We start from the raw sequence: 115,343 nt of genomic DNA, 5'->3' as shown, positions 1-115,343 counted from the left end.
TTTTTCTTTAGCAGAAAGTATACTTAAATCTGCTGTTAATTTTACAGTTACATATTTATCTAAATTCCTTTCCATTTCTGTTTTTTGATTGGAATCCTCATTTGTTACTTCCTTTTTTTTGTCGTTTTCACAAGAAAAAATTGTTGTTAAAAACAACAATAAATAGGCGATATTTTTCATCTCAAATAGTTTAGTTATAACTCAAATATAAGCTTTTTAAAAAAACATTTCATTGTTAAAAAACACTTAAAAAGATAAATATCATTAAACCTTTATAAAATTGTAGTGTCCTAATAGTGTTGAATTTAAAAAACATAAACGATGAAGAAAGTAATAATTATTGCAATAGCCTTAGTAACATTTGGTTTAAATGCTCAAGAGAAAAGAGACGATCGCTTAGCGATGAAAAAAGAAAGATTAAGTAAATTAAATGCTGAAGATTTAGCCCAAATACAAACTAAAAAAATGGTTTTGGCTTTAGATTTATCTGATGCGCAGCAAAAAAAAGTAGCTAAACTAAATCTTGATAATGCAAAACGACGTATTGAAGCTCGTAAAGATAGAGAAGCTGCTAAAGAAAAAAATGAAAAACCTTCTCAAGAAGAGCGATTAAAGAGACAAAACGAGATGTTAGACCACAAAATTGCTACTAAAAGAGAAATGAAAAGTATTCTTAATGAAGCTCAATACGAAAAGTGGACTACTATGACTGAAAAAAGGCATAAAATGGGTAAACGTAAAAAAGCTTTAAAACGAAGAAAAGGCCATCGTGCAGAAAAACGTCACAATGATAAAGATTAATTATGTTTATTAGTTAGAAAAAAAGTACAGGTTATCTAATCTGTGCTTTTTTATTTGCTAATTTTATATAAATAGCTTTACTTTGAGTAAATAACTTATAATAAAATAACAATGAAAAAAGTAATTACTTTATGCCTGTTCGCTTTTGCTATGCTAATTGGAACACAAACAATATTTGCGCAAAACAATGTAAAAGTTGATGAAAAGGCTACACTTAAAGCTAAAGAATTACGTTCTCAACTTAAGTTTGATGATGCAACTATGGAGAAAGTATTTTTAGCATACAAAGCATATGAAACTAAAATGATTTCTATAGAAGAATATGTAGACCAAGGAACTCCAGAGTTTAAAAAAGCAACTTACGAAACTACTAAAAACTTACAACAGAATATAAAAAATGCTTTAGGAAACGATCGTTTTCAAAGGTATTTAACTTTAACAAATCAATTAGAATTTGATCAAGAAGAGTTAGTAGCAAAAAAGAGTGCTGCACCTCAAGTAAAACAACAGAGATAATATCTGTATACAAATAAAAAAAAGCGATTCAATAATTATTGAATCGCTTTTTTTTTGTTCAAAGTTTAGCTGCTATTTAAAAACGTTTTCGCAAGCTAAAATTGTTTTATCTAAATCTTCATAGGTTAACGCATCTGTTATAAACCAAGTTTCAAAAGCACTTGGTGCTATATAAATACCATTATTAAGCATACCGTGAAAAAAGTTTTTAAACGTATCATTATTTCCTTTAGCTGCAGTATCAAAATCTATAACTTCGGTTTCACTAAAATGTACAGAAATCATTGAACCTACTCTATTAATAGTATGTGTTATATTTAATTTGTTTAAAACCTTTGCAATACCTTTATGTAGATATTCGGTTTTTTGTGCTAATCTATTAAATACTTCTGTATCTGTATTTAATGTTGTTAACATGGCTAAACCTGCTGCCATTGCTAAAGGATTACCACTTAATGTTCCTGCTTGATAAACAGGACCAAGCGGTGCTAAATAATTCATTATTTCATTTCTTGCCGCAAAAGCTCCAACAGGTAAACCACCACCAATTACTTTACCAAAGCAAACAATATCTGCCTTAATATTATATAATTCTTGTGCGCCACCTTTTGCTAAACGAAAACCAGTCATGACCTCATCAAATATTAGCAAAATATTATTAGCATCGCATAATGTACGTAATCCTTCTAAAAAGCCTTTTTTAGGTGGAATGCATCCCATATTTCCTGCAACTGGTTCTATTATTATACAAGCTATTTCATTTTTATTAGCTTCAATTAATGTTTTAACATTCTCTAAATCGTTGTACTTTGCTAATAAAGTATCTTTTGCTGTTCCTTTTGTAACGCCTGGACTGTTAGGTGAGCCAAAAGTTACAGCTCCACTTCCTGCTTGTATTAAAAATGAATCGCTATGCCCGTGATAACAACCGGCAAATTTTATTATTTTGTCTTTATTAGTAAAACCTCTTGCTAATCTTACAGCGCTCATACAAGCTTCTGTACCAGAATTTACAAAACGAATTTTATCTATATTTGGAACCATAGAAACTGCTAATTCTGCAATTTTTGTTTCTATCTCGGTTGGCATTCCAAACGAGGTTCCTTTTTTAGCTTTTTCAATTACAGCATCTACTACTGGCTCAAAAGCATGACCAAGAATCATTGGTCCCCAAGAATTAATATAATCTATTAATTGGTTTCCATCTTCATCATACAAATATGCGCCTTTTGCTTTTTCTACAAATATTGGTGTTCCACCAACGGCTTTAAAGGCTCTTACTGGAGAGTTTACTCCACCAGGAATCACTTTTTCTGCTTCTAAAAAAAGTGAACTACTTCGTTTATAAATCATAAATTTTTAATCTTTTGGTAAAGGTTTTACATAAAGTATCTGGCCAACAAAAAGTGAATTATTTTCTAACCCATTTAAACTTTTTAATGTTTCTACAGTTAGGTTATATTTTTTGGCCAGTGAATATAGTGTATCACCTGCTACAACAATATGTTTTTCGTTTACACCATTATCTTTCCCTAAAACCTCATTATCAAATCTATATAACTGGTAACGTTCTATTAGACTTATTAATTTTTGAGGGTATTTTCTATCTGTTGCATAACCTGCTTTTCTTAATCCTTTTGCCCAACCTTCATAATCATCTTTTTGAAGGTTAAATAAATCTGAATAACGTTTTCTTTCTTTTAAAAATAAAGAATGATCTCTAAAAGAATATTTTGAATTTTTATATTTTCTAAAACATTCCTGGCTCGCATCATCATCATGATAAATTTTTCCTCCAGTCCAACCAGAGTGACATTTTATACCAAAATGATTATTAGCTTCTGTAGATAAACGTCCTTTTCCAGATCCAGATTCTAATATGCCTTGAGCTAAGGTTATACTTGCAGGAATACCGTAGCTTTTCATTTCATCTTTTGCTATATCACTATAAATGGCAATATACTCTTCGGTTGGCGAATTATATATTTCTGGTGTATCTTCAATTACTACAGGCTTAGGTGCTGGTTCTGGTGTAACTTTAACTTCTTTTCTTTTACGTGGTTTTACAACACGCTCTTTCTTTGTTTTAGATTTACTTGTAACAACTCTTTTTTTAGAGCCACAACTTGCTATAAATAGTGATAAGCACAGTAGTAATATTATTTTTTTCATTAATTTATTTTATTATTGGTAACCCTTTTTGTTTTAGTCTTTCATTCATACCTTGAATGCCTTGTAGACCTCCAGTATGAATTGCTAAAATTTTTGAACCTTCTGGAAAATATTTTTTTTCAATTAAATCTTGGATTCCAAAAAGCATTTTCCCTGTATAAACCGGATCTAACTGTATATTATTAATAGCTTTAAACGTATTAATAAACGTTATTAGCTCTTCATTTATTTTGGCATAACCACCAAAATGATAATTAGTAATTAACTTCCAGTTATCTTGTTTTGCAAATTTACTAATATCTTCTCTTAAAAAATCGCCTTTTAAAGCCGAAAAACCTAAAACTTGCTGATTAGGTTTTGTACTATTTATTATTCCTGCAACTGTTCCTCCTGTTCCTACAGGTGTACACACATAATTAAATTTAAAATCGTCTTGTGTTAAAATCTCTTCACAACCTTTTATAGCTAAAGCGTTAGTGCCTCCTTCTGGAATATTATAAAAATCTCCAAATTCATTTTTTAAATTTTCTATAAAATAAAATTCATTTTTATTTCTAAATTCTAATCTACTAATAAATTTAAAAATCATGCCACAAGATTTTGCATACTTTAAAGTAGCATTACGCTCTAATTTATCTTTAATTTCTTCACCTCTTATTACACCTATTGTTTTAAAACCATACACTTTTCCTGCAGCTGCAACAGCGGCAATATGGTTTGAGTAGGCTCCACCAAATGTGACAACAGTATTTTTATTTTGTTCTTTAGCTTCTTTTAAATTATATTTTAATTTTCTGTATTTGTTTCCAGAAATAATTGGGTGTATAGTGTCTTCACGTTTTAAATGAACTTCTACATTTAAAGCGTTTTTAGTAATTATTTTTTTATTTAATACGTTTTCTAAATCAAATATCATTCTTACAAAAATAATGCGTAAATCTCCAAAACGATCTTGTTTTTAAATAATTTAAATTGGTTTGGTTATAATATGCTTCTCTTTCAAAAGAGATATTTCTATAAGCTTTAAACCAATTTTGGTAAATGCAAAATCTTACAACAAACTCTATTAAGTAAATTAAATAAAACGGTAGTACCAATAGTTCCAGTTGCTGTTTTAAATGTATTTTTTCATGATTAATTAATACAACATCATTTTTAAAGCGTTTACTTCTTAAAAAAACAAACGGATAAATTGTTATTCCTGTATAACCTTTAGGCACTAAATATTTAGAAAATAATATCATGATTTAATGGTTTTAAAAATCACTCCAATTTACATTATCTTTGTGAGAAATGAAGAAATATATTCCATTAGAAGACGGCGATTACTACTTAACACCAGAAGGCTACAGGTGCTTTACAGAGCAATACCATTTAAAAAGAGGCTATTGTTGTGAAAGCGGTTGTAGGCATTGCCCATACGGTTATAATAAAAACACTAATTCCAATAATAAAAAGAGTTAACACTAATGAACTCAACTTTTAAAACACAAATTCTAGAAGGTATTCCAGAGCAATTACCTGCTTTTAAGCCTTACGAAAAAGACATAAACCACGCACCTAAACGAAAAGCTATTCTTACTAAAGAAGAAGAAAAACTTGCACTACGAAATGCGCTTAGGTACTTTGACAAAAAACACCATAAAACATTAATAAAAGAGTTTAAAAACGAATTAGATAATTACGGAAGAATCTATATGTACCGTTTGCGTCCAGATTATAAAATGTACGCCAGACCAATAGAAGAGTATCCTGCAAAATCTAAACAAGCGGCAGCAATCATGTTAATGATTCAAAATAATTTAGATTATGCTGTTGCTCAACATCCTCACGAACTTATTACTTATGGCGGTAATGGTGGTGTATTTTCTAATTGGGCGCAATACAGATTAACAATGAAGTATTTAGCCGAAATGAATGATGAGCAAACATTGGTTATGTATTCTGGACATCCAATGGGCTTATTTCCATCTCACAACAATGCACCAAGAGTAGTTGTTACAAACGGAATGATGATACCTAATTATTCTCAACCAGACGATTGGGAGAAATTTAATGCTTTAGGTGTTACGCAATATGGACAAATGACTGCGGGAAGCTATATGTATATTGGCCCACAAGGTATAGTTCATGGTACAACAATTACTGTTTTAAACGGTTTTAGAAAAATTAAAAAAGAGCCAAAAGGAAATTTATTTGTTACCTCTGGATTAGGTGGTATGTCTGGTGCACAACCTAAAGCAGGAAATATTGCTGGTTGTATTACAGTTTGTGCAGAAGTAAACCCAAAAATAACACAAGTTCGCTTAGATCAAGGTTGGATAAACGAAAAAATAACCAATTTAGATGAATTAGTAACGCGTGTTAATAAAGCGAAAGCTAACAAAGAAACTATATCAATTGCATATTTAGGAAATATTATAGACGTCTGGGAAAAATTTGACGAAGAGAACATACACATAGATTTAGGAAGCGACCAAACATCTCTTCACAATCCTTGGGCTGGTGGTTATTACCCAGTAGGTTTATCTTTTGAAGAAGCAAATGATATGATGGCAAATAATCCTGAAGCCTTTAAAGCCGAAGTTCAAAAAACATTACGTCGTCATGCTAAAGCAATAAATAAACACACTGCAAAAGGCACTTATTTTTTCGATTATGGTAATGCTTTTTTATTAGAAGCGTCTCGTGCTGGTGCAGATATTATGGCAGAAAATGGAGTAGATTTTAAATATCCAAGCTATGTTCAAGATATTATGGGACCAATGTGCTTTGATTATGGTTTTGGTCCTTTTCGTTGGGTTTGTGCTTCAGGTAAACCTGAAGATTTAGCAAAAACTGATGCTATTGCTTGTGCTATTTTAGAAGAAATAAAACAAAACTCTCCAGAAGAAATCCAACAACAAATGGCAGATAACATTCAATGGATAAAAGGAGCTCAAGAAAATAAATTAGTAGTAGGTTCTCAAGCTAGAATACTTTATGCAGATGCCGAAGGTAGAGCAAAAATAGCCGAAGCTTTTAATCAAGCTATTGCAAAAGGAGAAATAGGTACTGTTATTTTAGGCCGTGATCACCATGATGTTTCTGGTACAGATTCTCCATATCGCGAAACCAGTAATATTTATGATGGCTCACGCTTTACAGCAGATATGGCAATACAAAATGTAATAGGAGATAGTTTTCGTGGTGCAACCTGGGTAAGTATTCACAACGGTGGTGGCGTTGGTTGGGGAGAAGTTATTAATGGTGGTTTTGGTATGGTTCTTGATGGTAGTAAAGAAGCATCAACTCGCTTAAAATCAATGTTATTCTGGGATGTAAACAACGGAATTTCAAGACGAAGTTGGGCAAGAAATGAAGGTGCTATTTTTGCCATTAAACGTGCAATGGATAGCGAGCCTAATTTAAAAGTCACATTACCTAATAATGTAGATGATGCTATTATAGACTCGTTATAACTTTATAAAAATTGAAAAAGATGAAATTATTAAAAACTCTACCTATTTTACTACTTCTTGTAGTAGTTAGCTCGTGTACTTCAGTTCGCGTAGCTTCAGATTATGATAAAAATGCAGATTTTGATTCTTACAAAACGTTTGCCTTCTTTAAAACTGGAATTGATAAAGCCGAGATAAGCGACTTAGATAAACGCCGAATTCTTAGAGCTATTGAAGCCGAAATGATTGCTAAAGGGTTTACAAAATCTGAAAATCCAGATTTATTAGTAAGTATTTTTACAAAATCTAGAGAACAAGTTTATGTTTACAATAATGGTTTTGGACCATATGGTTATGGTTGGGGTTGGAGCCCTTGGTATTGGAACAATGGTTTTAATAGGACCTCTGTTAGCACATCTACTCAAGGTTCTTTATATATAGATTTAATAGATGCTTCTAAAAAAGAATTGATTTGGCAAGGTAAAGGTCAAGGTTACCTAACAAACTCTTCTAATATTGATAAAAAAGAAGCTAGAATAAAAGAATTTGTTGCTAAGATTATGACCAAATATCCACCTGAAACAAATAAATAATATTAAAAAAGCGATTCAATATTTACTGAATCGCTTTTTTTTTATGGAAAATAAACTTTAGCATGACCGTTTGCAACTAACCATTGGTTTACATCTACACCATCAATCATTATTGTTGCTAAATATCTGCCATACTTACCTTGCTTATCTTTATAAGTAATTAGTTCTACTTCTTTATCAAGAATCATTTCTCTTAAAATATCTCTAACTTTTTTTCCTTCTTCTTTTTCTTCTCCTCTTAATTCTGGAGTATCAATGCCATAAAGGCGAAGTTTCATTTCTTGCGAATGTAAAAAACCTAAATCTACAACTGCTGTAACCGTATCACCATCGTAAACTCCTATTATTTTAGCGTAATAATTATACATTTTTTATTTTTAAGTGACTAAAAATCAATATACAAAATAATACAATTACAATTCAATATAAATAATCAAACAGTATTTTAATGTTTTACAATCCGTTTTTTAAACTATAAAAATGAGCGCTTTTTAATTCTGTTTTTAATATAGAAATAGCTCTTGCACTTCTTTTACCCGATTTGCAATATACTATTACAGGTAGTGAAGTATCTATTTCCATATACCTAATTGGTATTTCTTTTAGAGGTATGTGTTGACCACCAATATGGTATTCTTCTCTTTCGTTTTGCTCTCTAACATCTAGTAAATTATATCTTGATTTATTTTTATTAAATTCATCTAAGGTAATTTCTTCAGCGTTATTAATGCCACAAAAAAGGTTATAGTCTTTTTCTAAATCAGTAATTTTTATGTTTTCATCTTTTTCAAAACCTAATATTTGTTGACTCATATTTAAAGCATTAAACAATAATAGCTTATTGCTTAAAACCGCTCCTAAACCACAAATGATTTTAATGGTTTCATTGGCTTGAAAACTTCCTATAATTCCAGGCAATACACCTAGAACTCCAATCTCTGAACAATTAGGAGCATCTTCAGGTCTTGGTGGTGTTGGGTATAAACATCTATAGGTTGCGCTACCTAAATAATTAAAAACACTAACTTGACCTTCAAATTTAAAAATAGCGCCATAAACTAATGGTTTATTAGTAATTACTGATGCATCGCTTGTTAAATATCTTGTAGAAAAATTATCGCTTCCGTCAACTATAATATCATAATTATTAAATAACGCAATGGCATTTTCTTGTGTTAACTTTGTATTATAGATATTAAAATTCACAAAAGGATTTAATTTAGATAATCTTTTAGCTGCTGTTTTAGCTTTATACAAACCAACATCGTTAATTGTATATAAAATTTGCCTTTGCAAATTACTTTGATCTATAACATCATGATCTATAATACCAATAGTGCCTACTCCAGCTGCTGTTAAATATTGTAAAACTGGACAACCCAAACCACCAGCTCCAATAACCAAAACCTTTGCTTGTTTTAGTTTTAATTGTCCTGCTTCTCCTATTTTATCTAAAATAAGATGTCTGCTATATTGCTTTTTTTCTTTTTCGCTAAGACTCATTATTTTGTTTCTTCAAAACATTCCCAATCTTTCCAAACCACTTCGTAACCTTGATTTTCAATCATTTCTTTAATGTCTTTAGTTTCGCGTTCATCAGATATTTCAAACTGCTCTAAACTTTCTGGCGCTACAGCATAACCACCAGGATTTGTTTTAGACTCGGCGCTAATAGAAGTTATTCCAAGTTTTATAATATTATTTCTAAAGGTTTCACTTTCGCGGGTAGACATGGAAAGCTCTACATCTTCATCTAGTAAACGGTACGCGCAAATAAGCTGAACTAAATCGGAATCTGTCATTTCTACCTTTGGTTGTACTTCACCTTGATGCGGTCTAAGTCTAGGAAATGATATAGAATACTTGGTTTTCCAGTAGGTTTTTTGCAAATATTTTAAATGTAAAGCGGTGTAAAAACTATCTACACGCCAATCTTCTAAACCAAATAAAGCACCAAGTCCTATTTTATGAACTCCTGCTTTGCCTAAACGATCTGGCGTATCTAATCGATAATTAAAATTAGATTTTTTCCCTTTTGGGTGATGTGTTTTATAAGTCGCTTCATGATAGGTTTCTTGATACACTAAAACAGCATACAAACCAGCCTCAATTAGTTGTTCGTATTCGTTTTGATCTAACGGTTGTACCTCAATACTTATATTAGAAAAATGCTCTCGAATTAAACTTATAGCATGTTTAATATACGAGACACCAACCGTTTTATTTGCTTCGCCCGTTACCAATAAAATATGGTTGTAACCTTTGGCTTTTAAAAATTTTACTTCTTTTAAAATTTCGGCATCATTTAATGTTCTACGTGCAATTTTATTAGTCATACTAAAACCACAATAAGTACAAATGTTTTGACACTCGTTAGACAAATACATAGGCACATACATTTGTATAGTGTTACCAAAACGTTTTTTAGTAATAGCATGACTACGTTGCGCTATATGCTCAATAAAAGGTTTTGCTGCGGGAGATATTAAGGCTTTAAAATCTTCTAAATCTATTTTTTCTTTTTGAAGAACTTCCTTAACATCTTCTGCTGTAAAAGCATAAATTTCTTTTTCTAAAGTATCCCAATTGTATTTATTAAAAGTAGTTTTAAAAGACATGTTTTATGGTGTATTCAATTTCTAGTTTAAAAATGAAGTTAACGGACTACTAGCTTCTGCATGTTTTTTAACCGAAGCTAATTTGGCATTAAATGCCATTCGGCCAGCCTCGACAGCCATTTTAAAAGCAACAGCCATTTGTGTTGGGTTTTTAGAAACAGCAATAGCAGTGTTTACCAAAACAGCATCTGCGCCTAACTCCATTGCAAAAGCTGCATGCGATGGACTGCCAATTCCTGCATCTACAATTACAGGTACATTACTTTGCTCTATAATAATTTCTAAAAAATCTAATGTTTTAATACCTTTATTAGTACCAATTGGTGCGCCTAATGGCATAACACATTGCGTACCTACATCTTCCAAACGTTTGCATAAAACTGGATCTGCATGTATGTATGGCATAACCACGAAACCTTGTTTAACCAATTCTTCTGCTGCTTTTAAAGTCTCGATTGGGTCTGGCAATAAATATTTAGGATCGGGATGAATTTCTAATTTTATCCAATTTGTTTCTAAAGCTTCTCGAGCTAGTTGCGCAGCGAAAACAGCTTCTTTTGCATCTCTAACTCCAGAAGTATTTGGTAGTAAATTTACTTTAGGACGCATGATGCTTTGCAACATTTTATCTTGTTCATTATCTACCTCAACACGTTTTAATGCTACCGTTATCAATTCACTTTCTGAGGCTTTTAATGCTTCAGACATTAAAGCATTAGAACTAAATTTCCCAGTACCAGTAAATAGTCTTGAACTAAACTTTTTATCTGCAATTTTTAATAAATCATTCATATTAAAATTCTACTTTTTATTAAATGTATGGCGCTGTTCTAGTGTAGAAGAGGCATTTAACAACTGGTTAAATGTTCTTATTTTATTAAAGTCCTTTGTAATCTCTCCAGATACTGCAATACCCGAAATTCCTGTTTCTAAAATAGCAGGAACATCTTCTAGTGTAATACCTCCAATGCCTATTATTGGTGTTTTTGTTTCTAGCTTATCTAAAATTACTTTATATCCATCAAGCCCTAAAACTGGACTTAAATTATCTTTGGTTATTGTAAATCTAAAAGGACCTAAACCTATATAATCTACATTTTTAGTTATTAATGTTTCGCATTCTTCTAGCGTATTTGCTGTACCTCCAATAATTTGCCAAGTATATAAATGTTTTCTTGCTATTGTAGGACAAGTATCGGTTTTACCTAAGTGTACACCATCTGCTTTTATAGCTTTTGCAATTTTATAATGATCGTTAATTATTAATCTGGTTTGAAAGTGAGAAGTAATTTCTCTGGCTTCTTCAGCTCGTTTTAAAATCTTTTTTTCCGATATGTTTTTTAAACGTAACTGTACTAATTCTGCTCCAGAAGTACATGCTTTTTGTATGTTGGCTATGTGTTCTTTTGGAGAATCGCCTTGTGATATATAATGGAGTTTAGGTATTATCATATTTTTATTTTTTATACGTGTGTTGTCCTAATAAAGTAGAGTTTGAGCTTAAAAATTGCTCGGTATAATACTTGGCTTCTCTTGCTGCGTCTTCTAAATTATCTTTTATAAAAATATTACTTGCCAATGCTGAAGATAAAACACAACCGCTACCATGTTTCTCTGAAACGTTTTGGGTTGCTGGAGGTAAATTTACAAGTACTATTTTGCTGTAATACAACTCATCCCATCCTTTTTTATCGGTTTTATGTCCGCCTTTTAAATAGATATTTGTTAAATTACTTATGTGCTCGATAGTGTTTTGAATATTTAAATTTGGATATAAAAGCTGTATTTCTTCATAATTTGGAGTAATAATGAAGCATTTTTTAAATACAGAATTTAATATTTCTTGGTTTTCTTTTTCATGAAAATTAAAGCCTGCACTAGCTTTTATAATAGGATCTAAAATGACTTTTATATTTGAGTTTAGTGAATAAAGCTTGTCCAACAAAACAGACAATGTCTGCCAAGATTGAATGATGCCAATTTTAACTACTGAAATTTTAAAGCGTTTAAACAAGATTTCAATTTGAGCTATGATAATGTCAACATCTGTCCAAATACATGCTTTAAAATCTCTATCGTTTTGAATGGTTATAGCAGTACAAACAGATAAGCCATACAAACCATGAGCTTCAAATGTTTTAATATCTGAAGTTAATCCTGCTCCACCTGAAGGATCATGACCTGCAATGGTTAGTATGTATAGATTATTTTTCAAAATGACTCTTTATTGCTTTAAAAACTTCCATAGGTTGATTACTATTCCAAATACCTCCTAAAATACCAACGCCTTTATAACCAAGTTTATCGAATTCGTTTAAGTTACTAGCAGTAACTCCACCCATACCAATTATGATTTTATCGATATGGTTAACATTGAAACCTCGACCTTTATAGCCTTGTTTTGAAATAGATGAAAACACAGGACTTAGTAAATGATAATCGAATTCGAAATAACAATTTTCAAGTTCGTTTGGTTCGTGAAACGACGAGCTTATCGTCTTTCCAAACATGTTTAAGTTTTTAAAATACTGTCCTGGATTATCTATATGATCTTTTCGTTTTTGTTCTTGAAAATGAATACCTTTTAAATTGAATGTATTGATTAATTCATGAAAATAATGCACCACAATTCTATTATGATATTTTTCGTCTATTTGGTTTAAATAATCGCAATGTTGTTTAAAATCTTTATTTGGTTTTCTTAAATGATAATATTGCAAACCTTCTTGAAATAACTGGTTTAGTATTTCAATTTCATTTTTTATATCATTTTCTGGTGCTATTAAGACTATCATTTTGTCAATTAACAATTTATAATTGACAATGAACAATATTTTATAACTTAAGAGTTATTGTTAATTGCACATTGCCAATTGTATTATTTACTAATGATATATTTCTGAGCCTTTTTCTTTAAACTCTTCCGATTTTTCTTCAAAACCTTTTGCTATAACCTCGTTGTTATCTGCTATTTTATTTTCTACAGCAAAATCACGTACTTCTTGAGAGATTTTCATAGAACAGAATTTTGGTCCGCACATAGAACAGAAGTGTGCAATTTTAGCACCTGCTGCCGGTAAGGTTTCATCGTGATATTCGCGAGCTCGTTCTGGATCCAGACCTAAATTAAATTGGTCTTCCCAACGAAACTCAAATCGTGCCATACTTAATGCATTGTCTCTATGTTGTGATCCTGGATGTCCTTTTGCTAAATCGGCAGCATGTGCTGCTAATTTATAGGTAACTACACCAACGCGAACATCTTCTTTATTAGGCAAACCTAAATGTTCTTTTGGTGTTACGTAACATAACATAGCGCAACCGTACCAACCAATCATGGCTGCTCCAATACCCGATGTAATATGATCGTAACCCGGAGCAATATCTGTTGTTAACGGACCTAAAGTGTAAAAAGGTGCTTCGTCGCAAACTTCAATTTGCTTTTCCATGTTTTCTTTAATCATATGCATTGGTACATGACCTGGACCTTCTATAAAACATTGCACTTCGTGTTTACGTGCAATTTGTGTTAATTCACCCAAGGTTTCTAACTCTGCAAATTGTGCTTCATCATTAGCATCTGCTACCGAACCTGGACGTAAACCATCGCCTAATGAAAAGGCTACATCGTAAGATTTTAAGATTTCGCAAATGTCTTCAAAATGCGTGTATAAAAAACTTTCTTTATGGTGCGCTAAACACCATTTTGCCATAATAGAACCACCACGAGAAACAATTCCGGTTACTCGATTTGCTGTCATGGGCACATAACGTAATAACACACCTGCATGAATGGTAAAATAATCTACACCTTGTTCTGCTTGTTCTATTAGCGTATCACGGAAAATCTCCCAAGTTAAATCTTCGGCAACACCGTTTACTTTTTCTAAAGCCTGATAAATTGGTACTGTTCCAACTGGTACTGGTGAGTTGCGTACAATCCACTCGCGTGTTTCGTGAATGTTTTGTCCTGTAGATAAATCCATAATATTATCTGCTCCCCAACGGCAAGCCCAAACTGCTTTTTCTACTTCTTCTTCTATTGATGATGTTGTTGCAGAGTTTCCAATATTGGCATTAATTTTAACCAAGAAATTACGTCCTAAAATCATGGGTTCTGCTTCTGGATGGTTTATGTTTGATGGTATTACTGCACGACCTCTTGCAACTTCGCTACGTACAAATTCTGGTGTGATTTTAGCCGGAATTGAAGCTCCAAAATGTTCTCCTGGATGTTGCTTTCTAATCTCCGTCATTTCGTCAATACGTTGATTTTCACGAATGGCGATGTATTCCATCTCTGGAGTTATAATGCCTTTTTTAGCGTAGTGCAATTGGGTAACGTTTTTTCCTTTTTTTGCACGTTTTGGTTTATGCTTTAAGTTAAATCGCATATGGTCTAAACTTTTATCGTTTAAACGCTCGTTACAATATTTAGAAGTAAAGACGTCTAATTCTTCAACATCACCGCGATCTAAAATCCATTGTTCTCTAATACGTTCAATACCATCATGTACATTAATTTCTTTATTAGGGTCTGTATAAGGTCCTGAAGTATCGTACACCGTAACAGGTTCGTTAGGCGTTTTCTTTTTCGTCATAGAATCGACGGTATCGCTTAAAGCTATTTCACGCATAGCCACTTTAATTTGTGGATGTATTTTACCTTGTACGTAAATCTTTTTAGAATTAGGAAATGGATTTCTGGTAATTTGTCCTTGCTTTGGTGCTGTGTCTTTTTTCTTCATTAGATTTTTGGTTTCCATTTAAAATTAAAATCATCCTCCTTGAGTAGATTTTATAATTAAAATATCATCGTTATTTTGAAGTAATCTTGAAGACCAATCTGCTTTTTTTACTACAGTATTATTTATAGCAATAGCAATACCATTTGTTTCAATTTTTAATTGTTCAACAAATGTTTGTAAGGTTACATTTTCTAAAATGTGGTGGTCTTTTTGGTTTACTTTTATAGCAATCATATTTATAAAATATTATTGTAAACCAGAATGGTAGTATATCGATATATTATCGAACATAACTTTTTCCTACGTTGGTATTAACCAAATCAGGTTCTAAGGATGTTTCTCAAACTAATTTAATAGCTACTCCTAAAGTTTACACCTCAAATATAGAAGATTATTTATTACTTTAAAACGCTTTTTAAGTAATTTTTCTGCTCTTTTTTTTAATTAAGATTTTATATACCATAAAATCAAAACAAAAATATAAAGCAAATAAAAGGGATTAATAATTGTGTGTACAATTACTAATCCCTAGTTTATTTATAATTAAAAATATGTTTTTAAACAGACATAAAATTAATAATTAATTAGCTGTTCAATTTTAGCTTTCACCTTATCTGTTGAAGGAATCATGGTTTGCTCTAAAGTTGAGTTTAGAGGAATTGCCGGCATGTTTTCACTACCAATTGTCATTACTGGTGCATCTAAATATTTAAAACATTCTTCTTGAATTTTTCCAGATAACGCTCTTGCAAAACTATTATTTGAAGGCTCTTCAGTCACCACTAAACACTTTCCTGTTTTTTTAACCGATTTCATGATTGTGTCTTCATCTAAAGGAAATAAGGTACGTAAATCAATAACTTCTATTTGGTCTTGCATGCCTAATTCTTCTGATGCATTCATTGCCCAATGTACGCCCATTCCATAAGTAACAATAGTCAACGTTTCTACATTTTCTTGTTTCCAGATTTCTTGTAAAACCCAAGCTTTTCCAAATGGTAAAACATAATCTTCACTTGGCTCAACAGATGTTGCTCCTTGTGTTCCTGGTACTTTAGACCAATACAAACCTTTGTGTTCTAAAATAACCACTGGATTTGGATCATAGTAAGCCGCTTTCATTAAACCTTTTAAATCGGCACCATTACTTGGATAGGCAATTTTTATACCTCTAATATTTGTTATTACAGATTCTACTGAAGATGAATGATAAGGTCCACCACTACCATAAGCTCCAATTGGTACACGAAGTATCATGCTAACTGGCCATTTACCGTTAGATAAATAACAACTTCTACTTACTTCTGTAAATAACTGATTTAATCCTGGCCAAATATAATCGGCAAACTGAACCTCAACAATTGGTTTTAATCCAACTGCGCTCATACCAACGGTTGAACCTACAATAAAAGCTTCTTGTATTGGTGTATTAAATACGCGGTCGTCTCCAAATTTTTGAGCTAATGTTGCTGCTTCTCTAAAAACTCCACCCAATCTGCCACCAACATCTTGACCGTATAGCAAGCATTCTTTATGCTTTTTCATTAATTCTTCTACTGCGAATAACGCACAATCTACCATTACCACTTTATCTGCACCTTCTGGTGAACGTGTTCCTTGCTCTTCAGTAATTGGTGTTGGTACAAAATCGTTTGTAAATAAATCTTCAGGTTTTGGGTCTTCGGTTTTTAAGGCTTTTTCAAAATCTGATTGTACTTTCGCTTTCGCGGAATTTTCTACCTCTTCAACTTCTTGTTCTGAAAATCCTGCATCTAATAATTGTTGTTTTATTACTGGATATGGATCACGAGAACGCGCCTCGTCTAAATCGTCTCGATACCATTCCATTCTTACACCAGACGTATGATGATTTAACAATGGTACTTTTGCATGTACTAAAAATGGTCTGCGTTCTGTACGAATAGTTTCTATTACTTTTTCTAGCGCTTGGTAACTTTCTGTAAAGTTAGCACCATCTATTGAAATGGCTTCTAAGCCTTTAAAACCTTGAGCATATTCAAAAGCATTTTGCGCTCTTGTTTCTGCTGCATTGGCACTAATATCCCAACCGTTATCTTGTACTAAATATAAAATTGGCATTTGCTTTAAAGCTGCCATTTGGAAGGCTTCGGCTATTTCACCTTCGGTTACAGAGGCATCGCCTAAAGAACAAACGGTTATTGGATTTAGAGCGTTCTCGACTGTGCTCGAACTGACAGGATCCGATTCTAAACTATAATCATCCAATCCTTGTAGTTCTTTATACTTCATTCCCATAGCCACACCTGTTGCTGGTATGGTTTGCATACCTGTTGCTGAGGATTGATGTGGTATTTTTGGCTTATCGTCATCCTTTAAACTTGGATGCGAATAGTACGTTCTTCCGCCAGAAAATGGATCGTCTTTTTTTGCTAATAATTGCAACATTAAATCGTAAGGTTCTAAACCAAATGATAATAACATGGCATCATCTCTATAATATGGAAACGCATAATCTTGTGGTAATAACTGCATACCTAAAGCTATTTGGATAGCTTCGTGACCTCTTGATGTAGCGTGTACGTATTTAGAGACTTGCTTAAAATTAGCTTCGTATAATTCTGCCATTGCTTTTGCTGTGCAGAGTTTTGAAAATCCTTTTTTTAGTGTTTCTTTTTTCATATTCATGCCTGCGAAAGCAGGTATCTATTTTGTTATAATCTCAAAATCAATCTTTTTTATTAGTATAAAAGATTTTTTTGTTAACGTTAGTTTGCGTTAGCGATTGATGTGGCATCCTTTTTTGCCATTAAAAGCAAAAAAGATATAACGGAAAGCGCGACCCTTGTGGTAACGCCCAAAATATTTTAAGCTAACTGATTTTCTACTTTTAGCATCCAACCAAATTTATCTTCTATTTTACCAGTTTTAATGGCGTTTAAAGTATTGTTAACGTCTAAACCTACTGGACTTTCGTTGGATACGTGTATAACCTCATCGCCTACTCCAATGTCTTGAATGTAAGCAATACCAACGGCTGTTCCTGTACCAAAAGCTTCTTCTAATGTTTTATTTTTTGCCGCTTCTTGAATCTCGTCTATAGTTATTTTACGCTCTGTAACCTGGTAACCTTTATCTCTTAAAATATCGATTACACTCATGCGCGTGATTCCGTCTAATATAGAACCGTCTCGATTTGGTGTGATGAATTTTCCGTCGATTTTAAAGAAAATATTCATGGTTCCAACTTCTTGAATGTATTTGTGCTCGATAGCATCTAACCACAATACTTGATCGAATCCTTTTGCTTTTGCTAATTCTGTTGGACGAATGGCTGCGGCGTAGTTTCCGGCTGCTTTTGCTTCTCCTGTTCCACCATTTACGGCACGTATATAATGTTTTTCGGCCCACAACCTAATGCGCTTACTAAAAAATGGTCCTGCCGGCGATGCCATGATTATAAACTTATAATGTGTTGCTGCACGCATACCTATAAAGGCTTCGTCTGCGTACATAAATGGTCTTAAATAAAGTGCGCTACCATCGGTTGGTGGAATCCAATTACGCTCTAAATCTACTAATTTTGTTAAGCCTTCTACAAACAAATCTGTTGGGAAATGTGGCATTCCCATACGGTCTGCACTGGTATTTAATCGTGCTGCATTTTTATCTGCTCTAAATAACATTGGGTTTCCATCTGCATCTACTGTTGCTTTCATACCTTCGAAAATGGCTTGACCGTAGTGCAATGCCATGGCTGCTGGATGCGTAGGAATCATTCCCATTGGTTCTATTCTTGGATTTTCCCAAACACCGTTGTTATAATCACAAATAAACATGTGATCTGTAAAGGTTGTACCTAAAGGAATATTGTTAAAGTCTATGCCTTTAACTTTAGATTCGGTTACTGTGGTTATTGAAATGTTATGTTTCATAATTTTATGCCCACACGAAAGTGGGTATCTCATTAATTAAACTTTATTTTTTATTGTGGATTCCGTATCAAATATGGAATGACAATACTATTTATATTAATATACTCTCTCTTTTACTAAGAGATTGCTACGTCGCAGGAATTAAATGTCTCTATTGATATCAAATTGCTCGAAATAATCGGCTACACGTCTTACGAAGCTTCCACCAAGGAAACCATCTACAACACGATGATCGAATGATAATGATAGATACATCATGCTACGTATTGCGATTTCGTCTCCGTTTTCGGTTTCGATAACTTCTGGTCGTTTTTTAATAATTCCTAAGGCAAGAATTGCAACTTCTGGTTGATTTATTATTGGTGTTCCCATGACGCTACCAAAAGTTCCAACATTTGATATTGTGAACGTACTGCCTTTTATATCGTCTCCTGCTAATTTATTTTCTCTTGCTTTTCCTGCCAGTTCATTAACATTGCTAGCAATGGTTTTTAAATCTTTTGTGTCTGCATTTTTTACTACAGGTACTATTAAGTTTCCGCTTGGTAATGCGGTTGCCATACCAATATTGATGTCTTCTTTTACTATAATGTTATTACCATCTACCGAAGCGTTAATGTTTGGAAAATCTTTTACTGCTTTTGCTACCGCTTCTACAAACAATGGTGTAAAGGTTAAACGCTCACCATACTTTTCTTGAAACGCCACTTTATTAGCATTTCGCCAATTTACCATATTGGTTAAATCTGCCTCAACATAAGCTGTAACATGCGGTGATGTGTGTTTTGAATACACCATATGATCTGCAATCATTTGACGCATTCTGTCCATTTCAATCACTTTTCCTTTGCCTTTATCGAATTGCAATTGTGGAATGCGATATGCTGTTGGATCTTTTTCGGCTACTGGTTGTGCAAATTTGTATGGTCTGCCTTCTTCTATATATTGAAACACATCACTTTTGCGCAATCTGCCTTCATGACCTGTTGCTGGTATTCTGGCTAATTCTTCAAAACTAATATGATGTTCTTTAGCAATTTCGAGTACTAATGGTGAAAAGAATGTATTTGAATTTGATGTTGAAAATGAAGTTGAAGCTGATGCTTGCTGAACTGGTTTTGGTCTTTTTGGTGTCTTTTGTTTCTTTTGAGACGTCTCGACAGTGTTTGACGAGACCTTTGTTTTATTAGAAGATTTTACCTCTTCTGAAACCTCTAACACAGCAATTACTTCTCCAACAGGAACAACATCTTTTGCTTGAAATAAGGTTTTAACCAATATTCCAGATGCTGGCGCAGGTACTTCGTTATCTACTTTATCTGTAGCTACTTCAAGAATAATATCTCCTTCATCAAAACTATCTCCTTCAGAAATTAACCAATTGATGATGGTTCCTTCTGTTATACTTTCGCCCATTTTGGGCATTTTTAATTCAAAATTCTTCAAGTTAAATATCTTTTTATTTCAAGAAATAAAGATAATAAATAATAGAATCTGCAATTGTTAAAAACTTTAAAATAAATTTTAAAAAGAATTTTATTCTTAATTATATAAAAATAAAAGAATAATTTACTTTTACATCTAAATATAATCGTCTTTAAAATATTATTTCCTTATGTTAAATACTCTTGATAAAATAGACACTCAAATTTTAAATATTCTACAAGCGAATAGTAATAGAACAACAAAAAGCATTGCTAAGGAATTAGGAATGACTACATCACCAATTTTTGAGCGTATTAAAAAATTAGAAAAAGAAGGTTATATTAAAAAATATGTTGCCGTTTTAGACAAAAAGAAAATAGGACTAAAACTTACAGTTTTTATTGGCATCACTTTGCAAGGACATACCAGAAGTTATTTAGAGAAATTTGTAAACGAAATAAACAATTTTCCTGAAGTGGTAGAGTGCCACAGAGTTAGCGGTAATTTTGATTATCTTTTAAAACTTGTTGTTGAAGATATTGAAGCTTACGAGACTTTTATTATTTCGAAATTAACATTATTACCTTATTTAGGAAACGTACAAAGTTTAATTACGCTTTCTACAGGAAAAGAAACTAATGTAATAGATTTGAGTGCCGTTTTATAATTTAAATCAACATACAACATTCTATATTATTTTTTAAAAGTTTCTCTAAGCGTTTTATAAACGTCTTCTTGCATTTTCATATTTTCTGGCACTTCTCTTAAAGGCTCAACTTCTTGTAATGTCTCATGACAATCTGCTGGTAATTGTTGGTACAACGCTGTTCCTTTTGTTTTCCATGCAATCATTTCATCGCTTACTTGCTTTACTATTTTTGCAGGATTACCTACAACTAAACTACGTTTAGGTATCATAGTTTCAGCTTTTACAAATGCCATAGCCCCAACAATACTTTCATCACCAATTTCGGCATCATCCATAATTACAGTGTTCATTCCAATTAGACAATTTCTACCCAAATTGGCTCCATGAATTATGGCTCCATGACCAACATGAGCACTTTCTTTTAATGTAATAGATTTACCTGGAAACATATGCACTGTACAGTTTTCTTGTACGTTTACTCCATCTTCTAAAATGATTTGTCCCCAATCTCCACGAATAGCTGCTCCTGGACCAATGTAACAGTTTTTGCCTATAATAACGTTTCCTGTTACTGCAGCCAAAGGATGTACAAAACTTGACTCGTGAACAACTGGTGTGTAACCTTTAAACCTATAAACCATAACAATACTTAATTTTTTAAAAAATGTTAAATACTTATAAAAATGACAATAAAATGTAAGGTTTTGTATATTTAAACTTACTATTCCTTAACAAAATTTAATTTATGAATTACCCAACATCATCTTTTACTATACAAAAAGAAGACATACCTCAAATAAAATTTTCTAAAACAGAAACTTTACTAAGTTCAAAAAAGAGAAAACTTAGATCTCATTATTTAGAGCGCGCCTCTCAATTAGGTAACTTATTAAAAACTAAAGTAAAAATTTACTTTAAGGACAGTACCAATAAATTAATAAGCGTAAATACTACTATTTGGGCTGTAACGTCTAACTTTGTTGTTTTAAAACAAGGCATCACTATACCTAAACACAGTATTATTTACATTGAATAATTAAAAGTTTATTTAAATCCTTTAAGTTTTTCTTTAGTAAATTCTGAAAGTACAAGTTTTCCACTAGTTGCAGCACGTTCTGCCAACAAATCATCCCAATGATCTGTACCTTGCCAAAACACTTTTTTCATTTCTTGCATGGCATCTGGGTTATAAGTACATAAATGTTCTGCTGTTGCTTTAACTGCCTCATCTAGTTCTTCATTACTTTCAAATACGTGTGTGAATAATCCTTTTTGTTTTGCCCATTCTGCAGGATAAAAACTATTAGCATCTATTGCGATTTGAGACATACCGCTTAAACCAATTTTACGCTCTATTGCTGGTCCAACAACAAATGGTCCAATTCCAATATTTAGTTCGCTTAATTTTATTGCTGCATATTTTGAAGCCATACAATAATCGGTTGAAGCTGCTAATCCTACACCACCACCAACAGTTTTACCTTGTATGCGACCAATTATAAATTTTGGACATTTACGCATGGCGTTAATCACATTAGCAAAGCCTGAAAAGAAAATTTTTCCTGTTGCTGCATCATTAATATTAATTAATTCTTTAAAACTTGCTCCAGCACAAAATGTTCTGTCTTTTCCACTTTTAAGCACAATAACTTTTATTGCATCGTTTGTTCCTGCATCGGTTATCGTTTGTGCTAATTCAGCCAGAATATTACCTGGCAAAGAATTGTGAGCAGGATGAAAAAATTCTATGTATCCTACTTGGTTTTTGACTTCTAACTTAACATAAGGTTCACTCATATTTTTATTTTTTATTGTCATTGCGAGGACGAAGGACGTGGCAATCTCATTAAAAGATTCCTTCACTACGTTCGGAATGACGATTATTTTTTTTTAAATTAATCCGAATTGCTCAAAATGATGATTCAAATGTTTTCTTTCTAATAAATACGCTTCATATTTATTTAATTCACCAAAGACTAGATTCTTCAATTTAACATCTGGATTCTCTTTATAAAATTCTAAATATTTTTCGCGTTGCTCTTTAAATTTTTCAATTGCTGTTTCTAAATCAGCATGTTTTAAATCATCTAATGTGTCTTTTTCTAACTGCGGAAACTGGCTGTTCTTCGGGAATTTATCGTAGTTATATAAACTATGATGTACTTTCTCTAAAATCTTTTCTGGTGTATTGACATCAAAATCTTGAATTTCACCTGAAGCAATTTTATAAGTATATTCTAAATGCTCAATCATGTGTTGTGGCGTCATAATTCCCCATTTAGGTTTAGCATCTGCTTTTAAATTAGAAAGACATTCGTCAATTTTTTCCGAAGTCATCTCCACAAAGGTTTCTTGCTTTTTCTCCACCATCGTTAATATGGTTGCGACAGCTACTAACGGACTATCTTTTTCTGTTTTCTGACTTTCTGGACGGTTTTCAAAATTAGCATCAAATACCTCAACATGCCACTTTACGATTCCGCTTGGATGTTCTGCAGAAGCAACATCTCTATCTACTTTTTCTTTACAGGTTAAACGTACATAAATAGTATCGTTATGATATAATGGTCTTAAAAAACGGATACTATCTAAGCCATAATTGGCTGCTACTGGTCCTTTATTTGGATACACAAATAATCCTGCTGCTGCTGAAATAATAAAATAACCATGCGCTGTTCTCTTTTCGAAAATACTTCCGTCTAAAGATGTAATATCGGTATGTGCATAGAAGTGATCCCAAGTTAAATTGGCAAAATTTTGAATATCATTATCAGTTAATGTACGCTTATGGGTTTTTAATGACATTCCTGGTTGAATATCCTCCCAATGGTATTGAAACGGATGCTGTTCTGCTTCCTTATATTTTGCATTTTGCTGGTAAATTCCAGTGATTTCGGTAATAGTTGTTGGCGAACCTTGAATAGCTGTACGTTGTAAATAATGTTTAATACCACGCATGCCTCCCATTTCTTCGCCTCCACCAGCACGTCCTGGACCACCATGAACCAAATATGGTAATGGCGAACCATGACCAGTACTTTGCTTCGCACTTTCTCTATTTAAGACTAAAATTCTACCATGATGAGATGCTGCATTTATCACATAATCCTTAGCGATTTTATCATCATTGGTGGCAATAGAAGACACTAACGACCCTTTACCCATTTGCGCCAAAGTAATAGCTTCGTCTAGGTTTTTATAAGGCATGATGGTACTTACTGGTCCGAAAGCTTCACGCTCGTGAATGACAGTATTTTGAAAAGGGTTATCAGCTCGTAATAAAATCGGACTAATAAAAGCGCCATTTTTAGCATCTGCTCCAATGGTCTTAATTGCATCTAAATTACCATATACAATTTGTGCTTCTTTAGATAAATCGTTTACCGAATCTCGAACTGCTTGCACTTGTTGATGACTAACTAAAGAACCCATTCTCACCTCTTTTAATCTTGGGTCTCCAATAGTTACTTTATCTAGCTGTTTTGCTAATGCGGTTTGCACATCGTCTACTAATTTCTCAGGAACAATGATGCGTCTAATCGCTGTACATTTTTGTCCAGCTTTAACCGTCATTTCCTTTCTAACTTCTTTAATAAACAAGTCGAATTCTGGTGTCCCAGGAACCGCATCTTCTCCTAAAATAGACGCATTTAAAGAATCGGCTTCCATAGTAAAAGGCACAGATTCTTGAATCAATCTTGGATGCGCTTTTAATAAGCGTCCGGTTTGTGCAGAACCTGTAAAAGTAACCACATCTTGAGATTCTACAGTGTCTAGAATATTTTTAACCGTTCCGTTTATGATTTGTAATGCGCCTTCTGGTAAAATACCTGAATCTATAATGGTTCTTGCAACTGCTTCTGCTAAATAGGATGACGAAGGTGCAGGTAATACAACAGCAGGAACTCCAGCCATCCAGTTTACTGCGCATTTTTCTAACATGCCCCAAACTGGGAAGTTGAATGCATTAATATGTACTGCAACTCCTTTTTTAGGCACCATAATATGATGCGCCATAAAACGTCCGCCACGAGATAAATCGATAGCATCGCCTTCTACGTGATAGGGTTGATTAGGGAATAATTTTCGTAACGACGCGTTTGCAAACAGGTTACCAAAACCACCTTCAATATCTATCCAACTATCTACTTTGGTTGCTCCTGTTCTATAGCTTAAATCGTAAAACGCATCTTTTCTTTTGGTAAGATATAATGCTAATTTTTTAAGCATGTTTCCACGCTCTTGAAATGTCATTTTACGAAGTACTTCTCCTCCTTTTGTTCGTCCGTAGTTTAAAATTTCGGGAACATCTAATCCTTCTATTGCAACGCTAGTAAATGCTTCACCAGTTACTGCATCTAGAATTGGTGTTCCTTCTTCTTTTCCTGTTGTCCAAGAACCTTGAACGTAATGTTTTATCTTTTCCATCTTAATGCCCACGAAAATGGGTATCTATTAAATTAGACTTCTATTTTTTTTGCGTTACCTAAAGGTCGGGCTTTCGGCAGTCGCTTTTTTTGTGAAAAACAAAAAAGAGCTTCAACAAATGCCTCTATCCCTAACGCACTTACTTGCTATGTTCTTTTCTTAGCCAAAATTTATTTCCTTTTTACTAAGAGATTCCTGCCTACGCAGGAATTAGTTAAGCGAGAATCCTTAAAATTCTGCCTGTAATTTTTCCTTCGATAGATTTTACATAACCATCTACAATTTTGTCCATAGACACTGGTGTATTTCCTGGAAAATAATCTTTGTATTTTTCGTAAGCATCTTCTACTAAATCTGAAGAAACAGCATTTATTCTAATACCGTTTTCTAACTCTAAAGCGACAGCTTTTACAAAACTGTGAATTCCTCCATTAACCATAGCAGCACTAGTTGTCATATCTACTGGATCATCTGCCAAAATTCCTGTTGACAATGTAATTGAACCATTTTTGTTTAAAAACTCTTTACCAATACGAACCGTATTTACCTGTCCCATTAGTTTGCTTTTTATACCAATATAAAAATCCTCTTCTGATAAATTGTTGAATTTATCCCACTTTGCATCACCAGCAACAGCAACAATAGCATCAAGTTTACCAATAGTTTCAAACATAGATTTAATGGATTTAGATTCTGAAAAATCGACATTTATATCACCTGAATTTCGTCCAGCAACTATAACTTCATGTTTTATTGAAAGTCTTTCAGTTACTTTTTTGCCTATGGTTCCGTTTCCTCCTATAATTAGTATTTTCATTTATTTTTTTCTTAATGTTCATTTTGTCTTGAAACAAAACGAACCAAAAATTCAAGTTGAAATGAGGAATTTTCAAAACTTGTTACACAGTTTTAAAACCTCAAAATGAAATCTAAATTTTTTCCAAGGTTTCAAAAATTTTTAACGATTTCATTTTTTTATTCTGCATTTCAACGGTGACTTTCAGCCATTTTGAATCTAAAACCTATAACTGAATCGCCAATTTTCTAATTTCTTTATTCTACTCTTTCTATAATTGCTGCATAACCTTGTCCAACGCCTATACACATGGTAATCAACGCATATTTCTTATTCTGCTCCTGCAACTCTAAAGCCGCAGAATACGCCACTCTTGCTCCTGTAACGCCAAGCGGATGACCGATAGCAATAGCGCCTCCGTTTGGATTAATTCTTGGGTCGTTATCTTCTAATCCCCAAGCGCGAATGCAGGCCAAAGCTTGTGCTGCAAAGGCTTCGTTAAGCTCGATGATATCCATATCGTCCATGGTTAAACCTGCTTTTTCTAATGCTTTATTAGACGCTTGCACTGGACCAATACCCATGATTCTTGGCTCGACACCAACCACTGCAGAACTTACAATTTTTGCTAATGGTTTAAGATTATACTTTTTTACTGCATCTTCACTCGCTATAATGGTTGCTGCAGCGCCATCGTTTAATCCAGAAGAATTTCCTGCGGTTACGCTTCCGCCTTCTTTTTTAAAGGCTGCTCTTAGTTTTCCTAAAACCTCAAGAGATGTTGTTGGTTTTACAAACTCATCTTTTGAAAATTGAATTGGGTCTTTTTTACGTTGCGGAATTTCGACAGTAACAATTTCTTTTGCTAGTCGTCCGTTTTCTTGTGCTTTGGTTGCCTTTTGCTGACTCCAAAGTGCGAATTTGTCTTGGTCTTCGCGAGATATATTATATTTTTCTACTAAGTTTTCTGCAGTCATTCCCATGCCATCTGTGCCATACATTTCGTGCATTTTCGGGTTTACAAATCGCCATCCGAAAGTAGAATCATATAGTTTTGAATCTCCTCCAAATGCTGATGATGGTTTTGCCATAACGTATGGACCACGTGTCATGTTTTCTACTCCACCAGAAATAAAAACATCTCCATCGCCTGTTTTTATGGCACGATTTGCATGAATAATTGCTGACAATCCTGAACTACAAAGTCGGTTAACGGTTTCTCCAGGAACTGTAAATGGCAATCCTGCTAAGAGTGAAGACATACGTGCAACATTACGATTGTCTTCTCCTGCTTGGTTGGCACAACCCATAATAACATCGTCGTATGCTTCTTTTGGGATGTTTGGATTACGTTTTACAACTTCTTCTATTACTAAAGCGCCTAAATCGTCTGTACGAACAGCAGATAATGTGCCTTTGTAGTTTCCTATTGGTGTTCTAATTCCGTCTATTATGTATGCTTCTTTCATAATTAATGCCTGCTTAGACAGGAGCTTTTATATTGTTATTTCTTTTTTCTTCTATTCATTTTGTCTTGATACAAAACGAACCAAAAAATCATATTGAAATGAGGAAATTGCTAAAGCAACATTCTCTTTCGGAATTACGTGCTTAAAGCTTCGCTTTGCATCTACATTCCTTCATTCATTATTTCTGCATTTCAATGTTCAATTCTATGAATTGAAATAGGGATTTGACTTTTTAATTTTGTTAGTGCTTTAATTCTATACTATTCTTCCCAATCTTTATTTGTTCGATAAACAACACCTTTAAAAAGTGCAACTAATTCTTCTCCTCTTTTGACTTCAATAATATTGAAACCTAATTTATTTTTTACGTTTTCTATTACAGATTCTGCTGTTAAATAATCGCCTTCATTTAATGCTTCGATGTGGTTGATACTTGTTTCAATAGAAACGGCATATTTACCATGTGTATTTGCTGCAAATCCAAATGCTGTATCAGCTAAGGAATAACTGATTCCGCCATGTGCTTTACCCATGCTATTTAGCATTTCTTTTCTTACAGTCATTGCTACTTTACAGCGTCCGATTTCGCATTCTAGAATTTCTATTCCTAGCCACGTGCTGTAGGCGTCCTGCCTTAACATTTTATGTGGAATTGCTTCGCCTTTCATTTAAAAAAACGTTTTGTTTTCTCTATTCATTTTACGTAATAATGGACTGCAACGGTATCTATCTTCGTGGTACTCGTTATATAATTCATCCATTTTATTAACACACCAATCGATGCCTTTTTCATCTGCCCAAGCCAATAACCCTTTTGGATAATTAACTCCTTTAGTCATGGCATTGTCTATATCTTCTGCAGATGCGATGTTTAAAAATAGTGCGTCTGCTGCTTCATTAATTAGCATGACTAAGACTCTGTTGAAAATAGTTTCAGATAATGCTGCATCTTTTGTTGGTTCTGGTTTTATAGCTCCTTCAGAATAATCATAATAGCCTTTTCCTGACTTACGTCCTAAATATCCTGCTTCAGCAAAGCGTTTTTGTGTGAATGCTGGTTTATATCTTGGATCGAAATAAAAGGCTGTAAATACTGTTTCGGTTACAGTGTAGTTGACATCGTTTCCTATAAAATCCATAAGTTCAAATGGTCCCATTCTGAATTTACCAACGCTTTTTAAAGCATTATCTATAGTTGCAAAATCCGCCATTCCTTCTTCATAAATTCTTAAAGCTTCGCCATAAAAAGGTCTTGCGACTCTATTTACAATAAAACCTGGTGTGTCTTTAGCGACTGCTACTACTTTTTTCCAGTCTTTAATTGTTTGAATTGATTTTTCAAGTACTTCTTTTGAGGTTTGAATTGCTGGAATAACCTCAACCAATTTCATTAAAGGTGCTGGATTGAAAAAATGAATTCCGACGCAACGTTCTGGTTTTTGTAATGAAGCTGCAATAGAAGCTATAGATAAACTAGATGTGTTTGAAGCGATTATACAATCGTCTGCAACATAACTTTCTAATTCTGAAAACACTTTTTTCTTGATATCTAAGTTTTCAATAATAGCTTCGATCGTTAAGTTGGCATCAGCTAAATCTTTTAGACTATCTACGTAAGAAATGTTAGATTGAATTCTGTTTTTTTCTTCTGTATTTATTCGTCCTTTTTCAATTAAACGATTTAAAATTTTCTCCAAACTCGCTTTAGCTTTATCTAAAGCCGCTTGATTGGTATCGTATAATTTTACTTTACAACCAGCAGTTGCAGCAACTTGTGCGATGCCACTTCCCATTGTACCAGATCCTATTATTCCTACGTTCATTTATTTCTTTTTTATGGATTCCGCATCGCGTGCGGAATGACAAAACTGTTATTTAATAGATGAGATCCTGAAATGAGTTCAGGATAAAGACAATTTAATTGCCTTTGAAATTTGGTTTACGTTTTTCTATAAATGCAGCAACACCTTCGGCATAATCATTACTACTTGCTGCTTCTATTTGTAATTTAGATTCTAAAGCCAATTGCTCTTCTAAAGTATTGGTTAATGACTCATTAAATGCTTCTTTAATTTTACCTAGAGCTAAGGTTGGCATGTTTGCTAATTTTAAAGCGAGTTTATTAACGTCTTCTTCAAAGTTTTCTAAAGGAATCATTTTGTAAATCATTCCCATTTTTTCTGCTTCTTCAGCTCCAATCTTATCACCTAACATGGCTAAAGCTTGCGCTTTTTGAAAACCGATTAATCTTGGTAAAAAATACGTTCCTGCACTATCTGGAATTAAGCCTATTAAACTAAATGCTTGTATAAAATTCACTTTTTCATGTGCTACAACAATATCACAGGCCAAGGCAATGTTGGCTGCTGCTCCAGCTGCAACACCATTTACTGCTGCGATAATTGGTTTTTTAATCGCTCGGATTTTTATTATTATTGGATTATAATGCTCGTCTAATATTTTTTTAAAACCAGGATTTAAGTCTGGATCTGTAACTTCTTTTAAATCTTGACCAGCACCAAACGCTTTTCCTGCTCCAGTGATTACAATGGCTCTAACTTCTGCATTTGCTGCGCAAGCATCTAAAGTATCTTGAAATAAAAATGCCATTTCTCTATTTATACTATTAAATACTTCTGGTCTGTTTAGCGTGATGTACGCTATTTTATTTTCTATTTTTAAAAGAATGCTTTTACTCATATGTTTTTTATTTTGAATTCTGCATCAAGTGCGGAATGACAAATCGTTTTATTTAATAATCTCTCTTTTGTTTTTGCTGATGAGATCCTGAATCAAGTTAAGGATGACTACAAATTATCATTTGAGACATTTAAAATAATCAAATGGTTCTTGGCAATCGTCGCACTGAAATTGTGCTTTACATGCTGTAGAACCAAACTGACTTACTAATCTTGTATTTGTGGAACCACAATTAGTACATTTTACCAATCGTTTTCCATTTAGCAACACGTCTTTATCTGCTTCTGCATTTAAAGGTGCTGCAATACCGTAATCTTCTAGTGCTTTTCGTCCTCTTGGTGTAATCCAATCGGTTGTCCAAGCTGGTGCAAGGATTAATTCTATTTCAGAATCATATCCTGCGGTTTTTAAAGCTGCTTTTATATCGTCACCAATCACGTCCATTGCTGGACAACCACTATAGGTTGGTGTGATTTGAACTTTCACTTTATTATTTTCGATGACAGCAGAACGTACAACTCCCATATCCATTATGGATAATACTGGAATTTCAGGATCAGACACTTTTTCCAGAATTGGAATTAATATTGATTCTATGTTTTGCTCTGTTGTTGTCATATTATTTTCTATGAGATCCTGAATCAAGTTCAGGATGACAAATCAATGATTTGTTACCATTCCATATTTGGATAGGTACGCTGCATGTATTGTAAATCGCTTAATAAATATCCTAAATGTTCTGTATGAATACCTTGTTTGCCTCCTTTTTGAAACCACTTAGATTCTGGAACAGTTAAAGTTGCTTCTTTTAAAACCGCTTCTACTTTCTCGTAATATGCTTCCTTTAGTTTGGTTACATCTACACCAACACCTTCTGAAACCATAGCTTTATCTGCTTCAGTTTGATGAAAAAGCTCATCTGTGTAGGTCCATAAACCATCTATGGCTTCTTGCATTTTTTCTTTACTTTCAGCTGTTCCATCTCCCAATCGTTTTAACCAATCGGTAGAAAAACGTTGATGATAGCTTACTTCTTTTAGCGACTTTGTTGCAATTGCTGAAAGCGTTAAATCCTTACTTTTTTCTAATTGAGTTAAAAAGAGAAAGTGATACACATCGAACAAAAACTGACGTGCAATAGTATATGCAAAATTGGTATTTGGTTGTTCTACCAATAACACATTTACATATTCTCTTTCTTTACGAAGCATTGCAATATCATCTTCGGTTCTATTATCACCAGCTATTTTTGCTGCATATTGGTAATAGCTTCGTACTTGACCAAATAAATCTAGTGAAATATTTGTACAGGCAATATCTGTTTCTAAGCTTGGTCCGTGACCTGTAAGTTCTCCTAGTCTTTGACCAAGAATAAGTGAATTGTCTGCGATACCAAGTATGTATTTGTATAAGTTTTCGTTTTTCATTTTAATTGTTTCATTTGATGAGATCCTGAAACAAGTTCAGGATGACAAATCAAAGATTTATCACATATGCTTTACTTCGTCTGGTAAATCGTAAAATGTTGGATGACGATATACTTTATCTTGAGCAGGTTCAAACATTTCACCATTATTCTCAGGATTGGATGCTGTAATATGCTTAGATTCTACCACCCAAATACTTACACCTTCGCTTCTTCTGGTGTAGACATCTCTTGCGTTTTCTAATGCCATTTCCTCATCTGCTGCGTGTAAACTTCCGCAGTGACGATGTTCTAATCCGTTTTTACTTCTTACGAATACTTCCCATAAGGGCCAATTTTTTGTTGACATAATTTTTAATGCCTGTAAAAACAGGTATCTTATTAATTATATTTATATTTTCTTTTTTCTTTATGTTCATTTTGTCTTGAAACAAAACGAACCAAAAGTTCAAGTTGAAATGAGGAATTTTTAAAACTTCTTTTAGAGTTTTAAAACCTCAAAATGAAATCTAAATTTTTTCCAAGGCTTCAAAAATTCTTAACGATTTCATTTTGTTATTCTGCATTTCAACATGGTGATTATTTGCTAACTGATTTTTAAATCAAAAGTCATTGACCATTTAACTTTATTAAACCGCCTTCTTCTCTTTTCTATCTTGTTTCTTTTCGGCATGTGCCATTGCTGCGTCACGAACCCATGCTCCATTTTCCCATGCATTTACTCTTGCTTTCATGCGTTCCTTATTCATTGGTCCATGACCTTTTACAACTTGCCAAAACTCGTCCCAATCGATTTCTCCAAAGTCATAACTTTGGCGTTCTTCATTCCATTTTAAATCTGGATCTGGAATGGTTAAACCTATTAATTCTGCTTGTGGAACGGTTTGGTCTATGAACTGCTGACGTAAATCGTCGTTAGACTTACGTTTTAGTTTCCATTTCATAGATTGTGCTGTATGAATTGACTCTGCATCTGTTGGGCCTAACATCATTAAACTTGGCCACCACCAACGATTTAAAGCATCTTGTGCCATTTCTTTTTGTTCTGGTGTTCCGTTTGCCAATTTTATCATGATTTCATACCCTTGACGTTGGTGGAAACTTTCTTCTTTACACACACGAATCATTGCTCTTGCATATGGCCCATAAGACGTGTTACACAGTGGTACTTGATTGATAATTGCTGCGCCATCAACTAACCAGCCAATGGCTCCCATATCTGCCCAAGTAATGGTTGGATAGTTAAAAATAGATGAATATTTTGCTTTACCTGTGTGCAACTGCTCGTACATTTCTTCTCTAGAAATACCTAAAGTTTCGGTTGCTGAATATAGATATAATCCATGTCCTGCTTCGTCTTGCACTTTTGCAAGCAATGCTACTTTACGTCTTAAAGATGGTGCTCTTGTAATCCAGTTACCTTCTGGAAGCATACCTACAATTTCGGAATGTGCGTGTTGCGACATTTGCCTAATATGCGTTTTACGATATTTTTCTGGCATCCAATCTTTTGGTTCGATTTTCTCGTCTCTTGCGATACGTGCTTCGAATTGTTCTTCTAAATTTTTTACTTGTTCTTCACTCATAATCTTAAGCTTTTAGCTACTAGCTTTTGGCTTTTAGCTTGTTGAACTTCTTTTTTATTAGCTGTTGGCTGTTGGCCTTTTGCTGTTGGCGCGTTAAGGATTGCAACGACATCCTTTTTTGTTTTTCTCAAAAAAGATATAGTGGAAAGCCTGACCCTTTTGGGTAACGCTAAAATTATTATTTTAAGATTCCTTTTTTCAAAGAAATTTTACACGTCGAAATCGACGATTACTTTATCTGTTGTTGGTACTGCTTGACAGCTTAGCACCAGGTTTTGCGCGACTTCTTTATCGTCTAGCGCGTAATTTATTTTCATTTCTACGTTTCCTTCTATGACCTCGCATTTGCAGGTGCTACAAACGCCACCTTTGCAGGCGAATGGCAAATCGGCTCCTGCACCTAAGGCTGCATCGAGAATGTTATCGTACTCTTTGGTCATGGTGAAGGCGAATTCTTTTCCGCCATCGACTATGATTACTTCTGTTCCTTCTACATTTTGTTGTGCTAGACGCTCGGCTCTTTTAATATCTTCGTCTGATAAACCTGTTACGAATAACTCGAAATGCACGAGTTCTTTAGGTAAACCTGCGTTTATTAAGTAGTCGCTTACAAAGTGTACCATTTTTTCTGGTCCGCAAAGGAAAACTTCGCTCGTGTCTGGAATATCTATAAACGTTTTGGTTAAAACTTGCATCTTTTCATCGTCAAAACGTCCGTTAAACAACTCGATATCGCGACGTTCTTTGGTTAAGAAATAATAGATTTCTAGTCTACCAAAGTATGTGTTTCGAAGTTGCTCTAAGGCTTCTTTAAAGATTATTGATTTTGCTGTTTTATTAACGTAAAACAATTTGCAAGTTGCGTTAGGCTCTGCCGATAAATGTGCTTTTAACATTGAAAGCACTGGCGTGATACCACTTCCTGCTGCAAAAAACAGATAATTTTTTGATGCTTCTGGCTGTACCTCGACACCAAAGGTACCACTTGGCACCATAACCTCTAACTCGTCTCCTGCTTTTAAATTATTATTTATATAGCTTGAAAACTTACCTCCGGAAATTTGTTTTACTGCAACTTTCCACTCGTTATCGTTTGGGCCAGAACATAGCGAATATGACCGACGAACATCTTCGCCATTAATATCTGCTTTTAGCGTTAAATGCTGACCTTGACGAAATTTGAATTCGTTTTTTAAATTATCTGGAACAGCGAAAGAAACAACCGAAGTATCGTCTGTCTCCTTATATATATCTTGTATTTTTAGTTTATAGAATTGTGCCATTATTATTTCTTAATCCTTAAACTAACACTTGTTAGTTAGTGATACAAAGTTAAGAAATAATTTGATACCTAAATGTTAATTCCGTGAATGAGTACTTTATTTAAATTATTTGCTAAATCGTTTGCGTTTAGTTCCTCTTTTTTAGGTATCCATATGTATAGTGAACGTAATGTGGTAAGCATTGAAAACATTACAATTTCTGGATTTACATTTTTAAGTTCTGATGATTCAATACCTTGTTGTATGATGGAAAGAAAATCTTTTTCGTAATTATCTCTTAAACTTAAATAATAGTTTAATTGTGTTTCTAAATGCATCCAATCGTTGTTTAAGGATGCCATTCCATATATATTTTCACTTGCTATTTTTACATGCAAAGCCACAATTTGCTTTAGCTTATCTATACAAGAAAGTTTTGAGTCTTGTACCAGCTTCATGCCTTGTGTAAATTCTTCGGCAATTGAAATTATTATAGTATTTAAAATATCTTGTTTAGAATTGATATGGTTGTAAAGACTAGCTGCTTTTATTCCCATAGCTGTAGCCAAATCTCGCATAGTAACCGCACTGTATCCTTTTTCTTTAAAAAGTTTAGCTGCTACTCTTATTATTTCTTCTTTACGTGTTTCTTGTTTCATCGCTACTAATATACATATTCAACAGAAATTAAAAGATTAAAAAAATTACCTTATAAATGCGGTTTTATTATTCATAACTTTGTAAATCTCTAATTTATATTATTTTAATTTTTAGAATGAACCAGAACATTGAGACAAATCCACTTATAGACAGACTTCCTCCTCATTTAAAACAATTTATAAAGCCGCAAAATTATGATGATTACAGCCCAATTAATCAAGCTGTTTGGCGTTATATTATGAGAAGAAATGTTTCTTATTTAAGTAAAGTTGCTCACCATTCTTATTTAAAAGGGCTAGATTTAACAGGTATTTCTATAGAAAACATACCAAGTATGTATGGCATGAACCGCATATTAAAAAATATTGGTTGGGCTGCTGTTGCTGTAGATGGTTTTATTCCTCCCAATGCTTTTATGGAGTTTCAAGCTTATAAAGTTTTAGTTATAGCTTCAGATATTAGGCAATTAGAAAATATAGAATATACGCCTGCTCCAGATATTATACATGAAGCTGCAGGACATGCTCCAATTATTGCAAACCCAGATTATGCTGAGTACTTAAGACGTTTTGGAGAAATAGGGTCGAAAGCTATTTTATCTTCACATGATAATGACATGTACGAAGCTGTTCGTGCTTTATCCATTTTAAAAGAAGCTGCAACATCAACTAATGAAGAAATTGCCATAGCCGAAGAACATGTAAATACTTTACAAAATAAAAAAGTACCACTTTCTGAAATGGCAAAAATTAGAAATTTACATTGGTGGACTGTAGAATACGGACTAATAGGCTCTATTAAAAACCCAAAAATTTATGGTGCTGGATTACTATCTTCCATTGGCGAAAGCGAATGGTGCATGACAGATGCTGTTATTAAAAAACCCTATAGTATTGAAGCTGCCGAAGTAGAATTTGATATTACAAAACCACAGCCTCAACTTTTTGTTACTCCAGATTTTGCTTATCTTATGGAAGTTCTTGAAGAATTTTCTAGTACTATGGCTTTAAGAAAAGGTGGTTTTAGAGGTATGCAAAAATTAATTGATTCTAAAAAAATAGGAAGTATTGAACTTAATACTGGTTTACAAATTTCTGGCGTATTTACTGAAATGATAACCGATGAAGACAACAATGTTGTATTTTTTAAAACAGAAGGTCCTACAGCTTTAGCTAATAGAGAAAAAGAATTAATTGGGCACGGACAACATGAAAATATAAATGGTTTTTGTTCGCCTATTGGAAAATTAAAAGGCATCAATCTTGCTATTGAGGATATGGGACCACGCGATCTTAAAGCTTACAACTTTTACGATGGCAAACGTTTATTTATAGAATACGATAGCGGTATTACCGTAGAAGGCTTAAACGTAACTGGAATAAGAAATATTTATGGTAAATTAATTTTAATTGAATTTGAAGATTGCACTGTTAAACATAAAGACAGAATATTATTTTCTCCAAATCAAGGCACTTTTAAACTTGCAGTTGGCTCATCTATAGTTTCTGCTTTTGCAGGTGCAGCAGATTTTAGATCTTTTAATAATTTGTATCATGTTTCTGAAACAAATACAGAACAAAATATTAAAAGCAAAAAAACATTAGCATTAGAACGTTTATATAAAAATGTTAGAGATTTAAGAAGTTTAGCATATTCTAAAGAAAGCATAACTTCAATTGTACAAAGCTTAAAAAGCGACCATCCAGAGGATTGGCTATTACTTTTAGAGCTGTATGAAATTACAAATAAGAACGATCAAAATTTAAGTGAATTACTATTAACACATTTAGATGATATAAAACATAAAAGACCAGAAGTTGCTCATCTAATTACAAATGGTCTTGAATTAACAAATTAAAATTATGGGATTTTTAGATTTTATTTTTGGTGCTAAAAAACGACAAGTTGAAACATATTTAAATAATGGCGCAGTGATTTTAGACGTAAGAAGTCAACGCGAATGGGATAAAGGCCATATTGAAAATGCAGTACACATACCAATAGACGAATTAAACAATCGTGTTGATGAAGTTAAAGCTTTAAACAAACCTATTATAGCTTGTTGCGAAAGCGGTGTACGTTCCGCGAAAGCAGCAAAATTTTTAAACCTAAATAATATTAGCGCTATAAATGGTGGCGGTTGGATTGGTTTAAAAAAGAAATTATAATTTTAAACCGTTTAATTCTTCTACTGCTTGTATGGTATTTTGATTGTATTGCAGTGTCCAACCTAGAGAATTAGTAAGAATATAAAATTTAGCTAACTCACTTATTAACCTATTTTGTGCATTAGATTTTAAATCTGAAGCTTCGATTTTTTTCATTAATTGCTGGTTTACCGTTTTTTTAATGGCATTATAATCGTTTGCCTCAAATGGGTTTAAAAAATCTGCTTGTACATCGTAGTACTCAAAATCGGGATAAATTTTTATTTCTTCCTTCGGAATATTTAAAATAGTTAGTGTTTTGGTTTCTTCGTTAATTTTATATTCAATTTTACTTAAATCGTAAGCCACAGTAACATCTGCATTTACAACTACCAACGCTTTTTTTTCTACAGAAATTAAACTTCCAAATAAATCTTTTGAATTATTATAATTAAATACTTGACTAAAATGACCTTCGGTAACCACAAGTTTACCAACATTTTTAAGTGATTCTTGAATTAAAGCAGAATGTTCCTGAAGCGTAATTTTGTCTTTTTTCTTTTCACTACAGTATTTAAAACTAAAGAGTATTATTAAAGTTATAATTACTCCAAAAAGTATTTTTCTCATACCTCTAAAATAGTTAAACTTTAAGTTTTTAAAAGTTTAAAAACTGTTAATACATTAAATAAAAATTTAAACAAAATAAAAACACCAGTCTTCAAATTAAATATTTGGAACACTGATGTTTAAATGAATTGATTAATAGCAAGTCTAATATAGTTAATTTTCAAAATAAACACTATTTTTTTTCGATAAAAACAAAAAATATCTGTTTATTCACTAAATCAATAAAATAAGACAATAAAAATTAATGAAATCGTAATTTAAAAAACACTAAAAATTAATATGAGGATATCTATTTTTTAGTTGTTCTTTTTTAAAATCAAGTTTATTTAAAAACTTTTGGTGCGCTTGAGACTCACTATTAAATGGCTTGTGTTGAAGTCCTTTTTGTACGGTATTTATCTCATCTATTATTTTTTGAGTTTCCGCACTCATCCAAACGTCTTGAAATTTATGCCATATATATTTTATAGCTGTATCATTAGGATGCAACATATCACTTTTATAAAAACGATAATCGCGAAGCTCATCCATCATAATCTCATAAGATGGAAAATAAAGTACATCCTTATTTAAAGTTTGATGTATAGCAGATATTAAATGCGCCTTACTTTGCATATTTTCTACAAAGCCATCTTTTATATGCCTTACTGGAGACACTGTAAAAACTACTGTAGCATGTTTATTTAGCTTTTTTATATTTACTAAACAATTTTGAAGACTTTTCTCTATACTTTCAATAGACAGTAGTGTTTTTTTAAATGCTTTTTGAGGTACTTTGTGGCAATTAGCTACAATTCTATTTTCTTCTATTAAATTATAGACCCAAGCTGTACCTAAGGTAATTATGATATGTGTTGATTCTAAAATACTTTTTTCAAGTAAAAGTAATTGTGCATTTAAATTTTTAAGCAAACTTTCTTTTGAAGTATTACTTAACACCGAATGCGCATCAAAGCTATGCCATTGTTCATTATGAAAAAAGACATCGCCATCTGTATATTGTTTTTGCTGAAGTGCTTTTAAAACTACTGTTTCTATAGCTTTAGGATGAAATAATATACCAAAAGGATTTGAAACCGATTGAAACTTAAAATACTCTAATTTACTACCTATATTCTCTGAAAAACAAGAACCTAAAAGCAAGAGTTTTGAATTATAATCTATAAGATTATGCTCTTGCTTTTTAAGTTTTATGTTTGTTTGTAGTTTCATTTATAAGCTTAGCTTTAAAATTAAAGCGGCATTATTGAATATATTTTTTTGCTTCATTTAAAGCCTCTTGAATTCCTTCAGGATTTTTTCCGCCTGCGGTTGCAAAAAACGGTTGTCCGCCGCCGCCGCCGTGAATTAATTTTCCTAATTCTCTAACTACAGTTCCTGCATTTAAATCTCTTTCAGCAACAAGTTCTTTAGAAATATAACAAGTTAACATAGCTTTTCCGCCAGCATCAGATCCAAATAATAAAAATAAATTTTTATGTTTTTGTCCTAAATCGAAAGCTACATCTTTAATTCCAGAAGCGTCTAAATCTACTTTTTCGGCTAAAAATTGCACACCATTAATTTCGGCTAAATTATTTGCTAATTCACCTTTTAAATTTTTGGCTTTGTCTTTAAGTAAACTTTCAATTTGCTTTTTTAAGTCATTATTTTCAGTTTGCAGTTTCACTAAAGCTTCTTTAGGATCTTTTGCATTATTTAACAATGATTTCATTTCAGAAAACACCTTGCTGTTTTCAGCATAAAAATCTTTAACAGCATCACTAGTAATGGCTTCAATTCTTCTTATTCCAGAAGCAACTGCGCCTTCTGATACTATTTTAAAATGCCAGATATCACTAGTATTTTTCACATGCGTACCTCCACATAATTCTATAGATTGCCCAAAACGAATTGTTCTTACAGTGTCTCCATATTTTTCACCAAATAATGCCATTGCGCCATCTTCTATCGCTTGGTCCATTGGTACATTTCTATTTTCTTGTAGTGGTAATTTTCCTTCTATTCTTCGGTTTACAAAATCTTCAACCTCTTGCAATTGTTCGTTTGTAACTTTAGAAAAATGAGAAAAATCGAAACGTAAGTATTTAGAATGTACGGCACTACCTTTCTGCTCAACGTGTGTCCCTAAAACCTCACGCAATCCTTGATGCAATAAATGTGTTGCTGTATGGTTACACTCTGTTCTATAACGTTGTTTTGCATCTACAACAGCTTTAAAGGTTTCATTTAAATGCTTTGGAAGATTTTTAGCAAAGTGAATGATTACATTATTTTCCTTTTTGGTATCTAAAATATAAACAACATCTCCGTGAGCATCTTCTAAATATCCTTTATCACCAACTTGTCCACCACCTTCAGCATAAAACGGTGTTAAATTAAATACTAATTGATACATTTCACCATCTTTTTTAGAGGTTACTTTTCTATATCGTGTAATTTTCACATTAGCTTCTAAAGCATCATAACCAATAAATTCTTGCTCTGCATCTTCAACTAGCGTTGTCCAATCATCAGATTTTAAAGCTGATGATTCTCTACCTCGGCTTTTTTGTTTTTCTAGCTCTGCATTAAATTCTTCTACATTATATGTGTAGCCTTTTTCACGTAGAATTAAATCGGTTAAATCTTCTGGAAAACCATAAGTATCTTTTAACTCAAATACCTTAGCGCCTAAAACTTCTTTTCCTTTTGTAGTTTCTATAATACGGTCTAGCAATAATAAACCTTGATCTAATGTTCTTAAAAAAGAGGTTTCTTCTTCTTTAATTACATTTTCAATAAGTTGTTTTTGTGTTTTTAATTCTGGGAATGCTTCTCCCATTTTATCACTTAAAACATCTACTAAACGGTAAATAAAAGGCTCTTTTTTGTCTAAAAATGTAAAACCATAACGTACTGCGCGACGTAAAATGCGACGTATTACATATCCAGCACCTGTATTACTAGGTAATTGTCCATCGGCAATTGAGAATGCTACTGCACGTACGTGGTCTGATATTACACGAATAGCAATATCTGTTTTTTCATCTTTATTATATTCTTTATCTGTAATGGTTTCAATTTCACGAATAATTGGTGTAAAAACATCTGTATCGTAATTAGATTGTACATTTTGCAACACCATACATAAACGCTCAAATCCCATACCTGTATCTATATGCTTATTTGGTAAACCTTCAAGCGAACCATTTGCTTTACGGTTATATTGCATAAATACAAGGTTCCAGATTTCGACCACTTGTGGGTGATCCATATTTACTAAATCTTTACCGCTTACTTTTGCTTTTTCTTCAGCCGAACGTATATCTACATGTATCTCACTACAAGGTCCGCAAGGTCCTTGTTCTCCCATTTCCCAGAAATTATCTTTTTTATTTCCTTTTAAAATGCGGTCTTCACTAATGTATTGTTTCCAAATATCATAAGCTTCTGTATCCATTTCAAGCTTATCGCTATCTTCGCTACCTTCAAAAACAGTTACATATAAAATATCTTTATCTATTTTATAAACTTCGGTTAACAACTCCCAAGCCCAAGCAATAGCTTCTTTTTTAAAGTAATCTCCAAAAGACCAGTTTCCTAACATTTCGAATAAGGTATGGTGGTATGTATCGTAACCAACTTCTTCTAAATCGTTATGTTTACCAGAAACACGTAAACATTTTTGAGAATCTGTTAAACGTGTGTTTTTAGGTTCAGAATTTCCCAAAAAATACTCTTTAAAAGGAACCATTCCAGCATTTACAAACATTAACGTTGGATCATCCTTTAAAACCATAGGTGCAGAAGGCACAATACTGTGTTTCTTTTTTTCGAAAAAATTTAAAAATGTAGAGCGAATATCTTGAGATTTCATCTGTTTATTTCTTGCTTTTATATTAATAAATGAAACTCACTTTACGGCTTAAGCTTTATAAAACCTAATGCCAATGGCTTATTTCAATTAGTATTGTTAATAATCTTGCTTTAACTAATCGCGAACGTTAGAAAACAATTTATATATTTGTTTTGCGTTTTTTATGAAAGCTGCTCGATTTTGAGCAAAGTTTCAGTGCAAAAATAGCATAAATTAGATAATGAGTAAGGTAAAATATTATTATGATGCAGATACGTTATCGTATCGTAAAATTACACGAAAAAAAAGGCGTACTTTTAAGTATGCAGTAGCGTTTTTATTTTCGGCAGCAGTATTTGGAATTTTAACTGTGCTTCTTGCGAGCCAATTTTTAGAATCTCCAAAAGAAAAAGCACTTAAACGTGAATTAAGCAATATGCAACTACAGTTTGAATTGCTTAGCAAAAAAATGGATGAAGCGGAAGCTGTTTTAGCAAGTATTGAAGATAGAGATAATAACATTTATAGATTGTATTTTGAAGCTAACCCAATACCAGAAGAACAACGTAAAGCTGGCTTTGGCGGTGTTAACAGGTATAAAGTTTTTGAAGGCTTTGACAACTCTAAACTCATAAAAGAAAGTAATAAACGTATAGATATACTACAAAAACGTATTGTTGTACAATCTAAATCTTTAGACGAAATTGCCATTTTAGCAGAAGAAAAAGAAAAATTTCTAGCAACTATTCCTGCAATACAACCGGTAAACAATGAAGATTTAACCCGAATGGCATCTGGTTTTGGTATGCGAACAGACCCATTTACAAAAGCCCGAAAAATGCATTGGGGAATGGATTTTACAGCGCCTCGTGGCACACCAGTATATGCTTCTGGCGATGGTATTGTAACAAGAGCAGATAGTAACTCTTCTGGTTACGGTAAGCATATACGTATAGATCATGGCTATGGTTATGTATCGCTATATGCACATTTATACAAATATAACGTAGGTAAAAACCAAAAAGTAAAACGTGGAGATTTAATAGGTTTTGTGGGAAGTACAGGCCGAAGTGAAGCACCGCACTTACACTACGAAATTTTTAAAGACGACCAACGCATAAACCCAATAAACTTTTACTATGGTAGCTTAACAGCCGAAGAGTTTAGTAAGTTACTAGAGCGTGCATCATTAGAAAATCAATCTTTAGATTAATGCAAATTAACCTTCCAGAAAAACGTTATTATTCTATTGGTGAAGTTGCTAAAGCTTTTAACGTCAACACGTCTTTAATTAGATTTTGGGAAAAAGAATTCGATTTATTAAAACCTAAAAAAACAGCTAAAGGCAATCGTAAATTTACGCCAGAAGATATAAAGAATCTTAAATTTATATATCACCTAGTTAAAGAGCGAGGTTTTACTTTAGAAGGTGCAAAAACGCATTTAAAAGAAGAAAAACAAAAAAGCCTAACTAATTTTGAAATTATTAGTAAATTAGAAGGAATCAAGGCACAGCTAATAAAATTAAAAAATGAATTATAAAGCACTACCAGAAAACTCAACTAAAAAACCAAACACCATGAAAAAATTTCTTATACCACTTATAGTTATTGGCCTTATTATTTTTGCTATTTACTCTTGGGGAGTTGGCATAAATAATACAGCAGTAGAGCTTGAAGCCAATGCAAAAACAGCATGGTCTAATGTAGAAAGCAGCTACCAAAGAAGAAGCGATTTATATAGTAGTGTTATAAAAACAGTACAAGGGTCGGCAGATTTTGAAAGAAAAACTTTAAACGAAGTTATAGAAGCAAGATCTAAAGCTACCTCTGTAAATATTGATGCTAATAATTTAACACCAGAAAATGTAGCTAAATTTCAACAAGCGCAAAGCCAGTTAAGCGGTTCGTTTAGCAGACTTATTGCATCATTTGAGCGTTATCCAGAATTAAGAACAACAGAACAGTTTAAAGAATTTATTTCGCAACAAGAAGGAACAGAAAACCGTATTAATGTTGCAAGAGACAGATATAATGATGCTGTAAATAAATACGATATTTATACTACAAAATTTCCAAATAAAATACTTGCAGGTATGTTTGGCTTTAAAGAAATGGCTAGATATAAAGCAGATCCAGGTTCTGAAAAAGTTCCAGATGTAGAATTTAATTTCGATTAATTTTTTTCATGCAAAATCCTGTTGAAGCCTTTTTAACCACCATTGAAGAACAAGAAATTGTTGCAGCAATTCGTGAGGCAGAATTACAGACCTCTGGCGAAATACGCGTACATATTGAAACCTCTGCAAAAGGACATATTGAAGCTCGCGCTCTTGAAGTATTTTCAATTTTAAAAATGCAAAACACAGCGCTACATAATGGTGTATTAATTTATGTTGCTGTAAACGATAAGGCTTTTGCTATTTATGGAGATAAAGGTATTAATAGTGTTGTATCAAAAACATTTTGGGACGATACTAAAAACACAATACAAACCCATTTTAAAAACGGAAATTACAAACAAGGCTTGGTAGATGGTATTCTTTTAGCTGGAAACCAGTTAAAATCTTATTTCCCAAAATTAGAAAATGACACAAACGAGTTAAGCAACACTATTTCTAAAGGATGAAAAGAACAAAGCAGCATCTCGTTTATAAAACAAGTTTAAAAAAAAGCATACTAAAAAAAGTAATTTTAGTAATGTCTCTATTTTTTATAGGCCAAATTGCTTTTGCCCAATTTGAAATTCCACCTAAACCATCAAAAAAAAATGGTGGCCAAACCAGTGTTTATGATTATATAGACTTATTGCAACCTGGACAAAAAACCAACTTAGAGCATAAACTTGTTAAATATTCTGATACAACTTCAACGCAAATTGTTGTAGCAATTATCTCTTCAACTCAAGGAGAATATATAAACTATCTTGGCACGCAATGGGCACAAAAATGGGGAATTGGAGATCAAGAAAAAGATAATGGTATCTTTATTTTATTAGCTCGTGATGACAGAAAAATAGGCATTAGCACAGGATATGGCACAGAGCATTTAATGACAGATGCTATGTCGCGCCGTATAATAGAGCGAGACATTATTCCATACTTTAAACGTAACGATTATTATGGAGGTTTAAATCGTGGAGCCGATGCCATTTTTGAAGTTATGAATGGTGAATACCAAGGTACAAGACAAAATGATAGTGGTACTTTTCCGGCTGGAGTTGCTTTCTTTTTACTTATTGTATTTATTATTCTAATTATTTCAATTGTAAAAAACAGAAATGGTGGCGGTAACAATGGCAGTGGTTACGATAGCCGAAACACAACACGAGACATACTTGAAGCTATTATACTTAGTAATTCTGGTCGTGGTGGCTATAGAAGTGGTTCTGGTGGTTTTGGCGGCGGATTTGGAGGTAGCTCTGGTGGTGGCTTTGGCGGTGGCTTTGGCGGCGGCGGTTTTGGCGGTGGTGGCGCTTCTGGTGGTTGGTAAATTAGTATTACAATTAACTTTTAAAACAGAAATTATAATATGAAAAACTTCATACTGTTTTTATATTTCATATTTACAATTTCTTGTAAACAAGACGTTTTTAATCCTGAAAAAAATCAAAATTTTATTCAAGATTACACCAATTTATTTTCTAACACCGAAGCGAAATTTCTTTTAGAAAAAATTAAAAACTACCAATTTAAAACCAGTAATCAAATTTGTATTTATACTATAGACTCTTTACCTAAAAATGTAACTGCATTAAATCATGCTACGTTACTTGCCACACAACTTGGTGTTGGATTAAAAGAAAAAAATAATGGTCTTTTATTATTAATTTCTAGATACGATCGAGCCATTGCGATTGCTACAGGTACGGGAACAGAGAAAAAAATTACAGATACAGTTGCTTATACAATTATTGAAAATACAATTGTACCTAATTTTAAAAACCAGGAATTTTATAAAGGTGTTTCAATAGCATTAGATTCTATTTTTGTTAAATGGAATTAATCGAAGAAAAACACATCATTTCCTCCTGTTTTTCCTTTTGGTCCTAAACTATTAAACTTCCAACTAAAGCTTACCATAAAAAATTGCTGTAAGACTGTACTTTGTGAATCTTCTATATAATCTTGAGTTGCTGTACGCCTAGCGTTGGTGTTTTGGTTAAGCAAATCGTAAACCTTTAAAGTTATTGCTGCTTTATCTTTTAAAATAGAATATGCTAAAGTAGAATTCCAGAACCAAGCACTTTTTTGAAAACCGTCTGCCACATCTGGATTATAATTATAACTTATATCGTTACGCCATTCTAATTTTTTTGGTAAAAATGTTGCTGTTCTTAATCCTGCAGAATGCCTTGTAAACTCTCTATCTTCAAAAGCTTGAATATCGTAAGCATTATTTGTAAAAGTTATACGGTAGTATGGTTTAAACTCTAATACTTTAGTCCAAACAAAATCTACACCAAAATTTGGTGTAATACTACTTACGTTACTTGAGTATTTTACATCATTATTAAAATTAATATTTCTATTAAAATTAGCCCAAGCGCCACCACGTAATCTTACACTTTTAACCGAATCTATTTTTATGCGTTTACTATAACTTCCAGAGGCTCCAAAATTATAATTACCATCTACGTTTTCGTATGTTGTTACACGCTCTAAACTTTCTGGATCTACAATTGTTTTTGATACGACTTGGTTATTGTCTATGCTTCCGTTTAAGTTAAAATACAGTCCTGTACGTTTTTGCCAATCGTAGTTATTAAAACCTAAATAGAAATTATGATTATTTGCAGGTCCTAAATTTGGATTACCTATTATGGTATTTAATGGGTTTGACACATCTGTAAATGCTTGTAATTGTCTTAATTGTGGTGGATTATTTCGTAATCTATAATTAAAATACAATGATGCTTTTTCACTAAATCTATAATCTGTACTGTAACTTAATTCTAAATTTTTAAATTTTCTTTCTACATTAAATTGTGGACGTAGAAGATCTTCATTTTTAAGTGTTCTAAAGTTATAACTGGCATTAAATCTTGTAGACCATTTTTCACCTCTATAGGTTATTCCTATTCCTGGAATACTTCTAGAATCTGTATAATTAAAATCTGTACTTAAATCTGTATTAAATTCTGAATAAGTCTGGCTTACTTCATCAAAATCAAAAGTACTTTGTGTGTTTTCATCTCTATCTCGAGAGTATTCGTACTCAAAATTTAAAAATAATTTTTTAGCAATTAATGGTAATCTATAAGTAAATTCTCCAGTTACACCGTTACTTTCATTATCACCTCTTGTGTATTGGTTTCTAACTATTGTTTCTGGGTTACTACCAAATATTTCGGTATTAGAATTTAAGAAATCGTCGCTTTCGTTTCTTCCTATAGTATTTTCTAATTCAAACTTTAAAAAAGCGCCTTTACCTCCTAAACGTTTAGTTACACTTAAATCGTTTTTAAATTGTTTTGCAAAACTTTCTACGTTAGAGTTTGTTGAAGATTGGTTGGTTAAAACACGGTCATTATTTAACGTCTCGTCATTGTTACTGTATCTTGTATTGTTTTTTGAATAAGAAAATGAAGGCTCTATATTAATTTGAAATGTTGAATCTGTTTCTATTTCAAATTCTAGATTTACAGTGTGACTGTCTGTGTCATTATCTGATCTAGAATTTGAATTTGTAAAAAATCGAGAGTCTGATAGAATGGTTTCTCTTTGCGAAGAACTCTCATTAAAAGAACTACTAGATGCATAAAAATAATCGCCATTAGCTTCAATTTTCTCACCAATTTTATCTGCGTAATTAGCACCTACATTTTGCGAGGTTGTAATACCTTGTCCACCACCAAAAGATCTTCCTCCAATAGAAAAAGAACCATTACTATTAAATGTCATGCCACCGCCACGACCAAACATTTTAGAAATTTCACCAAAGCTAAAACCTGGTGAATTAGTATTATTACCACCTGCTAAAACGCTTATTCTTCTATCATTATCAAACACATTAACCATACCGGCAAGTTCATACCTTTCATCTGTTCCTCCACCAGCAGAAACACGCCCAAATACACCTTTATTGTTTTCTTCTTTTATGGTTAAATTAATGGTTTTATTCTCTTTATCTCCAGCTTCTCCTGTAAAGGCTTCAGATTTTGTTTTGGTATCTACAATTTGAATTTTCTCTATAATATCTTTTGTTAAGTTTTTAGTTGTAATGGTTGGGTCGTCACCAAAAAACGGTTTTCCGTTTACAAGAATTTTATTTACTTCTTTTCCGTTTACTTTTATTTTTCCTTCTTCATCTACCTCAACTCCTGGTAATTGTTTCAGCAAGTCCTCTACGTTAGCGTCTTTTTTAGTTTTGAAAGATTTTACGTTAAACTCTAAAGTATCTTTTTTAATGGTTACCGGAGCGACAGATTTTATTACAACTTCATCTAAAGCATTAGAACTTATTTCTAGAGAAACTGTTCCTAAATTAAATTCTTTTTTATCCATTTTTAGCTCTTTAAAATAGGTTTTATAACCTACATAAGAAATGAATAAATTTAGGTTACTATCTCCTGTTTCATCTTCTAATTTAAAGTTTCCGTTTCTGTCGGAAATAGTATAAGCAACTAAAGAGCTGTCTTTTACTCTTTGCAAGTAAACTGTGGCTGCCTCAAGTGGTAACTGGTCGTCTGAGCCAATTAATTTTCCTGTTACTAAAAAATCTTTTGTTTGTGAGAATGAAATTGAGACAAATAAAATTGAAACAATTAGAAGTAGCTTTCGCATATTTTTTTGATTGGTTTTTTGATTAATGATATTTATAGCGTAATATCAAGAACGAAAATACCACAGTAATGTTATGATTTTCTTAAAGGAATTATAAAATTTACTTAAATAGACTTTTTTTTAGAATTTATCGCTTAAGCGTAAAGTGGCCTGTAAAATTTTTCCCGTTTTGTAAAGTGGCAGAAAACCAATAATCTGAAGTTGGAAGCAAAGTTCCCTTGTATCTTCCATCCCATTTAGGATTAAGATTGTTTAATGTTTGTAGATGTTTACCAAAACGATTAAAAATTAAAACCTGAAAGATTTCGTTAGTATTTAAGCCATCTATACTCCAAGTTTCATTTTTATTGTCTCCATTAGGTGTAAAAAAGTAAGGATAACCAATAACATTGACATTAGTAGAAACAGTACCACAATTATTTAAAACATCTTTTACATAAACAGTATGGTTTCCTGGACTTACGTCTATAAAGTTATTAGAAACCTGATATGGACCCAAACTGTTATCTAAAGCAAATTCATATTCGCCTTCTCCAGATACTAAAACAATAATGGAATTATTCTCAACTATATCTTCAACATTTACGTCTACAAAAGTTGCAATATTAGATGGCAACACGTCTATAGTTCTTGTAGTTTCACATTGTGTTTGTGAGTTTGTAATAGTTACACTATAAATTCCTATTTCATTTATTTGAATGGTTTCTTGTGTTTCTCCTGTTGACCAACTGTAGGTATAATTTGAATTATCTAAAACAACACCGCTTGAAAGATTTATAGTTCCTGGATAATTATTCAAACAATAATATTTTTGAGAGTCTCCAATTGTTTCTGGTAAACTTTCAATTTGTAAACTAAGTTCTGAAACACCGTAACAATTTCCGTTCTCATTCCCTATAACATAAAGTGTTTGTGAAAATGGAACCGTATTAGTGTATGTTGTATTTAAAGCATTTGTTTGCAACTCCACATCTTGTAGTGTCTCATAAAACTCCAAATTAATTCCAGGTGGTAGACCTTGTACTAATTGTGCACTTGCATCTAAAAGGTTAAATGTTGTTATTCCATCGCTACCTAAATCTTCGCAACTAATAAGTGTAGCATTATTTAAAGCATCTGTTCCAACCTCTAAAATAATTGTTGTTTCGCGACTACATCCGGTATTTGTATTTGTTACTCTAGCGTATATAGTTTGCGGATTTGTAGTATTTATATAGGCTTCTCCACTAATATTATTACTTAAATTTGAATCTTGAAAAAACTCAACAATTCTATTAGGTAAAGCTCCAGAAATATCATTTGCACTATTATTTAATACAAAAGTTGCATTGCCAGTAGCCACTACATTATCATCACATTCTAAAATTGTTATTGAGTTTGCAATTGGTTGTTGATTTATTGTTGCTGTAATTTGAGTTTTTGCTCCTGCATTACAACCAGAAAACACTGGAGTAACCCAATAGTTTGTTGTTGCAGCAATTGATGGATTAAATGTAAAACCATTAAAAATAGGAGTTGTAGATGTTGCAGAATCAAACCATAAAACTGTATCTGTATTAGTTTGTAGTGTTATAGAAACTGGAGAGTTTTCACAAAAATCAAGAGTACTAATTCCAAGTATTTTAGGCGTAACAATAGTTGTACTTGCAGATAAATTTACTTGTGCATCGCCTGGCATACCACCAAATTCTACTAAATATCCTTGCGGATGATAAGGGCTTCCAACGGCATCACCTGCTATTGGCAAATCGTTCCAAGAGCCAGGATTACCAATACTGGGATCTGTAATATGTGCGTAATGCTCGTTACCTCCAAAATTGTTAGGTTCTCCATTATTCCAAAAACTAAACGCATTGTTTTGTGCAGAACCATTAAAATTACCAATCCAAAACACAGTACCAGCTTCTGGACCAGTAACCCATTTCCATTCGCCTTCATTATCTACATCGTTAGCACCTATCCAACCTGTACCTGGACTTTGCTCTCCTGCAAGTTGAGATTCTTCAGCAGTTGTTATTGTTGCTAAATACCCTTGTAAACCGAAAAACGTTTGATTTTCGGCAGCAGTTTTAGCATCGTCCCAACGAATTCCTAAACTAGAAACATAAAAATAATAATGGCCAGTTGAAGGTAAATAATTAGCGTTACCTAAGTTAATAGATATGGTTTTATCTTCATTAAAACTGGTTTGAGAGGTTTGAAAAACCACAGCTGAAATTGCTGTCTCGTATTCTGAAAATGATGCGGTTCCTGATAGTGTAAGCTCTCCTTGAATAGCAGACCAAGTTGCTATAATATTTGGTTGTAAGCTACTTAACATTAAAACATCTTCTCCTTGACTGTAACCTTGAGAAATTTGGATAACGACTACATCTAAAGTTGTATCTCCGGCGTCTGGATCGGTTATAGACACATTAGAAACTATAGGTACATTTGATCCTGGACAATAATTTATATTTCCCGCAGCTATAATTTCTGGCGGATTATTTTGAGACCATGACGCACAAATTGTAAATAATGCTAATGCAGTTATTAATAATGCTTTATTTTTTATTTTAAATGACATGAAATGTAAAAGTAAACAAGTTTTCGCTTTTTAAAGTATAACTTGTTAGTGTTTTAATTCTTTTGTTACTTATAAATAAATGCATGCATTACAAGCCTTTACTAAACACTACACCTTTTATTTACTTTTTACGCATATAAACACTTACCGGAACACCTTCAAAATCAAACAAATCTCGTAATTTATTTTCTAAAAAACGCTTATAAGGTTCTCTAACGTATTGTGGTAAATTACAGAAAAATGCAAATTGTGGTTGTGGTGTTGGCAATTGCATTATGTATTTAATTTTTACAAACTTACCTTTATATGCTGGTGGTGGATAATTTTCTATTATTGGTAGTAAAGTATCATTTAAAACACTTGTTTTAATTTTTTTACTTCGGTTTTTATAAACCTCAACAGCTGTTTCTATTGCTTTATAAATACGTTGCTTTGTAAGCGCAGAGATAAATACAATTGGCACATCTGTAAATGGTTCGATTTGAGAACGAATATATTTTTCAAATTCGTTAGTAGTTTTATTGTCTTTTTCTACTAAATCCCATTTGTTAACGAGTATTACAATACCTTTTCTATTTCTTTCGGCTAACCAAAAAATGTTTTGTACTTGCCCATCGAAACCTCTATTTGCATCTACAACTAATAAGCATACATCACTATGTTCTATAGCTCTAACACTACGCATAACAGAGTAAAATTCTAGATCTTCTTTTACTTTAGATTTTTTTCTAATTCCTGCAGTATCAACTAAATTAAAATCGAAACCAAAGCGATTATACTTTGTATCTATAGCATCACGAGTGGTTCCTGCAATATCTGTAACAATATACCTATCTTCACCTATTAAAGCATTAATAAATGATGATTTACCTGCGTTAGGACGACCAACTACAGCAAATCGTGGTAACTCGTCTTTTTCTTCTTCTTCTTCCTGTTCTGGTAAAGCTTCAACTAATGCATCTAGTAAATCTCCTGTACCGCTTCCGTTTATACTTGCTATTGTAAAATAATCTCCTAAACCAAGGCTATAAAACTCTACTGCATCTTCTGCTCTTTTTCCGTTATCGACTTTATTTACAACTAAAAAAACTGGTTTTGTTACTTTTCGTAATAGTCTGGCAACATCTTCATCCATTCCTGTAACTCCAGCTTCTACATCTACCATAAAAATTATAGCATCTGCTTCTTCAATAGCTAACTCTACTTGTTTATCTATTTCAGCTTCAAAAATATCGTCACTTCCTTTAACATAACCTCCAGTATCTATTAAGGAGAATTCTTTTCCATTCCAATCACTTTTACCATAATGGCGATCTCTAGTCACTCCACTAACGGCATCTACAATCGCCTCACGACGTTGTATTAAACGGTTAAAGAATGTTGATTTTCCAACATTTGGTCTTCCTACAATAGCTACTATATTACTCATAAATTTATGTTTTAGTCTGCATTACATATCCTGTAAGCGGCTGCAAAGGTAATGTTTAGTTTAAGATAAAATACACATTTTTTTAATCTTTATAAGTATTTAAATCAAAAAATGCTTTGCCTAAATATTTAAGACAAAGCATTTTATTATTTTGATTACTAATTTTACTGTTGGTTTTCGTAAATAGTTACAGTACCACTATCTTCATTTGAGACTATTAGCAAGTCTCTCTCATTTGGACTGTTTATTGCTGGCACAACTAATAATCCTTCTGGTGCTTCATCTCCACTATGAGATAAGATAGTTAAAAATGCTGGAGCAGCAGGATTTGTAATATCGTAAACCATAATTTGATCTGTTCTTTCTAAGCCTACAAAAAGAATATAACGTTGGTTACCCAAGTTTAAAACCTCTACACTTTCTGGTTCTGCTCCTTTATCATCACTTCTACCATCACCATCATTAAAATTAGCTGGTGTTGCTGCTAGTGTTTCTGTTGCTATACTATTACCACTATCGTAAACCTTAGCTCCATTTCCATTCCAAATTGTAAAAGAACGTGCTCCATAAGAATATAACACATCGTAATCGCCATCGTTATCTGTATCACCTTCAGAAATCATAGCTTTTAAACGACCTAAATTAGCATCATCCTGAAAATTCTCTATAGCAGGAAAAGCTGTTGGGTCTAAATTTAAATCTTTAATACGCTCTTCTCCAATATAACCTGGTGAACCATCATATTCTCTTGCATCACCTTCGTTAGCAGAAATAATATAATCTGTACCTAAAATATTTACGTAAGTAATTGCATCTGGTTGGTATAAACCACGAACTGGCCAATTTTTTAAAACTGTTTCTCCATCTTCATTACTTGCATCTAAACTGTTTTGAGGTAACATATGGTCTTTATAGCCTAATGGATATATAGCTTCAATAGTTTTTGTTACTAAATTTACTTTTGCAATACCGTTGTTTTCTTGTAATGATACCCAAGCTGTTTGAGAATCGTCTGATATTGTAATATATTCTGGCTCTACATCTTGTGCTAAACTAGCATTAGGTCCAAAAACTCTAAAGTTTTGAGATTTTAAAGTTTCTTCCTGTGTATTAAATGCTGTAAAATCTAATGTTGTTATAGAATCGTCGTTTAAATCAATAATACTAATTGTTCCCATTGGATCAACAGTATAATCTGCATTTGGTTCTCCCTCGTTAGCAGATACGATTAAATTTCCATTATTAGAAAATGTTACCATGTCTGGTAATGCTCCAACAGTATATTCATTAATTAATGTAGCATCTGTTGTATTGTAAACTAATATTTTTCCAGGATTTTGTTTAACGTTTGCTTCTACTGCAATAGCTAATTTCCCGTTAGATACTGAAACACTATTTGGAACTCCAAAAGCATTTAAACTAATTGATGTTTCTTGTACAGGTATATCTAAATCTGAAATATTATAAATAGAAATTTCGTTGGATTCTACATTTGTAACAAATAACTTATTTGTAGAAGAATCGAATGCTGAAATTTCGGCTGAAGCTTCTCCTCCAACATTAATTGTTGTTTTGTATTGAAAATTAACTTCTGTATTAACAGGTTCTGTTACAATAGTTGTGTCATCATCATCTTGACAACTAAAAGAAAGTAATGCTATTAAAGCTAATGTTGTTGGTTTAAAGTATTTCATTATTTTGGTTTATTGTTTAACCATAAAATTGAAATAATAGCTTAACTTAAATGTTATGCCAACCACAACAAATCCTTAGTTTTTTAAGCCAAAAGTAAGTTGTTTTTTAAATGAATGTAACGTTATTATTTACTGATTGTAACCAAAGCGTTTTAACTGGCGTTGATTACTCCTCCAGTTTTTATTAACTTTTACGTATAATTCTAAGTGAATTTGTTTACCAAAAAATGTTTCTAAATCTTTTCTGGCTTCTACTCCAACACGTTTTAAGGCACTACCTTTGTGACCTATAATAATTCCTTTTTGTGTTTCGCGCTCAACCATTATTACAGAGCGTACTCTAATAATTTCTTCTTCTTCAAAAAACTCTTCGGTATCAATCTCTACGGCATAAGGTATTTCCTTTTTATAATGCATCAAGATTTTTTCGCGAATAGTTTCGTTTATAAAAAAACGTTCTGGCTTATCTGTAAGTTGATCTTTTGGGTAAAACGGTGGTGATTCTGGTAATAACTCTATAATACGATCAAAAACTTCTTTTACATTAAAACCTTCTAAAGCAGATATTGCAATAATTTCAGCATTAGGTACTTTTGTAGCCCATAATTGCACTTGTTCTTCTAATTGTACTTGATTAGATTTATCTATTTTATTTAATAATAATAAAACAGGAATTTTTGCATTGGTTATTTTATTAAAAAAAGCTTCATCTTTTAATTCTTTTTCACCTATTTCTACCATGTAGATAAGTAAATCGGCATCATCAAAAGCAGATTTTACAAAATCCATCATAGAGGCTTGTAACTCGTAAGCAGGTTTAATAATTCCAGGTGTATCACTTAATACAACTTGAAAATTTTCTCCATTTACAATACCTAAAATACGGTGTCGTGTTGTTTGCGCCTTAGAGGTTATTATAGATAGTTTTTCACCTACAAAGGCATTCATTAGTGTAGATTTTCCAACATTAGGATTTCCAATAATATTTACAAAGCCTGCTTTATGACTCATACTGTTTTTTGTTTTAATAGGTTGCAAAGTTACGACCTTGGTTTGTTTATTCCTCTATCATACATAACAATACTTCCTGCGACTGCTACATTTAAACTTAATTGCGATTTAAATTTAACTAAAAAATGGCTTTTTTCTATAGCTTGTTTAGATAAACCATGATCTTCTGCTCCTAAAAGATACACACAACGTCTTGGATGATGAAAGGTTTCTAGCGCCACAGCACTATCATCTAACTCCACACCAACTAATCTTGCGCCTTTAGGAATATTGTTATAAAAATCTTCGAACGTTTTATAATGAAAATAAGGCATAGATTTTACCGCATTATGTGTATCGCAAGCCTGTTTTGCATAACGATTGCCTATTGTAAAAATATAACTTGCGCCAAGATTTTGCGCTGTGCGCCAAAGTACACCTAAGTTTTCGGGCGTTTTTCCGTTTTGAATTCCTATTCCGAAGTATTCGTTTTCAAAATTATCTACCATTTTACAAAAGTAAAATTTTTATACTTTTTATACTCTTGTATTTTAACAAAGTACTTTCTTAAAGTTTTATTAATAAACTGAAAGGTCTCAAGATTACAACGACAAATCTTGTAATTTTATAAAAAAAATAATAATGTCTTTAAAAAAGTTTTCTCTACTGTGTTTAATAACATTTGTGATTACGTCATGTAAAAATGAAAGTAATACTACTGTAGTAAATACTACTACAAAATTGGATACTACAAAAGTTTCAAATCTTAGTAATTCTCAAAAAATTATAGCAAAAACAATAGCTGCTCACGGCGGCAAATTATATAATACAGCACATTATTCTTTTAATTTTAGAGGAGATACTTATATTTTTAAAAATGAAGGAAATGAATATGAGTATAAAAAAATATACGACAAAGCAGAGTTTACTATTACTGATGCTTTAAAAAACGGAACCTTTTCAAGAACTATAAATAACAATGCCATTAATCTTACAGATGAACAAGCTGCAAAAGAAATAAACAACTTAAATTCGGTAATATATTTTGCAACTTTACCACATAAACTTAGCGATAAGGCTGTAAATTCTAAATACATTGAATCTACTACAATAAAAAACAAACCATATCACGTAATTGAAGTTACCTTTAATAAAAATGGTGGCGGAGAAGATTATGAAGATATATTTTATTATTGGATAAATACAAGCACAAATAAAATAGATTATCTAGCTTACAGCTATAAAGTTAATAAAGGCGGCATTAGATTTAGAAGTGCTTATAACTCAAGAGTTATAGATGGTATAACATTTCAAGACTACATTAATTATAAAGCCGAAGTTGGAACACACTTAAAAGATTTACCTAAACTTTATGAAGCAAATAAACTTGAAGAAGTCTCTAGAATACAAACAAAAAATATTTTTAATTTAAACAATCAATAATCATGAAAAAACTACTTTTTATTATCGCAATTGCAATTACTGCTACAACAGTTAATGCACAAGAATTTGCTAAAATGGACAAAAGCCCAATGGATCGCGCATATTATCCAGCTGGCGCTCCACATAGAGCCTTTAAAAAAGATGCCGCAGAAAAAATGGCTTTAGAACCAAAAATAAGAGTTACTTATTCTAGACCTGCTAAAAAAGGAAGAGATATATTTGGAGGATTACTAAAATTTGGAGAAGCTTGGAGAGTTGGCGCTAACGAATCTACAGAAATATTATTTGTGAACGATGTTACTTTTGGAGGAAAAACCATAAAAGCTGGACGTTATTCATTAATAATAATACCAAATGAAACAGAATGGACCTTAAAATTAAATACTGGTTTAGATGGTTGGGGAAATTATGGTTATGATGCCAATAAAGATATAGCATCAATTACTGCTCCTGTAACAAAGAGCAGTAAAGAAATTGAAAACCTTTCTATTGCATTATACGAGGCTTCAAAAAACACAGTACACCTAAAAATTGGTTGGGACATGAGTGTTGCCGAGTTTCCTATAACAATTAAATAGTAAGTTTAAATTTTATATAAAGCACTTTTGAAGATTCAAAAGTGCTTTTTTGTATCGTTTTTATAATTTTTACAATTATCTTTACTAAAACCATTATCTAATGAAGTTTATAAATATCACTGCAGAAAGTACTGCCGAAACTGTAAAACAAATCCAACACATTATTGGAGGTGTTATTATAGAGCGTTGGGGAGAATATACACTACAGGTAGATAATGATATAGCTAAAGGAGACATTAGATTTATAACCTTTGATTGGGGAGGAAGCTTATTAGAGTATAATATTACTTTTTTTGAAGAAGTAGAACTTAAAATGGATACTTCTAAATACAACCCAATTCATTTTACTTATTGTTTAAATGGGTATTGCGAACATAGGTTCGATTCTCAAAAAGAAAGAAAACGCTTAGAGCAATTTCAATCTGTAATAATCTCATCAAAAAACGGAGGTTTTAATTATGGGTATTTTCCTAAAGACATTAAATTAGAAATAAACGTCATTCAAATAAACCGTGTAAAATTTATAAACAAAAGGTTAAACGACGCTTCATTACTAAACCAAAACCTATACAATGTATTTTGTGATAAAGATCATGAAAATGTATTTTCATACTTTGGAACATACAATTTAAAACTAGCCGATAAAATTAGTGCGCTAAGAAAAATTAAAAATAAAGGCATGATGCGTTTATTGTTAATAGAAGGACAAGTCTACCAAATTTTAGCTTTACATATGGAGCAACATAAAAAAGATGTTGCCATTAAAAAGAAAAAAACTTCACTCTCTAAAGCAGAGTTAAAACAAATACGAGAACTTTCTAAGCAAATTTTAAAAAACGTATCTACAAATTATACAGTTGCAGAACTTTCACATATTTCTGGATTACCACAAGCAAAACTTCAAGAAGGATTTAAATTTTTATATGCCAGAACTGTAATAGAATATATAAGACACGTACGCTTAGAAAAAGCTAGAGATTTAATGAGTACAACTAATTTAAATATTTCTGAAATTGTTTATTCTATAGGTTTTAGCAGCCGTAGTTATTTTTCTAAAATCTTCAAGAAAAAATACAAAATTAGCCCAAGTGCTTTTTTAAAAAACAAGCTTAGAGAAGTCGCTTAAAAAGCAAACACAACTCCCAAAACAACAGTAAACAACTGATAAACAGTTATTTGTTATGTTAATTTATCATAACTCAAAATTACAAGTTGTTAAAAACTGCTAAACTTAATTGTATTTTAGCAAATGAGTCAAGTCCTATTTTAAATGAACAAAAAAGCACTCTAGAATGCTTTTAATTTTGGTAAAGACTTAAACAAAACATAGTTTTTGTTTATTAATTATTAACCAAAAAAATTATTTAAAAATGAAAACTTTATTATACACATTTGCATTATTAATAGCTGGAACAGCATTTGCTCAAGATAGCGATAATCCTGTAGACCATATGGAAACCACCAAAGTAAAAACTGAAGGTGTAAAAACAAATGGTAAATTAAAACAAACAAAAGTAAAAGTTGTTACTAAAAAAGAACAACAAGTAATGACAGATCCTAGTCAATCGCATTTAAGAGATGCAGACCAAGTAATAGCACCAACAAAAACAACTAAAACCGTTTCTATAGATAATAATAGCGATAACCGTTATGAAACTACAAACACCATTTCATATTATACATACGATGATGTAAAATATAGTTTCAAGAGTGGAAAAAATGGGTTTGTAATGACTACAAACGATGGTACTAAAGATGTTGTTTATGGTACTGCTAGAAAATCATCTAACGGTCAATTTTATTTATTTGATTCTAAAGGATATAATGGTGTTGGATATTTTGACAATAACGAGAATTTTGTAATTGAATATTACGACACAAAATTAAATAAAGTTGTAAACAAGTCTTTTAAATCTAAGAACTTGTAATAATACAACAACCACAAATATTAAAAACCTCGCATTTTGCGAGGTTTTTTGTTTTTAATATTTACTAAGCTTTAAAGGACGATTCTCTTATAATAATACTACTCTTTATTTCTACTAACTTACTAGAAACACTTTCTGTCTCTGCCTCTATTTCATCAATTAAATATTTAACAGCTACTTTTCCCATTTTCTCACCAGATTGATCAACCGTTGTAAGTTTTGGTTCAACTATTGTTGAATGAGAAGAGTTACTAAAACCAACCACAGCAATATCTCCAGGTATTTCTACATTAAACTTTTTTAATGCTTGAATAACTCCTATTGCAGCAGCATCTGTTATTGCAAAAATAGCATCAGGTCGTTTTTTTGCACTAAGCAAAATATTTGCCATTCTTTTACCTTCTTGTAAAGAAATATCTTCAACAGTAAGCACCAGTTTCTCATTTAATTCAATATTATTATCCAATAAAGCTTTTTTGTAACCCAGATAACGTTTTTCAGAGTTATAAGAATAATTACCTTCTTTTATAATTGCAATACGTTTTTTTCCAATGTTAATTAAATGCTCTACAACATTATAAGCGGCTTCTTCATCATTAATCGTTATTTGTGTACATGGTATTTTGTTAGAAACTTTATCAAATAAAACAATTGGTAAATTATTTAATGTAGATAAAATTTGTTCTACTTCTCTAGTTCGCTTTGTTAGTGAGGCTAAAATACCATCTACTCCAAACTGCAGCATAGTGTTAAACATTTCTTTTTGTTTGTTTTCATCATTATTCGATTCAGATATAATAACTCTATAACCTTTTGCTTCAGCTTCTTTTAATATACCTCTTACCATAGTAGTAGTGAAGTAATGCGTTATGTTTGGTACAATTACACCTATAATATTTGTTTTGTGATTTCTAAAACCTTTAGCAAAAATGTTAGGCACATAGTTTAAAGATTGTGCTAAGTTTTTAACACGCTTCTTGGTTTGTAAACTTATATCTGGATGGTCATTTAAAGCTCTGGAAACTGTTGAGGTAGATAGGTTTAGCTCTAACGCTAACTTTTTTAAGGTTGTAACTTCTTTTTTCATATTTATAAATGCTTAAAAAAACAATCGTTCCCGCAAACGATTGCGTACAAATATCGTACTTTTTTACTTATTAAAATGCATATAATGCAATTATATTAGCTAAAAATTAACTAATTACAAATAATATGAGAAAACTAACTATCTTAATTTTATGTCTTTTTAGCTTGTCCGCAACATTTTCGCAAACCGAAATTTCTGGTACAGTTAAAGATAATGCTGGGTTTGTTATTCCTGGAGCGAATGTTATTATTTTAGACAGTAATTCTGGAGCTTCATCAGATTTTGATGGAAATTTCACTTTTACTACAAATCTAACAGGAACACAACAATTACAAGTATCTTATATTGGGTACACAACCTATACTCAAAATATTGAATTAACCGGAACTCCAATTACGCTTAATATAGTTCTGCAAGAAGGAAACAATTTAGAAGAAATTGTACTTACAGCATCTTCTACATTTAGGTCACAAAAAGAAGCTCCTTTATCTATTAGCTCTAAAGGTATTAAAGAAATCACTAGACTTTCTGCTAATAGCCAAGCAGATATTTTAAGAGATGTTCCTGGTATTACTGCCGAAGGTGGTGGTGGTGAAACGGCGACCAATCTTTTTGTAAGAGGTTTACCATCTGGCGGACAGTATGTATTTAATCCTTTACAGTACGACGGTATGCCACTTATGAGTACGTTTGGTTTAAACTCTTCTGCTCATGATGTTTATGCAAGACCAGACGTTGGATTTAAAGGTGTAGAATTTGTACGTGGTGGATCTGCTGTATTATATGGCGCCGGATCTGTTGCTGGTATTATTAATTACACAAGTAAAACTGGAGATTCTAACGACGAAAATTTAATAAATGTTGAATGGGGAAATAATGGAAGACTAAAAACCGATTTCTATACTGGTGGTCAATTAGGTAGTGAAGACTCAAATACATACTATGCATTTACAGGTTTTGTAAGAAAAGATGATGGACCAATAGAAACAGGATTAACAACTAAAGGAGCACAATTTAGAGGAAACATAAAACAAAAATTTGAGAATGGATCCTTTACAGTTCATGGTCAATATATTAATGATAAGGCACAATTTTATTTACCATTACCGCTTGATGGAAATTCAAGAGAAAGACTAAATGGTAATGATGGTGAAGAAGTAAATCAATTATTATCTGGAGAATTAGCAAACACTTCATTTTTAACTCCTGGTGGCGTTTACGAAAGCCCAATTGAAGATGGTGTTTACACAAAAGGTGGTTATGTTTTAGCAGATTTTAATTATAATTTAAACGACAATTTAAGATTTAAATCTAAAGTTAAATATGCCAGCTACCAGCACAATTTTGCACTGTATGTTGGTGGTAGTGGTGATTACGGCAACCCAATTACTCTTAATGACTATGTTGCTGCAGTAGCGCCAAACAATACTGCATTCAATGCAACATATCAAGGTGGCGCAGGCAACCAAATTAATGGTAACGATTTAGTTATAGAAAATTTACATGTAGATAGGTTGAGACCTATGACAGATTATTCTGGTGAAGCAAGTTTCATTTTAAAATCAGATAACGGCATTCACACTTATACTGCCGGAACATTTTTAGCAAGAACAGAAGCCGAAGATGTTAACTACCAATACAGAGTACTTTCAGAATTCAATAATAATCCACAACTTGTAAACTTAAGTTATACAGATGCTGGTGGAAATAATGTTATATATTCTGAAGGAGGTTTATACAACAGAATAGGTATGACAGCAAATAACTACCTAACACAAAGCAGGACTGCCTTTTATTTTACAGATGAAATGGTTTTTGATAGATGGCGTTTTGATGTGGGTTTTCGTATAGAATCTACAACAGGTACATTTAGAAGAGGTAATATTGAAGAGTCTCAGGTTTATGAAGATACCGAGTTAACAACTAGCTTACAAAACGTACAATTTGCCGATGGTACTTTTACAACAGGTGAAATAAAAGATACAGATTGGGCAATATCTCTGGCCGGATTATATAAATTAACAGACGCTACAAACTTATACGCAAACTTCTCTAAAGGCTACTTTTTTCCACAACAACGTGGCTTTAGTCCAACACCAGGAATAAGAGACACTAATTATGAAGCCGAAACAATTTTACAAGGTGAAATTGGTGCCAAATTTGGAACCTCAAAATTCTCTGGATCTGTTGCAGCATACTATGTAGGATTAAGTGATCGTATTAGAATAGACCAAGCCATTTCAGGAGGACAATTAGTTGACCAAGCTAGAAGCGAACAATCTACACAAACTTTAGGTCTTGAAGCAACTGCTAAATATAAATTTACAGATTATTTAAATGCTACTGCTACTTTAACATATCAAAATCATGAGATTACAACTAATCAAACCGAAGATTTAGTTAATGGTACAACAAGTACTATTAATGAAGGTAATGAAATAGCTAGACAACCTAATGTATTAGGGAACCTAGGAATTAATTTTGATAACAAAGTATTTGATGCAAACTTCTCTGTAAATCATACAGGAAAAAAGTTTACAGACGACACAAATAATGTAGAATTAGATGCTATTACAATTGCAAGATTAGGCGCTGGTTACACATTTAAAACAAACGAAGAAACGGCTTTACGTTTTGGTATATCAGTATTTAATTTATTTGATAGTTCTGGAATTACAGAAGGTAATCCAAGAGCTGGAATTGCAGGACAGTCTGCAGATGGAGACTTTTTTGTTGGACGTCCAATCTTACCAAGACGTTTATTTTTAACAGCTACTTTCAACTTTTAATTTTTATAATTCAATATTCAATTAGTCATATAACTCATCACTTTTAGCTAAGTAAAGTGATGGGTTCTTTTTTCAAAAAAAAAAAAACAATCTTTATTATATGAAGGATTTACAAAACAACGCTATTAAAGTATTAAACAATAACTGGAAAGATAAATTTAGCATACCATGCGAAAAGCTATATCCATTTCAATGGTTTTGGGACTCAGGATTAATTGCAATTGGATTTGCACATTTTGATATGCCTAAAGCAGAAAAAGAAATAGAAACATTACTTGATGCGCAATGGAGCAATGGCTTTATACCTCATATAATTTTTCATACAGAAAGCGATTCGTATTTTCCTGGACCAGATTTTCACCGTTCAGATTTACATCCGCAATCATCAAAAAAATATAAATCTACAGGAATGACTCAGCCACCTGTAACAGGATTTGTATTACAGGATTTATACCGTATTAGCAAAGACAAAAAAGCGACGCTTAAATTTATTGAAAGCGTAATAGATAAAGTTTACAAAAACCACGAATACTTTTACAGCCAGCGTGATCCTAAAAATGAAGGTTTAGTTTACATCTACCACAATTGGGAGTCTGGTACAGACAACTCTCCTATTTGGGATGACATTTGGGACACCATGAATCCACCAGAATATACTTTTGAAAGACGAGACACAACACATGTTGATGCTGCTCAAAGACCTTCTAAAAGAGAATACGACCACTATTTACATATTATAGAAATTGCAAAACAAAACAATTATAACGATCAAAAAATAGCCGAACTTTCTCCATTTTTAGTTCAAGACCCATTATTTAATGCTGTGCTATTAAAATCTAATCAAAGTTTAATAGATTTATATAGTATAATTGGCAATAATGAAGATAAAATTAAGCAACTTCAAAAATGGCAGAAAAAAGGTACAGAATCAATTAATAGCAAACTTTACGATTCAGAATTAGGTGTTTACGTGCATTATGATTTAAGAAATGAAAAATTATTAAAGCACGTATCATCTTCTTCTTTCTCTCCTCTTTTTGCAAATTTACCTAGTAAAGATGTTGCAAATAAAATGGTTGATGTTATGATGGAAAAATTTGGCAATCCAGACCAATATCTTTGTGCTTCTTTTGATCCTACAAGCGAAAGGTTCAACCCTAAAAAATATTGGAGAGGTCCAGTTTGGGTTAATTTAAACTGGATGCTATACCATGGTTTAAAACAAAATGGTTTTAACGATTTAGCAAAACGAATGAAAAAAGACACTATAGAAATTATAGAAAAAAATGGTTTTTATGAGTATTTTGATTCGAGAAAAGAAGAACATAATAATGGAAAAGCTGGTTATGGTGGCCATAACTTTTCATGGAGTGCTGCATTATTAATAGATTTATTAAACGACTAAACAAACAACCAATTACAGATGAATTACATAGACTATATCATTATAATTTTATACCTAATAGGTTTTTTAGGGATTGGATATTTTTTTAAAGAAAATAAGAACTCTAAAGATTATTTTTTGGGTGGTCAGTCTATGGGTTGGTTTCCTTTAAGTTTATCAACTATGGCAACACAGCTTTCTGCCATAAGTTTTATTTCAGCTCCAGCATTTGTAGGTCTAAAAGATGGTGGAGGTTTACAGTGGTTAACTTTTGAGTTTGGTGTGCCATTAGCAATGGCTTTTCTATTAATTGCTATAATTCCTACTTTATACAAGTCTGGGATAGTAAGTGTTTACGAGTTTTTAGAACGCCGTTTCGATGCATCATCTAGATTATTAATAAGCTTTGTGTTTCAAATAAGTCGTTCTGTTGCAACTGGTGTAATGGTTTACACAATGGCTTTAATTTTACAAGCTACAATTGGTATAGAATTTTGGATTTCAATATTAATTATTGGAGTTATTACCATGATATATTCATTTCAAGGTGGTATGAAAGCTGTAATTTGGGGAGATGTAATACAAATGTGCATACTGTTTTTTGGTATAGTTATTTGTCTCTTTTACGGTTTAAGTGAATTAGGTGGTTATGATAATTTTATAAACCTTGTTGATAAAGACAGATTAACAGCTGTAGATTTTTCAAAATGGGGATTTAATAATGCCGATAAAAACGATGAGTTTGGCTTTTGGCCAATGGTTATTGGCGGTTTGTTTTTATATGCTTCATATTATGGTACAGACCAAACACAATCACAGCGCTTATTATCTGCTAAAGGATTACCTACAATTAAAAAACTGCTATTAGCAAATGGTTTGTTTAGGTTTCCAATAACATTAACTTACTGTATAATGGGCTTAGTGCTAGGAACTTTAATACTTCAAGATGCTAGTTTTCAAGAACTTTTAAATTCGGTTTACCAATCTAACATCACCAGTTTAGAAGGAAAAAAAGCCGACTTAATGGTGCCTGTTTTTATAATAAAATATTTACCTAATGGTGTTATTGGTATTTTAATTGTAGCAATTATGTCTGCTGCAATGTCATCTTTAAGCTCTACAGTTAACTCACTATCGGCAGTAACTTTAGAAGATTTTATTAAACGTTTTAAACCAGATTTACCAGATAAAAAATATGTAAAATACTCAAGGCTTCTTTCTGTTTTTTGGGGATTAGTATGTTTATTTTTCGCCTTTTTTGCAGGTAGTATAGAAGGCACAGTTATAGAGGTAATAAACAAAGTTAGCTCTGTATTTTATGGCCCAATATTAGCCGCTTTTATATTAGCTATTTTAACTAAAAAAACACATGCATTAGGTGCAAACTTAGGTATTGTTGCTGGTGTATTATTTAATATATATTTATGGCTTTATGTCCCTAGTATTTTTTGGTTTTGGTGGAATGTAATTGGTTGTTCAATTACTATTATTATAGCATTAGTAGTTAGCCGTGTTGTAAAAAAAGAATTAAAACCAGGATTAGATATTTCTATTTATAAAGCTGGTAAAAAAGAAGTTGCTATATTATTATCTTACTTTTTATTAATAGTAATATTTGCCATTTTTATTGGTGAAATTCTAAATTAAATTAGCAATATGAAAATTGTAATTGCTCCAGATAAATTTAAAAATTCTCTTACAAGTTTAGAGTTTTGCGATATAGTTGAAAAACAAATAAAATTAAATTTACCAGCAACCAATATTGTAAAATTACCTTTAGCAGATGGTGGAGATGGTACAATAGATATTGTTAATTATTATTTACATGGTATAAAAAAAATTACAACTGTTTGCAATCCATTATTCGCTTCTACAAAAGCATCTTATTTATATGCAGAAAATTCTAAAACCGCTTTTATAGAAATGGCAGAAGCATCTGGTTTAAAACTATTAAAACCAGTTGAAATAGATTGTAAAAATGCTACTTCCTTTGGTACAGGAGAACTTATTCTAGATGCTATAAATAATGGCGCAAAAAAAATTATTTTAGGAATTGGAGGTAGCGCCACTAACGACTGCGGTATTGGTATGGCTACTGCTTTAGGCTATAGGTTTTTAGACAAAAAAAACAAAACAGTACATCCTGTTGGTGCTAACTTATCTAAAATTAAAACAATAGATGTTAGCAAAGTAAACACTAAAATATTTGATGTTGAATTTCAAATTGCTTGCGATGTTACCAACCCTTTATATGGAGAAAATGGTGCTGCACATGTTTACGCCGCACAAAAAGGTGCAAACCAAAATGATATTTTATTATTAGATCAAGGCCTTAAAGATTTTTCAAAATTAATAATAAAAGTATTTAATATTAACCCACAAAATGTTGCTGGCGCTGGTGCTGCTGGAGGCATGGGAATTGCATCAAAAATATTTTTAAAAGGAAATCTTGAAAGTGGTAATAAATTAATTAAAAAATTATCTAATTTTGACAATCAAATTTTAGATGCAGATTGGATTATTACTGGTGAAGGAAAATTAGATTACCAGACACTTTCTGGCAAAACTATTCAAGGTATTTTAGACGTTTCAGTTAAAAAAAATATTAAAGTTGCTGCTTTTTGCGGCGCCATAGATATAACTGAAAAAGACCTAAACACAATGGGAATTAGTTATGCATCCCAAATTATTGATGAAGCAAAAAATTTAGATGATGCTATAAATAATGCAGACAAACATTTAAATACAATTACAAAACACTTCATTAAACAAATACAGTAAATTGCTTAAAAATGAAATTATATCCGTTAACATTTAATCCAGTATATAGTTATAGAATTTGGGGAGGAGACAAACTAAAAACTGTTTTAAACAAAAAGTATTCTCAAGAAAGTATTGGTGAGTCTTGGGAAATATCAGATGTTAAGGATAATGAAACCCTAGTAAGTAACGGCAATTTAAAAGGAAAGACTTTAAAAGAGTTAATTAATACTTTTAAAGCAGACTTTGTTGGTGAAAAAGTATACAATTCTTTTGGTAATGATTTTCCGCTACTAATTAAATTTATAGATGCCAAAACACCATTATCTATACAAGTACACCCAAGTAATGAATTAGCAAAAGCAAGACATAATTCCTTTGGAAAAAATGAAATGTGGTATGTAATGCAAGCAGAAAAAGATGCAGAGTTAATTGTTGGTTTTAATAAAGAAATTAAACAAGAGCAATACAAACAGCACCTTAAAGACAATACTTTAAAAGAAATTTTAAATATTGAAAAAGTAAAATCTGGAGATACCTTTTATATTCCTACCGGAAGAGTTCATGCTATTGGCGCTGGTGTTTTATTAGCCGAAATACAACAAACCTCTAACATAACATATCGTATTTATGATTATGATAGAGTAGATAAAAAAACGGGCGAAAAAAGAGAGCTACATACAGATTTAGCTTTAGATGCAATAGATTACAATCTCTATAAAAATTACAAAACAGAATATAAAACAGAAACAAACACTCCAAGTCCATTAGTAAACTCGCCATATTTTAAAACCAACATACTAAATATTCAGGGCTATTTAAACAGAGAACTATCTACTTACGACTCATTTGTAATATATATGTGTGTTGAAGGAAATACATCGCTTAAAACAGCTAAAAATAACGAAGAATACAAATTAAGTATTGGAGAAACAATAATTATTCCTGCTTGTATAAACAATATAAGTTTAGAAGCTACTTCTGGAAAATTAATTGAAGTCTATTTATAACCAAAACATTTTTTCCTGTTTTAATAACGTTTAGTATTAAAAAAAATAAACCTAAAAAAGGAACTCCTTTATAACGGAAAGAAGATATAATTTTCAAGTTGTATAATGTTGAAATACGAAAGGCATATTCACTTAGTCTAAAAATTATATTGAAAAATATAAGCATACAATTTAAAATTTGACATTTTATATAAAAAGCTAAAGAAGGTTATAAAAAACCTCTACACACCACTATATAATAGTTTACTATATCAAGCTTATTGCGAAATTCTTTAAAATTTTTTTGTTTTTTATTTTTAGTAAATTAGTTAAAACCAAATAACTACGTATAGTCTATAACCACAAGTGTAACTAAAATTAATTAATTATGAATAAGAAAAATTATACCACTTTTATATTAATGTTAATTTGTTCTGCAATCTCAATGTATATAACAATGTACTTTAATACTTATGAATTTAGTCATGTTTTTTTTAGCTGGACTAGAATGTATATGACGTTAATTGGAATTGGAGGCATGGCATTAATCATGTTCTTTTTTATGAAAAACATGTATAAGAATAAAACTAAAAATATTACAATAATTATTAGTAGTCTAGCAATAATTGGAATTTCAACATTTTTAGTAAGAAAACAAATTCCTATAAACGACATAAAGTGGATGCGAGCAATGATTCCTCATCATTCAATAGCAATTCTTACAAGCAAAAATGCAGATTTAAAAGATCCAGAAGTAAAAAAACTAGCTCAAGAAATTATTAAAGCTCAAGAAAAGGAAATAAAGGAAATGAAGGCAATGATTAAGCGCTTAGAATCTAAGTAAATCAATATTTTATTTTAATTAACTATTCTAAAAACAATTTAATTTATATCACTAGCTATTTCTTAATGCTAACTAGCTGCTTTTCATCATAAAAATTGATTTTTGAAGGTAAAATATTAATAATAATAATAAAAGACGAAAACTAATTAGTTTTCATCTTCAGCTTTAATGAATTCAGATTGGTATTTTTCTAAAAAATCCTTTTGTCTCTCTATCATTTGCTTTCTTATTTCATCTATATCCATAAAGTCTTTTCCAAAAGAGCTTTTAAAAAAATCATCATTAAAAAAGTGTTTACTAAAAAGTGAATCTTGAGAAAAAACGTCTTCGAATCCTTCGTTTTCAAATTTCGAAAAGTTTCTATAGAAATTTGATTTAAAAGATTGCATCAAGCTATCTTTATTTAAAGAAGAAAGATTATTAAATTTATTGTTAGATGACCAAGTATAAATACTATCGTATCTTATTAAATTTCCATTTTCATCAAATTCTTTATCAACTTTCCAAGTGCCTTTAGGCTCTTTAATTACATGCGCTTCACTCTTTTTTGTTTCAGCTTTATTTAGTTCATTATTTTGTCCGCTACAACTAAAGCATAAAAAAAGCGTCACTAGCAATAATACATGCTTTTTCATTTTTTTAAATATTAAGATTAGACATCTATTTAAAATAAATATTAAAATTTTAAGATGAGGCTATAAAATAGCCTCATCTTAAATAAATAACCATAATTTTAATAGTTAAGAAATGGTAATGGTTTTTGCAGGCTTTTGTTTTGCCTCTTCTTTTTTAGGTAAATGAATATTTAATATACCTTCGTTATAACGTGCTTTAATTTTATCTTCATCTACTGTCTCTGGCAAACTAAAGGTTCTTTTGAACGAAGAATATCCAAATTCACGTCGCGTGTAATTTTCTTCTTTTTTTTCATTTTCTTCCTTTACCTCAGTAGAAATTGATAATATTTGGTTTTCAAGATCAATATGAAAATCTGATTTTTTTAATCCTGGAACAGCCATTTCTACAATATACGAATCGGCAGTTTCTTTAATATTAACTTTTGGTAAGGTAATTCCAGTATTAAAATTAGACGTAAATACTGATGGTAGGTCTCTATTAAATATATCATCTAACCAGCTAGACCAAGTTGGGAAGTTTCCATTTGAATTCGTGTTTGTTAAACTTCCATTTTTAGGAACAGTTACTAAATTGCTCATAATTACAAAAATTTTAAATTAAACATTATTTCAAACTTGAAATCTTTTGACTTCAATACATATTTTACAAATAAAATACCAAAATGAATTAGCTTTATTTTAAGGTGATTTTTTATTAAAATTTTAAGAAAAAAAACACCATATAGCTAAGATTATTGTCATTTTTTCATGTAAAAAAATGTCAATTTGACATTTTAAATCTTAGGGTTGTAATACCATGATATTTTATAATAGTATAATTTACAACTATTAAACATTTTGCTCTATTTATATAGTTAAAATTAAATACGTTGCTCAAAACAGTATATAATGAGCTAAAAAGATAATTTGCTTGTAAATAAATAATTACTATTTATAACGTTATGAATAAGATAAGTGTAACAGCTATTTTAAAAATTATAGTTTATTTAAATAATAGTACTTAAAAAAATCAAGATTTATTGTAATAAAAAAGCTTCACATTTCTGTGAAGCTTTACTTAGTAGCGAGTAAAATTACAATATCTAACCAATTAAAACAAGATATAATTAAAGTTTATGAGCTATCAAAAACGCTATTAAAAAAATAAAATACTGAGAATTTGACATAAAGTCAGACTTTAAACAGAAAGATTATTAGTATTTAAGGATTCAATGTTTTTTATCTGTAATTTTCATCGCTTCGTCTAAAACAATATAACAAACTGACAGACAGGCGTCATTGGCTTATTATTTGTTAAAATAATCTAAAAAAGATATGGCAATAAATAAAAAAGAATATCTACAAGAGGTATTAGAGACTCACAAAATGTCTCACGTTAATTCTTTATTAGACAAATACAGAGATAAGCGTAAATCTATTAAAGAGGCTTTAGAAGAGCACTACACTGACAAAATTTATAGTCCGTTGAATTCTGGTTCGTATGCTAAGCATACAGCTATCAATACTAAATTTGACTTGGATGTTGTGGTACCTTTTAAGAAAAAATCCTTTTCTACTCTAGAAGAAATGTTTGATGATGTTTTCGATTTCCTTAATGAAACTTATGGTACAGAAGCAACAGTAAGGAAACAAAAAGTTTCCATTGGTATTATATTTTATAGTGACAATGACGGAGACGAAATAAGCATAGACATTGTACCTGGACGAGAGCTAAATGAAGACCAATATAATGAGGATAATAAGCTCAACTTATACGTTCATTCTCAATATGGTTTGTTAGCAGGAAAAACCCATCTTTTAACCAATATAAAGGCTCAAATTGAACATATTAAAAGTAGAGATAACGAAAGAAAAATTATCCGTTTACTAAAGATATGGAAATCCTCTAATAATGAAGACTACAAGTCATTTTTGATGGAATTGATTACTATTAAGGCGTTTGACAAGGATAGTATTTCTGGTGATTTATGTGAGATGCTTGAATCTACGATGGAGTACATCCGTGATAACATTACAAAAGACGGTTTTACACTAAGTGACCCAGGTAATAGTGGCAATAATGTTGCGGACACTTTAGAATCTTGGCAGAAAGAAAACTTATCCTCTAAGATGAAAAATATGCTGGATAGAATCGAAGACAACTCTGATAATCTTAAAATATATTTTCCTATAAATCCAGATTTTAAAGAAAATGAAGATACTAAATCTAGTGAAGGTTATGGTGTGAAAACAGGAGCGAGCACATTTTCAATACCAACACAAAATCAACGATTCGGTTAATGAAAGAAAATCGATTAGATAATATATTACAAACATTAGACAGTATACCCTATGTAAAGGTGAAAGAACCTTTCTCTGGTGAAGTAAATATACAGGGAAGAGTATCAATTCAATTTGAAGGATTATCAGAACCTTTAGAGTTCTATGTCGTTATTTATCCTCAATATCCGTTTAGGACTTACGATGCTGAAACCATCAAGTTTATAAATAAGGATTACTTAAAGTACAATCACGTTATGGGTGATGGTACCGTCTGTATACATACTTCCCATAATCCTAATATTGAAAAAAAACTACTGATTGATTTTGAATCACTTAAAAACTGGATTGAGAAATATTATATTAATATAGACTCCGACCTACACTATGAACACCTTATAACCCGAGAATCGGACTTTAAAGGTATAATTACTTCATATATGTTTACGGATGTAGATTATACATTTAATCGTAACCAGTTCGGGTTTGTAAATTTATCCCTGTTAAGTGAAGGGAAAAATGGAAACAAGCCTATTCACAATTATTTGACAAAGGGTTTTGTAGACGAATTCGGAAAAGAAATAGTAATATGTAAATGGAGTAATATCTACAAGGAACTTGGTCGTCCGAATCACGGAATCTTTTTTTATGCTGAAAAGCAACCTGCTACTTACAATAGATTTGCATATTCAAATTGGAAAGAATTTATTGATGTATTCACAAGTGATTTTCTGGAATTTTTACACCAATGCGAAAAAGAATACATTAAGAAAAAGAGACGTGGACAATATGTGCCGTTTTACATCGGCTATAAAATACCGAATGGAGAAGTACATTGGTTAGTTGCTACTATAGAAATTGGAAATTTCCCCATAGAAGGAACAAAAGAGAATCAAATTTGGACATCCAAGTTGTTAAATGAAAATATAAAATGGGCTACGTCTAGAAATTCATCCTACAAGTATTTTTTTGGCAGAGGAGCATTCAGTTCGAAATTAACAGAAAAACGAATTTTAATAATAGGTGTTGGTGCTGTAGGAAGTAATGTTGCTAGGACATTTGTAAAATGCGGATGTACAAAGATTGATTTGACTGACTACGACGTAAAAGAACCTAAAAACGTATGTCGTGCCGAGTTTCAATTTGCATCGGGAAGAACCGATAAAATTGAAGAAATGAGTAATGTATTATCTCACATATCACCCTTCGTAAATATACATACAGTCAATCAACCATATTTTGAGATAATGTCTAAAGCCTTATTTGGAAAAGATAAGTCTAGGAATGAATTAGAAGACTTTCTCAATAGCTATGATTTAATAATTGATTGTTCAACTGATGACGATTTAATGTTTGTTTTAGACAATTTGAGTCTGAAAAGTGACCTTATAAATTTGTCTATTACAAACCACGCAAAAGAATTGGTTTGTGCATTTCATCCTAATACTTATGATTTTGTGAGTAAACAGTATTCAGAAATACTTGACAATGACGTTGAAGACCTTTATAACCCAACTGGATGTTGGAGTCCAACTTTTAGAGCATCTTATAATGATATTAGTATGCTGGTTCAGATTGCTTTAAAGAAAATAAATAATATCTATAAAAGTGATTCTCCTAAAGACAATTTCATTGTAAAATCAGAAATCAACGATGAATTAAACATTAAAATAATACAGTATTGAAGCTTCGGAATTTAAATATGGACGTTGAGGTACAAATTCCTAAGGGACTTCTAAATAAAATTGTAGATGCTGGAATAAAAATGTACCCAAAAGAATACGGTGGCTTTTTAATTGGTTTCTATTCTGAAGATTTTAAAACACTACACATAACAGAAACCATATTACCTAGTGAATACAGGAACTCAAAATACTCATTTGAACGCAGTGCAAAGGGAATAAAGGGAGAATTAAAAAGATTGTATAGTCTAAATCCTAAACAGCATTATGTAGGTGAATGGCATACACATCCAGACAATAGCACCCAATTCAGTATAACCGACCTCAATGCCATGATAGAAATAGCAGAATGTAAAACCGTTGGAATAAACAATCCAACTCTAATGATATTAAGCATCAATAAATCGAGGTTAAACGATTTTGAATTCTATGTGTATAATGATAAAAAACTTTTAAGATATGAGTAAAGTAGACTTACAAACTCTTTTTGCTGGATTACAAAATCAAATGGTAGCTCAGTTAAACACAAGTAGAGCCAATATTACCCACCAAGGTGCAAAAGGAGATGCTTTGGAAAACGCTTGGATTGAATGGTTAAAAAAATATCTTCCTAATCGATATAGTGTAGACAAAGCAATTGTAATAGACTCAGAAGGTAATACAAGTCACCAAATTGATATTGTGATTTATGATAACTGGTTCACTCCTTTTATTTTCTCACAAAATGGTTTTCATTACATTCCAGCTGAGGGTGTTTATGCAGTATTTGAAGTGAAACCAGATATACAGGGTCACGTAGATGAAAAGTCATTTATCGAATATTCTGCTGAAAAAATCGAGAGTGTTAGGCAGCTTAAACGTACAAGTACAGATATGATAAATTCTGGTAGAAAATTTCCACCACGTCCGCTTACAAAAATCGTTGGTGGCATCTTAACTAGTACGAATACATTTTCTCATAACAATGATAATAAGACAATTAAAGCTCACTTGGCAAACCAAAAAGAACTTAGAAGTATTGATATGGGATGTATTGCAGATTATGGCTGTTTTGTTGTTGATTATGAGCCAAATGAAGAGATTATGGAAACTGGAATAGATAAATTCATAGAGCATTATCAAAACAGAAACATAAAAAGCATCAATTTTAGTAAAACTGAAAATTCGTTGGTGACTTTCTTTTTGCAACTTACGAGATATTTACAGCAAGCCATCGGTACAATCGCAGCAATTGATTTAAATTCATACTTGTCAACAATTGGAGAAACTTTAGATGAAGAAATCTAGCAAAGAAAATTTACAATTAGGAGCTATAATAGGTGGAATTTTAGGACTGATTATTAATGGTTCACAACAACTAGACAACAAAAATCCACAACAAAAATTTGATTATCAGTCATTTGTTCTAGCAGGGACAATAGGTGCTATTATTGGCTTAACGAGTGCAAGTGTGCTTAATCTGATTATGTCTATTTTTTCAACAAGAAAAGAAATAATTGATGAAGCGGATGAGATTTCATATTTGGTTAGTGCTATAGGTTCCTACACACCCGATGAAATAGATAAAGAAGTCCTAATAAAAGGGAGAAAAGTAAAATCAGCACTAAAAAATAAGTTTGCCAAAGACATTCTAGGCAATGTATCGTATCAAGGTTCGGTTAAACAGGGTACTGCAATAAGTGGTCTATCAGATTTAGATATTAGAATACAATTCAAGAAAACTAGTTTTCCTAGCGAGAGCAAAATGTATAACACAGTTTACAATTTCTTCAAGTACCATTTTAAGGATTCTGAACTAAAAGACGTGAGAAAACAAAAAGTTTCCATAGGCTTAATTTATAAGATAGATGAACACGAAGAGATAATAGATGTCGTTCCAGCTCTTAGAACAGACTTTGTAAGAGGTAAGAATGATTATACCCTTTTCAAAAATCCTGAATTATGTGAAGGTAGTTGGAAACTCAAGATGAATCCTAAAAAACAGGAAGAATTTGGAACTTTCCAGAAAGATAAAATTGATATAATTAAATTACTAAAGCTTCTTAAGACAGAGGTTCAACTGCCTATAAAATCGATACTTTTAAAAGAATTCACGAAAAAAGCTTTCGAGAAAAATTCATTTATCCCAAATGGTTTAAATGAAAGATTACTTATGACATTAGAATTTATCAGAGATAATATAGAAACCATAAACATCAAAGCTCCTGACAATGTTCGAATATCTTTAACGGATAACCTAACTAGTAAAGAAAGGAAATCTATTAAAGTGAAAATTGATAGAGTGATTTGCGATTTACTGGATGATAGAAGGAATTTTACAGAGTATTTTCCTGAGAGAGTTTAGTCTTTTAAAAACTCTTCAACCTCAACACCTATAGCATCAGCTAGCTTCTTTAATGTTAAAAGAGTTGGGTTTTGTCTGCCGTTCTCAATACTGGACAGATAGGGTTTGTCCATTTTAAGTTCAACACATACGTCAACTTGCGTAAGCTTTTTACGTCTTCTAGCTTTAGCTATATTTTGCCCTATTGTAAATAAATATTCCTTGTCTGCTTCAATCATTTGAAGTCAAGATGCTGAATATTACATTTTATAAGGTTACGATAAATCGTAACATTTTGTATATTGGTGTTTTTTTACCAATCTGATTATAATATGAAAAAAAGAGTTTTTAAAGCAATAAAAATTATAATAGCTATTGTTGTAGTGGTAATAGCTATTAAGGCATACTCTCATTACACCCAACCAAAAACACGTAGTGACCATTACACTATAAAAAATTATGATAAGCCAAGAAGTAATACTTCATCCAACGAAAACTATAATACCCAGAACAATAGAAATAATAAGACATACTGTAATTTACCTAGTAGCGAAACCATCAAATATTTGACAACATCCAACTTTACGTTGAATGGTAACGGTTATGTAAAATTTGACACGAAGTATAACCTTAGTACAGGCGCAAAGCAACCGAGTAGATTTATTGTCTCTGGTGGTGGATATAGATTAGAAGGCGATTGGTATTTATCGACAAATGGTAGAATAGCCATTGCGGATTATCGGGTAGTTTCTGGGTCGTTCGATGCTTCAAATAATAGCAAAAGTCGTGGTTCATTGAACATCGAATGCAACGGCAATTTAAAAGGTATTCTAGTTGATTATAACGGAAATAATACTGATTTATTCATCAAACGTTCAAACTAAAACTAACAACAATGATATATTTTATTCGAACTAACAAAACTAGACTAGCTTACATACTTCCAATTTTAGCATTAACTCTTTTAAGTTCATGTTCATCCAAAGGTGATGAATATTTAGGGTTTTGGGTAGATAAAAGCAGAGAGGAAAAAGTAATCTACATCACCGAACAACAGGAAAATTATTTGGTTGATTTTTACGGAGAAACTAGAGTTCCTGCAAGATTAAATGAAGGAATGTTAGATATATCAATATTTAACAAAACAGTTTCTGCACTTATTGATGAAAATGATGTAATGGTTTTAAGTAATGCAGGTAGCGACAATGAATATATAAGGCTAGATAAATCTAATAATTTCCAGATTGTAGAATTTCGGGATTGTGAGATGAAACCAATCGATAACAATCGAGATGATGTGAATATTATTTTTAATAATTTAGAGCCATTTCCTACAAACAGCAAAAGAATAAAGAAAATGGGTGTTCCGCTTTGCATTGAAGATTCAAACGGCAGCATAATATCCAACCCAAAATATCAAGGTAAAAAATTTGTTATTAGATGGAAACAGGATAATAGTTTGCAAATGAAACCGCTGATAAAATATTTGATGAAAGTAGAATAAATAAGCCATAATTGATATCAAGGAGCTTATTTATCAGTACATTTTACATATAACCTCTGCACCTGTATAGCGTGAAACTGCTTTCCTGTTCTGGTTGTATATTGTAACTTATTAAGCTTATCCGCTATTTGCTGGAAGGTCAAGCCCTCTTTTCGAGCTGAACATATAATATCCTTAGCTTGAATGTTAGCTTTATTGGTTCTGGCGTTCTCTTTAATCTTCTCAACTCCGAGTTTTTGGAATTCCCCAAAACCATTAGGATTTCCTAAACGAACTTTACCATCTACCATCTTCATTTGAGAACCATCCTTATTAGTATAGTCTCCTCTCGCTATCTTTTCTTTCTTGACCCTTAATGCATCTTTAATTCTTGTTGAGATAACAGAAGCTTCGTGTTCCGCAATGACCGACAGCAATTGGATTGTAAGTTTGTTTGCTTCTGGGTTATCACAACATACAAAGTCGATACCACCATTAAAAAGAGCTGAAGTAAATTCTACATCCCTTGAAAGCCTGTCGAGCTTTGCAACCACTAGAGTAGCTTTTTCTTTTTTGGCTAACTCAATAGCTTTATAAATTTCTTTACGCTTCTTTTTACGGGTTCCTGTTTCAACTTCGGTAAACTCACCTATGATTTCACCTTTGCCTCCAGTATGACGAAGAACAGCATTTTTCTGAGCTTGCAGACCAAGCCCAGATTTACCTTGCTTTTGAGTACTTACTCTATAGTATGCTACAAACTTCTTCATTAAGCAGCTTCTTTACCTTCGATATAGTCTATCACATCTACTAGCATATCACAATAAACACCGTGACGAACTTTTACAACCTCAACATCTTCATTTATAAAAGAAACTGTATACTCATCTAAATATGTAAGTTCTATAGTTACCCAACCTTGATGTTTAAGACCATTAACTTTAAATCGTAAACCACCTTGAAATTCTTTTGACTTTGGTAGTGCTACAAAGTTTCTAGCTCCCCAAGCCATAAGAGCCATTTTGTCTAGATATTTAATTTGTCCTAAAATAGTTTTTGCGATTTCCATAATTCTGATTTTTTGTCTTTCAAATTTTGTAAAATACAAATAACCAGGTTTTTATAACAAATTGCAAACATTAGTTAGCGATTTGTTATAAATATTTTATTTTGACTTTTGAACCCTTTTATTTCTATTAGTATGTTTGGTTAAGAAGTGTTTTTTAGATACATCAAGCTTTACATTTGCAAATGGTAAATAATTTGCAAAATTTTCTATCTCATAAAATGATTTTCCAGTAGATAGCTCAACGAATTTCATTAACATTTTAAATTCTACTTCTCTTGGATTTTGAGCTTGCGCATAATAGACGGAAACATTATTTAAACAACTTAATAGTTTTAACCAGTAACCACCAGTATGCGGCCCTTTCTGACCTACCTTATGAGAGTAAAACTGTTTTATCCTTTTTTGTAGCGGATTTGTAGGCGATGATGATTCACCTATATACAGTATATTCTCGTTTGGGTTCCAAAATTGCTTCAAATATTGCTTTACCTGTTCCTTCTTCGTCACTTTTTCTCCATTAATTTGTAAGTCGGTTGCTTGACTCAGCCAGTATGAAAAAGTATCGTCACAAATCTCAAAATTGAAGGGATGAGGTTCTTTGTCATTGGGATTGGATGTCAATGCTAGTACGTAAACACCATTATAATTTGCATCTAGAGGATGATTCCAACTGAAAGAACCTTTGGGTTTAAGTCTAAATTCTTCAAATAATTCCGCTACAGAAACTGCCATAATTCAATTAGCTAAATAAGTAGTTTTCAATTTTCCTAATTTCAGTTTCCTTTCTTGCTAGTGCTTGTTCCAAGCCCCATTCAGGATATTTAGAGTTTAATCCCTTTACACATTTAAAATAACTAGTACTATACTCTTTTACCTTTTCACCATATGATTTATTGCTAATTTTCCTGTTTATATTCCTTTCAAGTAAAACAAGATTACCAATAGAATGGAGATTTTCTCCCCATTTATTTTTTATAGATTCTCTTTCATCAATATTCTCATCATTAAATGATTGTATGTGTTCTATATCGTTAGGAAACTTTTGAGAGTGAAAAAGTCTTTCTCGTCTTTCATTTATATCAATGTCAGAATTTAAATCCTCTTCTAATAAAGCAGATAATCTACATATTAGGTTTTTCTTTTTCGCATTATAAACAATATTTCCATTTAGTTTACTCAAGAAAACTTCTTTACCATTTATATCGTGATAAGGTACTAATCCAGAAATTTTATCTTCCAACCTTTTAATTAAATCATTTAAAGGTTTTTCATCAACTATTAAGTCATCTATTAATTTATAAGTAAAAGTATATATGTTATTAATCGCTTTATCAAAGTAGATACTGTAAAGTATGAATAACTTACTCAGTTTATTAATAAAACGAAAAACATCATTTGGATTCTCATTAAATCGGTACAAGAAAATAATAACTATTTTCCAAAATCTACTATATCTAGACCACCAAACAAAAGACATTAAACTTGCATCTTCAAGCGTTGGATATAATAGATTTTCCCATTGAAACCTAGCCTCAATAACTCTGTCAATGTCAGTTAAAATTAATTCAACCTCATTAATTTTAGTGAAGTTCTCCCATTGGTAAAGATTAAATAGACTATCAAATAAACGGTCAAAGAAAGTAGTGGTACCTAAAGAGAAAAGAACATTAGGTAAATTATATCTTGAAATAAGTATGTCTTGATAAATACTTAAGATTTCAGTGAATGATATATTTATCTCATTAACCCTATTATAATTGTCAACTTTAGCATAGAGATTGTTAATTTTATCAAATGCGGTTTCTTCCTGCTTCTTTTTGTCCTTCAAATATTCATACATTCTAATCTTGAAGACGTCACTTCCATTTAAGTCAAGTCCTGTAGTGTTAATAGCATCAAATATTTGAAGTGTTTTAGAAAGCCCCGCAACAGTTTCAATAACCACAAAATAAACATTAGAATAGAGGTGATTTACAAAACCATCTATATCAAAATCATTTCTGTTGCCTTCGTCATTTTTAATACCACCTTCTATTAAATTATTTATTATAAGGGCATTTGTAATATATGGATTTAGGTTGTTTGTGCTTGCTTCTGGTAAAGAATTAAGATTAAGGAAATGTGATAAATTCTTTTGTTGCTCTCCACTATTTACTTTGGTTTCTAACCAATCAAAATCTAACTGATTCAATTCTTTATTCTGGCTAAATTTCTGAGAAAGTATTTTTAAGAAGATGAATAATGTTGTTAATCGCTGTTGACCGTCAACTACCTCTTGAATTATAGAACCATTTTCTAATTTTCTTTGACCAGATAATTGCATCGTACCGATAAACATAGGTTCTGGTTCTGAGTTTCTATCAAAGCCGTAAAATGACCGAAATATATCAGAAATGAATTTATCAATTTGCTCTTCGTTCCAAGAGTAGGGTCTTTGGTAAACAGGTATAATATATTTTATAGAACTATTGAGTATTACATCCTTTTCAGATGTTTGATTATGCTTAATCGTATATGTTTTGGCTTTTATTGAAAATTTGTTTTCCATTAATCTAGTTTTCAACAAAAGTCACCTCACAAGCTTTACATAAACGTTTTTCTTGCAAGTATTCATTAATATCATACCATCCACCTGTTTTTTGCCAAATATCCAGCCCTCGCCCTAGAATGACCTTCCAGCCGTTATCTAAAATGATGGAACGGTCATGAATGAAATCATCAAACTCGTAAGTAAAAATAATTCCTATTCCTTCCAGTGAATATTGCATTTGTTTGAAGGCTTCTTTAGCATCTTCAATATAATCTTCATTATTTGCTGTTACTAGATGAAGCTTGACCTCAACATCTGGGTCTTTCTTTTCAGAAAGTAGCTTAGCAAATTCCATAAAGTTTCTCAATTGGTAGGGAAGTCGCACATATGGGTCTATTACTTTTACATCAGTAGCGCCTACCAGATAAGCACCGAATAGTAAGTCATATGAAATACCAGATTGGTTGTCTCGTATTATTTTTTGTCCACCTGAAAGCTCGATTGGTTTTGGTTGAAGTGCCTCAACCATATCTTTATTAGAAACGTCTGAAGTCTCAACCTGATTAATAGTGTTTAAATTTCCTCCGCCATTCTCAATTACTTCCAAGGTTTCTACATTTACTACTTCACCTGAACTTTTAATGGTATAACTAAAATCTACAGGTTGTTCCAAGAAGGTTTCATCCATCTTCTCAAGCTGTTGCTTTACACGCTTTCTATTTTCTATGGCAAAATCTAACAGCTCTTTAGCCTCATCCTCATCAAAATCTCCTTGCGGATATATGACTTTGATTAATCCAGCAAATGTCTTTTCAATAGCTGTTTTATCACGAGTAGTGATAGAGTTAGATAACTCAAAAAACTGCGTATACTCATTGGTTCTATCTTCCTTACGTAGCCCTCTTAGGATTTCAGCTAGATAATCAACTATAAAACCATAGTCAGAACTAAACATTTCATTACGCAATTTGAGCACTTCCCAACCTGGTAAATAAGCGTGCATTCTATCTAAAAAGGCAGTGTCATAGTAGTCCTTTGGTAACGCTTCAAAAAGGTCACTATGCTTAAGCATATAGGGAACTGAATGGTCTGTATTACCCACAAACACCATTGACGCTGAAGCTCCATATTGTTGTGTTCCTCTTGAGAAGAACTTGTTTGCCATATAATTCTTTAAGATGTCTACTAAACCTCTATCAGACCTTTTGGTTTTTCCAGCAAACTCATCATAAGCCACAACATCCCAATAGCCAACCAAACCTATTTCTCCAGTGCTATTATTTACAAAGAGTTTAGCTTTGGAAACTTCTCCACCTGATATAAGCATTCCGTGTGGTGATAATTCTGAAAATATATGAGATTTACCTGTTCCTTTTGGCCCCAATTCGATGAGGTTATAATTGTTTTCTACAAATGGAACTAATCGTGTTAATTGTAAGAGTTTAGAACGTTTGGTAAACTCATCTGGGTTTAGACCTATCGATTGCATCAATACATCCATCCACTCATCTGTCGTAAATTGCTGTCTTGCACTTTTGTATTCTTCTATATCTACATTAGATATTTGAATGGGCTTAATACTTTCTATTATCCAAGGAACGGTTCCTTTTTCATCTGAAGAATAGTATGCTAAGGTCAAAATACACCAAACTCCGCTTGAGAGTAGTTTTTTATGTTCTTTAATGACGTCACTGGAAATCGGAATACGACTTAGTCCAAGATTTGCAAAAGATGCTTCATACTGGTCTTTAACGTCATTAAGTCTTACAGAAACTTTATCTATAATTCTATGCGACCCTTTTTCTTTAACTGTAGATTTGATGAGGTTAGCTTCATCTCTATGTACGAAGTGTTTTGATATTATATTCTTAACGGTTTCTACGCCCTGATTAATGGTTTCTTCATCATCTGTAGCGCAATATTGACCTAAAAGGTACTCCAATACGTAAGTAGGTACAATTGCATTTCCTTTAACCAATTGGGTTAAGTCTTTTCTAACTACTTTTCCTTCAAAGTGCTCATTAAGTTTTATATCTAGTTCCTTCATATCTTATATGTCATCAAAGTCGTTAGTAAATGATATGTTTAGTGTGTAAAAGAAGCTTTGGTATTCTTTCCACTTTGTGGTTCCTTCTACAGGTTCTTCTAAAACTAATTTTACACGTTGGTTCTTATACTTTCCACTGGCTTTAGACATCAATTGGAAACGATGTTTTACCTCTCGTTGTCTTTCACTTCCTTCATCTATATCAAAATTGTAGGTAAACAAATCACTTAATCGTTCTCCATCTTCTGCATAAATGGCAGCTCTAATGGTTCTTCGTAATACTTGCTCAGTAACTAGATTAGATTGGATGAATGAAACTGCAAGAATATTTGTAGTAATTCTATCTGTAGATTTAATAATATCAATATCTACTTGAGATGTGGTGTCTTGACGTTTTTTACTCACTTTAAGCAACGGAATAACAATTTCCTGCATCGTAGCTCCACCGTGAACAAATCGTGAACCAGCTCCGCTTATTCTCAATCTATTTACAGATTTTGGTATCAATACATCTACATTCGTATCAATATTTAACTCAGAACCTTTAAAGGCTTTTGTGGTGTCATCACCTTTTAGGTCTTGACCAATAACAAAGCGTCTATTTTCTTTCCAAATGGTTCCTGAATGCCTTGAGGTTACAAAATCACTTTCATCTAAATCACTATGTTGGTAGATATAACCGTGGTCTGCGGTAATCATCATATTGTTTCCGTTCATATTAGCAATCTTCTTCATCATATCCATCAAGAAATCGAACTCTTGTTCTACAGCATCAAAAACTCGTTCTTCAGTAGCTTTATCGTCACCTGTTTTGTCTATTCTATTGTGATAGATGTAGATGAGGTCGTATTGCTTTACAAAAGCTCTTCCCTCTTTATTCGCATTCATATTCATAAAGTCATCTGCCTTAATTGCAGTAGCTCTTACACCTGAATTTGTTGCTAAAATTTTAGAACGTCCCTTGGTTCCAGCACTTGACATTCCATCAATGAGTATGGTATCTGTTTTCGCTTTAAGCGAAATACTACTATGCGGTAATAAAGAAGCCATTCCTAATTGAGTGTAGCAAGGCAAACTACTTACCATATGCTCTATGGACGACTCGTACCTATTTTCCGATTGTAATCTTCTACTTAATTCTGCGCCATTCTCATAACGTAAGGCATCTGAAATAATAACAAATAAACGTTGTTTCTTCTTTGCAAATGGTTGTACGTGTTGTTCAAAAAAGCGTTGTTGACTATAGGGTTCTTGAGTAGGCCATACAGTCAAGTCATCTACTACTTTTTGCCAGTTGTTGTTATATTTTAACAACCAATCGTTAGCATAGACCTTTTCTATTTTTTCTGCTAGCGTTGCAAGTATTCTGTTTTGTTTTGATTGTTTAAAGCTCCAAACAAACTTTCTATAGGCTTGGTCTACTTCATACAATTCTGAAGCATAACTTTCTATCCCATCACTAAAATTTGAATAGGTAGTTCCGTTGTATTTACGGATGAGATGTAAGGTCTCCGCACCATATTCTAAACCATTATATAAAGCTTTTGAAGTAGCATACCAATATTTATTTTCTCTTTGTTTTTTAAACTGAACTACTTTGTCATAAGCAATACCTTCTTCTGCGATGAGGTTGACTAAATCGTAAATAATCTTTTTATCGCTTAAGCGAAACAAATCGTCGTTTATAATAGCTGAAATTTCTGCTTGTTGCATTTTGGTTTCTACGTCAATGTCAGTCGCGATTTTATCTGAAACCGCACCAAAGCTTTCTCGATATTGAATGGTATCCTTCCAAAGAGCAATGAGTAAACGAGATTCTTTAGTCAATTCTGAAGGACGACCTAAACTAAAGCTGTGGTTAAAGACTTCTAATAGGAAATCGTAAATAGATGGTTCTTCTGCTACATAGTTAAATGCATATTTAATTTTTCCCCAGTAGTAGCTTTTTAAACTAAAGCGGTCTAAGTCTTTATCAAACTTCTCGTTACCATCTATAAATGCTGCACTATGTGAGTGTATAAACGTACTAAGATTTACATAATCTGTATTGAATAACACTGCTAGCATTTTACTACGGATGTCTTCGTGCTCATCTCCAGCACCCAGCAACTCTTTAAGCTTGTTCCTGCGGTCTTTGGCTTTAAAAAATTCAATATGCTCAGCAATCAGTTCTTTTAAATGATAACCTAAACCTATTTCTTGTAAGAACATTGCTTCTTGGTCTGTATGGAATAGATGATGTGCTAGTTCTATATCTAGTAGCCAGTTTTCTTCGTTACTAGGTTTCTTGCCTGTGAAGTAGAGTAAGAACTTATCTTTTGGTTTTTGTTTCGTGATAATATGCTTTACTTCAAACTCATTTTTGTTGACGTGAATTTTCTCTACATCAGATATGGAAAGTGTATCAAAATCTTCGATGAAGTCTTTCTTTTCATCATACCAGAAAATGACTCTATGGTCTTGAAACCGTTTTATTAATGCTTCTTTTATCTTACTCACCTTTAGTTATAAATTTTAAAAATTCTGAAATAGCTAATTCAATCTTAGCTTTTCCGAAGCCTTTTAAATACCCTTTTGATTTCTTATTTGATATTATTTTTTCAAATTCTTTTGCTTTGTACGAGCTATCTGAAAAGACACCTCCAATATCATTTTCCATCATTGTATCATAACATTCTCCAAGTGCTTCTACCCATTCTGTTTTTTTACCTAGCTCTTTATTATTTTTAAGCATTTGGTCAAATGTTATTTTAACCATATTATTCTTTTCTGGATTCTTATTTTTTTCATTAGAAATATTCCATTCAAAAACTGGAGATTTTGTTTCTGATAATTTCTTAGTTCCTAAAAAGTTGCTAAGCATATTTTCATCTAAACTTTTATTGAGAGTAACATTCGCAGTATAGTTAGCTAGTAAGTTCATAACCTCTGTACTTGAATCTATAGAGGATAATAAAATTTTTGAAAGGTTAGCATAACCGTATGCAGAACCCCAAAGTGCATAGGTCATTCCATAATTTTGATACTTGTTTTTCTCCATAAAATCTTGAAGCTTATCCATTGCTTGATAACGTGATAAAAAACAAGCTAGTGATTGTAGGGCGTTGTTTGTTGTTTCACTAATTTTAAAACCAACTCCAACAGTTTTTAAACTTTTATACAAACGTCTTAAAAACTCTAATTCTTCAGACTCCTGTTTAAAATTTTTCTTTAATTCTTCACCAATATGCTGGATAATATCTAATCGCGTTTGTGCAATTTCATCAGTTGTTGAGAGTTCTAGTCGTGATAATAATTCGTTGCTTATTACACTAAAAGTTTCTTTTTCATCATTGTTAAAGCCTTCCAACTTATAACCAACTATGGAATAATCTTTACCAGTTACAAACGGAATGGTATCAAATGAACTAGATAATGCTACTTCTTTTTCATAGTCAGATATTTTGGCATTAATCAATACTCTGTATTCGTTGAAGGAATCATCTAAAGCTTTGTAAAGACTAAAAGAATTATATCTGACAAATGATTTAGCTTTCTGGATTAATACTTCCATTAGCTCATCAATTGCATATAACTCTGTGTTTCTCTCTTTTAGGAAACTAGCAACAATTGAATAGATTGAATTTCTTGTCTTGTTGTAGTTTATGGCTTTGAATTCTTTAATTTGAGCAGCATCAATTGCAAATGTTTTAATTAAGGCATTATCAACTTCTAACTCTTCATTCCCACCAAATAGGATACTGATTTTATCTTTTAGTCCTATTAGGTAATCAAGTTCATTTTTAATTCTGACCTTGTCTACTTTTCCTTTCTTAGAATCACTGGATAATACCGAGAATTCATTCATCAATACTGAAAAGGAATTAATAAAGTCTTGAAAATATCTTTTCCCTTCAGTAAGTTCGCTAGGTTGTTCTTTTAGTTTACCTGAAACAAAACCGTAAACAAGCCCTTTTAATTTATTTAGCTTCTGGTCTTTTATAATTTGGTTTTGATTATAGTTTTTATAATCTCGAATATTATCTAAAATAGTCTCATTCCAATCGATAGTTTCAAAATTGTAATCTGTAACCAAGCAGAAATTTTTTAAGTATAAATCTGCGTGCTTTATCTCTAAACTCCTTTTGGTTCCTGCTGCTAACTTCTTTCTATCCTCTTCATTTTTAGCAATAAAAAAACATTCCTTCCAGTTTATATGAATGGAAGCATCTGTCTGTAAAACGGTTACATTATCTGTTGCAAACGCTTTATGGTCTGCTGGAATATAAGATTCTGGAACAGCTAAGTAAATAGGATATTCTTCTCTATCACTTTTAGGTGTTTCTATAGCAACCACCTTAGTATAAGCGAGAATAGAGTTAGGTAATGGATTTGCGTTAATGCGCTCAAACCTTCTAAAACCAAAACCTCTTTTTTCATAAAAAGACGCTGGTGATATACTTTCTGAAGATAGAATATTATTAAAGTTTAAACTGTTAACTGGTATAAATAAATAGTTTTCCATTGCTTTCTATTAAAATGGTAAATCGTCGTCATCTTCAGTTAAATCCACAATCTCAAATAGTGTTTTTGGAATTGGCTCTAGTAAATCTGTTAATGTATTTGTATACATCACAAATAAATCTTGATATGTTCGTGTTAATGCGACATAGAGAGGATTTAAGTTTCTTTTATTAATAAGACCTTCTGAACAACTAGGTATAAATACAGCCTCAAATTGTAAACCTTTAGCACTGTGATACGTAAGAATTTTAGGGTTTTCACTATGAAAGTTTAAAGAAAACTTAGTATTATCTGGCCAAGAGATATCATATTTTGCTTCTACTCTAAAGTTTATATCCTTATAATACTCGTCAGCAGATTTTACAAGTTGGTTATCTGGAAATAAAATACCAACATCTGTATAACCTCTTTCTTCTATAGTATCTTTAATAAAATTTAGTTGTTGAGCCCAATCATCAGCTTTTACTAAAAATGGCTTATTTGCTCCTTCTTTTGTACATCTACTTTCTAAAGAATCTCCTGTTTCATTAATATATTCGGCAACACGCCCTATTTTTTTAGGCAACCTATGGTTAAGTACTAATTGCTCCATTGGTAATGAGGTATGATAAGCAATTTGCTCCATCGTCATTAAATCTGGCTTAAGACCTTTGTAAACCTGTTGTGCTGAATCTCCAAACAATATAAATGCTTTGTTTGCAGATTTTTGCAGTTCTGATAATTCATCTTTTGTAAAATCCTGTACCTCATCAATAATCACATAGTCTGCTTTAGGCTGATTAAGTCTATTTTTCCAATGCCAATGATGTACAACCTTGCTTTGCGCTAAACCTACTTCATTAACACCATCGTTAACAAACTGTCTTAAAGCCTTGGTATATACTACAACATAATAGCTCCCAAGTTCTGCATCATCTATTTCTCTAGCTTTCCAGAGAGCGAGTACTGTTTTACCAGAACCAGCACATCCTTTAACCACAAAGGAATTGTTTATTTTCTTCTGAATTATTGGTGTCTGGTAATCATCTAATTCTGATTCATTAATGTACCAAGCTTCTTTAGCCATAATATTTTTTATTTTATAGTTGTTGTATCAATCCAATCAAACTTCATCACCTTATCCTTTGCTTTTTTATCGTTTAAGCCTTTTACTAGTTTAATGGCGTTACCAAACTTGTTATAGTTTACTAAAACACCATCATCTAGGTCTATTACAATACGCTCTGTAGCGAGTGGATATAACACCTCTCTTTCATATTCTTGTAGTTCTATTAAAACCGCTTTTAGGTTGTCTTTTTCTTTGGCTGCTTTGGTTTGCTCGCTAGAGGAACCTGACTCAATCAAATGGTCTAGATGCTCCATACGTGTGTTGAGCTTTTCTCTGTATTCTACTAAGTAGCCGTTTAATATTTGGTTAAGCGTATCTGGTGTGTAACGGTGCATATAAATAAGCACGTTAAAGGCTCCTTTAGGTGAAGAGAACATCCAGTAGATAGGGCGTTTTTTATAACGTTTGATGTGGTCGTTATAAAAGTCCTTTACAAAGAACTTACGGATATCTTTACCAATACAATCTTCAACAAATGCAAGATTTTTTTCAAATTGGCTTTCGCCAAAAGTAACTTTTAAAAACTCATAAAAACGACCTACAATATCATCTTCAAACCACTCGTCATCTAGTATTGGGATGATGTTATCATCATCTGGAAGGAAGGACACCTTGTCTTCTGACTTGGCTACCTTTTCAATGTAGTCTTCTAAGGTTTCTCCTTGATTGGCTAAGATTAAACCTTCTTTATCTAAGCTGTAACGACCAAACATACAACCCACAGCGTAGCTAATAAACTGTATCAATACTTCTTTAGCATCAAAAACCAACTCACCATTGACGATATCTGTTTCTTCTTTGAGGATGGTAATATCTTCTAGCGGAACATCTGGTGTGAGCTCATCTTGCAACCCATAGATGTCTATAAACTGCTTGTTAAGCTCTTCCTCGTTTTTATGTAATTGAAAGAATTTATTTTTCCAGTAGTGTTGGTATGAGTCGTAGGATTCTTCTAGAGTATCAGCTTTTTGTTCTATTAGTTCATTTCGAGTGTAATCCCAAGATAAAGATGATTTTGTATCAAAATATTTTCTTGATATTCCTTCACAATCTAGAACTAAAGATTTGATAGATTCTTTATTCTTATTTTCAGGCATTTTAAACGGTAAACGACCCAAATCACCTGAGTTATAATTGAGAGTTGGGTTAATAGCATTTAGAAAGTAGTAAGCAACATTTGAGTTCAAGTAACCAGCAATTATCTCAAAATATCGTCCTTCACAAAATGCAGAAGGCCCAGCTACGTCAAATATAAAACCACCTCTACTTAACCTACAACTGAACATCCCAGCTCCAATCATTCCCCAGGTGATTGATGGTTTAAAGTAATATTTTATGTTTTTAATTGTTCTTGTCGGGCTCCCGTACAACATTTTTGCTTTTGCAATAATCTCCTCACCATCATTATCCCAATTAATTACATAGTAGTTATTTCCATACCATTTTTGAATACCTCCACCTTTGTTGTGTGGCACCCATTTTATTCCTTTAATAACCGATTCATCACGTGAACTCAAGTTTGCCTCAAACTTTAAAGTAGATATTTCACTCCAAAACCTAATAAATCTTGTTACGTCTGAACTTGCTAATCCCTGCCTTGGATTAGCCAACTCTTCAATTATAGGGTTTTCAGTAAATGCTTGAAAAGCGCAATTACTTAACCAATATGCTATGGGGTTACCTGGAATCTTTAAAAATTCACGTTGAGAAATAAAATTATATCGATTATTTTGAGGTGGAAATTGCAATGGTTTTTCTTCTTTACTAAGATTTTTGTAATCCATAAAGGAATAAACTCCTTCCCGTCTTTTTGAATCATTCAACTCTAATATAAATGCTACTGTGCCGAATGCTATACGCATAACGTGCCAACCAAAATGTGATAGACTATGGATGAGTGTCTTTTGGAGAAGCATCTTTCTAAACTTTTCATAACTAGATAAAAACATCCAACTTTCCATAGTTACTAAACCATTAAATCCTTTATTATGAATAAAGTTTATTGAGCGTTCAATAAAACAACAAAACAAGTCAGTCTTTGAAATTGGATAATTAGTTTTAACCCAATCAGCCATTTTTTTGTTCATTTTTCCTCCACCCATATATGGTGGATTAGCAACAACACAATAAAACTTTCGCGAAAGCGAAACCAACTGTCGTAAAGCGATTACAAGTTGTTGTAGCTTTTCTTTTAAAAAGAGGTCTGAGCTTGTTTGCGCTTTCTCTATTAACGTGCTTAGTGTTTCTTCTAAAAATGAAGTACTTGAATGTGGTATGATGAGTGAACCAAGATTGGTTGCTTGTTGTATGTTTCCTAAATCTTGTAGCAGTTCGTTAGATAGTTTGGTATCTATATTTTTAAATACTTCTTTTATCTCGTCTGTCGTTAACTTTAAATCTTGGTAGCAAAGTATGTGCGGTGTAAGTTCTTTTCTAAACACACGTTTATGGTATTCACGTGCTTTCATCATTAAGGCAAGCCCTGCTAACTGTGCAGCACGCTCATCTATCTCAAAGCCATACAGGTTTTTTTCAATGATAAGCTGCGGTATCTCGCTAGGGCTATACCCTTCTTCTTCATAGATTTTGGTCAATAACTCAAAACCATACACTAAAATATGACCGCTACCACAGGCTTGGTCTAACAAGGTTATTTCTTCTACAGAGTCAATCTTTAGAAAGTCATCATTCTCATTTGCTGGTGACTCAATGTAGTATGGCATATGGTCTTTCAAACTAGAGTTGGGTCTATTTTGTAACCATAGTTTCCCTACTGTATTTTGCACCATATATTCTACAATCCAACGAGGTGTAAACAATTGCGTAGCTGCTGGAATGTCTTCTTTTTTTACTTTGCCCTTAGCAGCAAAGACCTCATCTTTCCGTTCAGAAATATAAAACTGGTAAATCCACCCAATAATTTCTACCTCAGCACAATCATCAGTAGACATTCCGTCTCTTATGTCTTGAACTATGGAAAACTCAGAAGTTAAATCGTCTGGTAAGAGCAACTCTGCATAATCGTTAATTTTTTCAAACAGAAAAGGAAAAATTGTGTTGAGGTGGTTACAGGCACCTATAAGCAGTTCTTTATAGGCTTCGTTTTGTACATCGCTACTGCGTATGGTACCATCTAGTAATTCAAAAATATGCTTAGTATCTACAGGTAACTCGTCTGGAATGTTGCCTTGTTTGGCTTCGTCTAATAGTTCGGGTAAGGTATAACCATCCTTAGGTGTGACTACGCCTATTTTTATAGGTTGGTAGTCGTTAGCATCCATAAAACGCAATGCCATTAACCTGTTAAACCACGTATAAGCCACCTTGTCTACCACCTGTTCTTTTGAGGTTTTTTGTATTTCAGCTTTTAGCTTTTTTACCTGTGCTACTTTTTCACGTAATACCGCAGAGTCTGTAGTTATCACATAATCTAGCTTTGCAGCGACTTGTGAAACGATTTTTATACGAGCTTCTTGAGCAAACTTTTTAAGTGCGTTTGTGTTCATTTACAGGGTAATCTTTAAGTTTTGGTTAATACGCTCTAAAAAGGCTTTTTTTAAGGCTTCTGTGTATGCTAGCACATCTTCTTCAGAGGTTAATTCACGTTTTGGGAATTCTACGTGAATGGATTTCTTTCGTATGTATTTCGCCTCTGGTTCTGCTGCTTTACCAGAATCATCTTTTGGTGCTAATAATTTTGCAATGTGGTTCAGCTGGTCGTTATAGAAATTATCTTCAACTTTTCGTGTTTCATTACGAATATTACCAATAAATCGTTCGGCCTTTACTTTCGCTTTAAGCGAAATAATAATCTTCTCAATTTCATCTTGTTGCGAAGTGTCTAATTTCTGGAAAGGTTCCGTTTTCTCTAAATCTGAGAAAATAAAGTTGAGTTTCTCATCAAACTGTTTTTTCTCATTATCAATTCCTTCAATCACCTTCTTGGTTAAGCTATCCTTTGCTGCTTTAGCTATCTGTATGGCGTTTCCTTTGTAAGGGGTTTTACTATTGATTAGTGTAGTTAAGGTTTCAAACTCATCACCATCAATGTAATCTATGTTTGCTGTATTACTGTTGACCAGCTTTTTAATATCTAAGTAGATGTTTGCCTGTTCACCATTTATAAAACTTTTGATAGGGTCTAATAGGTCTTCTTTATTGTCTAGTAAATCATCTTCAAAATCTGAGATACTGGTTAAGAAGTATTTGTAATCTTTATCAGATAATCGTTGCAATCGCTCACTAAATCCTTCTAAAACTGACAAGAATGGGAAGTCACTTTTTCTGTAATACAACTGCTTTACTTCACCAGCGAGGTCTTTGATTTTTTCTTTAAAGGCTACTGCTACATCTTTTGCTTCTTTAAGACCAGAAGTCTCATCAAAAGCATCTGCATAGAGTTCTTTTAAGTGTTTTAGTTGTTTAGGGTCTACTTCGGTTTGTGGTTCTAGTAAAGTAGAACCGTGATTAGAACTGTTAATTAATGCGGTAAGAATATCCTCATCTTCTAGCAAGCTGGCATTTTGCTTTACCTCAACCTTACCACGTTTGTACAATTTTGCGGTAACTGTCCAAATAGCGTTAGGATACCAACCGTATGGTTTTTTAGTAAAGTGGGTTTTAATATCATTTAAAGACGTTCTGTCTGATTGTTTCTTTCTTCTTTTGATGAAGTTTAAAATTTCAGACTCGGCTTCAGAAATGGTCTTATCATCCGTACCAAATAAATCATCTTGCTTACTACGTACCGTATTACGGATGGCATCTTCCGTGATTAAAGTACTACCAAGCATTTTTAAGTTAGGGTATACTTGCTTGATTAAATCTTGAAACGCATTTACAACCTTGGTCTTACCATCTTTACTATGACCAGACTCGTGCTTACTACCATTCATAAACACTACAGCGTCTGCAAGCGTGCCATTTGCCATTATGATGAGGTTGCGTCTGCGTTCTGCATTTTGCTGTGCTTTTTCTTGAAGAATACGTTTTACCTCAACACGGTTTGTAGTGGATTGATTCTGCTTTACGTACTTGTTGGTACGTAAATACATTTTTAAATCTTTCATAAACAAGGCGTTTGAAGCCAGCTTCAACTTCATTCCTGTGGCACCCATTGTTTGTGATTGGTGGAAGGTATCATTATCATAATCCACAAAATTCTCTGTGATAATTTCTATAAATAGCTCCTTTTCTCTACCTAATAGACTACCGTCTATTTTGCTGGTAAAATCATAGTCTTGCTTGTTATCTAAAAACTTAATCTTGTTATCACGAATGATTTCATCAAAGAACAATTCTTTAAGTAATTGGGTGACCGCTTGGTCATCAATGTCCGTGTTTTTAATTTCTTCTTCAACATCCTTTTCATCATCGGTTAAAAATTCATACACATCTCCATTACGTTGTACATAACTCTGGTTCTCCAAAATATTTAAAGCCTCTTCAATCTTCTGGTTATGTTCATTCAAGTCTACTTGAATATCATCAATAAGAAGCACCGAAACGTTTCTCTTGGTTGTTTTAAAGTTTCCGAAGTACTTTACAAGAAATAGTGCTTTAAGTACTTTAATCGCAAAGGGATTATCCAAATTACGTTCTGCCATAATCACAGAACTTTGAATCTCACCACGAAGTTCATTTCTAATACCTTCGTACATTAAGTCAAAACTCACCAAAGCTTGTACATCCTTATCTTCAATGGTTTGAGTTACCTGCTGAAACACACCTAGCATAGAACGTTCTCCTACAGAAGCGTGTTTTCCTTGAAAGGCATTGTGCGTAGACAATGCTCTTCTACATTGCTGAAACAAGTCAAACTGATACGGTACAAATGGAAACTTATTTCCGAAATCAGATGCATCGTTAAAACCTTTAAATTGAACACCAGCCTCAGAGAAAGATAACAATGTATCTAGTTGTGCACTAGTCTCTTTATATGAAGCAACCAGTTGTTTCTGAGCATCTTCATTTTTACTTAACAATCTTTTTTCTATTACCTCATCAACATTTGCAGAGGTTAATGGTACTTTGATGGCAAACCTAGCTTGAATACGAGAAAAGTCATTTTGCTGGCTTTTATTCATATCTCCAACTACCTTTTCCATATCTTCTTGAGAGGTAACTAGAATCCAAGAATTCCCTTTGGTTCTTGTTGCTAATGTTTCTGCGACCGTTTGAAGGTTTAACATCAACTTAGTGTTGTCACTAATATATTGTCCAACCTCATCTACAAAAAAGTTCAACCTGAAGCCTTTAGGTTTCGTGGAAATATATTCTTGTACACGTTCACAGAAGTCCTCGATAGATGAGGTGCTGTCTTTACGCATTGTGTCAATGATATTTTGATATTTAGAAGCATCATCATCAAACAACTCACCTAAAACTTCACCTAGCTTTTGTTTTACCTTTGGGGCAAAATATTTTCTTCTATCATCAGTCCATTTATTACCGCTTTTTTCTAGGTATGTCTCTTGAAAAGATTCCCACTTGCTTTCGCTATTCAACCACATTTCAAACTCAGCTACTGGCGTTTTAGAACCGTAAAAACCTAAGTGGTCATAGAAGACTTTGTAAAAAACAGATAGAATGGCATTTGGGTCTTCTTTACTTGTGATTTGTGCTTGCTGGTCAATATTGAACAAAACAGATTCTGATGGAATTTTAGTAGCTGCTAGAACATCACCTTTGAGCATTTCATCATTCGTTATTTTACTAGCAAACACTTTTCCGCTTTCTTCCCCATTAAACTCTTTGTTTTCAAAAACGTATGATAGTATTTTAAGTAAGTGCGATTTACCACTTCCGAAGAATCCTGATATCCAAACACCATTAACACCGCTGTAATTGTTATATGATTGAAAGAGGTCTCGTATTTTTTTACCAATCTCATTGGTAATTACATATTCTTCAACTTCATTAGAAATTTGGTCACGGTCATCTGCTTTGATAACAGTTTCTATATTTCTATTAATGTCTTTTTCAAAAAAGTCTTTTATTATCATTGTTTTGCTTCTATGTTATCAATGTTAAATGCTCTATAATAGTTGTCGTCCTTCAGTAAACCGAATAAATTTAAAGAATGACCATTATAATCACCAGGGAAGAATGCTACCGTTGGTGAATCTTTTGCTATGCTTTGTAAATTATTTAGAATGGTGTGTGAACGTATAAAAGGGAATACTAAGCCTATTCCTGTTAGGAAATATACCTTAGCTGAAGATGCTTTGATTAAGCTATCAATTTTTGGCATTAATACTTGATGAATTTCAAGAACTGATTGAATGGCATCTAAAAATTCTTCTTTATCCATTTCTTTCTCAATACTGAAGAACTCATCCAGTCCAATTTCTTGTTCAAGTATCTCACAAGCAACATCGTAAAGGTTAATCTCTAGTACTGGAACACCAGAGGTTTCTAATTTTTTTATGAGACGTTTGGTCGCATCTTCAACTTGAAGTTGCTGTTCAGCCTCATATGCTGCGATAAAAAAAGGGATTTCACCACCTAAAGCTTCTTTGCTAAGGAATCTGTCTGACGATATAACATCATATAGGTGTTTGAACTTATTTGTTAGGTTTTCCATCAGTTAAAATTTTCAATATCCATATCACTAACAAAAAACAGTTTAAGCCATTCCTTATCATCATTTGCTATAATTCTCATTAATTTGCTGTCAACAAGTTGAGGTTGTATCTCTTTGTTTTTGGTGTTATCAATTATACCAGCTTCTTCCAGAATTTTAAAAAGTACTTGTCGTATTTTGTTATGAGTTAATTCTGAGAAGTCATTCATTTTTATATGCTCATCTAGTTTTCTACGATGAAATGAAAGGTATTCTCCTTCAGAAATTTGATAATCGAAGACTAACACTTTCTCTCGCAAAACTTCAACCACAAAATCCCTGATATATCCGTGTACCTTGCAGACCGACAAAAAAGCTATTTGACGTTGCGTGTGAAGGTCACTATCAATAAAAAAAGCCATTTGCGCCTCAGTAAGACTTTCAATTCGTTTGTTTATTTCGTTCAAAAACTTTTTGGTCGTTGAGGTCTTACCATTACCTATTTCTTGCACTGCATTAAACTCACTATTTTGAGTTTTTGCATTAGCAACTTTTACCATTTCCTTCAATCGTAAAGAGAAACCAGTAAAAGAAAAATCATATTTACTTTCTATCACCATCTAATGCACAAGGTCTTTTATAGGAACTTCAAGTAGTTCACTTAGTTTTTCTAAATTTTTCTTATTTGGGCTAGATTTTTCTTTTACCCAATTAGACATCGTAACCACACTAACACCCATACGTTGAGCGAGGTATGACTGCTTGAGTCCTTTGGATTTAATAATATCTTTCAGCATCAGTTTAAAAAAAATTAAAGTTTTACTTCAGTAAAGATAAAAGACTTTCGGACTTTTTTAATTTTTATTTCAAGAAAAAGTGACTTTTCTGTTTCACGTGCATATTTATTATAAACAGTAAATAATTATGAGAAAAATTAAAACATACTACAGTACCGCTGATATTATGGAATTGTATGACATAAGCGAAAGAACCATCAGGTATCGCTTAGTAGAACTAGTAGATAAGTACAAGGGTAGACCAAGCATTTTATCTAAAAACAATAAAAAGTGGAGAATCCACAATAGTATAATCGAGCAATTTGCTCCAAAAAGAAATAACAAAAATTAAAACTAAAACTATGTACGAAGTAACAATAGAAACAATCGACTTTATGCCTTTGCTAAAACAGCAATTAATAAATTATAAAGGCGTAACCTATGGTAATGATGCTGATTATTCAAACTACTCATTGATTGAAGAGTATCATTACCTAGATAGAAATAATCTACTAAATGAATTACACAAAACTGAATGTATGACCTCACCTTTGAGATTAGAATTAAAATATGGAGTCTGATAAGTCTACATCACCGCTCTTACCATAGTGGCTCTTAAAAGCACTATTGCACGCCTTCAGTGTTCCAAATAAAATTTATATAGAATTTTACGTACGGGCACAGAGGACGTGCAATAATGACTTTATATTAGCTACAGGTAGTAAAATCCATATTTTGACCAATTACAGTCAGAGAGAAAAATATTTTGAAAAATAAATTTGCTTAAATAGTTAGGTTACCTGCAATTGAGAGTATACTCAATCTCGCAGTAATGAAGTTTCATAATCAGTCCTACGTGGTTTCTTTTGAAGTTTGATATGACTCCATTTGGTTTGATATTTTGGTTTAAAGTTATTGTTGTCAAATATTTCTTCTTTCAACCAGTCCTTGTAGGTATTTTGGACTCTAGAAATTTCACCAGTTAAGCCTTTCGTTTTGGTTAGATAGAACTTGTAACATTCTTTTTTATAATCTCTCACAAATTTCTCTATATCCTTCTCAAAACGCTTAATGTCGGTGTCGACAGATTTAATTTTTAAAACTTCATTAAGTTTTTCCTCCAACAACAGCTCAGGCACATCTTCAAGTATTTCAATCGCTCTTTCTTCGTATTGTTTTGGAGTGAGTAACTGAATAGAACCACCTATACTAGCTTTAGTAGTTTCAGATTTGGCTTGATTCTTTTTTGAGTGAGAGGTATAGGGTAGTTTTTTAAGATTTCCGTTCGCATCTTTTTCAACTTGTAAGTTTCCGTACTCTGAAATTGTATAGAAATACGAAAAGCCATTTTTCTCACCTCTTGGCTTTTTGGTCATCTGCAAATATCCATTCTCTCTCAAGTTTTTAGTAGCGTTGCTCAATTTGTCTTTTGACCATCCCAAAAGCTTCCTGTAATAAGCTAAACTTATTTTTGTACCATCAATTGCATCGCCTAGCAATTGAAGTAACCGTAAAGCAGAATCGGTTAATCTTTTATCTTTTATTATTGATGTAGAGGTCTGAATAAACCTACCACCTTCTAAATTTCTTTTAATTATAATTCCATTTTTTAAATTTTTCGTCATTTTAATTTTTCATAATTTTCTTTTGGTTATTTGTAAAAACTGGACACTCATCCAGTTACTGCAATAAGAGTAAAAAAAAGCTTTGTCGTCAAGTATTTTTTCAAATATTTTTTTTTGAAATGGAAAAATCTATAGCCTTGACATCCTGATAAACAGTACACTAGTGTCCTGAAAAAGCCACCTTAATACATAAGCTATTTAATAAATAGTTGGAATTACTATTTTATTACATTTTGAATTTAATGAGGTTGGTTGCTTAGGCAACCTCAACCATCATTAATTCATTTAGAAGATTATTAAATAATATTTTAAGTCTTCAACTTTATTTAAAATAAATTAAAAAACTTCATCTCAACTTTTTCTTAAGAAAATTTAGTTTTCGATTGACACCAAAGCTTTTTTTATATATAATTGCTTTAGATTCAACAGAAAAGCTTTTTTCTGGTCATTATCTCAACCGATACCTCATCGGTTGCTCAGATGCTAATAGGGTTGAAAACCTATTTCATCTCTAGTTTATAAATTAATCTATTATTATCTAGAACTACCCATTCCTACTGGATATGTGGAAAGGATTTCTTTTGTCAGATTTCAAATAGATTTCCAAAGTCGAGTTTGCATCGCATAAGAATTTAGCACCGCAGGAGACTTTAAAAGAATAACCTTACTGTTTAGACAGTGAGGCTTTATTAACCTTTTAAATAATGTTTAATGAGAATTGTGCTTACAATGACAGTAACGCAAACAAACTCACTATTGAAGAACTGAGAAAATATGACGGTTTAAAAAAATTAAGTGACGAAGAGGCCATAGAAATCATAGATGGGCTTTATAAATTAGCTATGATAAATGTAGAATTTTATAATAATAAAAAATGGGATTAGAATATTTCAATCAATTTATGGGAACCAATCCCATCGATAAAAAAACAAATAAAAATGTATGGTCATACACGAGAGTATCTAGTAAAGACCAAAAATCAAATAAGAGTTTAAGCTACCAGAAAGAGTATGCTGAAAAGTATGCTGAAAAGAAGGAATTTGTAATTACAGAGGAGTTTGGTAACACTTTTGAAAGTGCAAAAGGAGATTTTACCAGAAAAGAATTCTCCAAGCTTCTAGACAGGGTTAAAAAGGCTAGAGTCAAGCCATTTGCCATCCTAATCTATAAGATGAACCGCTTTTCAAGAAGCGGAGGAAAAGGAATCGCCTTAGCTCAAGAATTAGTTAATAAATACGGTGTGCATTTAGTAGAAACTAAGTCTGGTATCTCAACGGTTACCGAAGAAGGTGAATATCAAATATGGAAAAAATTGCTGAAGGCAAGAAAGGAAAATATGGAACGCCTAGAACATACCATACCTGGTCTTAAAAAGTTTTTGGAAGAAGGCTATTATTTAGGTAAAGCTCCTGTGGGTTATAGTTTATATGGAACCAAAGTGCAAGACTTCAACAATAGAGCCACAGAGCAAAGAGTGGAGATAAATGAAGATGGCAAGCTTTTAATGAAGGCTTGGAAAATGAAAGCCAATGGAGAACGTGATTATGTCATACGTGCTTTTCTTGAAAAGAGAGGTTTGAAGATGTCCAAGCAAAAGATGAGTGCAATGTGGACGAAAGCAACCTATTGTGGTATATCTACAAATAAGTTTTTAGATAAACCAATAAAAGGAAACTGGAAACCTATTGTTTCTGTTGCTGACTTTAAAAAGGTGCAAGCTATTCTAGCTGGAAGCACTAGAACCAGTGGTTACAAAGTTGAAAAAACCAACGTAGACCGACCTTTGACAGGATTCATATACTGTAGTAAATGTAAAGGAAAGCTTACCAGCTACAGCGTCAAGAAAAAGGGATTACACTATTATAAATGTCAATCTTGTAAAGGAGTAACCCTGAATGCAAATAGTTCACAAAAATCTATTAAAACTGGAGCACATAATATGTTTTCAGACTTGTTACTAACTTATAAATTAGAAGATAAACTAGTAGCACCTTTTAAAGAACAATTAAAGCGTGTTATCAAAGAGAATAGCAATGAAGAGTATGAACTTCAAGAAGCTCTTTTAAAACGTCAGAAAAGCATTCAAAATAAGATTGATAAACTTACTGATGCCTTAATAGATGAGCTAATAGATTCTGAAGTTTACAAACGTAAAAAAGATATTTTAGAACAAGAATTAGAGGAGATAAATGGTGAACTTAACATTGACGCTAAAAAAATATCTAACCTCGAAAAAATGATTGATGATTCTGTAGAATTATCTCAAAACATCAATGTTTACTGGGAGTCTGGAGCGTATGAAGTAAAAAGAAAGGTACAAGAACTGGTATTTCCAGAGGGTTTGGTCGTGAACTCCGAAAAAAGACAATATCTAACCAAGAAAGTAAATCGTTTATTTCAGTTAAAAGCAAGTATAGCAAAGGATGCGAAGGGTACTAAAACGAAGAAAGTCAGCAAAAATGCTGACTTGTCTTCTCTAGTAGCGGGAACTGGACTCGAACCAGTGACCTTCGGGTTATGAGTTTAAAAAAAAACATTATTCACCCTCCTATTTTGCTATATTTTAATAAAATCGTGTACTAAATTGTGTACTCTGATTTATAATTATTTTCTATTCAAATTTACATAAAATTTTAACTTGTATTACATATTTATAGATAGGTATTACAAATTAAAATGCTATTGTAAAAGAGTAAGCAGAATTGAATAAAAAGAATTTTACACTCAAATATAAATTAACACCTGTAGAACAATAAATATTAGTCTAATTTTAAACTTTCTAAAGCTTTCAACTCAACACCCAACTCATTAAACATTTCAAGAATACTACTAATTTTTAATTCTTCTTGTGTGTATTCATGAGTATTAATACTGCAAGTAAATTCCCAAATCTCTAAAACCTCTTCTATAGGAACACTATAATCATGATACTTCTTATTATCAGACATTAGTAACAAAGAGTTGTTTAAATCTATATTATTAAATACTCTTTTATATACCATACCATCATTAGCAGTAACTAAAATGTATGTTTTTCCTGTGGTAATCTCACTCCTATCTTCAATAAAACGACCAATTACAAACGAGCCATCTTTCATTGGTAACATAGAATCTCCTTTAATTGGAAATGCACGATGTTTTCCAGTAGGTAAAAAAGGTAATTTTATTTTTTGAAGCTGTTCAATATATTCAGGGTCATCATATCCTGCTAAATATCCAGCAGAAGCCTTAACAGGAACAACTTCAATTAAATTTTCATTAGCATCATCAACTGTTATTGGAAATAAAACACGTTGATTGTTTAATTCTATAAATGAAAAGTCTTTAGCTTTTGTAAGGTCATTACGTAATAAAATATCAATAGGTATTTTAAAATAATCAGAAAACGCGATTAAAAATTCAATTGTAGGCGATGAACGATTCTCTTCGTATGATCCAATTCTAGACCTAGTAACATTTAACTCTTCAGCTAAACCTTCTTGAGATAGCTTTTTGAGATTTCTTAAGTGTTTTATGTTTTTAGATATATAATTCATAATACTACAAATGTAAGCAATAATTACTAAAATATGTAGCTAGTTTTGTAGCATGCAAAAAAATATTTTACACCTAGATTTAGATACATTTTTTGTCTCATGTGAACGTTTAATTGATAGTCGTTTAAAAAACAGACCACTATTGGTTGGTGGCACAGGAGACAGAGGCGTTGTTGCTGCTTGTAGTTATGAAACTAGAACTTTTGGAGTGCATTCTGGAATGTCTATGAAAGTTGCTAGACGCTTATGTCCTGAAGCTATTGTAATTAAAGGTAATGCATCAATTTATACCAAGTATTCACATTTAGTGACAGAAATAATTAAAGAAAAATCTCCAGTTTTTGAAAAAGCTAGTGTAGATGAGTTTTATGTCGATTTATCTGGTATGGATAAATTTTATGGTTGTTATAAATATGCTTCAGAGCTAAGACAACAAATTATAAAAAATACAGGATTACCCATTTCGTTTGGACTTTCGGCTAATAAAATTGTTTCAAAAGTAGCTACAGGTGAAGCTAAACCAAATAATCAATTACAAATAGATTCTGGTTACGAAAAAGATTTTTTAGCTCCGTTATCTATTAGAAAAATACCTTCTGTTGGAGAAAAAACATATCAAACTTTAAGAGGATTAGGTGTAGATAAAATTAAGGTTGTACAACAAATGCCATTAGAAATGATGACGAGTGCATTAGGTAAAAATGGTAGAACAATATGGAAGCGAGCAAACGGAATTGACAATCCGCCATTGGTTCCTTTTTATGAGCGCAAATCATTATCAACCGAGCGAACTTTTGGGAAAGATACTATAGATGTTGTAAAGCTTCGCACTACCCTATTTGCTATGGCTGAAAATCTAGCTTTTCAATTAAGAAAAGGAGATAAATTAGCAGGAACTATAAGTGTGAAAATTAGATATTCAGATTTTAATACATACACAAAACAAGTTAAGATACCATACTCTAGTGCAGACCATGTTATAATACCTAAAGTAATTGAACTTTTTGAGAAATTATATCAACGTAGACTATTGATTAGGTTAATTGGAGTTAAGATAAGCGATATAGTAACAGGACATTACCAAATAAACTTATTTGATGATACAGAAGAAATGCTAAGTCTATACAACGCTATGGACAATATTAGAAATAAATATGGAGAATTAAGTGTAATGAGAGCTTCTGGAATGGGTGCAAAAACCATTGGTAGATTTAATAATCCTTTTAATGGTGAACCTCCAATTTTATTAGCGCATAGAAATCAATAATGTATTTAAACTGTCACACATATTACTCATTAAGATATGGAACGTTTTCTGAGTTAGACCTGTTAGATTTAGCTAAAGAAAATAATTACGACTCTATTGTACTTTCTGATATTAACAATACATCAGCATGTTTAAATTTTATTCATCAAGCTAATTTAAGAAACATTAAACCTGTTGTAGGTATCGATTTTAGAAACGGAGCAGAACAAAAATTTGTTGGCATAGCAAAAAACAATGTTGGATTTAAAGAACTCAATGATTTTATGTCTCAAAATTCTCAACATAAAATGTTGATACCTGATTTAGCACCTAATCTTGAGAATGTTTTTATTATTTACCCTTTTGAAAAAGTATTACAACTCAACAAAAAATGTTTTGAGCCTTATGAATTTATAGGTGTTTCCATAAACGATTTAAAAAAACTCAGGTTTTCACAACTAAAAAAACATAGTCAACATCTTGTGTTTCTTCAACAAGTTACCATAAGAGATAAAGGTGATTTTAATGCTCATAGGCTTTTAAGAGCAATTGACAACAATATTTTGTTAAGTAAACTTGAAAAAACTGAAGAATGTAGTATGCAACATAAAATGTTGTCGAGTGTTGAACTAGAAAAAGCTTTTGTTGAATTTCCTTTTATTTTACAAAACACAAAAAACATATTAAACCAGTGTAGCATTAATTTTGGTTTTGGAAATGAGCGTAAATCTCAGAATTTAAAGGTTTATACCGATTCTTTTGAAAACGATTATAAATTATTAGAACGTTTATGTAAAGAAAAAATATCAACACGATATGTGGCACCAAGTAAAAAGGTAAAAGAGAGATTATATAAAGAATTAGAGACTATTAAGTCAATGCGGTTTGTTTCTTTTTTTCTAATAAATTATGATATTATATCGTATGCAAAAAGTAAAGGGTATTTTCATATTGGTAGAGGAAGTGGTGCAAATAGTATTGTTGCCTATATAATTGGAATTACAGATGTAGATCCCATTGAATTAGATTTATATTTTGAAAGATTTATAAATCCGTTTAGAGCTTCACCACCTGATTTCGATATTGATTTTTCTTGGAAAGACCGTGACGATGTTACAGCTTATATTTTCAAAAGATTTAAACATACAGCATTGTTAGCAACATATAATACATTTAAATATCGAGCAGCAGTAAGAGAGATTGGTAAAGTGTTTGGCTTGCCAAAAGAAGAAATAGATAAGCTTTGCAAAAACAATTTCAACTATTATAAATTAGATGAATTTTCAAAATTAGTATTAAAATACGCTAAACTTATAGAAGGTTTTCCAAATTATATAAGCGTTCATTCGGCAGGAATATTAATTTTAGATAAGCCAATTCACAATTATTCAGCTACAGATTTACCACCTAAAGGCTTTCCAACTGTACAATTTGATATGAATATTGCAGAAGAAGTTGGAATTTTCAAGTTTGATATATTAGGTCAAAGAGGATTAGCTAAAATAAAAGATGCTTTAGAAATTATTTCAGAGAACAGACCAGATTCTCCTCCAATTGATATAACAAATATTGAAGCTTTTAAAAAAGATCCAAAAATTAATAATTTACTAAAATCGGGAGGCGCAATAGGTGCTTATTATGTAGAGTCACCAGCTATGCGTGGATTAATGCAACAATTACAAACTCAAAATTATATTGAATTAGTCGCAGCAAGTTCTATAATTAGACCAGGAGTTTCAGGCTCAGGAATGAAAGAAGAGTTTATAAAACGACATAGATATCCAGAAAAAAGAAAAGAAGCACACCCAATATTGTATAAAATTATGCCAGAAACTTATGGTGTAATGGTATATCAAGAAGATGTATTGAAAGTAGCAAATCAATTTGCCGGTTTAACACTAGGAGAAGCAGATGTTTTAAGAAGAGGAATGAGTGGCAAGTATAGGTCTAAAAAAGAATTTGAGGCTGTAGAAGAGAAATTTTATAAAAATTGTAGAAATAAAGGTTTTGATGAAAAACTAATAACTGATGTTTGGAATCAAATTAAAAGTTTTGCTGGTTATGCTTTTGCAAAAGGACATTCTGCTTCTTATGCTGTAGAAAGTTATCAAAGCCTTTATTTAAAATGTTATTACCCATTAGAGTTTATGACTGCCGTTTTAAATAATGGTGGCGGATTTTATAGTGCAGAACATTATTTCCATGAAGCAAGAAAACAAGGTGCTAAAATTTGTGCTCCATGTATTAATAGAAGTGATCATCCAAATAAATTAATAGGAAAGACCATTTATTTAGGATTTGGATATTTAAAAAATTTAGAGCTATTCACTATTAAGCGTATACTATCAGAAAGACAATTAAATGGCGATTTTACATCTTTAGATAACTTTATTGACAGATTAACAATTAGTATCGAGCAACTAACTATTTTAATTAGAATTGACGCATTTAGGTTTACTGGTAAATCTAAAGTAGAATTGTTATGGCATTCAATATTTAAATTAAATGCAAAGCGCGATTATAACTCACAATCAAAACTTTTTATATCAGAACACAAAAAATTTAATTTACCTAAGTTAAATGTAAGTTGGATTGAAAACGCATATGATGAAATGGAGTTATTAGGATTTCCATTATGTGATTACTTTAATTTAGTAAATGAAAATACAGATGATGGAATTCTTGCTCTTCAAATGAAAAACTATGTAGGCAAAAATGTTTTAATATATGGTAGTTTAGTAACTACTCGTTATAACAACACATCAAAAGGCGAACTAATGCGTTTAAGCACATTTATAGATAAAGAAGGTAATTATTTTGATGCAGTGCATTTTAGTAATGTAGTAGATAAATTTCCAATAAATGGTCTAGGAGTTTATGCCTGTTTTGGAAAAATAACGAATAGGTTTGGTTTTTGTAGCATGAGTGTAATTAGAAGCAGGAAAATGGGTGTTATAAAGGATCCAAGAAATACTTAATTATCAACAACATTGGCATATTGTTTATTGCGTTTCAAATATCTAATTTATCCATTAAAACGGAAGAGAATATTCCACAGAAATATTAGTAAACAAAATCGAAACTAGAAATAAAATACAGGTAATGTTGTGAGTTAGTTTTTTTTATTAGAAATCTCGTTTAGCTTTTTTTCTTATTATTTACTTGAAAATAAACGCCTTAAACTTAAAGATGTTTTTTATTTCTTATTCCGATTAAAATTCTGCTTAGTTTTTTTAACTCTGTTCTTTGTTAGCTACAGTTTTTTTTTGTTTCCACCATTCCAATAATTCATCTATTTTCTTTTGGTCATAAATCTCACAAATATAAATTTCATTCGGAAAAGGTTCATTTTTTCGGTAAGCCTCTAATATAGAAATGGCTTGATTTCCGATAGTCATTTTTTTGGAATCAGGAATAAATGATGATATCATTCTATTTATACATTTTGCTTGTTCATCAGATTCAATTATAGAAATCAGATATTCAAGGTCATTTTCAGTTAGCCAATCGGTTTCAGTTTGTCCAATCGTTGTCAGAATGTTTAATTCATTTTTTTTCGTTTTTTTAACTTTCAATTCAGACAGTAATTCTTTAACGTTTAGTTCCGATATTTTTATAAAACCATTTTCCATAGTGTAATCCCAATATTCTTTTTCTTTTATTTCAAGATTATCATATATAACATTTTGTCTTTTTTTATTTGAATTATTTTGACAAGAAATAAATAGAAAAAATAGAATTATAATGTAATATGATTTTCTCATTGTATTTCGAGTTCAAATTGTAGCTAACGTGTTTGTGTATGGTTAGTTGCGTGTTTAAGCAACTAATTTAGTAAACAAAAACGAACGCGAGAAAATTCCGAAGGAATTTTCCAAATAGGCAACGACCAAAGCAATTAATTATACACGTTGTTGTAATGCGTTTTTTATTCAAAATATTCAATTTCTCTAGTCCAAACGAATAGTTTTTCTCCATTCACAGATTTTATTTGTTTGGTCCAGTTTTTTTGGCTGTCAAATTCGTATTCAAATTCAACAGTTACAGGTTTGTTCTTTTCGATACAAATTAGTTTTATAATGTTTCCTTTTTTGTCATAAAAATATTCAGAGGAACGATTGTTATCTGGATATTTCGTAGAAATAACAGTCTCTTTAATCTTTCTGTTCTGCTCGTTGTATTTATATTCTCTGTAACTATTAATTGTATCTCTTATGTTTACAACTTTTTCTAAAAGTCCATTTCTATAAATGTTTTTTACTTTTACTGATAGTTTTGAAGGTAGATTATCCGATGAAACATAATTGTAGTAATGAGTTTCTAAAAGATTGTTATTATTATCATAAAAGTATTTTTCACAAATTTTATCGAGTCCTATACTATCTCTTCTGGAAGTTGTTGACCTGCCTTTTTTGATATAAACATATGGTTTGTGAATTGATTTAGATATTTTTCTATTTTTTGAGTCGTATTTGTATTTCCAAGAAGCAAGTTCTCCATCTTCATCAAATCTTTTGATTTCAATTAAATTTGATAATGAATCTCTGACATATGCTGTATACGAGTATAAATTTGGGTCATCTGAAGCGTAGTAAATTGTAGACCTTATTTTGTTTTTATAATCATAAGTGTAATTTCTACAAGTATAATCGTTAATCTCAAAAATATCTTTTTCTTGAATTAGATTATCTTTCTTGTCGTATTTGTATTTATAGGTCGTGACTGTATCTCCATCTTTGTAAAACCATATTTCAGATTTTGGTTTTCCTTTTTTATTGAATTCCTTATAGTAGTTGGAATAATGAACAAAAGGTGTGTTGTACCACCAATTATGAAACCTGCTTTTTGTGAAACGAGCGCTTGAAAACCCATAATGACCATAATCTCCTTCTGTGCTAAATAATTTCATATTCTGACGGTCTTTGTCAAGGAAATTTAATTGCTCTCTTACTGATTTTACTTTTCCATAAATAGTATCCTTTTGTTGACCAAAAGAAATTGAAAAGAAAAAAAGTAATAATAAGGTTATGAGGATTGGCTTATTCATTGTGGTTGATTTTCGACTAATTTATTTCACTTTTTAATGATTCAGAAGTATAAATGAGTGAAGTATTCTTTTTGTTTAGTGAAACTGTTTATTGGTTTAGTCAAATGCATTACAACGGTCTCGTATAACCGTCAGTTACGGGTTAATATGCGTTAATTTTCGGTTTAGCACTGACGTTAGCAATTCCGAGTGGATTCGGACGTAGTCGAATCCGCCGTAATTGCGGTTATACATTGTTGGCTACAGTTTTTTTATTCATTTTTTTCAGTTCCGTTCCGATTTATTTTTAGTTCGGTTTAGAATTTTGTTTTGATTTTAGGTTTTAATATTCAATTCCGCTTTAGTTCCACTAACACTTTTATTTTTTTTCTAAAATTCTCAATATTCTAATTCTGTTATATCGTTGCAGAAATATTGGGTAAACATTTGCATATAAATTAATTGCAATTATCAATATCCATTGTACGACCGATAACTGGTCATACTTAAAAACAACAATCAGTACACTAACCAAAATGAAAATCAAGTGTATTATTTCATATTTTCTTGTTTCCTTTTCTGCTTTCTGTAATTCTAATATTCTACTGTTTCGATTTAAATTAATCTGCTTTACGTTTCTCCATTTTCTAACTAAATCTCCATCAGTAATCAAATATTTTTTGAAATGCTTTATTCCCAAATATTCATAGATGGTTTTTTGATTGTATGTTTCAAAATATTTAGGTTTAAAATATTCCAATGTTTTTTATAATTATGCTAATTTTCAAATTGTAGCCAACGGTCTCGGCTATGAGTAGTTGCGTGGTTTAGCACTGAGCTTTGCAAGTACACACCAAACTGAAAATCCACGAGGATTTTCAGAAGTAGGCGAGAACAAGCAATTACTTATAGCCATTGTTATGTTGCGTTTATTTTATTTTTAATTTCATTATAATATTCTGAACAGGCAAAAATGTAAAAAACAAAACAACTAGTTATTGTATTTACAATCTCTAATTCAGTCCAGTCATTTGCTGAATGTGTATCATTGTTTCTATAATAATACGATGTTTGAATATGCTTTCCGAATTTATATTTACGAGCACTTCTAGAGTCTTTATATCTTTCTTTAGTAGGGTCAAGCTTATCCAGCTTTTCTATAACGTTGCCCAATCCTTTGTTATTTGTTGTAATATAATTGTAATCAACTTCATTTACTAAAAACAAGATTTTTTTGAATAAAGGGTCTAAACAAGTTAAAAATTGTTTTAGATAATTTAACTTGTCTACACTATCTGAAGCTGTTAAGTAATACTTGTTTAGATTACCTAAAACTCTTTGGTTTAAACCATCAAATTCAGAAATATTTGTATTGAAATCTATAAATTCATTGAATAACTCAATGCTTTGTCTCAAATCAAATGTATATGTAGGTGAAAGAGTTGGATCGGAAAAATAATCTCTTAAATCTCGATAAAGTTTCTCCTTAATTGATTGCCAATTAAATTCATCAATTGCTATATTGGAAACATCTTCTTGTTTTAACTTTATTACAATTTTGTTTCCATTTTTAGACTTTATGAAATATTCGGGTTGTTCAAATAATTTGTAGAATGAAACTTTAGTGTATTTTTTGTCCAATGATTCTAAAGATTTTATTATCTCGGAAGCAAAGGATTGCTTAGACTCTTTTTGATTTAAGAATTCTATAACCTTTAATCTTTGCTCTAATCTATGTTCGGGTTCGTGAGTAACTTCACGTTTTTTTCTCTTCAAAAAGGCTAGACTCGAATATTTTTGTTTCCATTCAGGTAATATCCATTTACCAGACTCAACTTTTAAACAATCTCTTCCAATTAATGCTCTCACAGCTTTTTCTTTAACTTTTGGGCGCTCTTTAATTACTTCTGCAAAAATTTCTTCATAACTGCTAGGTTTATCAAGCTTGTAAAGTGCTTTTTTAATTAAAATTTCAATTTTATCTGAATTTTTCCCCCATATTTTTAAACCCCAATAACCTGTTTTTCCTAACGCGGTAAATCTTTTATCAGGCGCAATTGCTAAACTATGTCTATCGTATATCTTAGAAGTGTTAGAATGTACTAGTCTCCGGTTTATTTCAGATACTATGTTGTCGATATACATAGTGTCGCCATTTTCAATTAATACACGGAATGCTCTATCACTAGCACTCGATAAAAACTCAAACTTTACTTGATATAAATTGGTTTCTTCGTTCTGTATCATTTCAATTTCTGGAAGAACTTCGATTGCTTTTAGAATATGATTGTTTGTGAGGGTTTTACTCTTTTTTTTGCAATTTATTATAACCTGCATCTCATTTAATGGAGTAATTGCTTTTTTAAGAGTTCTAAGTACTAAATCGGCAGTTTTTAGAAATTTTTTCTTTTCAGATTTGTCAACAACTAATATGTCTGCAGTAGTAAAATACGTTTCAACTTTACCACAAGTATTTATTGAAAACAAATCAATTATCAAATTGATAACTTCTGCATTTTTGTTGTTATAATTGTAGTTCTCCACTAAAAAGTCTACTAGTGTTTCTTTACTTAATATTTTTTGACTTAAAATTTCTCGTTTTAGATTTTGGTAGTTTGAGCTAATGTCTTCTACACAATTACATCTCATTTGTTCATCAACTCCAACAGTAAGAAATGAATCTAATTTATTAAGAACGAATATTTTAAGCTGTCTTATCCGCTCGCTAGTTTTTTGGTAATAATCTGATAGTTCATCTAGTGTATACTTATCAGAGTTGTTTAACCCATAATAGTGATTAATAATACCTTTTAATAAAGCATCACTATTTAAGTTTAAATAGTCACTTACAGTTTCATTTATCAGTTCTATAAATGAATTAGGATTTAAATTATTGTAATCTAAAGGGATTAAATATTGTTTAGTTTTCGATTCCTGTAATTGAATTAAATCAATAATATTGTTCTCAATATAGTCTTGATACTCCTCAAGTTTTGAGATTACAGATTTTCCAATTCCTTTTTTTTTAGAAAATTCCTGTACATCAATTTCCTCTACTTCTTGAAGATTAGTAATCCCTAAGGAATTAAATTTTTTTAGTAGGATTGATGGAATTGTTTCAATAATATGTTGAATTTTAATTTCTGATTTATCCATTTATAAAGTTTTTCTCAAATGCAACATAACGGTTTTGTGTATGATTTCGTTGCGTCTTTCAGTACTAAAGTTAGCAAATAAATCACATAAAGAAAGTCCGCGAGGACTTTCGTAAGTAGGCTATAACTAGCAATGAATTATACACGGTGTTGTGTGTAGTTTTATTTTATAATGGAATCAACTATTACTCCTCTTTCAGCTACTAATGTTTTAATAACTCTTCCTTTTTTATCAAAAAAATAAATATTATCAGTTAAGTATTTATTTTTAGCTTTTAATTCTTGTTTTTTTTCTCCTGTTTCATAATACTTAATATATTTTCCATCAAGCACATTGTTCTTTAATTGCATCCATTCTTTCATATTTTCGTTTTCATAATATGTAATAGAAACCCCATTGAGTTTATCATTTTTAACTTCACTCTCTGTTTTGAGTTTGCCGTTTGAGTAATAAGTAAACTCTTTACCATTTGATATTTTTGAAATAGTATCCAATGATACAAGAGTCATTTTTTCTAAAGTACCATTTTCATAAAAATACATTGAAGTGTCTTTTACTATTCCATACCATGAATTCGCCCAGAATCTTTTAGAGCCATTAGGATAAAATTGTTCAATTCTTCCATGAATTTTGCCATCCTTAATAAAATGCTTTTCGTCAATTTTTCCATTTTCATGGTAAATTATTCCTTGCCCAGACTCTTCACCCATGTCCCAATATACAATATTTCTCTTATTTCCATTTTTCCAATAATTTTCACTTTTACCATGAGCGAAGTTGTCTTTCATTTCAGTTATTCTGATTAAAGAACCATCTTCACTTCTGTAGAACTTCCAAATACCTTGTCTTAAATTATCTTCAACTAATCCTTCTTGTATTACAGGTCCATTAGGTGAATAATTATGTTTGAAGTATCCATTTTCTAAATGCTCTTTTATTAATGAGTCTTTTTTAACCCAATGATTTTTAATGAGTTCTTCATTTTTGTCATAATATTTTACCGTTCTATTAGGAAATGAATCAATAATTTCAATCTCACTAAACACATTGCTATTATCATAAAAATAAGTGAGATTTCCTTTTTTATATTTAAAGTTTGAGTTTGGACTTATTTTTTGCCAATATCCTTTTTTCCCATCTTCCTTATAAAAAAGATAATTGGAATTTCTGTACTTATCATCTTTAATATTATCCGAACATGAAATTAAGATTGTAAAAAGCAGAAGTGATGACAATATTTGTTTTAACATATTAAGGTTTAAATTACACACAACGTGTTTGTGTATGATTTCGTTGCGTTTTTAAGCACTAAATTTAGCAAATAAATCACAGATAGAAAATCCGCGAGGATTTTCGTAAGTAGGCGAGTACTAGTAATGAATTATACACGGTGTTGTAAAACGTATTTATTTTCTATTGAAATTCTTTGTCAAAATCTTTTTGGTCAAATTCAATTGGTATTTTGCTCCAACTTTCATTTAAGTCAGCCAGAGTATCTGTCACCGGAATATCTAAAAATATTTTACTTTTATTTGGGTCAGTAGGTAAGTATATCACGAAATATTTGTCTGTTTTTAATTTTGATCCATTCAAATAGTTTGATTGAATATATTCTTTTCCGTCAACATAATATTTGTAACGACAAGCCATACCGCCTTTCATGGCATAAGTTTCGATAATTGTTCCAATTTTATATCTTCCATTTTTTAATAGTTTTTTGTCAACATCATTAAAGTAGAAATAGGCAATTATTGTAAATATTACTACAGCTATAACTCCTATAAAATCTTTTGAGTTGAGTAGTTTTCTGAAGTTCATTTTATATCGATGTGGTTCTGTTTAAATGTTTTACAACGTTGTTGTATATGGTTTGTTGCGTGGTTTAAGCACCTAATTTAGCAAATAAAAACCGAATAGAAAATCCGCAAGGATTTTCGTAAGTAGGCTAGAACTAGCAATAAATTATATACGGTGTTGGCAAACGTATTTTAATTCCAATAGATATATTTATTTTCCGTTATCCATTTCAGATTCGGTTTGTCATCTAAAGTTGAAATAGATTTAAGAATGTTTTTGTTTTTATCATATTCATAAACAGTCTTTTCTTTAAATACTAATGTTGTGTCAGAACCTTTTATAGAATATCTTATATGTTCAATTCTATTACCAAAGTCGTCATTTATTGAACGATATATTGAATGTGGTCTATCCTTTTTTGAATACCAGTCTGTACCAGAAATATACCCGTTTTTATCATAATAGAATTTTATTAGACTTTTAAAATTGCCGTTTTCGGTAAAACTTTTTGATTCAATTTTTTTATTTTTATTATCATATTTTAATTCCGTATTATAATAAAATTTTCCTTTTTTTGTTCCTGTTTCTTTTACAAGATTACCGTTTTTATAAAAGAAATGTTTTGTAACTCCCCATTTAGTTTCAAGACGAATAAGCTGATTTTTGCTGTTGTAGAAATAATCTGTTTGGCTATTAATTGAACCATCAGATTTATAACTTTTAGTTTGCTTAATATTTCCATTTTTAAGATAAACATATTCTAGCCCACAACCACTATTTATACTCCCATCAGGTTTGAAATTTTGTTGATTGATTATTCGTCCTTTATAATCAAATTCAATTACGTCTTTGTATGAATTATTTCTTGCTTTTTCTATATCATTATTTTTAACCTCAAATAATCTAGATTCTACAATTTTCGGTTTAGAATTTAGTCCTTTAAATTCATTCAAATATTTTAAGTTTGAACAACTAAAAGAAATTAATATTATTAATAATAAGTATGAGTGTTTCATATGTTTGCCAACGGTTACGTATAAGAATAGTGCGGTTTTGTGTGCGAGGATTTTCCGCAGGAAAATCAGATGTAACAAAAGCGCACGAACTCTTGATTAAGCACTAAACTACGCATTATTTTTATACAATGTTGCCAGTAGTATTTTATTCCACTTTCTTTTCGATTAGTTTTAATTCTCCGTTTACAACTTTCCAATGTTCGTAATATTCTTTGTCCTCTGAATTGTGTCCAATAACAAATCGTTCGGTCAATTTTGGAATTCCGTTTATCAATTCATAAACATCTCGTCCGTGTTCGCAACAACCGTTTCTCCAAGTCGAATTTATCTGCTTTTTTTCGTAATCAAATTCAGGTGAAGTTATTTCTCCGTAATCTTTGTTTTCTTCAAAGAGTTCATTTTTCGGATTATAAATCCAAAATAGAAAAGGAACATTCGGTCCAGCAGGAAGAAATTCCATTAGCCTAAAATCCGTTTTTCCGTCAAAATTCATATCCTCAATTGCGAAAAGTTGGTCGTTTGGAAATGTTTTGCTGAAATAGTTTTCGTTCGGTTTTATAGTTTGCGTTAAGATTCCATTTTTCAGAACCTCAATTTTAGTTATTTTACAGTCAGTTTCTCCGCATTTTTTTGTCAAACAAAATTCAAATTCCGCATCTGAAAACTTTATTATTTCTTGTGAATAAAGTTCAAATGAAAGTAGAAATATTAATATTAGCAGAGTTTTTCTCATATTACTGGCAACGGTTTTGTATATGATACGTTGCGTGGTTTAGCACGTAATTTAGCAAATAAAAACCAAATAGAAAATCCGCGAGGATTTTCGTAAGTAGGCTCTCACTAGCAATGGATTATATACGTTGTTGTAAGTAGTGC

105 protein-coding genes and 1 riboswitch (1 of these 106 running past the window's edge) are annotated in these 115,343 nt (G+C 31.8%); of the genes, 38 read left to right on the top strand and 67 right to left on the bottom strand.

Annotation, left to right across the window (positions count from 1 at the left end; genetic code table 11):
• Positions 1-180, bottom strand: the start of a protein-coding gene (locus BM549_RS09920) for a Zn-dependent hydrolase (RefSeq protein WP_290470118.1). 1,467 nt of this gene lie to the left of the window's left edge; 180 of the gene's 1,647 nt are visible here — the first part of the coding sequence; its start codon is at positions 178-180; the stop codon falls past the left edge of the window.
• Positions 181-321: 141 nt separating this feature from the next.
• Here BM549_RS09920 and BM549_RS09915 point away from each other — a divergent pair, with 141 nt between their 5' ends.
• Both BM549_RS09915 and BM549_RS09910 read left to right on the top strand, forming a co-directional pair.
• Positions 322-801: a hypothetical protein gene (locus tag BM549_RS09915; protein ID WP_290470117.1), complete on the top strand. Its 480-nt coding sequence runs from the start codon at positions 322-324 to the stop codon at positions 799-801.
• Positions 802-912: 111 nt separating this feature from the next.
• The gene (locus tag BM549_RS09910; protein ID WP_290470116.1) at positions 913-1,317 is read left to right on the top strand and encodes a hypothetical protein; all 405 of its coding nucleotides are present in this window, start codon (positions 913-915) and stop codon (positions 1,315-1,317) included.
• A 72-nt stretch (positions 1,318-1,389) separates the two neighbouring features.
• On the opposite strand, the gene hemL is transcribed toward BM549_RS09910, so the two are convergent.
• From hemL to BM549_RS09890, 4 genes are read right to left on the bottom strand one after another with little or no spacing between them, the layout of a single operon-like run.
• Positions 1,390-2,670 (bottom strand): glutamate-1-semialdehyde 2,1-aminomutase, encoded by a 1,281-nt coding sequence (hemL, locus tag BM549_RS09905; protein WP_290470115.1) that lies wholly within the window; start codon positions 2,668-2,670, stop codon positions 1,390-1,392.
• Between the two features lie 6 nt (positions 2,671-2,676).
• On the bottom strand, positions 2,677-3,489 hold the full coding sequence (locus tag BM549_RS09900) for a glucosaminidase domain-containing protein (protein WP_290470114.1): 813 nt from the start codon (positions 3,487-3,489) through the stop codon (positions 2,677-2,679).
• Between the two features lie 4 nt (positions 3,490-3,493).
• On the bottom strand, positions 3,494-4,405 hold the full coding sequence (locus tag BM549_RS09895) for a 1-aminocyclopropane-1-carboxylate deaminase/D-cysteine desulfhydrase (protein WP_290470113.1): 912 nt from the start codon (positions 4,403-4,405) through the stop codon (positions 3,494-3,496).
• Entirely contained in the window at positions 4,395-4,733 is a 339-nt protein-coding gene (locus tag BM549_RS09890; RefSeq protein WP_290470112.1) for a hypothetical protein, read from the bottom strand. The genes BM549_RS09895 and BM549_RS09890 overlap by 11 nt, the downstream gene beginning before the upstream one ends.
• Before the next feature lie 49 nt (positions 4,734-4,782).
• Here BM549_RS09890 and BM549_RS09885 point away from each other — a divergent pair, with 49 nt between their 5' ends.
• From BM549_RS09885 to BM549_RS09875, 3 genes are read left to right on the top strand one after another with little or no spacing between them, the layout of a single operon-like run.
• A complete protein-coding gene (locus BM549_RS09885; protein ID WP_290470111.1) occupies positions 4,783-4,953 on the top strand; it encodes a DUF5522 domain-containing protein in 171 nt (56 codons plus the stop codon).
• Positions 4,954-4,958: 5 nt separating this feature from the next.
• Positions 4,959-6,950 (top strand): urocanate hydratase, encoded by a 1,992-nt coding sequence (locus BM549_RS09880; RefSeq protein WP_290470110.1) that lies wholly within the window; start codon positions 4,959-4,961, stop codon positions 6,948-6,950.
• A gap of 20 nt (positions 6,951-6,970) precedes the next feature.
• The gene (locus tag BM549_RS09875; RefSeq protein WP_290470109.1) at positions 6,971-7,522 is read left to right on the top strand and encodes a DUF4136 domain-containing protein; all 552 of its coding nucleotides are present in this window, start codon (positions 6,971-6,973) and stop codon (positions 7,520-7,522) included.
• A gap of 41 nt (positions 7,523-7,563) precedes the next feature.
• On the opposite strand, the gene BM549_RS09870 is transcribed toward BM549_RS09875, so the two are convergent.
• The 12 genes from BM549_RS09870 to BM549_RS09815 form a co-directional block, all read right to left on the bottom strand.
• Positions 7,564-7,890 (bottom strand): thermonuclease family protein, encoded by a 327-nt coding sequence (locus tag BM549_RS09870; RefSeq protein ID WP_290470108.1) that lies wholly within the window; start codon positions 7,888-7,890, stop codon positions 7,564-7,566.
• Between the two features lie 85 nt (positions 7,891-7,975).
• Positions 7,976-9,025 (bottom strand): HesA/MoeB/ThiF family protein, encoded by a 1,050-nt coding sequence (locus BM549_RS09865; protein WP_290470107.1) that lies wholly within the window; start codon positions 9,023-9,025, stop codon positions 7,976-7,978.
• On the bottom strand, positions 9,025-10,140 hold the full coding sequence (gene thiH / locus BM549_RS09860; protein ID WP_290470106.1) for a 2-iminoacetate synthase ThiH: 1,116 nt from the start codon (positions 10,138-10,140) through the stop codon (positions 9,025-9,027). Before thiH ends, BM549_RS09865 begins: the two co-directional genes overlap by 1 nt.
• A gap of 21 nt (positions 10,141-10,161) precedes the next feature.
• Positions 10,162-10,932 (bottom strand): thiazole synthase, encoded by a 771-nt coding sequence (locus BM549_RS09855; protein ID WP_290470105.1) that lies wholly within the window; start codon positions 10,930-10,932, stop codon positions 10,162-10,164.
• A gap of 9 nt (positions 10,933-10,941) precedes the next feature.
• The gene (gene thiE / locus BM549_RS09850) at positions 10,942-11,592 is read right to left on the bottom strand and encodes a thiamine phosphate synthase (RefSeq protein WP_290470104.1); all 651 of its coding nucleotides are present in this window, start codon (positions 11,590-11,592) and stop codon (positions 10,942-10,944) included.
• Positions 11,593-11,596: 4 nt separating this feature from the next.
• A complete protein-coding gene (locus tag BM549_RS09845) occupies positions 11,597-12,355 on the bottom strand; it encodes a hydroxymethylpyrimidine/phosphomethylpyrimidine kinase (RefSeq protein WP_290470103.1) in 759 nt (252 codons plus the stop codon).
• Entirely contained in the window at positions 12,345-12,935 is a 591-nt protein-coding gene (locus tag BM549_RS09840) for a thiamine phosphate synthase (RefSeq protein WP_290470102.1), read from the bottom strand. Before BM549_RS09840 ends, BM549_RS09845 begins: the two co-directional genes overlap by 11 nt.
• A 90-nt stretch (positions 12,936-13,025) precedes the next feature.
• Positions 13,026-14,888, bottom strand: a complete 1,863-nt coding sequence (gene thiC / locus BM549_RS09835) for a phosphomethylpyrimidine synthase ThiC (protein WP_290470101.1) — start codon at positions 14,886-14,888, stop codon at positions 13,026-13,028.
• Positions 14,889-14,918: 30 nt separating this feature from the next.
• Complete coding sequence (gene thiS / locus BM549_RS09830) at positions 14,919-15,122, bottom strand: sulfur carrier protein ThiS (protein ID WP_290470100.1); 204 nt, start codon at positions 15,120-15,122, stop codon at positions 14,919-14,921.
• A gap of 46 nt (positions 15,123-15,168) precedes the next feature.
• Positions 15,169-15,263, bottom strand: a riboswitch (TPP riboswitch).
• A gap of 198 nt (positions 15,264-15,461) precedes the next feature.
• Positions 15,462-17,555 (bottom strand): thiamine pyrophosphate-dependent enzyme, encoded by a 2,094-nt coding sequence (locus tag BM549_RS09825; protein WP_290470099.1) that lies wholly within the window; start codon positions 17,553-17,555, stop codon positions 15,462-15,464.
• Positions 17,556-17,734: 179 nt separating this feature from the next.
• The gene (locus tag BM549_RS09820) at positions 17,735-18,802 is read right to left on the bottom strand and encodes a branched-chain amino acid aminotransferase (RefSeq protein ID WP_290470098.1); all 1,068 of its coding nucleotides are present in this window, start codon (positions 18,800-18,802) and stop codon (positions 17,735-17,737) included.
• A 141-nt stretch (positions 18,803-18,943) separates the two neighbouring features.
• Entirely contained in the window at positions 18,944-20,227 is a 1,284-nt protein-coding gene (locus BM549_RS09815; RefSeq protein WP_290470134.1) for a dihydrolipoamide acetyltransferase family protein, read from the bottom strand.
• A 190-nt stretch (positions 20,228-20,417) separates the two neighbouring features.
• Here BM549_RS09815 and BM549_RS09810 point away from each other — a divergent pair, with 190 nt between their 5' ends.
• On the top strand, positions 20,418-20,894 hold the full coding sequence (locus BM549_RS09810; RefSeq protein WP_290470097.1) for an Lrp/AsnC family transcriptional regulator: 477 nt from the start codon (positions 20,418-20,420) through the stop codon (positions 20,892-20,894).
• A gap of 26 nt (positions 20,895-20,920) precedes the next feature.
• Here BM549_RS09810 and BM549_RS09805 read toward each other — a convergent pair whose 3' ends face one another.
• A complete protein-coding gene (locus BM549_RS09805) occupies positions 20,921-21,517 on the bottom strand; it encodes a transferase hexapeptide repeat family protein (RefSeq protein ID WP_290470096.1) in 597 nt (198 codons plus the stop codon).
• A 104-nt stretch (positions 21,518-21,621) separates the two neighbouring features.
• Here BM549_RS09805 and BM549_RS09800 point away from each other — a divergent pair, with 104 nt between their 5' ends.
• Positions 21,622-21,912 carry a hypothetical protein gene (locus tag BM549_RS09800; RefSeq protein ID WP_290470095.1) on the top strand — a complete coding sequence of 97 codons (291 nt, stop codon included), beginning with the start codon at positions 21,622-21,624 and terminating at the stop codon, positions 21,910-21,912.
• An 8-nt stretch (positions 21,913-21,920) separates the two neighbouring features.
• On the opposite strand, the gene BM549_RS09795 is transcribed toward BM549_RS09800, so the two are convergent.
• The 13 genes from BM549_RS09795 to BM549_RS09735 form a co-directional block, all read right to left on the bottom strand.
• A complete protein-coding gene (locus BM549_RS09795) occupies positions 21,921-22,673 on the bottom strand; it encodes an enoyl-CoA hydratase/isomerase family protein (protein ID WP_092447800.1) in 753 nt (250 codons plus the stop codon).
• A gap of 93 nt (positions 22,674-22,766) precedes the next feature.
• Positions 22,767-25,304, bottom strand: coding sequence for a phenylacetic acid degradation bifunctional protein PaaZ (paaZ, locus tag BM549_RS09790; protein ID WP_290470094.1), 2,538 nt, complete (start codon positions 25,302-25,304; stop codon positions 22,767-22,769).
• A gap of 214 nt (positions 25,305-25,518) precedes the next feature.
• Positions 25,519-26,121: a short chain dehydrogenase gene (locus tag BM549_RS09785; RefSeq protein ID WP_290470093.1), complete on the bottom strand. Its 603-nt coding sequence runs from the start codon at positions 26,119-26,121 to the stop codon at positions 25,519-25,521.
• 236 nt (positions 26,122-26,357) lie between these two features.
• Positions 26,358-27,569, bottom strand: a complete 1,212-nt coding sequence (pcaF, locus tag BM549_RS09780) for a 3-oxoadipyl-CoA thiolase (protein ID WP_290470092.1) — start codon at positions 27,567-27,569, stop codon at positions 26,358-26,360.
• Between the two features lie 260 nt (positions 27,570-27,829).
• On the bottom strand, positions 27,830-28,237 hold the full coding sequence (locus BM549_RS09775; RefSeq protein WP_290470091.1) for a hotdog fold thioesterase: 408 nt from the start codon (positions 28,235-28,237) through the stop codon (positions 27,830-27,832).
• Positions 28,238-29,392 (bottom strand): 3-hydroxyacyl-CoA dehydrogenase NAD-binding domain-containing protein, encoded by a 1,155-nt coding sequence (locus BM549_RS09770; protein ID WP_290470090.1) that lies wholly within the window; start codon positions 29,390-29,392, stop codon positions 28,238-28,240.
• A gap of 94 nt (positions 29,393-29,486) precedes the next feature.
• Positions 29,487-30,269 (bottom strand): enoyl-CoA hydratase-related protein, encoded by a 783-nt coding sequence (locus BM549_RS09765; RefSeq protein ID WP_290470089.1) that lies wholly within the window; start codon positions 30,267-30,269, stop codon positions 29,487-29,489.
• 117 nt (positions 30,270-30,386) lie between these two features.
• Positions 30,387-30,887 (bottom strand): 1,2-phenylacetyl-CoA epoxidase subunit PaaD, encoded by a 501-nt coding sequence (paaD, locus tag BM549_RS09760; protein ID WP_013870239.1) that lies wholly within the window; start codon positions 30,885-30,887, stop codon positions 30,387-30,389.
• A 53-nt stretch (positions 30,888-30,940) separates the two neighbouring features.
• The gene (gene paaC, locus BM549_RS09755) at positions 30,941-31,696 is read right to left on the bottom strand and encodes a 1,2-phenylacetyl-CoA epoxidase subunit PaaC (RefSeq protein ID WP_290470088.1); all 756 of its coding nucleotides are present in this window, start codon (positions 31,694-31,696) and stop codon (positions 30,941-30,943) included.
• 60 nt (positions 31,697-31,756) lie between these two features.
• A complete protein-coding gene (paaB, locus tag BM549_RS09750; protein WP_013870237.1) occupies positions 31,757-32,044 on the bottom strand; it encodes a 1,2-phenylacetyl-CoA epoxidase subunit PaaB in 288 nt (95 codons plus the stop codon).
• Between the two features lie 280 nt (positions 32,045-32,324).
• Positions 32,325-33,281, bottom strand: coding sequence for a 1,2-phenylacetyl-CoA epoxidase subunit PaaA (gene paaA, locus BM549_RS09745; RefSeq protein ID WP_290470087.1), 957 nt, complete (start codon positions 33,279-33,281; stop codon positions 32,325-32,327).
• 209 nt (positions 33,282-33,490) lie between these two features.
• The gene (locus BM549_RS09740; RefSeq protein ID WP_115837662.1) at positions 33,491-34,564 is read right to left on the bottom strand and encodes a 2Fe-2S iron-sulfur cluster-binding protein; all 1,074 of its coding nucleotides are present in this window, start codon (positions 34,562-34,564) and stop codon (positions 33,491-33,493) included.
• A 68-nt stretch (positions 34,565-34,632) separates the two neighbouring features.
• Entirely contained in the window at positions 34,633-35,202 is a 570-nt protein-coding gene (locus BM549_RS09735; RefSeq protein WP_013870234.1) for a TetR/AcrR family transcriptional regulator, read from the bottom strand.
• Positions 35,203-35,318: 116 nt separating this feature from the next.
• Here BM549_RS09735 and BM549_RS09730 point away from each other — a divergent pair, with 116 nt between their 5' ends.
• Both BM549_RS09730 and BM549_RS09725 read left to right on the top strand, forming a co-directional pair.
• Positions 35,319-37,061 carry an aromatic amino acid hydroxylase gene (locus tag BM549_RS09730; RefSeq protein ID WP_290470086.1) on the top strand — a complete coding sequence of 581 codons (1,743 nt, stop codon included), beginning with the start codon at positions 35,319-35,321 and terminating at the stop codon, positions 37,059-37,061.
• A 4-nt stretch (positions 37,062-37,065) separates the two neighbouring features.
• Positions 37,066-37,371 (top strand): rhodanese-like domain-containing protein, encoded by a 306-nt coding sequence (locus tag BM549_RS09725; RefSeq protein WP_013870232.1) that lies wholly within the window; start codon positions 37,066-37,068, stop codon positions 37,369-37,371.
• On the opposite strand, the gene BM549_RS09720 is transcribed toward BM549_RS09725, so the two are convergent.
• From BM549_RS09720 to alaS, 3 genes are all read right to left on the bottom strand, one after another.
• Positions 37,366-37,980, bottom strand: coding sequence for a DUF4230 domain-containing protein (locus BM549_RS09720; RefSeq protein WP_290470085.1), 615 nt, complete (start codon positions 37,978-37,980; stop codon positions 37,366-37,368). The two genes, BM549_RS09725 and BM549_RS09720, sit on opposite strands and share 6 nt — an antisense overlap.
• A gap of 267 nt (positions 37,981-38,247) precedes the next feature.
• Positions 38,248-39,192 carry a GSCFA domain-containing protein gene (locus BM549_RS09715; RefSeq protein WP_290470084.1) on the bottom strand — a complete coding sequence of 315 codons (945 nt, stop codon included), beginning with the start codon at positions 39,190-39,192 and terminating at the stop codon, positions 38,248-38,250.
• A gap of 31 nt (positions 39,193-39,223) precedes the next feature.
• Complete coding sequence (alaS, locus tag BM549_RS09710) at positions 39,224-41,839, bottom strand: alanine--tRNA ligase (protein WP_290470083.1); 2,616 nt, start codon at positions 41,837-41,839, stop codon at positions 39,224-39,226.
• A gap of 220 nt (positions 41,840-42,059) precedes the next feature.
• On the opposite strand from alaS, the gene BM549_RS09705 reads away from it, so the two are divergent.
• The 6 genes from BM549_RS09705 to BM549_RS09680 all read left to right on the top strand — a co-directional run bounded on the left by BM549_RS09705 (position 42,060) and on the right by BM549_RS09680 (position 45,822).
• Entirely contained in the window at positions 42,060-43,031 is a 972-nt protein-coding gene (locus BM549_RS09705) for a M23 family metallopeptidase (protein ID WP_290470082.1), read from the top strand.
• Positions 43,031-43,360, top strand: a complete 330-nt coding sequence (locus tag BM549_RS09700; protein ID WP_013870227.1) for a MerR family transcriptional regulator — start codon at positions 43,031-43,033, stop codon at positions 43,358-43,360. The genes BM549_RS09705 and BM549_RS09700 overlap by 1 nt, the downstream gene beginning before the upstream one ends.
• 37 nt (positions 43,361-43,397) lie before the next feature.
• Positions 43,398-43,997, top strand: a complete 600-nt coding sequence (locus BM549_RS09695; RefSeq protein WP_290470133.1) for a LemA family protein — start codon at positions 43,398-43,400, stop codon at positions 43,995-43,997.
• Positions 43,998-44,005: 8 nt separating this feature from the next.
• A complete protein-coding gene (locus BM549_RS09690) occupies positions 44,006-44,446 on the top strand; it encodes a TPM domain-containing protein (RefSeq protein WP_290470081.1) in 441 nt (146 codons plus the stop codon).
• Positions 44,447-44,517: 71 nt separating this feature from the next.
• Entirely contained in the window at positions 44,518-45,309 is a 792-nt protein-coding gene (locus BM549_RS09685; protein ID WP_041301824.1) for a YgcG family protein, read from the top strand.
• A gap of 39 nt (positions 45,310-45,348) precedes the next feature.
• Positions 45,349-45,822 carry a YgcG family protein gene (locus tag BM549_RS09680; RefSeq protein WP_290470080.1) on the top strand — a complete coding sequence of 158 codons (474 nt, stop codon included), beginning with the start codon at positions 45,349-45,351 and terminating at the stop codon, positions 45,820-45,822.
• On the opposite strand, the gene BM549_RS09675 is transcribed toward BM549_RS09680, so the two are convergent.
• From BM549_RS09675 to BM549_RS09650, 6 genes are all read right to left on the bottom strand, one after another.
• Entirely contained in the window at positions 45,819-48,602 is a 2,784-nt protein-coding gene (locus BM549_RS09675; RefSeq protein ID WP_290470079.1) for an outer membrane beta-barrel protein, read from the bottom strand. The genes BM549_RS09680 and BM549_RS09675 overlap by 4 nt on opposite strands.
• Positions 48,603-48,729: 127 nt before the next feature.
• A complete protein-coding gene (locus tag BM549_RS09670) occupies positions 48,730-51,168 on the bottom strand; it encodes a T9SS type B sorting domain-containing protein (RefSeq protein WP_290470078.1) in 2,439 nt (812 codons plus the stop codon).
• 121 nt (positions 51,169-51,289) lie between these two features.
• A complete protein-coding gene (gene der, locus BM549_RS09665; protein WP_013870220.1) occupies positions 51,290-52,597 on the bottom strand; it encodes a ribosome biogenesis GTPase Der in 1,308 nt (435 codons plus the stop codon).
• Between the two features lie 164 nt (positions 52,598-52,761).
• The gene (locus BM549_RS09660; RefSeq protein ID WP_290470077.1) at positions 52,762-54,291 is read right to left on the bottom strand and encodes a choice-of-anchor I family protein; all 1,530 of its coding nucleotides are present in this window, start codon (positions 54,289-54,291) and stop codon (positions 52,762-52,764) included.
• Positions 54,292-54,420: 129 nt separating this feature from the next.
• Positions 54,421-55,302 (bottom strand): GTPase Era, encoded by an 882-nt coding sequence (gene era / locus BM549_RS09655; RefSeq protein WP_013870218.1) that lies wholly within the window; start codon positions 55,300-55,302, stop codon positions 54,421-54,423.
• A gap of 29 nt (positions 55,303-55,331) precedes the next feature.
• Entirely contained in the window at positions 55,332-55,790 is a 459-nt protein-coding gene (locus tag BM549_RS09650) for an RNA methyltransferase (protein ID WP_290470076.1), read from the bottom strand.
• A 133-nt stretch (positions 55,791-55,923) separates the two neighbouring features.
• Here BM549_RS09650 and BM549_RS09645 point away from each other — a divergent pair, with 133 nt between their 5' ends.
• From BM549_RS09645 to BM549_RS09630, 4 genes are all read left to right on the top strand, one after another.
• Complete coding sequence (locus tag BM549_RS09645) at positions 55,924-56,724, top strand: DUF6503 family protein (protein WP_290470075.1); 801 nt, start codon at positions 55,924-55,926, stop codon at positions 56,722-56,724.
• Positions 56,725-56,726: 2 nt separating this feature from the next.
• Positions 56,727-57,302 carry a DUF2911 domain-containing protein gene (locus BM549_RS09640; RefSeq protein WP_290470074.1) on the top strand — a complete coding sequence of 192 codons (576 nt, stop codon included), beginning with the start codon at positions 56,727-56,729 and terminating at the stop codon, positions 57,300-57,302.
• A gap of 100 nt (positions 57,303-57,402) precedes the next feature.
• Positions 57,403-58,428: an AraC family transcriptional regulator gene (locus tag BM549_RS09635; RefSeq protein WP_290470073.1), complete on the top strand. Its 1,026-nt coding sequence runs from the start codon at positions 57,403-57,405 to the stop codon at positions 58,426-58,428.
• 244 nt (positions 58,429-58,672) lie between these two features.
• A complete protein-coding gene (locus tag BM549_RS09630) occupies positions 58,673-59,230 on the top strand; it encodes a hypothetical protein (RefSeq protein WP_290470072.1) in 558 nt (185 codons plus the stop codon).
• A gap of 64 nt (positions 59,231-59,294) precedes the next feature.
• On the opposite strand, the gene BM549_RS09625 is transcribed toward BM549_RS09630, so the two are convergent.
• Positions 59,295-60,317: a LacI family DNA-binding transcriptional regulator gene (locus BM549_RS09625; protein WP_290470071.1), complete on the bottom strand. Its 1,023-nt coding sequence runs from the start codon at positions 60,315-60,317 to the stop codon at positions 59,295-59,297.
• 125 nt (positions 60,318-60,442) lie between these two features.
• Here BM549_RS09625 and BM549_RS09620 point away from each other — a divergent pair, with 125 nt between their 5' ends.
• The 6 genes from BM549_RS09620 to BM549_RS09595 all read left to right on the top strand — a co-directional run bounded on the left by BM549_RS09620 (position 60,443) and on the right by BM549_RS09595 (position 69,083).
• The gene (locus tag BM549_RS09620; RefSeq protein WP_290470070.1) at positions 60,443-63,106 is read left to right on the top strand and encodes a TonB-dependent receptor; all 2,664 of its coding nucleotides are present in this window, start codon (positions 60,443-60,445) and stop codon (positions 63,104-63,106) included.
• A 100-nt stretch (positions 63,107-63,206) separates the two neighbouring features.
• The gene (locus tag BM549_RS09615; RefSeq protein WP_290470069.1) at positions 63,207-64,511 is read left to right on the top strand and encodes a trehalase family glycosidase; all 1,305 of its coding nucleotides are present in this window, start codon (positions 63,207-63,209) and stop codon (positions 64,509-64,511) included.
• An 18-nt stretch (positions 64,512-64,529) separates the two neighbouring features.
• On the top strand, positions 64,530-66,137 hold the full coding sequence (locus tag BM549_RS09610) for a sodium:solute symporter (protein ID WP_290470068.1): 1,608 nt from the start codon (positions 64,530-64,532) through the stop codon (positions 66,135-66,137).
• 9 nt (positions 66,138-66,146) lie between these two features.
• Positions 66,147-67,271: a glycerate kinase gene (locus tag BM549_RS09605; RefSeq protein ID WP_290470067.1), complete on the top strand. Its 1,125-nt coding sequence runs from the start codon at positions 66,147-66,149 to the stop codon at positions 67,269-67,271.
• An 11-nt stretch (positions 67,272-67,282) separates the two neighbouring features.
• Positions 67,283-68,260, top strand: a complete 978-nt coding sequence (locus tag BM549_RS09600) for a type I phosphomannose isomerase catalytic subunit (protein WP_290470066.1) — start codon at positions 67,283-67,285, stop codon at positions 68,258-68,260.
• A 367-nt stretch (positions 68,261-68,627) separates the two neighbouring features.
• Positions 68,628-69,083 (top strand): DUF305 domain-containing protein, encoded by a 456-nt coding sequence (locus BM549_RS09595; protein WP_290470065.1) that lies wholly within the window; start codon positions 68,628-68,630, stop codon positions 69,081-69,083.
• A 146-nt stretch (positions 69,084-69,229) separates the two neighbouring features.
• Here BM549_RS09595 and BM549_RS09590 read toward each other — a convergent pair whose 3' ends face one another.
• Both BM549_RS09590 and BM549_RS09585 read right to left on the bottom strand, forming a co-directional pair.
• Positions 69,230-69,718, bottom strand: coding sequence for a hypothetical protein (locus BM549_RS09590; RefSeq protein ID WP_290470064.1), 489 nt, complete (start codon positions 69,716-69,718; stop codon positions 69,230-69,232).
• A gap of 105 nt (positions 69,719-69,823) precedes the next feature.
• Positions 69,824-70,300 carry an Hsp20/alpha crystallin family protein gene (locus tag BM549_RS09585; RefSeq protein WP_290470063.1) on the bottom strand — a complete coding sequence of 159 codons (477 nt, stop codon included), beginning with the start codon at positions 70,298-70,300 and terminating at the stop codon, positions 69,824-69,826.
• Positions 70,301-71,035: 735 nt separating this feature from the next.
• On the opposite strand from BM549_RS09585, the gene BM549_RS09580 reads away from it, so the two are divergent.
• The 5 genes from BM549_RS09580 to BM549_RS09560 are packed head-to-tail and all read left to right on the top strand — an operon-like array spanning position 71,036 to position 76,006.
• A complete protein-coding gene (locus BM549_RS09580) occupies positions 71,036-72,001 on the top strand; it encodes a nucleotidyltransferase (protein WP_290470062.1) in 966 nt (321 codons plus the stop codon).
• Complete coding sequence (locus tag BM549_RS09575) at positions 72,001-73,665, top strand: ThiF family adenylyltransferase (protein WP_290470061.1); 1,665 nt, start codon at positions 72,001-72,003, stop codon at positions 73,663-73,665. Before BM549_RS09580 ends, BM549_RS09575 begins: the two co-directional genes overlap by 1 nt.
• Before the next feature lie 17 nt (positions 73,666-73,682).
• A complete protein-coding gene (locus tag BM549_RS09570) occupies positions 73,683-74,129 on the top strand; it encodes a Mov34/MPN/PAD-1 family protein (RefSeq protein ID WP_290470060.1) in 447 nt (148 codons plus the stop codon).
• The gene (locus BM549_RS09565) at positions 74,122-74,949 is read left to right on the top strand and encodes a DUF6602 domain-containing protein (RefSeq protein ID WP_290470059.1); all 828 of its coding nucleotides are present in this window, start codon (positions 74,122-74,124) and stop codon (positions 74,947-74,949) included. The genes BM549_RS09570 and BM549_RS09565 overlap by 8 nt, the downstream gene beginning before the upstream one ends.
• Positions 74,936-76,006 carry a hypothetical protein gene (locus BM549_RS09560; RefSeq protein ID WP_290470058.1) on the top strand — a complete coding sequence of 357 codons (1,071 nt, stop codon included), beginning with the start codon at positions 74,936-74,938 and terminating at the stop codon, positions 76,004-76,006. The genes BM549_RS09565 and BM549_RS09560 overlap by 14 nt, the downstream gene beginning before the upstream one ends.
• On the opposite strand, the gene BM549_RS09555 is transcribed toward BM549_RS09560, so the two are convergent.
• Positions 76,003-76,224, bottom strand: a complete 222-nt coding sequence (locus tag BM549_RS09555) for a helix-turn-helix transcriptional regulator (protein ID WP_290470057.1) — start codon at positions 76,222-76,224, stop codon at positions 76,003-76,005. The two genes, BM549_RS09560 and BM549_RS09555, sit on opposite strands and share 4 nt — an antisense overlap.
• A 93-nt stretch (positions 76,225-76,317) precedes the next feature.
• On the opposite strand from BM549_RS09555, the gene BM549_RS09550 reads away from it, so the two are divergent.
• Together BM549_RS09550 and BM549_RS09545 are read left to right on the top strand one after the other, a co-directional pair.
• On the top strand, positions 76,318-76,869 hold the full coding sequence (locus BM549_RS09550; RefSeq protein ID WP_290470056.1) for a hypothetical protein: 552 nt from the start codon (positions 76,318-76,320) through the stop codon (positions 76,867-76,869).
• Positions 76,870-76,880: 11 nt separating this feature from the next.
• Entirely contained in the window at positions 76,881-77,489 is a 609-nt protein-coding gene (locus tag BM549_RS09545; protein WP_290470055.1) for a hypothetical protein, read from the top strand.
• 26 nt (positions 77,490-77,515) lie between these two features.
• Here BM549_RS09545 and BM549_RS09540 read toward each other — a convergent pair whose 3' ends face one another.
• The 13 genes from BM549_RS09540 to BM549_RS14015 form a co-directional block, all read right to left on the bottom strand.
• Entirely contained in the window at positions 77,516-78,238 is a 723-nt protein-coding gene (locus tag BM549_RS09540; RefSeq protein ID WP_290470054.1) for a recombinase family protein, read from the bottom strand.
• Positions 78,238-78,537: a hypothetical protein gene (locus BM549_RS09535; protein WP_290470053.1), complete on the bottom strand. Its 300-nt coding sequence runs from the start codon at positions 78,535-78,537 to the stop codon at positions 78,238-78,240. The genes BM549_RS09540 and BM549_RS09535 overlap by 1 nt, the downstream gene beginning before the upstream one ends.
• 96 nt (positions 78,538-78,633) lie before the next feature.
• Entirely contained in the window at positions 78,634-79,269 is a 636-nt protein-coding gene (locus tag BM549_RS09530) for a hypothetical protein (RefSeq protein ID WP_290470052.1), read from the bottom strand.
• Positions 79,270-79,276: 7 nt separating this feature from the next.
• Positions 79,277-81,085, bottom strand: coding sequence for a DUF262 domain-containing protein (locus tag BM549_RS09525; protein WP_290470051.1), 1,809 nt, complete (start codon positions 81,083-81,085; stop codon positions 79,277-79,279).
• A gap of 4 nt (positions 81,086-81,089) precedes the next feature.
• A complete protein-coding gene (gene brxL, locus BM549_RS09520; protein WP_290470050.1) occupies positions 81,090-83,114 on the bottom strand; it encodes a BREX system Lon protease-like protein BrxL in 2,025 nt (674 codons plus the stop codon).
• A gap of 3 nt (positions 83,115-83,117) precedes the next feature.
• Positions 83,118-85,613 (bottom strand): BREX-1 system phosphatase PglZ type A, encoded by a 2,496-nt coding sequence (gene pglZ / locus BM549_RS09515; RefSeq protein WP_290470049.1) that lies wholly within the window; start codon positions 85,611-85,613, stop codon positions 83,118-83,120.
• Positions 85,606-87,618 (bottom strand): hypothetical protein, encoded by a 2,013-nt coding sequence (locus tag BM549_RS09510; protein WP_290470048.1) that lies wholly within the window; start codon positions 87,616-87,618, stop codon positions 85,606-85,608. The genes pglZ and BM549_RS09510 overlap by 8 nt, the downstream gene beginning before the upstream one ends.
• Positions 87,619-87,627: 9 nt before the next feature.
• On the bottom strand, positions 87,628-88,683 hold the full coding sequence (locus BM549_RS09505) for a 3'-5' exonuclease (protein ID WP_290470047.1): 1,056 nt from the start codon (positions 88,681-88,683) through the stop codon (positions 87,628-87,630).
• Positions 88,684-88,691: 8 nt separating this feature from the next.
• Complete coding sequence (gene pglX / locus BM549_RS09500; protein WP_290470046.1) at positions 88,692-92,231, bottom strand: BREX-1 system adenine-specific DNA-methyltransferase PglX; 3,540 nt, start codon at positions 92,229-92,231, stop codon at positions 88,692-88,694.
• Positions 92,232-95,729: a BREX system P-loop protein BrxC gene (gene brxC / locus BM549_RS09495; protein WP_290470045.1), complete on the bottom strand. Its 3,498-nt coding sequence runs from the start codon at positions 95,727-95,729 to the stop codon at positions 92,232-92,234.
• Positions 95,726-96,310 (bottom strand): DUF1788 domain-containing protein, encoded by a 585-nt coding sequence (locus BM549_RS09490; protein ID WP_290470044.1) that lies wholly within the window; start codon positions 96,308-96,310, stop codon positions 95,726-95,728. Before BM549_RS09490 ends, brxC begins: the two co-directional genes overlap by 4 nt.
• On the bottom strand, positions 96,310-96,909 hold the full coding sequence (locus tag BM549_RS09485) for a DUF1819 family protein (RefSeq protein ID WP_290470043.1): 600 nt from the start codon (positions 96,907-96,909) through the stop codon (positions 96,310-96,312). The genes BM549_RS09490 and BM549_RS09485 overlap by 1 nt, the downstream gene beginning before the upstream one ends.
• Complete coding sequence (locus tag BM549_RS14015) at positions 96,910-97,086, bottom strand: helix-turn-helix transcriptional regulator (protein ID WP_365336444.1); 177 nt, start codon at positions 97,084-97,086, stop codon at positions 96,910-96,912.
• Positions 97,087-97,213: 127 nt separating this feature from the next.
• On the opposite strand from BM549_RS14015, the gene BM549_RS14010 reads away from it, so the two are divergent.
• The gene (locus BM549_RS14010) at positions 97,214-97,417 is read left to right on the top strand and encodes a DeoR family transcriptional regulator (protein ID WP_365336442.1); all 204 of its coding nucleotides are present in this window, start codon (positions 97,214-97,216) and stop codon (positions 97,415-97,417) included.
• A gap of 10 nt (positions 97,418-97,427) precedes the next feature.
• On the top strand, positions 97,428-97,646 hold the full coding sequence (locus tag BM549_RS09480; protein ID WP_290470042.1) for a hypothetical protein: 219 nt from the start codon (positions 97,428-97,430) through the stop codon (positions 97,644-97,646).
• Between the two features lie 237 nt (positions 97,647-97,883).
• On the opposite strand, the gene BM549_RS09475 is transcribed toward BM549_RS09480, so the two are convergent.
• Positions 97,884-98,690: a hypothetical protein gene (locus tag BM549_RS09475; protein ID WP_290470041.1), complete on the bottom strand. Its 807-nt coding sequence runs from the start codon at positions 98,688-98,690 to the stop codon at positions 97,884-97,886.
• A 704-nt stretch (positions 98,691-99,394) separates the two neighbouring features.
• Between BM549_RS09475 and BM549_RS09470 the strand changes: the two genes are divergently transcribed.
• Together BM549_RS09470 and BM549_RS09465 are read left to right on the top strand one after the other, a co-directional pair.
• Positions 99,395-99,574: a hypothetical protein gene (locus BM549_RS09470; RefSeq protein WP_290470040.1), complete on the top strand. Its 180-nt coding sequence runs from the start codon at positions 99,395-99,397 to the stop codon at positions 99,572-99,574.
• On the top strand, positions 99,565-101,211 hold the full coding sequence (locus tag BM549_RS09465) for a recombinase family protein (RefSeq protein WP_290470039.1): 1,647 nt from the start codon (positions 99,565-99,567) through the stop codon (positions 101,209-101,211). The genes BM549_RS09470 and BM549_RS09465 overlap by 10 nt, the downstream gene beginning before the upstream one ends.
• Before the next feature lie 238 nt (positions 101,212-101,449).
• Here the strand turns inward: BM549_RS09465 and BM549_RS09460 are convergent, their stop codons facing one another.
• The gene (locus BM549_RS09460) at positions 101,450-102,226 is read right to left on the bottom strand and encodes a LexA family transcriptional regulator (protein WP_290470038.1); all 777 of its coding nucleotides are present in this window, start codon (positions 102,224-102,226) and stop codon (positions 101,450-101,452) included.
• Between the two features lie 52 nt (positions 102,227-102,278).
• On the opposite strand from BM549_RS09460, the gene dinB reads away from it, so the two are divergent.
• Both dinB and BM549_RS09450 read left to right on the top strand, forming a co-directional pair.
• Positions 102,279-103,493 (top strand): DNA polymerase IV, encoded by a 1,215-nt coding sequence (gene dinB, locus BM549_RS09455; RefSeq protein ID WP_013870205.1) that lies wholly within the window; start codon positions 102,279-102,281, stop codon positions 103,491-103,493.
• Positions 103,493-106,450 (top strand): DNA polymerase III subunit alpha, encoded by a 2,958-nt coding sequence (locus BM549_RS09450; protein ID WP_290470037.1) that lies wholly within the window; start codon positions 103,493-103,495, stop codon positions 106,448-106,450. The genes dinB and BM549_RS09450 overlap by 1 nt, the downstream gene beginning before the upstream one ends.
• A 255-nt stretch (positions 106,451-106,705) precedes the next feature.
• On the opposite strand, the gene BM549_RS09445 is transcribed toward BM549_RS09450, so the two are convergent.
• The 8 genes from BM549_RS09445 to BM549_RS09415 form a co-directional block, all read right to left on the bottom strand.
• Positions 106,706-107,236 (bottom strand): hypothetical protein, encoded by a 531-nt coding sequence (locus BM549_RS09445; RefSeq protein ID WP_290470036.1) that lies wholly within the window; start codon positions 107,234-107,236, stop codon positions 106,706-106,708.
• 164 nt (positions 107,237-107,400) lie between these two features.
• Positions 107,401-108,519, bottom strand: coding sequence for a hypothetical protein (locus tag BM549_RS09440; RefSeq protein ID WP_290470035.1), 1,119 nt, complete (start codon positions 108,517-108,519; stop codon positions 107,401-107,403).
• Between the two features lie 358 nt (positions 108,520-108,877).
• The gene (locus BM549_RS14005) at positions 108,878-109,258 is read right to left on the bottom strand and encodes a hypothetical protein (RefSeq protein WP_365336435.1); all 381 of its coding nucleotides are present in this window, start codon (positions 109,256-109,258) and stop codon (positions 108,878-108,880) included.
• Between the two features lie 158 nt (positions 109,259-109,416).
• Complete coding sequence (locus BM549_RS09435) at positions 109,417-111,654, bottom strand: hypothetical protein (RefSeq protein ID WP_290470034.1); 2,238 nt, start codon at positions 111,652-111,654, stop codon at positions 109,417-109,419.
• Between the two features lie 161 nt (positions 111,655-111,815).
• Complete coding sequence (locus BM549_RS09430; protein WP_290470033.1) at positions 111,816-112,904, bottom strand: hypothetical protein; 1,089 nt, start codon at positions 112,902-112,904, stop codon at positions 111,816-111,818.
• 163 nt (positions 112,905-113,067) lie between these two features.
• Positions 113,068-113,472, bottom strand: coding sequence for a hypothetical protein (locus BM549_RS09425; RefSeq protein ID WP_290470032.1), 405 nt, complete (start codon positions 113,470-113,472; stop codon positions 113,068-113,070).
• A 170-nt stretch (positions 113,473-113,642) separates the two neighbouring features.
• Positions 113,643-114,467, bottom strand: coding sequence for a hypothetical protein (locus tag BM549_RS09420; RefSeq protein WP_290470031.1), 825 nt, complete (start codon positions 114,465-114,467; stop codon positions 113,643-113,645).
• A 145-nt stretch (positions 114,468-114,612) separates the two neighbouring features.
• A complete protein-coding gene (locus BM549_RS09415; protein ID WP_290470030.1) occupies positions 114,613-115,200 on the bottom strand; it encodes a nitrite reductase in 588 nt (195 codons plus the stop codon).
• Between the last annotated feature and the right edge of the window lie 143 nt (positions 115,201-115,343).

Origin of the sequence: Lacinutrix sp. MedPE-SW (assembly GCF_001874145.1) — a bacterium.
In the GTDB taxonomy this organism is placed as follows: Bacteria; Bacteroidota; Bacteroidia; order Flavobacteriales; family Flavobacteriaceae; genus Lacinutrix.
Note: the sequence above shows the minus strand (reverse complement) of the source record. Positions and strands in the feature narration are given on the sequence as shown.

What these genes read in the sequence shown, in the direction of transcription:
- paaC (WP_290470088.1), bottom strand. Translation starts at nt 31,696, where the DNA reads ATGAAAAACGAAAACTTATACAAATACATACTTGGTATCGCAGACAAT.
- BM549_RS09890 (WP_290470112.1), bottom strand. Translation starts at nt 4,733, where the DNA reads ATGATATTATTTTCTAAATATTTAGTGCCTAAAGGTTATACAGGAATA.
- BM549_RS09450 (WP_290470037.1), top strand. Translation starts at nt 103,493, where the DNA reads ATGTATTTAAACTGTCACACATATTACTCATTAAGATATGGAACGTTT.
- brxL (WP_290470050.1), bottom strand. Translation starts at nt 83,114, where the DNA reads ATGAAGGAACTAGATATAAAACTTAATGAGCACTTTGAAGGAAAAGTA.
- BM549_RS09625 (WP_290470071.1), bottom strand. Translation starts at nt 60,317, where the DNA reads ATGAAAAAAGAAGTTACAACCTTAAAAAAGTTAGCGTTAGAGCTAAAC.
- BM549_RS09715 (WP_290470084.1), bottom strand. Translation starts at nt 39,192, where the DNA reads ATGAAACTACAAACAAACATAAAACTTAAAAAGCAAGAGCATAATCTT.
- BM549_RS09910 (WP_290470116.1), top strand. Translation starts at nt 913, where the DNA reads ATGAAAAAAGTAATTACTTTATGCCTGTTCGCTTTTGCTATGCTAATT.
- BM549_RS14010 (WP_365336442.1), top strand. Translation starts at nt 97,214, where the DNA reads ATGAGAAAAATTAAAACATACTACAGTACCGCTGATATTATGGAATTG.
- BM549_RS09885 (WP_290470111.1), top strand. Translation starts at nt 4,783, where the DNA reads ATGAAGAAATATATTCCATTAGAAGACGGCGATTACTACTTAACACCA.
- BM549_RS09700 (WP_013870227.1), top strand. Translation starts at nt 43,031, where the DNA reads ATGCAAATTAACCTTCCAGAAAAACGTTATTATTCTATTGGTGAAGTT.
- BM549_RS09480 (WP_290470042.1), top strand. Translation starts at nt 97,428, where the DNA reads ATGTACGAAGTAACAATAGAAACAATCGACTTTATGCCTTTGCTAAAA.
- paaZ (WP_290470094.1), bottom strand. Translation starts at nt 25,304, where the DNA reads ATGGAAAAGATAAAACATTACGTTCAAGGTTCTTGGACAACAGGAAAA.
- BM549_RS09730 (WP_290470086.1), top strand. Translation starts at nt 35,319, where the DNA reads ATGAACCAGAACATTGAGACAAATCCACTTATAGACAGACTTCCTCCT.
- BM549_RS09725 (WP_013870232.1), top strand. Translation starts at nt 37,066, where the DNA reads ATGGGATTTTTAGATTTTATTTTTGGTGCTAAAAAACGACAAGTTGAA.
- thiE (WP_290470104.1), bottom strand. Translation starts at nt 11,592, where the DNA reads ATGATAATACCTAAACTCCATTATATATCACAAGGCGATTCTCCAAAA.
- hemL (WP_290470115.1), bottom strand. Translation starts at nt 2,670, where the DNA reads ATGATTTATAAACGAAGTAGTTCACTTTTTTTAGAAGCAGAAAAAGTG.
- BM549_RS09610 (WP_290470068.1), top strand. Translation starts at nt 64,530, where the DNA reads ATGAATTACATAGACTATATCATTATAATTTTATACCTAATAGGTTTT.
- BM549_RS09635 (WP_290470073.1), top strand. Translation starts at nt 57,403, where the DNA reads ATGAAGTTTATAAATATCACTGCAGAAAGTACTGCCGAAACTGTAAAA.
- BM549_RS09895 (WP_290470113.1), bottom strand. Translation starts at nt 4,405, where the DNA reads ATGATATTTGATTTAGAAAACGTATTAAATAAAAAAATAATTACTAAA.
- BM549_RS09640 (WP_290470074.1), top strand. Translation starts at nt 56,727, where the DNA reads ATGAAAAAACTACTTTTTATTATCGCAATTGCAATTACTGCTACAACA.
- der (WP_013870220.1), bottom strand. Translation starts at nt 52,597, where the DNA reads ATGAGTAATATAGTAGCTATTGTAGGAAGACCAAATGTTGGAAAATCA.
- BM549_RS09865 (WP_290470107.1), bottom strand. Translation starts at nt 9,025, where the DNA reads ATGAGTCTTAGCGAAAAAGAAAAAAAGCAATATAGCAGACATCTTATT.
- BM549_RS09840 (WP_290470102.1), bottom strand. Translation starts at nt 12,935, where the DNA reads ATGATAGTCTTAATAGCACCAGAAAATGATATAAAAAATGAAATTGAA.
- BM549_RS09690 (WP_290470081.1), top strand. Translation starts at nt 44,006, where the DNA reads ATGCAAAATCCTGTTGAAGCCTTTTTAACCACCATTGAAGAACAAGAA.
- BM549_RS09475 (WP_290470041.1), bottom strand. Translation starts at nt 98,690, where the DNA reads ATGACGAAAAATTTAAAAAATGGAATTATAATTAAAAGAAATTTAGAA.
- alaS (WP_290470083.1), bottom strand. Translation starts at nt 41,839, where the DNA reads ATGAAATCTCAAGATATTCGCTCTACATTTTTAAATTTTTTCGAAAAA.
- era (WP_013870218.1), bottom strand. Translation starts at nt 55,302, where the DNA reads ATGAGTCATAAAGCAGGCTTTGTAAATATTATTGGAAATCCTAATGTT.
- BM549_RS09600 (WP_290470066.1), top strand. Translation starts at nt 67,283, where the DNA reads ATGAAATTATATCCGTTAACATTTAATCCAGTATATAGTTATAGAATT.
- BM549_RS09590 (WP_290470064.1), bottom strand. Translation starts at nt 69,718, where the DNA reads ATGAAAAAGCATGTATTATTGCTAGTGACGCTTTTTTTATGCTTTAGT.
- BM549_RS09810 (WP_290470097.1), top strand. Translation starts at nt 20,418, where the DNA reads ATGTTAAATACTCTTGATAAAATAGACACTCAAATTTTAAATATTCTA.
- BM549_RS09680 (WP_290470080.1), top strand. Translation starts at nt 45,349, where the DNA reads ATGAAAAACTTCATACTGTTTTTATATTTCATATTTACAATTTCTTGT.
- BM549_RS09435 (WP_290470034.1), bottom strand. Translation starts at nt 111,654, where the DNA reads ATGGATAAATCAGAAATTAAAATTCAACATATTATTGAAACAATTCCA.
- BM549_RS09415 (WP_290470030.1), bottom strand. Translation starts at nt 115,200, where the DNA reads ATGAGAAAAACTCTGCTAATATTAATATTTCTACTTTCATTTGAACTT.
- BM549_RS09900 (WP_290470114.1), bottom strand. Translation starts at nt 3,489, where the DNA reads ATGAAAAAAATAATATTACTACTGTGCTTATCACTATTTATAGCAAGT.
- BM549_RS09645 (WP_290470075.1), top strand. Translation starts at nt 55,924, where the DNA reads ATGTCTTTAAAAAAGTTTTCTCTACTGTGTTTAATAACATTTGTGATT.
- BM549_RS09765 (WP_290470089.1), bottom strand. Translation starts at nt 30,269, where the DNA reads ATGAGTAAAAGCATTCTTTTAAAAATAGAAAATAAAATAGCGTACATC.
- BM549_RS14015 (WP_365336444.1), bottom strand. Translation starts at nt 97,086, where the DNA reads ATGCTGAAAGATATTATTAAATCCAAAGGACTCAAGCAGTCATACCTC.
- BM549_RS09460 (WP_290470038.1), bottom strand. Translation starts at nt 102,226, where the DNA reads ATGAATTATATATCTAAAAACATAAAACACTTAAGAAATCTCAAAAAG.
- BM549_RS09575 (WP_290470061.1), top strand. Translation starts at nt 72,001, where the DNA reads ATGAAAGAAAATCGATTAGATAATATATTACAAACATTAGACAGTATA.
- BM549_RS09800 (WP_290470095.1), top strand. Translation starts at nt 21,622, where the DNA reads ATGAATTACCCAACATCATCTTTTACTATACAAAAAGAAGACATACCT.
- BM549_RS09675 (WP_290470079.1), bottom strand. Translation starts at nt 48,602, where the DNA reads ATGCGAAAGCTACTTCTAATTGTTTCAATTTTATTTGTCTCAATTTCA.
- BM549_RS09530 (WP_290470052.1), bottom strand. Translation starts at nt 79,269, where the DNA reads ATGGCAGTTTCTGTAGCGGAATTATTTGAAGAATTTAGACTTAAACCC.
- brxC (WP_290470045.1), bottom strand. Translation starts at nt 95,729, where the DNA reads ATGATAATAAAAGACTTTTTTGAAAAAGACATTAATAGAAATATAGAA.
- BM549_RS09670 (WP_290470078.1), bottom strand. Translation starts at nt 51,168, where the DNA reads ATGTCATTTAAAATAAAAAATAAAGCATTATTAATAACTGCATTAGCA.
- thiH (WP_290470106.1), bottom strand. Translation starts at nt 10,140, where the DNA reads ATGTCTTTTAAAACTACTTTTAATAAATACAATTGGGATACTTTAGAA.
- BM549_RS09615 (WP_290470069.1), top strand. Translation starts at nt 63,207, where the DNA reads ATGAAGGATTTACAAAACAACGCTATTAAAGTATTAAACAATAACTGG.
- BM549_RS09770 (WP_290470090.1), bottom strand. Translation starts at nt 29,392, where the DNA reads ATGAACGTAGGAATAATAGGATCTGGTACAATGGGAAGTGGCATCGCA.
- BM549_RS09870 (WP_290470108.1), bottom strand. Translation starts at nt 7,890, where the DNA reads ATGTATAATTATTACGCTAAAATAATAGGAGTTTACGATGGTGATACG.
- BM549_RS09540 (WP_290470054.1), bottom strand. Translation starts at nt 78,238, where the DNA reads ATGAAGAAGTTTGTAGCATACTATAGAGTAAGTACTCAAAAGCAAGGT.
- BM549_RS09620 (WP_290470070.1), top strand. Translation starts at nt 60,443, where the DNA reads ATGAGAAAACTAACTATCTTAATTTTATGTCTTTTTAGCTTGTCCGCA.
- BM549_RS09795 (WP_092447800.1), bottom strand. Translation starts at nt 22,673, where the DNA reads ATGAGTGAACCTTATGTTAAGTTAGAAGTCAAAAACCAAGTAGGATAC.
- BM549_RS09855 (WP_290470105.1), bottom strand. Translation starts at nt 10,932, where the DNA reads ATGAATGATTTATTAAAAATTGCAGATAAAAAGTTTAGTTCAAGACTA.
- BM549_RS09740 (WP_115837662.1), bottom strand. Translation starts at nt 34,564, where the DNA reads ATGGCACAATTCTATAAACTAAAAATACAAGATATATATAAGGAGACA.
- BM549_RS09880 (WP_290470110.1), top strand. Translation starts at nt 4,959, where the DNA reads ATGAACTCAACTTTTAAAACACAAATTCTAGAAGGTATTCCAGAGCAA.
- BM549_RS09445 (WP_290470036.1), bottom strand. Translation starts at nt 107,236, where the DNA reads ATGAGAAAATCATATTACATTATAATTCTATTTTTTCTATTTATTTCT.
- BM549_RS09585 (WP_290470063.1), bottom strand. Translation starts at nt 70,300, where the DNA reads ATGAGCAATTTAGTAACTGTTCCTAAAAATGGAAGTTTAACAAACACG.
- BM549_RS09775 (WP_290470091.1), bottom strand. Translation starts at nt 28,237, where the DNA reads ATGAAAGGCGAAGCAATTCCACATAAAATGTTAAGGCAGGACGCCTAC.
- paaD (WP_013870239.1), bottom strand. Translation starts at nt 30,887, where the DNA reads ATGACAACAACAGAGCAAAACATAGAATCAATATTAATTCCAATTCTG.
- BM549_RS09720 (WP_290470085.1), bottom strand. Translation starts at nt 37,980, where the DNA reads ATGAGAAAAATACTTTTTGGAGTAATTATAACTTTAATAATACTCTTT.
- BM549_RS09685 (WP_041301824.1), top strand. Translation starts at nt 44,518, where the DNA reads ATGTCTCTATTTTTTATAGGCCAAATTGCTTTTGCCCAATTTGAAATT.
- BM549_RS09595 (WP_290470065.1), top strand. Translation starts at nt 68,628, where the DNA reads ATGAATAAGAAAAATTATACCACTTTTATATTAATGTTAATTTGTTCT.
- BM549_RS09735 (WP_013870234.1), bottom strand. Translation starts at nt 35,202, where the DNA reads ATGAAACAAGAAACACGTAAAGAAGAAATAATAAGAGTAGCAGCTAAA.
- BM549_RS09555 (WP_290470057.1), bottom strand. Translation starts at nt 76,224, where the DNA reads ATGATTGAAGCAGACAAGGAATATTTATTTACAATAGGGCAAAATATA.
- BM549_RS09490 (WP_290470044.1), bottom strand. Translation starts at nt 96,310, where the DNA reads ATGGAAAACCTAACAAATAAGTTCAAACACCTATATGATGTTATATCG.
- BM549_RS09695 (WP_290470133.1), top strand. Translation starts at nt 43,398, where the DNA reads ATGAAAAAATTTCTTATACCACTTATAGTTATTGGCCTTATTATTTTT.
- BM549_RS09805 (WP_290470096.1), bottom strand. Translation starts at nt 21,517, where the DNA reads ATGGTTTATAGGTTTAAAGGTTACACACCAGTTGTTCACGAGTCAAGT.
- BM549_RS09815 (WP_290470134.1), bottom strand. Translation starts at nt 20,227, where the DNA reads ATGCCCAAAATGGGCGAAAGTATAACAGAAGGAACCATCATCAATTGG.
- BM549_RS09705 (WP_290470082.1), top strand. Translation starts at nt 42,060, where the DNA reads ATGAGTAAGGTAAAATATTATTATGATGCAGATACGTTATCGTATCGT.
- BM549_RS09440 (WP_290470035.1), bottom strand. Translation starts at nt 108,519, where the DNA reads ATGAATAAGCCAATCCTCATAACCTTATTATTACTTTTTTTCTTTTCA.
- BM549_RS09570 (WP_290470060.1), top strand. Translation starts at nt 73,683, where the DNA reads ATGGACGTTGAGGTACAAATTCCTAAGGGACTTCTAAATAAAATTGTA.
- BM549_RS09550 (WP_290470056.1), top strand. Translation starts at nt 76,318, where the DNA reads ATGAAAAAAAGAGTTTTTAAAGCAATAAAAATTATAATAGCTATTGTT.
- BM549_RS09875 (WP_290470109.1), top strand. Translation starts at nt 6,971, where the DNA reads ATGAAATTATTAAAAACTCTACCTATTTTACTACTTCTTGTAGTAGTT.
- BM549_RS09825 (WP_290470099.1), bottom strand. Translation starts at nt 17,555, where the DNA reads ATGAATATGAAAAAAGAAACACTAAAAAAAGGATTTTCAAAACTCTGC.
- paaB (WP_013870237.1), bottom strand. Translation starts at nt 32,044, where the DNA reads ATGTCAACAAAAAATTGGCCCTTATGGGAAGTATTCGTAAGAAGTAAA.
- paaA (WP_290470087.1), bottom strand. Translation starts at nt 33,281, where the DNA reads ATGAGTGAAGAACAAGTAAAAAATTTAGAAGAACAATTCGAAGCACGT.
- BM549_RS09545 (WP_290470055.1), top strand. Translation starts at nt 76,881, where the DNA reads ATGATATATTTTATTCGAACTAACAAAACTAGACTAGCTTACATACTT.
- BM549_RS09820 (WP_290470098.1), bottom strand. Translation starts at nt 18,802, where the DNA reads ATGAAACATAACATTTCAATAACCACAGTAACCGAATCTAAAGTTAAA.
- BM549_RS09560 (WP_290470058.1), top strand. Translation starts at nt 74,936, where the DNA reads ATGAAGAAATCTAGCAAAGAAAATTTACAATTAGGAGCTATAATAGGT.
- pcaF (WP_290470092.1), bottom strand. Translation starts at nt 27,569, where the DNA reads ATGAAAGAAGCATACATAATAGACGGAATTAGAACACCAATAGGAAAC.
- BM549_RS09565 (WP_290470059.1), top strand. Translation starts at nt 74,122, where the DNA reads ATGAGTAAAGTAGACTTACAAACTCTTTTTGCTGGATTACAAAATCAA.
- BM549_RS09470 (WP_290470040.1), top strand. Translation starts at nt 99,395, where the DNA reads ATGTTTAATGAGAATTGTGCTTACAATGACAGTAACGCAAACAAACTC.
- dinB (WP_013870205.1), top strand. Translation starts at nt 102,279, where the DNA reads ATGCAAAAAAATATTTTACACCTAGATTTAGATACATTTTTTGTCTCA.
- BM549_RS09505 (WP_290470047.1), bottom strand. Translation starts at nt 88,683, where the DNA reads ATGGCTAAAGAAGCTTGGTACATTAATGAATCAGAATTAGATGATTAC.
- BM549_RS09580 (WP_290470062.1), top strand. Translation starts at nt 71,036, where the DNA reads ATGGCAATAAATAAAAAAGAATATCTACAAGAGGTATTAGAGACTCAC.
- BM549_RS09420 (WP_290470031.1), bottom strand. Translation starts at nt 114,467, where the DNA reads ATGAAACACTCATACTTATTATTAATAATATTAATTTCTTTTAGTTGT.
- thiS (WP_290470100.1), bottom strand. Translation starts at nt 15,122, where the DNA reads ATGATTGCTATAAAAGTAAACCAAAAAGACCACCACATTTTAGAAAAT.
- BM549_RS09650 (WP_290470076.1), bottom strand. Translation starts at nt 55,790, where the DNA reads ATGGTAGATAATTTTGAAAACGAATACTTCGGAATAGGAATTCAAAAC.
- BM549_RS09660 (WP_290470077.1), bottom strand. Translation starts at nt 54,291, where the DNA reads ATGAAATACTTTAAACCAACAACATTAGCTTTAATAGCATTACTTTCT.
- BM549_RS09430 (WP_290470033.1), bottom strand. Translation starts at nt 112,904, where the DNA reads ATGTTAAAACAAATATTGTCATCACTTCTGCTTTTTACAATCTTAATT.
- BM549_RS09630 (WP_290470072.1), top strand. Translation starts at nt 58,673, where the DNA reads ATGAAAACTTTATTATACACATTTGCATTATTAATAGCTGGAACAGCA.
- BM549_RS09605 (WP_290470067.1), top strand. Translation starts at nt 66,147, where the DNA reads ATGAAAATTGTAATTGCTCCAGATAAATTTAAAAATTCTCTTACAAGT.
- thiC (WP_290470101.1), bottom strand. Translation starts at nt 14,888, where the DNA reads ATGAAGAAAAAAGACACAGCACCAAAGCAAGGACAAATTACCAGAAAT.
- BM549_RS09425 (WP_290470032.1), bottom strand. Translation starts at nt 113,472, where the DNA reads ATGAACTTCAGAAAACTACTCAACTCAAAAGATTTTATAGGAGTTATA.
- BM549_RS09785 (WP_290470093.1), bottom strand. Translation starts at nt 26,121, where the DNA reads ATGAAAATACTAATTATAGGAGGAAACGGAACCATAGGCAAAAAAGTA.
- pglX (WP_290470046.1), bottom strand. Translation starts at nt 92,231, where the DNA reads ATGAACACAAACGCACTTAAAAAGTTTGCTCAAGAAGCTCGTATAAAA.
- BM549_RS09535 (WP_290470053.1), bottom strand. Translation starts at nt 78,537, where the DNA reads ATGGAAATCGCAAAAACTATTTTAGGACAAATTAAATATCTAGACAAA.
- BM549_RS09465 (WP_290470039.1), top strand. Translation starts at nt 99,565, where the DNA reads ATGGGATTAGAATATTTCAATCAATTTATGGGAACCAATCCCATCGAT.
- BM549_RS09510 (WP_290470048.1), bottom strand. Translation starts at nt 87,618, where the DNA reads ATGGAAAACTATTTATTTATACCAGTTAACAGTTTAAACTTTAATAAT.
- BM549_RS09915 (WP_290470117.1), top strand. Translation starts at nt 322, where the DNA reads ATGAAGAAAGTAATAATTATTGCAATAGCCTTAGTAACATTTGGTTTA.
- BM549_RS09525 (WP_290470051.1), bottom strand. Translation starts at nt 81,085, where the DNA reads ATGGAAAACAAATTTTCAATAAAAGCCAAAACATATACGATTAAGCAT.
- BM549_RS09485 (WP_290470043.1), bottom strand. Translation starts at nt 96,909, where the DNA reads ATGGTGATAGAAAGTAAATATGATTTTTCTTTTACTGGTTTCTCTTTA.